This is a genomic window from Candidatus Pelagibacter sp. HIMB1517 (assembly GCF_052047895.1).
Taxonomy (GTDB): Bacteria; Pseudomonadota; Alphaproteobacteria; order Pelagibacterales; family Pelagibacteraceae; genus HIMB114.
Genome location: NZ_JBNAIW010000007.1, coordinates 1 through 84,116, shown reverse-complemented (window position 1 = coordinate 84,116; position 84,116 = coordinate 1). Strand labels below are relative to the sequence as shown.

Here is an 84,116-nt window from a genome sequence, read left to right as displayed (position 1 = left end):
TTAATAACGGGGTTAATTATTTAATAACTAGATATACATATTTATGAACAATATAGATATTAAAATTAAAGGAATTTTATACTTACTCACTTAATTCAAGATAAGCGGATATAAAAATTTAAGTCTAATAATTTATTGTTAAAATTGTAACGTTTATAGATAAAATTTAAATTTTTTTAACTCTATTGATATAAAGTTGTTATAAAATCTTTATAAACATATTTATGAACAAAACTTTCAACTTTTTCTTAGTTTCAGACTCTACTGGAGAAACTCTTGATAGAATTTATTTAGCATTAAAAGCTCAGTTTCCAGATAATAACTACAAAATTCATCATTTTGCTTTCATGAGAACAACTACTCAAACTGCAACATTAATTGAAGCATGCAAAAAAGCAAAAAACCCTATTATTCTTTATACACTTGTAGAAAAACAAACCACAAATCATATCATTAATGAATGCAAAACATTTAATATCCCATGTTTTGGCTTATTAGACTATTTAATTCCACAATTTGAAAAAATTTTTGGGCAGAAGGCAACCCTCAAACCAAGTGGGCAACATCAATTAAATAAAGAATATTATAAAAAAATAGAAGCAATGCAATTTACATTGCAGCATGATGATGGACAAAGATTGGATACGGCCGTAGACGCAGATATTATAATTTTTGGAGTAAGCAGAACCAGTAAAACACCAACTTCTATTTATTTAGGTGAAAGAGGTTATAAGGTTTCTAATATACCACTTGTTCTTCATCAAACTTTACCTGAAGATATTTATAAATCCAAAGCTGTAAAAGTTGGTTTAACAATTGATCCAAAAAGACTTTCAGATGTAAGAAAAACAAGAATTACAATTTTAAAAGATAAAAAATCGTCAACTTATGCTGATATGAGCAATATTGAAAAAGAAATAGATGAAGCAAAGAAATTATTTAATTCAAAAAAAATACCAATAATTGATGTAACAAGAAAATCTGTGGAAGAAAGCGCTGCTTCAATTATTAAAATTTTTGAAATAGAAAAACAAAAAATTAATGATTAATAAGGTAATTTTAGCTTCTAATAGCGGAATTAGATTTACAATTTTAAAAAACAATAACTATGATGTTAAACAATACTCATCTGGTGTGGATGAAGACGAAATTAAATTATCATTAATAGACAATGGTGCCACTCCGCTACAAATTGCAAAAAACTTAGCTGAACTTAAAGCAAACAGAGTAAGTTCTAAGTTTTTAAATGACGTAGTAATTGGTGCAGATCAAACCTTAGATTTAAATGGAAAAAATATTGATAAGCCAAAAAATTTAGAAAATGCCAAAAATATTTTACACAACCTAAATAACCAAACACATATGCTTCATTCAGCAATCTGTGTATCTAGGGCAGGAAGCATGATTTCTCACTTCCACGATACATGCCTTTTAAAAATGAAGAAATTATCAGATAAAGAAATATCAAATTATTTGGAAAAAATTGAGTTAGAAACCATGTTAAAATATGGAGTATATCAAATTGAAGGCCCAGGAAAAAATTTGTTTGAAAAAATTGATGGTGATATTGATTCAATTCAAGGATTGCCAATGAAACAACTTAAACCTTATCTTGATAAATTATCGTGAAAAAACTTTGTGTAATAGGAAATCCAATAGAACACTCGCTGTCTCCAAAAATTCATAATATCTGGATAAAGCAAAATAAGTTAGATTTTATCTATGAAAAAAAATTATTAGAAAAAGAAGACTTACAAAAAATTATCAAAGAATTAAAAGAAGACAACCTTTTTGGTTGCAATGTTACTGTGCCATTCAAACAAAATATTATCGAGTATGTAGACGAATTATCTGCAGTCTCGCTTAAAACTAACTCTGTTAACACATTGTATAAGTCAGGAAGTAAAATTATCGGTCACAATACAGATGTCATGGGTTTTCAAAAATCTTTAGAGGATTTAAAATTTAATTTTAAAAATAAATCAGTTTTTTTAATAGGAGCAGGCGGTGTATCACCATCAATAATAGAAGCATTAAATAATTTGGGTATTGGTAAAATTACTGTAACCAATAGATCAGAAGAAAAATTAAAAAAATTATCCGACTTATATGACAATTTAGAAATTATTGACTGGGAAAAGATAAAAGATGCCGATGTTTATATAAATGCGACAAGCGTAGGATTAAATAAAAACGATAAATTAAATTTAGATTTAACGGGTATCAAAAATAAATTATTTTATGATGTGATTTATAATCCCGAAAAAACAAATTTTTTGGAAGATGCGGAAAAAAATAATAACAGGATTGCTAACGGAAAAATGATGTTTTTATACCAAGCACAAGCATCATTTAAAATATGGACTGGAGTTGAGCCCGTTATTACTGATGAGGTTATAAAAACTTTAAATGATTAGAATTGCAGTCTTGGGTGATATCGGATCAGGCAAGTCTTTTTTTGCTAAACAATTGAATATTCCTTTATTTAACGCTGATAATGCTGTTTCTGACTTATACCAAAGTAGTAGAAATTTATATGCTAAACTAAAAAAATCATTTCCAAAATATATTTCTAAATTTCCAATTGATAAAGATGATTTAGTAAAAATTATAAATCAAAACCCAACCAACTTAAAAAAAATTATAAAAATTGTGCACCCATTAGTAAGAAAGGAAATGAATAAATTTTTAAAAAAAAATAAAAACAAAAAAGTTGTCGTTTTAGACATACCTTTGTTTTTAGAAAATAAATTAAATTTAAATACAGATATTTTAGTTTTTATAGATCCTTTAAAAAATAAAATGTTGACTAAATTAAAAAAAAGAAAAAATTTCAATTTAAAAATATATAAATTACTAAAATCAGTACAATTACCTTTAGATTTAAAAAAAGAAAAAGCGGACTTTGTGGTTAAAAATAATTTTAATAGTGCAAAGATTAAAAAAGACGCTAAAAATTTATTAGATAAGATAATTATATGAAAGAAATTTTATTGGATACAGAAACAACAGGTTTATCATCAGTAAATGATAAAATTATAGAAATTGCCTGCATAGAAATTGAGGACCATATTCCTACAGGTGAAAAGTTTCATGTTTTTTTGAATCCAGAAATGGAAATATCCCAAGGTGCTTATGATACTCATGGTATCTCAAAAGAATTTTTAAAGGATAAGCCAAAATTTAATGATGTAGCCAAAGACTTCATAAAATTTATAGGTGGCAAGAAGCTAGTGATCCATAATGCTGAGTTTGATTTAGCATTTTTAAATAAAGAGCTCAAAGAAGTTGGCGAGAAACAAATCTCAAAAGACAGTATCGTTGATACTCTTAATGTAGCTAGAGAAAAGTTTCCTGGGGCACAAAATAGCCTTGATGCGTTGTGTAAGCGTTTTAAGATAGATAACTCAAGAAGACAAAAACATTCCGCCCTTTTAGACTGTGAATTATTAGCTAAAGTCTACATAGAATTATTTGAAAAGAAAGAACCCACTTTTGAGTTTGATTCAAACGTACAAGATGAATCTATTAAAAATGTTAAAAATATAAAAGACCGAAAACAAATTATAGTTCAAATTACAGATGAGGAAAAAAGATTACACAAAGAGTTTCTTCAAAAAGAATTACCAAAATCTACCATGCTTAATTAGCAAATTGTTGTTTATATAATTCTTCAAAATCTATCTGTTTATTAAAATTAAAGTTTGTAAATCCAGTTTTTTGAAACAAAGATGTTATGATATCTTTCATATATTCAAAATTATCTGTTGGGATTTTTACAAGTACAATTTTTTTTACTTCTTCAGCTGTCATTTTTGGATCTGTGAGTTTAAAAATAATTGAAATACATACTTCCGCATGAATTTTATTTTGTATAGTCTGGGGTGCCTCAAGTTTAAAATTACAGTCTATTGCTATCAGATTATTTTTGTGAGGATTGCTATTTAGCTCTAGTTTAGTTGAATACTCACCAAGATTTTGAGCAGCATCAACGAAGCTATCTGGAGTTGGTATTTCAAAAGATATGTCTTTTATATATTTCGCAACTACTTCGTATTTTTTTTGATCATTATTTGTCTCGCTCATTAATTTCCTCCGCTTCTATCTCTATCGTGTTTACATCACGGTTGTTTGATTTATTTAAATTTTCATCGTTAATAAATATCTTTAAAATTATATTTCTAGTAAAGGGTATAAGTAATAAAACACCAATGGTGTCTGTAAAAAAACCAGGAATTATTAAAAACAGAGCGGCAATAATTAAACAAAAACCACTCAGGATTTCTTTAAATGGAGTTTGATCATTTCTTAAACTGTTTACAGCCGAATATAATGTTGAGATTCCTTGTAGTTTAACAAAATATAGGCCGGCAGCTGCGGTTAATAAAGTTGCTAGTATGGTATTGAAAGCTCCAATAACAGCACCTATCTTAATCATGAAATATATTTCAATTAATGGAACAAATATTAAAAATAGTATTGTAAATTGCATTTATTATTGAAATAATTACTTTTTAAGAAATTACAAGAATGAGCGAAAATTTTGGATATATCGACATAATACTTCTCGCAATAATGGCGGGATTTATTTTATTGAGATTAAGAAGCACATTGGGCAAAGGTGCTGACAATATGCCTATGAAAGCAAGATTTACCCAAGCCCAATCTAATGAAGAGTTTACCAAACCCATTATTAAAGATGAAATAAAACAAGACACAATAAAATTTGATGAAAAAACTTTTATAAAAGGAGCAGAAGCGGCTTATGAAATTATAATTAATGCTTTTGCAAAAGGAGATCGAAAGGCTTTAAAACCTTTGCTTACGAAAGATTTATATAAAAACTTTGAAGGCGTGATTAAAGAAAGAGAGAGTAAAAAAATCACTTCTCAGATGTCGTTTATTGGAATTAAAGAGACTAAAATTTTAGATATTGATAACAAAGATACTTTTTACAAAGTAAAAACAAAGTTTGTAAGTGAAATCGTGAATTGTTTAAAGAGTGATAAAGGTGAAATAATTGAAGGAAACCCAGAAGAAATCAAATTAGTTACAGATGTTTGGGTATTTGAAAAAGATTTAAAAAATAATGATCCAACTTGGTATTTAACAGAGTTATCAAGTGAAGAAGAAACCAAACATTAAGCCAACAAAAGAAGATCTTAAAGATTGGGAATCTTTTATAGAAAATATTAATAGCATAGAAGACAAAGACGCCCCTCTCGATAATTCAATTATAGAAAAAAATAATGATAGATTATTTGATATTCGAAAAGATCTTCATGGTCTTAAAATGCATGAAGCTCTAGATGTCGTATCCAATACTATTAACGATGCAATTGTGAGAAAAGTTAGGAAGATATTATTTATTACAGGAAAAGGCCTTCATTCTAATAAAGAGCAAGATCCATATGCTTCTAAGGATTTAAGCTTACTCAGATATGCTGTTCCTGAGTATATTGAAAACAATTTTTCTGATCATGTTATTAAAATTGAACAAAGTCCGATCAAACTTGGTGGGTCAGGATCGATAATTGTGTTTTTAAAAAAATTATAAAATAAATTTTGATAAATCTTTATCTTTAGCAATATCACCTAAATGCTTATCGACATAAGCTTTATTAATTAAAACTTTTTCACCGCTTTTATCAGGTGCATCAAAACTGATATCATCTAAAATTTTTTCTAAAATTGTATGAAGTCTTCTTGCTCCAATATTCTCGATTGTAGAGTTGATATGAGTAGATATTTCTGCGATGGCTTCTATTGCATCATCTGTAAATTCAAGTGTTACTTTTTCAGTTCCAAGCAGTGCAGTGTATTGCTTAATTAAACTGTTATCAGGCTCTTTTAAAATTTTAATAAAATCTTCTTTAGTTAATGCATTAAGCTCTACTCTAATTGGAAGTCTTCCTTGTAATTCTGGCAATAGATCAGAAGGCTTAGCTAATTGAAATGCACCAGAAGCGATAAAAAGAATATGATCAGTTTTTATAGGACCGTGTTTAGTGTTTACTGTTGTCCCTTCAATTAATGGAAGTAAATCTCGTTGTACTCCTTCTCTTGAAACATCAGCTCCAGATCTACCATCTGATCTTGCAGAAACTTTATCGATCTCATCAAGAAAAACAATTCCGTTATTTTCAGCTGCAAATTTTGCTTCCTTTAAAACTTGATCATTATCCATTAATTTATCAGACTCTTCTTCAATAAGGTAATCGTACGATTCTTTGACAGTCATTTTTTTCTTTTTCTTCTTAGTCATGCCTTTTCCAAAAATATCTCCAATGCTTACCATTCCAACGCTACCCTGCATTCCTGGAATATCAAAAGATGGCATTTGAGGGCTGTCTTGAACAGAAATTTCAATCTCGTTGTTATCTAAATCACCTGCCCTTAATCTTTTTCTGTAACTTTCTTTAGTTGCGCTACTTGCATTTTTGCCAACTAGTACTTCAAGTACTCTTTCCTCAGCAGACATTTGTGCTTTGGCTAAAACTTCTTTTCGTTTTCTTTCTTTTACTAATGCAATTGAAATTTCAATTAAATCTCTGATAATCTGTTCTACATCCTTACCAACGTATCCGACTTCTGTAAATTTTGTGGCTTCTACCTTGATAAATGGTGCCTCAGCTAATTTAGATAATCTTCTTGAAATTTCAGTTTTACCAACACCAGTTGGACCAATCATTAAAATGTTTTTTGGCAAAACTTCTTCACGAATTTCTTCAGGTAACTCTTGTCGTCTCCATCTATTTCTCAAAGCTATAGCAACAGCTCTTTTTGCTTCTGATTGACCAATTACAAAACGGTCAAGTTCGGAGACAATTTCTCTTGGTGAGAATGAAACAATTTTTTGATTTTCTTCCATTAAAGTTTTTCGATTGTAATATTGTGATTTGTGAAAACACAAATGTCAGCTGCGATTTCTATTGATTTTTTTGCAATTTCTTCGGCTGTTTTTTTAGGATCATCAATCATTGCTCTAGCTGCAGCTAAAGCATAATTTCCACCTGATCCAATTGCAATAATACCGTGCTCTGGTTCTAAAACATCTCCGTTACCGCTAATGATAAAACTACTTTCTTTATCTGCTACGGCCATTAAAGCTTCTAACCTTCTTAAATATTTATCTGATCTCCAGTCTTTAGCTAATTCAACAGCAGCTCTAGTTAATTGACCGCCATGCTTTTCTAATTTTGCTTCTAATCTTTCAAATAGTGTAAATGCATCCGCAGTTGATCCGGCAAATCCAGCAATGACATCTCTTTTTTCTATTTTACGAACTTTCTTAGCTGTGCTTTTCATCACAGTATTGCCAATACTTACTTGTCCATCACCTGCAACAACAACATCGTTTCCTTTTCTTATAAGAACGATCGTTGTTCCGTGCCAATCTAGCTTGTCTTTATTTTGCTCCATTTTCAATATATGTGGTTATTATTCTTTTATCTTCAAGGTGTTAATTTAATTCTTAATGAGGTAAATACTTCAGTAAATTATGAGAAAAGGTTCAATTAAAAGAGAAACAAAAGAAACTTCAATTAATGTTGAAGTAAACTTAGACGGTACTGGTCAGTCCAAGATTAATACAGGTATTGGTTTTCTTGATCATATGATGGAACAAATTGCTAAACATTCTCTAATAGACATAAATCTAGAGGCCAAAGGTGATTTACACATTGATCTTCATCATACAACAGAAGATAGCGGTATAGCCTTTGGAGAAGCTTTGAAAGAGGCTCTAGGCGATAAAAAAGGAATTAAAAGGTATGCAAGTGCAACCATACCAATGGATGAAACATTAAGTCGTGTTTCTTTGGATTTATCAAATCGCCCTTATTTAGTTTGGAAAGTAAAACTTGCTGTAGAAAAACTTGGCGAGATGGATACTGAATTATTTAAAGAATGGTATCACGCATTCTCACAAAGCGCAGGTATCACTTTGCACGTTGAAAATATTTACGGTGATAATTCTCACCACATTATAGAGTCTTGTTATAAAGGCTTAGCTAGAGCTTTAAGAGAAGCTGTTACAGTCGATCCTAGAGCTGAAAATATAATACCATCGACCAAAGGTACTATTTAGCAATTAATGAAAATAGCTATCATTGATTATGAGTCTGGCAATTTAAAGTCGGTCTCAAAAGCAGTTGAACTAGCTTCAAACAATATTTTAAATAAATCTAATGTTAAAATTATTAATTCAGCAAATGAATTAAAAAATTTTGACAAAATAGTGCTACCTGGCCAAGGATCATTTAAACAATGTTATCAATCTCTTTTATTAATCGAAGGAATGATTGATGAGCTAACCTGTGCTATTTTAGAAAAACAAAAACCAATTTTAGGTATTTGTGTTGGTATGCAATTATTTTCTTCATTTGGAGAAGAGGATGGAGGAAGCAAAGGCTTTGATTGGATCAAAGGTAAAGTAAACAAAATTAACTTAACAGATAAGAATTTAAAATTACCTCATATGGGTTGGAATAATATTAGTATTAATCAAAAATCAAAATTGTTTTCAGGAATTAATAATGAAAGTCATTTTTATTTTGTTCATAGCTTTGCTTTTGATGTTGAAAATGACCAATTTATCTCTGCTACTACTAATTATTCAACTGAAATTGTATCGGCAGTTGAAAAGGATAATGTTTTTGGGACTCAATTTCACCCAGAAAAAAGTCAGGCAAATGGTATAAAAATATTAGAAAATTTTGTTAAATTATAATGATTATTTATCCAGCTATAGATCTTCAAGATGGAAAATGTGTAAGATTAACCAAAGGTGATTTTGAACAACAAACAGTTTATTCAAGGTCTCCTATTGAACAAGCTAAAGCCTTTGAGGATAAAGGTTTTGAATTTTTGCATGTAGTTGATCTTGACCGAACAATTCACAAAGAAAAGTCTAATTTAAAAACAATTAAAGAAATTATTCAAAGCACTGGTTTAAAAGTTCAAGTTGGTGGTGGGTTGAGAACAAAAGATACTGTTGAAGAAGTAATTGATCTTGGAGTTGAGAATGCGGTGATGGGAACTGCTGCAGTAAATGATCCAGATTTATTAATTGAAATATCTCAAAAGTATAAAAATAAAATTTCAGTAGGTCTTGATGTTAGAGATAAAATGATTGCTCTAAAGGGATGGAAAGATCAAACAGAAATTTCATGTTTTGATTTTTTAGAAACTATTAAAAACCTGCCTTTAAAAAGTATTATCTTTACTGACATCAATAAGGATGGAATGAAACAAGGAATTAATATTGAAGACACACTCAAAATGGCTGAGAGTTCAAATATTCCAGTAACAGCATCAGGTGGTGTATCAAGCATTGATGATATTAAGCTGATCAAGTCACAAAAGAAAATCTCAGGTGTTGTTGTTGGAAAAGCGATTTATGATGGCTTAATTGATCTAAATGAATTGGTAAAATTTAATGCTTAAAAAAAGAATTATACCCTGTTTAGATGTTAAAGATGGAAGGGTTGTTAAGGGTATTAATTTTGTTGATCTTATTGATGCAGGAGACCCTGTAGAACAAGCTTCAGTTTATAATAAAAATGGTGCTGATGAGATCTGTTTTCTAGATATTACGGCATCAAGTGATAAAAGAGATATTTTATTAGATACGGTAAAAAAAACGGCCGAGTGTTGTTTTGTGCCTTTAACGGTTGGTGGTGGCGTAAGATCAATTCAAGATATTAGAAAACTTTTATTAGCTGGTGCAGATAAAGTTTCTATTAATACTGCAGCAATTAAAAATCCTGAGCTAATAAAAGAAAGTTCAAATAAATTTGGTTCTCAATGTATTGTTGTTGCGATTGATGCGAAAAAAACTGCAGAAAATAAATGGACTGTGTTTACCCATGGTGGAAGAGAAGCAACAGAGCTTGATGCAGTAGAATTTGCTAAATTAGCAGAAAAAAATGGTGCAGGAGAAATTCTTTTAACCTCTATGGACAGAGATGGAACTAAAGAGGGTTATGATATTGAATTAACAAAAAAAATATCAAGTAGTTTAAATATTCCAGTTATAGCTTCAGGTGGAGTTGGTAACCTTGAGCATTTAAAAGATGGTATTTTAGATGGTGGTGCAAGTGCAGTATTAGCTGCCTCCATATTTCACTTTGGGGAATATTCAATTCAAGAGGCAAAAGAGTATTTAAAAAAAGAAAATGTTCCTGTAAGATTATAGCATGTTTGAGGTCTTAGAAGGTTTAGTTAAAACAATACGAGAAAGAAAAAACTCATCAGAACATGAGTCTTATACAAAAAAATTATTAGATAATAACAGTCTTTGCCGTGAGAAAGTCATGGAGGAGATCAAAGAACTGATCGATGCACTAAATGAGAAGAAAAATGAAGTGCACGAGGCAGCTGATGTTATGTATCATATTCTTGTTTTGTTAGAGGCAAACAATGTGAAAGTCGAAGATGTCATGAATGAATTAAAGAAAAGAGAAGGCGTTTCTGGCCTTGTAGAAAAAGCTAACAGAAAAAGACAATGAGTTACGATACAAATAATATCTTTGCAAAAATATTAAGAGGTGAAATTCCTTGTGATAAAGTATTTGAAAATGATCATGCTTTAGCATTCAATGATATTAGTCCGCAGGCCAAAGTACATGTTTTGGTTATTCCAAAAGGCGCTTACACTGATGTTGATGATTTTTCTAAAAATGCATCTAAAGATGAAATTGCTTCATTAATGCAAGCTGTAGCTGAAGTATGTAAAATTACAAAAGTATCTTTAACTGAAGGCGGTAATGGTTTTAGATTAATTGCAAATACTGGTCCAGATGGTAGCCAAGAAGTGCCTCACTTTCACTATCATGTTATGGGTGGTGAACCAATGGGTCTAAGAGGTTTAAGAAAAAATTAAAATGAAAAAAAGAGAGTTTTTAAAATTTCTTTTTAGTGCAACTTCTTTAATTTTTTTTTCAACATTTCCTAGCTTTTCGAAATCGCATAAAGGCAAATTTAAAGGAAAAAAGAAAAGTAGAAAAAAAGGTAAAAAAAAAAGAGAGTATTTTATAAATAATATCTATCCTAATTTAAATATAGATTCACCTCAGCATCAAAAATTAGAAGGTTTCGTTCAACCTAATACTATTTCATTAGAAATTTATAAAATGGCAGGAATATTACCAGGCCCTCCTATATCTGAAGATACAAAAATACAAAAAAAACGTGGAATGTTTAAAACAGGTTTAAAAGCAAAATTTTATAATAATAAAAAACTTGTAGTTTGCGATGATTGCTGGGCAATTGATTATTCCTATAAAAGAGACGGTAGACCTGCATATCACAAAGGGCGAGACCTACCTATGAAGTTTGATGAGCCGGTATTAGCAATGGCCGATGGTACAGTCGTGGGTTTATTTGAAAATTTGATGAGCAGAAAAGGTGTCGAAGTTGTTTTGAGGCATACACCTCAACAAAGTGGAACAAAATATTATATATATACTCAGTATACTCATTTTAATAAATGGCCCTTAGATTTAAAAATTGGGCAAAAAATTAAAGTTGGAGATGTCTTGGGTCCTAATGGAAATTCTGGAAAAAAAGGAAAAAAAGTAAGAAGACCAGCATTACACTTTGCAGCGTTTTATTCTAAGTCACCTAACTGGAGTTTTTTTAAAGGCGGATTTTTAGTTAAAGACGGTTATTGGATGGACCCAATTAGTTTTTACAGAAATGAGGAGCCATTTGATAATAAGTCTGTAAAAAAATTAAAATCTAAAGAAAAAAGTCCAACAATTGGATACAAAACTAAATCTGGAAAAATTTTACCAGAGGGTGCCAAAAAAGTTTGGCCTTTTGCATATGATGGCGTTTAATAATAAAAATTAGTTAATGAATATTCAAAGGTATTTTCTAGAGACAAATTCCAAATTAGATTTAATTCCTGCGGAATGTGGAATAGCAAATTTAAAAATTGAAGAGAGTGAAAAAAAAGATCCTCAGTTTTGTAAATTTTTATACCAAAAAATTGGAGAAGATTTTCATTGGAAAGATAGATTAGCCTGGTCCTTAAAAGAATGGGAGAATTATCTAAATCAATCCAAATTAAAGTTTTGTGTAGCCAAAGTTGGTGAAGATGTAGCTGGATTTTATGAATATTTAAATCATGAAGACAAAAAAGAAGTAGAGATATCTTATTTTGGAATTTTTAAAGAATACTTTGGCAAAGGACTTGGTGGTTATTTATTAACCCATGCATTAAGGTCTGGATGGAATCATAAACCCAATCGTATCTGGGTTCACACTTGTACCCTGGATCATCCTCACGCTTTAAGAAATTATATAGCAAGGGGCATGAATATTTTTAAAAAAGAAAAAGTAAGAGTTTAAAAACCGTAACTTGGTAAAATAAATTTCTCTTTAAATTCAGTATTTATTTTAGGGTTTATAATAGTAAATTTCACAGGTTCCTGATTATAGCTGATGGTCTCCCACCCTTTTAAAAGTTTTGTTTTTTTGTTAAAAAATATTTTAACGAATACACCATCTTCAGTTCTAATTTCGTAAAAATAATTATCATTTTGAGATCCTATTTTTGATTGATCAATAGATTTGAGATTTTCCAAGATTTTATTTTTATCTAGTACAATATTAAAAGCAGAGTTTTTTATTGGATATCTGTAAGATCTCTTAAATTTATGTTTAATAATATATAAACTATTATTTTTTACATAAATTTCTTTTCCTTCTTCACCAGTATAAATACATTTTAAATTACCGGGAAAGAGCAAGTAGCATTCACCCTTTTCATTTAAATTATTAGATTTCTGCTCAAATGAGAAAATGAGATTATTGGTTTCGTTTAGTTTTTTTGCAATATCATCAGTAATATTTGAAAAAGAATTAAATGGATAAAATATTATTAAAAATAAAATAATGAAAAATCTCATTACGGTAAAATTTCACGTTTACCAGTATGATTTGCAGGACTTATAATTTTTGCTTCTTCCATTTGATCAATAATTCTTGCAGCTCTATTATATCCAATTTGTAATTTTCTTTGTAAAAAACTGGTTGAAGCTTTGCCTTCATTTTTAATTAACCCAACTGCTTGATTAAAAAGCTCATCTTTATCAGATGAATCTAGCCCTCCCTCAGATACACTGTCATTATCCTCAACTTTAGTAATATCATCAATATAGGTTGGTGATCCTTGTGATCTTAAAAAGGTACTTACTTTTTCAATCTCAGAGTCTGAAACAAAAGGTCCATGAATTCTTATCATCCTACTTGCTGATGACATGAACAACATATCTCCTTTTCCTAATAGTTGTTCAGCTCCTTGTTCACCTAAAATAGTACGGCTATCTATTTTTGATGTCACTTGAAATGAAATTCGAGTTGGAAAATTAGCCTTAATTGTACCAGTAATCACATCAACACTTGGTCTTTGAGTGGCCATAATAATATGAATACCTGCAGCTCGAGCCATTTGTGCAAGACGTTGAATATAATTTTCAACTTGCTTTCCAGATACCATCATCAAATCTGCCATCTCATCAACAACAACAATGATGTAAGGCATAACTTTTTTACCTTCTTTTTTTGCTTTTTCGTTAAACCCTGAAATATTTCTGACTCCTTCTTCGGTCATTTTTCTGTAACGCGTTTCCATTTCTCTTACAGTCCATTTCAATGCTGAAGTTGCTTTTTTGGGTTCAGTAATAACCGGAGATAATAAATGAGGAATGCCTTGATAAACTGATAATTCTAACATCTTAGGATCAATTAAAATAAGTTTACATGTTTCAGGAGTATGTCGATAAAGTACAGACAAAATTAATGTATTGATACAAACTGATTTTCCAGATCCAGTTGTTCCAGCGATAAGTAAGTGAGGCATACTTACTAGGTCACCAACAATCGGATACCCAGCAATAGTTTTTCCTAAAGTAATTGGAATATTAATATTTGGATTTGCAAATTCTTTGCTTTCGATAATTTGTCTATAATTTACAGGATCAATTTCTTTATTTGGTATTTCTATACCTATCGTATTTTTTCCAGGGACAGGAGCTATTCTCGTAGATATTGAGCTAGTGCTTCTTGCAATGTCATCAGTGAGATTTACAATTTTAGAAGTTTTAATTCCTGCGGCTGGTTCAAATTCATAAAGAGTAACAACTGGACCCGGGCTTACTTTTTTAATTTTGCCCATGATACCAAAGTCTAAAAGCGTGCTCTCTAAAAATTTTGATAATTCTTTATGATCATCCGTTAAAGTATCAGAATTTTTATTACTTTTTGAGTGGTTCAGATAATCAGTTGGCGGCAGTTTGTATTCTCCAGACTTAAATGAAAAACTCTCTTTTGTATCCAAGGGAAGATTTGCCTGTGTCTCCATTGGTTTTGGCTTAAAACTTTTATTAATTGTAGGAATTAATTCTTCAGGTTCTTCTTGAACAACAGGTTGATCAATTGTCCCTGCCTTTTTAAATATGATTTTTAAAAATTTAACAGGCGCTATTAAAATTAAACCAATTTTTTTTAAAACTGTTACCCATTCTGAAAAATTTAAACCTAAACTTAATATAAAAAAAATTGTTCCAATAGTTAAAGATGAATAAGCAATAATTGAATTAAAGGTATAAAAATCTAAAGGAATAAAACTAATAAGGTAAGCACCTAAAAATCCTCCATTACCATTGTCAGGTAACCAAAAACTTTGATCAAATAATATTTTTAGGCCAAGTGAAAAAAACGAAAGGTAAATAACGATAAATAAAAATTTGAAAGTAATACTGGATACAGACTTTTGTATAATGATTAACCAACTCCAAATAAAAAAATTTACAAAAATTAAAAAACAAGAAAGACCAAAAGCCTGTAATAAAAAGTCTGATATATAAAAACTGTAATTCAACAAAACTAAATCTTCAGTTTTGCCTGGAGTAATCAGTGTAGCATTTTCTGGTGAGTAAGTTGCAACTGAATAAAGATAAAATATAGAAAATGTTAATATAGCAAGACCTGAGACTTCAATAAGTCTTAGTTTTAAAAAATTTAGTACTTTTTGTAGCATATTTAAAATTTAACGAATCAACCTTTGTTACTTTTTAACATTTTTTATAAGATTGATAAAAAATGGATAAAAAAATTATTCAAAAAATTGGTATTATTGGTGATGGTTTAACAGGCAATCTTGTTGCACTTGCCTTATTTAGACTGGGTTATCCTGTGGAGCTAGTTGGAAAAAAAGGTTTAAAGCCAAAGCCTTCTGTTGCCTCGATATCTATCTCAAATGATAGTTTTAACTTTTTAAAAAAGTTAAAATTAAAAAATTTGGAAAAAATTAGTAATCCAATCAATTCAATTAAGCTATATGAAAACCATAAAAATTATTTAGATCCAGATAGTATTTTCTACAACAAAACAAAAAAAATTCCTTTAAGCTATATTGTTTTAAAAGACAAACTTTATGAAGAGCTTTCTGGAGAAATTAAAAATCTAAAAATTAAAAAAGTTTTTTCAACTAACAAATATGCCCTAACTATTAATACTGTTTATAATGATACAAAGAAAAAAGATTTAAGTTGGGACTATAAAGAAGATGCTTTTACTTTTGTTATTAAACATGAAAAACTTTTAAATAACTGCTCAAGACAATTTTTTTTAAATGATGGTCCCCTAGCCTTTTTACCCATAAATCAAAATAGCACTTCACTTGTGTGGTCATTATCTAAAAATTCTGAGATGAGAAAAATAGTTAATTCTAAATTATCTTTGGAGAAGTATCTAAATTCGAATTTTTTGATTTATAAAAATGTTAAATTGAATTCAAAAATTGAAAGTTTTTCCTTAAAGTTTAATTTTTTAACATGTGGAATTGAGCCTAGAAAAATTAATATAGGAGATATAAGTCACCGTATTCATCCAATTGCTGGGCAAGGATGGAATATGACGGTGAGAGATATAAAGCAACTTTATGACGTCTATCAAGATAAGAAAAAATATGGTTATGATTTTGGAGACTTTTCATTACTTGAAGAATATGAAAAAAAAACAAAGATTAATAATTTTATTTTTGCATCTTCAATTGATTTAATAAGAAGAATTTTCAAATTCAATAATAACCAAATATCAAATTTAAGAAAAAGTGGTTTTAGGCAATTAGATAAATTTCCAGATTTAAAAAATGAGATAATAAAATTTGCTGATGAAGGCTTATCGCTCTGAAGCTAATAATTTTCTTTTCGTTTTAAGTCCACCTGGACCTGAATACCCCCCTAACCCACCATCTGAGCGAATTACTCTATGACATGGAATTTTTATAGGATAAGGATTTTTTCCTATTGCGTTGGCTACTGCTCTTACTGCTTTTGGTTTCCCCACAGCTCTTGCAACTTCTAAATATGTTTTAGTTTTTCCTTTTGGAATTTTCATTAGGTATTTCCAAACTTTAACTTGAAGCGGTGTTCCTTTTAATTTCATATTTGATATATTTTTATCATGAATTTCTATGCTCTATCAACTCCTCCTGGTGTATCAGGCATAGCTATTATTCGTGTTTCTGGAGATAGCGCTTTACAAATTGCAAATCAAATAACACGGACAGTTATTGATCAACCAAGATCAGCATTACTAAAATCTTTTTATGATCAAGAAGGTGAACTAATAGATGAAGGAATTTTAATTTGGTATCCAGAAGGTCAGAGTTATACCGGTGAGCATTTAATTGAAATTCACACACATGGAAGTAAGGCAGTTATTAATAAGTTGTTAGAAGATTTAGGTGATAGAAAAGATTGCAGATTAGCCGAACCAGGAGAGTTTACTAAAACTGCTTATCAAAACAACAGGATAAATCTTTATGAGGCAGAGTCTATTGCAGATCTCTTACAAGCTGAAACAGAAGCACAAAGAATACAAGCGCTAAGACTTAAAAATAGTAGTCCTAAATTTTTAGAGTGGAGAGAAACTATTCTTGATGTTTTAAGTAAGACGGAAGCATCTATAGATTTTTCAGAAGAAGATTTACCAGAAGGAATTCTAAAAAATAACGAAGAAAAAATTAAATCTATAGTTTCTGATATTGATGAAATGTTAGATGAAACTATGGGAGAGGTAATCAGAGATGGTTTTAAAATAGCAATAATAGGACCACCAAATGCCGGTAAATCCAGTTTTTTAAATTTATTAGTTAAAAGACAAGCTGCAATAGTTTCGAGTATTAAAGGAACCACAAGAGATATTATCGAGATAAAATATCATATTAATAATTACCCAGTGATTTTGACTGATACAGCAGGTATTAGGAACGCTAAAAACAAGATTGAAAAAACAGGTGTAGAATTGGCTCTAAATGCCAGCAAAGAGGCCAATTTAGATATTTTGATACTAGATGGAACGGAAAAGAAAATACCAAAAAATATTCAAAAATTGATTACAGCTAAGACGCTAATTATTCTTAATAAAAAAGATAAAAAAAGTTTTAATGCAAAAAAAATCATCAAAGAATTAAAAGGGTATAAATTTAAAGACTTAATAGAAGTTTCAATTAAAGATAAAACTGGAATTAACAAATTAAATTCAAGATTAAAAAAAATTGTATCTGAAATAGATACTGCGCAATCAACAACTTTAATTTCAAGAGCAAGACATAGAGCGCTATTAAAAAAATGCTCAAATAGACTTCATGATTTTCTTAAAATTAGTAAATCAGATGAAGTAGAAAAAGCTGCAGAAGAGCTTAGATTAGCATCGAATAACCTTGGTCATATTGTAGGTTTTGTTGGTGTAGAGGAAATATTAGGAAAAATATTTCAAGATTTCTGCATAGGAAAATAGTCGAATCTCTCTTGTAAAAAAATCTCTCAGTAATAGATTCCAGCAATGGAAAAATTTGACGTTGTTGTAATTGGTGCTGGACATGCAGGCTGTGAAGCTGCTGCTGCATCTGCGCGTATGAAAGTTAATACTGCTTTAGTTACAACAAATGAAAATTCAATTGGTGAAATGTCTTGTAACCCAGCTATAGGTGGATTGGGTAAAGGACATCTTGTTAGAGAGATTGATGCATTCGATGGTGTGATGCCAAAAGTTGCTGATGCATCCGGTATTCAGTTTAGATTATTAAATCGTAGTCGAGGACCAGCTGTTAGAGGACCGCGAACTCAGTCAGATCGTAAATTATACAAAAAATACATGAAAGAATGCCTAATAAGTCATTGTAATCTAAGCATTTTTTATGATCCTGTAATTAAATTTATTTTTAATGAATATGAAATTATTGGAGTAATTTTAAAGTCTGGAAAAGAATTAAGAGCAAAAAAAATTGTTTTAACAACAGGAACTTTTTTAAATGGTGTGATCCATATTGGTGATGAAATGAAACCAGGGGGAAGACATGGTGAAGATCCAACAACTGGTTTAAGTGAACAATTAAAAAAATTTAATTTAAATTTATCAAGATTAAAAACTGGAACACCACCAAGGTTAGATGGTCGTACAATTAATTTTGAAATTTTAGAAGAACAAAAGGCAGATGATGATCCTTATTTTTTTTCAGTAGATACAAAAAAAATTAATGCAGATCAGGTCTCATGTTTTATGACCTATACGAATGATGAAGTTCATAAAATTATTGAAAAAAATTTAAAACGTTCAGCAATGTATAGTGGTAATATTAAAAGTGTTGGTCCCAGATATTGTCCTTCTATTGAAGATAAAATTGTCAAATTTAAAGAAAAATCTAGACATCAAATTTTCCTAGAACCAGAAGGATTAGATGACCATACAATTTATCCAAATGGTATTTCTACTTCCCTACCAGCAGATGCACAGGAGGAATTATTGTTTAAAATCAATGGCTTATCTAATGTTAAGATGATTAGACCAGGTTATGCTATTGAGTATGATTATGTTGATCCAAGAGAGCTCAATGCCACTTTAGAATTAAAAAAAATCAAATCATTATTTTTAGCTGGTCAAATTAATGGAACAACTGGTTACGAAGAAGCTGCAGCTCAAGGTTTGATTGCAGGTATTAATGCTGCACTTCAAAGTAAAAATAAAAAACCATTTACCTTAGATAGGTCACAAGCATACATAGGTGTTATGATTGATGATCTTATAACAAAGGGTGTTGCTGAACCTTATCGTATGTTTACATCGCGTGCTGAATATAGATTAACTTTACGAGCTGATAATGCAGATTTAAGATTATCCTCTATAGCGAAAGATTTAGAAATATTAAGTGAGTCAAGATTACAAAATTTTGAAAAAAAACTCGAAAATATTAATAAACTTAAAGTTCAATTGTCTTCCAGGTCTTTTACCCCTAATGAGGCAGATAAACATGGCATAAAAATCTCAAAGGACGGTATTAAAAGAAATGGCCTAGAGCTTCTAAGGTATAAAGGCGTTACTTTTGATAAATTAAAACCAATTTTTGGTCTTGGTGATTATGATCAAGATGTTATTGAGCAAATTGAGATAGATAATCATTACTCTGGCTATTACGCTAAGCAAGAGGATGATATTGAGATATTTAAAAAGGATGAAAACATGAAAATCCCTGAAAATATTGATTATTCAGCAATTAGCGGACTTTCTAACGAGATTAGGCAGAAATTAGAGCTTATTAGGCCTAAAACTTTCGGTCAGGCCTCAAGAATTGAGGGTATTACTCCAGCGGCTATAAATCTTCTATTAACGTATTCTAAAAGGTATAATTTTAAGCATACTGCTTAAATGATTCGATCAAATTATTTTGATAAGTGTGTTTCACGTGAAACATTAGGTAAAATATTAAAATACCACGAATTTTTGATAGAAAATAATCAAAAACTATCATTAATATCAAAAAGTACTGAAAAAGAGGCTATAGAGAGACACTACGTAGACTGTGCTCAAATCATTAAATATTTAGATAAATCAGATAAAAGTATTCTGGATATAGGTTCTGGCGCAGGTCTGCCAGGTATTATTTTGGATGTAATTAAGAAAGACCATAATTTAAACTTTTCAACACATCTTGTTGAAAAAAGTCCAAAAAAGTCGAATTTTTTGAAAGAAGCAAATAGTTTTCTTGATCTTGATATTAAAATACATAACTGTGACGTAAAGCAGATGGAAATAAAAAATTTTACTACGCTTGTAAGCAGAGCTTTTAAGCCAATGAAAGAATTTTTTAATATAATTAATCAATCACAAATAAAATTTAAAAAAATTATTTTAATGAAGGGTGAAAAGTTCATGGATGAATTTATTGAAGCAAAAAAATATTTTGAAATAAATTGTGAGTACCATGAAAGTATCACAAATCCGGGTTCGAAAGTTTTTGTAATAAAAGGTGTATCTAAAAATTAAATGACAAAAACAATTTCCATAATAAATCAAAAGGGCGGTGTTGGAAAAACTACATCGACAATTAACCTTGGGTATGCGTTAGCATCTAGCGGGCAAAAAATTTTAGTCATAGATTTAGACCCCCAAGGAAATGCATCCACGGGCTTAGGAATTGATAGAGGCAAAAGAGAAAAAACAATTTATGAATTTTTAGTTAATAGAAATGATGATCCAAATTCATTTATCTCAAAAACTAAAACAGAAAATTTAGATATTATATGTGCAAACGAAGATCTTTCAGGTTTTGAAACTGAGGTTGCTGATGATAGTAAAAGAGCCTTCTTTTTAAGGGATGTTTTAGACCAAATTAAGCAAAAAAGTCAATATAATCATATACTTATCGATTGTCCACCTTCCCTAAGTTTACTGACTATTATGGCCTTAGTTGCCTCTGATACAGTAATTATACCGTTGCAGACAGAATTTTTTGCATTGGAGGGTGTTTCACAACTGATCAAAACAATTGAAAGAGTAAAAGAAAATTTAAATAAAAATTTATCAATACAAGGTGTAATTTTAACTATGTATGACAGAAGAAATAAACTCTCTAGTCAAGTTGAACAGGAAGCAAGAAAATATTTTGGCTCAAAAGTTTATAAAACTGTCATACCAAGAAATGTTAGAATTTCAGAGGCACCATCTCATGGAATGCCAGTAATTGTTTATGATAAAAATAGTTCTGGGTCGATTGCCTATCAAGAATTATCTAACGAAATTTTAAATGGAAGTTATGCCGCATGATTAAAGCAAAAGGTTTAGGTAAAGGTTTATCTGCATTATTAGGCGATAGTAACAATGATGAGAAAAAGAATGTTGTTGAACTTTCAAATGTTAAAACAGATAAAACACCAATTCATCTTTTAGTTCCTAATCAATATCAACCAAGAAAAAATTTTGACAAAAAACAACTTGATGAACTTGCAACATCTATCAAAACACGAGGAATTATTCAGCCCATAGCTGTCAGAAAATCAAAAGATGGTAAGTTTGAAATTATAGCTGGAGAGAGAAGATGGAGAGCTGCCCAGCTGGCAAAAGTCCATGAGGTTCCAACAGTTTTACTTGATGCAGATGACGAATTAGCCGCTGAATTCGCGGTTTTAGAGAACGTTCAGAGGGAGGGCCTAAATGCGTTAGAGGAAGCAGAAGGGTATCAAACTTTGATCGATAAATTTAGTTACACTCAAGACAAAATCGCTGACATGATAGGGAAGAGCAGGGTGTATATCGCTAATACGCTAAGATTAAAAAGACTTCCTAATGAAATTCAAGATATGATTACAAATGGTCTGCTCACACCAGGACATGCTAGATCTTTAATTGATGTAAATAATAATATTGAGCTAGCAAAGGAAATTATTAATAAAAATTTATCTGTAAGACAAGCTGAATTACTCAGCAAAAAAAATGCAACCTTTTCTAAAAAAATTAAAATTAGAAATATTGATCCTAATATTAAAGATTTAGAGAATTCATTAGAACAAAAAACAGGTATGAAAGTTATTATTTATAATAAGAAAAATAATAAAGGTAAAATTACTTTCGAATATAAAGATCTAGATCAATTAAATCAGCTTGTTGCTAATGTTAAAAGTAAGTATTAGTTAATACCCTTTTCGTTACAATATCTAAAAGGAACTTGTTAAAAATTGTTTCGGCTATCTCGTAGTTAAGTTTACACAGTATTTCGATTTCATTTATTTTGTCTAATAATGTATCTAATTCGTTTTTATTCCATTTAGATAATTGTGTTTGGATAATGTTTTTTTCTTTCCAGAAAATTGGTGGTTTATAGGTATCAACTAGTACCGCAATTTTAGTTTCATTTTCATTATATTCATAAATATCAATTAGCTTGTTTATTTTGTATTTTAGTGGACCAAGCACTTCATTAAAATTTATTGAAAAATGATAAAAACTTGAGAGTATTTTATTTAATGCTTTTTTGTCACCTGACAATAAAGCGTTAGATATTTCAAAAGCATCAAAAGAAGATGTAGTGTTAAATAGTGAAGAAAATGTTTCACTGTCTAACTTTTTATCTTTTGTAATAAGCTCTAATTTTTCCAATCCACTATTGATGTCATTTCGATTAAGTTTATTAATATTAAATAATTGATCTATGGCTTCATAGGGAACTTTTATACCAAATTTTGTTAATCCATTTCTAAGCAAAGATTGTAGGGTTTTTTCATCATCTTCGTAACATGCAATACAAGATATTATTTTTTCTTTTTCAGCTTTATTTCTTAAGCTATTTTTTTTTGTAAGGTTATTAGTAACTAGAATTAATTTTTTATCTATCTCTGAAAAATTTATGTAATCTAATAGTTTATCCGACGCTTCTTGAATAATTAAAATTTCTTTTTCACCAAACAAGCTATCTTGATTTAAATAATTATCTAATATTTCAATATCTTTTAATAATTCATCTTCTTTAATAAATTTTGTTTTGAATTCATTTTTTTTAAAAACTTGAGTTAATTTATTTAGGATTTCGGTTTTTAAATGAAAATTTTCACCATAAATTAAATTTATTTTGTAATCTGAAAAAAGTTTTTCATAGTTAATTGAAAAACTTTTAATTATCATTGTTGGCTAGATATGATTTTTGCCCTAACGGCAAAAGTAAGTTGTTGAATTAAATTTGTAATAATATTTTCTTTTTCAATTCTTTTAACTTCGTCATCTGTAGATACGTTGTTTGTTACACTTACTACTCTTCCATCACTTAGGCTTTCTCCACCAATTTGTTTACCTTTGTTATCAAAAATTTGAAAATTAATTGTGACCGTAACTTCTTCCTCCGTTGTTATTCCTGCAGTATTTTTGGTTACAGAAGCAGAACTCTCTCCAATATTTATTTTTAAAGAATAAGCATCTTTCAATGCTTTATTGATTGGCATATTAAGGTTACTTTTTAGATAATATATTAGCCCACTTGGGCCCGAGTAATCAATTTTATTTATTTTAATATCGCTAAGATCAACATTTTTTAACATTGGCGAGAAGCCGCACGATGTTAAAAAAAGTAAAGTAATAAAAATATAAAACTGTTTAAACATTTTCATTTAATGACAATATTAACTAATTTATTCTTAACGTATATCTTTTTTATGATATTTTTTCCTGATACTAAGTTTTTAACATTTTCAATCTCTAAACACTCGTTAAATATCTTTTCTTCACTCTGGTCAGGTTCTGCATCAAGTAATGCTCTTTTTTTACCATTAATCTGAATAACAATGTTGATTTTGTCTTCTTTGATTAATTTTTCATCATATGTTGGCCATGCTGATATGTGAATTTCTTTGTTACCATAGTTTTTTTCCCAACATTCAGACGCTATATGAGGTGTAAAAGGATATATTAAAACTAAAAATTCTTTGAACATTTTTTTAAATAAAATTTTTTCTGATTTCTTTTCATGCAATTTTTTAGATAGAAAGTTTAAAAACTCATAAAATTTGGCGACTGCCACATTAAAATGAAAGTTTTCGATATTGTACGTAATTTCTTTAACGAGTTTATTTATTAATTTTTCACATTGATTAATTTCTTCGTCATTTAATTTATTTTTTTCCTCAATATTTTGTATCATTTCAGAAATTGTCCAAATTTTTTGAATAAACTTATAAGATCCAGAAATACCTTCATCACTCCATTGAATATCTCTTTCTGGCGGACTATCAGATAAAACAAACCACCTTACTGCATCTGCACCATAAAGATTAATTACTGTTTGAGGATCAACTACATTTTTCTTTGATTTAGACATGGACTCTGAGGGTCCAACTTTAATTATCTCTTTGCTATTTTTATCAAAGAATTTACCGTTTTCTTCAATTACATCTTCAGGAAAAACCCATTCGCCTTTCTCATTTTTGAAAGTTTTGTGGCAAACCATACCTTGTGTGAATAGGCCTTTGAATGGTTCTTTGATTTCAAGGCTAGTATCTTTCGTAATTGCCCTTGTAAAAAATCTTGAATAAAGCAAATGTAAAATAGCATGCTCTACTCCACCAATGTATTGATCAACTGGCATCCAGTATTTTGCATCATCGATTGAAAATCCTTCTTTTGAATTATCACTTGAACAAAATCTTAAAAAGTACCATGATGAATCTACGAAAGTATCTAGTGTATCGGTTTCTCTTATTAATTCTTTTCCAGTTTTAGAACACTTAACCTTTTTCCAATTTGGATGTCGATCTAATGGGTTACCTGGTTTATCAAAATTAATATCTTCAGGAAGTTTTACCGGAAGCTCATTTTCTGGGACTGGTATAGCCTCACCTTTTTCATCATACATTACAGGAATAGGACAACCCCAATATCTTTGTCTTGAAATTCCCCAATCTCTTAATCTAAATGTTGTTTTTGCTGTTCCAAATTTATTCTTTTCAATTTCCTTGATGACTTTAGCTTTTCCTTCCTCAACACTAAAATTATTTAAAAAATCTGAATTAATAATTTTTCCATCACCGGTGTATGCTTCATTTTCAATTTTAAAATCAGAAGCTTTTTGTTCTTTTGGAAGTATGACTGGCGTTACTTCTAATTTGTATTTGTTAGCAAAATCTAAATCTCTTTGATCATGAGCAGGACAGCCAAAAATTGCACCTGTTCCATATTCCATTAGAACAAAATTTGAAAAGAAGACTGGTAAAGTTTTACCCTTAATAAATGGGTGCAAAACTTCGAAATCAGTTTTAAACCCAAGCTTTTCTGTTTTAGCTATCGCTTCGTCTGTATTTCCTGTTTTGTAACAAGCCTCTTTAAAGTTCAAATATTTTTCATTATTTTCATATTTTTTTGATAAAGGGTGATCAACAGCAAGAGCTATGAAAGATGCTCCGAAAATAGTGTCTGGTCTAGTTGTAAATACAGTAATTTTTTTATTATCATTTTTAATTTCAAAATTTAGCTCACATCCAACTGATTTACCGATCCAGTTTTTTTGCATAATTTTTACTTTTTCGGGCCATTCATTAAGAGTATTTAATGATGCATCTAGATCATCTGCAAAAGCTGTGATTTTAAAAAACCATTGTGAAAGTTTTTTTTGAATAACTTGAGCACCAGATCTCCAGCCTTTACCATCTATAACTTGTTCATTAGCTAAAACTGTATTGTCTACCGGGTCCCAGTTAACTAAACTTTCTTTTTTATAAACTAATCCTTTTTTTAAAAGATCAAGAAAGAATTTTTGTTGATGCTTGTAATAATCATCATTACAGGTTGATATCTCTCTTCCCCAGTCAATTGAAAACCCAAGTAATTTTAATTGACTCTTCATGGTCTCTATATTGTTTAATGTCCAGTCTTTAGGGTGAAGTTTTTTTTGCATAGCTGCATTTTCTGCTGGCATTCCAAAAGAGTCCCAGCCCATAGGATGTAAAACATTAAAACCTTTTAATCTTTTGTAATTAGCGATGACATCTCCTAAAGTATAATTTCTGACGTGACCCATATGAATTTTACCTGATGGATAAGGAAACATTTCAAGGCAGTAGTATTTAGGTTTATCTTTTGACTTCGAAGCTTGAAATACTTTGTTTTTATCCCAATATTCTTGCCATTTTTTATCGACTACTGAAGGGTTAAACTTTTCTAGGTGCATGAGGTGAATTTACTTATTTAAAGGTTTGTAGCAATTAAATTAAGATAGGAAATGAAGTCTTTTTTCATTTTTTTATCAATCATACTTATTGATGAAAAACCTCTTCCTTTAAGAAGAATTATTTTTTTTATGTTTTTTTCATTAATGCCACCTAATGCATGGATGTGTATCTTCGAAAATTTTAACATTAAGTTTTGATAAAAATTCAAGCCTTTACCAATTTTGTTCGAGCCTGAATAAGTATTAAAAATAGGCGAGATAAAGATTTCTTTGCAGCCTTGGCTAATTTTTTTACGTAATTCAATTTCATTATGAGCAGAACCAATAAGATGTAGACTTGATTTTAAATATTTTTTTTTGTTATTAAAACTAGGTATATATAAACCATAAGACCTAAGTTTTATGGCTAACCTTTCGTCATTAGAAATATAGAGTTTAAAATTCCTTTTTTTGCAATAATCTTGAAGTTTGAAAGCATTACTAAGGTAATCAGTTTTTTGGTAATTTCTGTAAATAATATTTATATTCTTTAGTTGATTAAGATTTTCTTTTTGAATATCGTTTAATTCATTAATATAGAAAAAAATTTTAAACATTTTTATGAGTATAGTACAAAATTTAGAAAATATTAAAAAAGAATTGGTTTCGAATAATATCAATTCGAAAATTATTGCAGTAAGTAAAACATTTGAATTGTCCCACATACAGCCCCTTATCGATCATGGGCATTTAGCCTACGGAGAAAATAAAGTTCAAGAGGCTAAAAGAAAATGGGAAGAGCTTTTAAAAATAAATAACAATATTCAACTTCATCTTATTGGCGGCTTACAAACAAATAAATCTAAAGACGCTGTAAAGTTGTTCCATTATATTCACTCAGTAGACAGAGAAAAGTTAGTAGACACACTTGCCTCAGCTGAAACAAATCTGAATTTAAAAAGAAAATATTTCTTACAAGTTAACACGGGAGATGAAGATCAAAAATCTGGTGTAAGCATAGAAAATACAGAACAGCTCTATAATTATGCTCAAAAAAAAATAGATATTATAGGCTTAATGTGCATTCCTCCAGTAGAGGAGGACTCAAAAAAACATTTTGAAATTTTACGTGAGTTATCGATAAAGCTAAATTTAAAAGAGCTTAGTATGGGCATGAGTCACGACTATTTAGAGGCTGGAGCAAATGGAGCGACTTATGTAAGAGTTGGAAGTAAAATTTTTGGAGCAAGAGGCTAGGTAAGAATTTTAATCTTTGTACTTTTTTTTAAGGTTTTTAAAATCTCAATTAAATCTTTTTTCTTTAAACCGATACATCCCATTGTGCCTGTATAATTTTTTCTAGCTAAATGAATAAAGATTGCGCTACCTTTATTTTTTTTAACAGGTCTAACATTATAATTAATAACTATAATTATATTATAAAGATTATCTTTTCGAAAAAGCTTTTCTTTACTTTTATCATTTGTAAAAATTAGTTTGTTATAAGATTTATTTGCAGAATCATCACACCATGCCATATTCTTTTTGATAATGACTTTTTTTAGTTTGGTTTTCAGGTTTTTAATTTTGTCTTTTCGATAAAACACTTGTCCAAGAGAAAAAACTCCTGCGGGCGTTTTTTTATCACCTTCTTTTTTATTTTTAGTAATACCGCGTTTTCCTAAAGCACATTTATAAAGCTTTTTATTGTGCATAAGCGTGCCGTTTTTATTTACTATAATCATATAAATTTATATTTTATTGTTATGCAAAATTACTCAATCATTACCGTAGGGTCACCTGTTTTTTTTGAGTGTATGCAGGAGCAGAAAACTGAGTATAACTTACAGAATCTCAAGAGTTTCAAGGAAGTTAAAGAGATATTAAAAACCCCATTGATAGATGTTTATGTATTTTTGTTTTTTGTTGATGATTTGGAAAAATTAGATTTAAAAGAATTAAAAAAAATTAAATATCCAAAAATTTTTTTCTCTAAAAAAAGCGAAAATTTTAAAACTATTAAAAAAGATAATGTGCTAAGTAGTTTTTTAGAGCTTCCTGTTAATTATCAGGATTTAGAAAAAATTATTAAACTTGCGATTTTAAAATTTAAATTTTTATTCCAGTCCAAAGTAGAAATTGGAAAATATAATTTAGATAAAAATGAGAGAACTATTTCATATGGAAAAAAATCTGCAAAATTAACTGAAAGAGAATTGGATATTATTTTATATTTATCTGGGAAAAAAGAGGGGGCAACTAAGCAAGAAATTATGAAAGATATTTGGTCTCATGGAGAAGAGATTGATTCACATACTTATGAAACTCATCTTTATCGATTAAGACAAAAATTACAAAGCAAACTTAGTGATAAAAAATTCATTTCGGTAGAAGATGGAAAATATTTCATTTCTTCATGAATGATCTATTTATAGTTTTAGGTAATCAGCTTTTCCAACCTAAGTATTTCAAAGATTACAAATCATCTTTATTTTTCTTAGCTGAAGACTTTGAGCTTTGTACATACGAAAAACATCATAAACAAAAAATTACATTTTTTCTCTCCTCAATGAGATCATTTAAGGATGAGCTAGAACAGGTGGGTTACAAAGTTATTTATCATAAAATTGAAGATAAAGAATTTAAAGATGATTATGTAAAAAAATTAGCAAACGTAATAAAAAATAAGAAAATTAAAAATGTTAATTTCTTTGAAATTGAAGACAAGCCTTTTGAAAAAAAAATTGTTTCATATCTTAAAAAGGAAAAAGTAGATTATAAGATACTCAAAACACCAATGTTTTTAAGTAGTAGAGACGATTTTATAAGTTACCTTGGAAAATCTAAAAAACCTTTCATGGCTAATTTTTATAAAATTCAGAGAACAAAATTTAATATTTTAATGAATAAAGATGGAAGTCCAAAGGGTGGTAAATGGAGTTTTGATAGCGAGAATAGAAAAAAATTACCAAAAGATATAAAACTGCCCAAGCAACCAACTTTTAAAGAAACAGAGCACACAAAAAAATTAAAAAAAATTATAAATGAAAAATTTCCAAAGCATCCTGGTGATACTAATCAATTTTGGATTGGAACAACTCGAAAAGATGCAAAATTAGTTTTAGATAATTTTTTAAAAAATAAACTCAAATTATTTGGTGATTATGAAGATGCTGTTGACCAAAGAGATAATATTTTGTTTCATAGCGCTCTAAGTCCATTTATTAATAATGGTTTTATTACACCTCAAGAAATTTTAGATGAATTAACTAAGTTTGAAAAAAAAGTGAGTATAAATTCTTATGAAGGTTATTTAAGACAGGTAATAGGATGGAGAGAGTTTATGCGAGGTATTTATCAAAACTTTGATGATAAAATGCAAAAATCAAATTTTTTTAATCATAAAAATAAGATGAAAAATTCTTGGTATGAAGGTACCACAGGCCTAGACCCATTAGATCATGCTATTAAAAATGCTAAAGATTATGCATGGTCTCATCATATTGAAAGATTAATGATTTTATCAAACATCATGAACCTTTGTGAAATTGAACCAAGGCAAGTTTATAAATGGTTTATGGAAATGTTTATGGACTCCTCGGAGTGGGTAATGTCACCCAATGTTTATGGCATGGGTTTATTTAGTGACGGTGGTACCTTTGCAACAAAGCCATATATTTGTGGATCAGCTTATTTCCTTAAGATGATGGACTTTAAAAAAGGTCCTTGGTGTAACATTATGGATGGTTTGTATTGGAGATTTATAGATAAAAATAAGAAATTTTTTCTTAAAAATCCGCGTTTATCAATGATGGTTAGAATTTTAGAAAAAATGAAACCTGATCGAAAAAAAGAAATATTTTCAGCCGCAAATACATTTATAAAATCAAATACGTTATGAAAAAAAGAAATCCTATCGCAGAGGATTTGAGATCACCAAAATATAAAAAAAGAATTGTTAAGCCAAAAAAAGGAAAAGGCAGTTTTAAACGTAAAAAAAAATAGTTTAAAATTTATTGTTTTCTTTAACTGATTTTGATGCGAGCCAAATGATTAACGGAATTATTCCTATAACTGTTAAAGAAATTAACTGCCACCACCCAGATTTATTAACATCATGTAATCTTCTACATCCAGCAGCTATTGAAGGCAAAAAGGTTAACATGGAGAAAAATGCATTAATAAAAAGTATTCCATCTGGGTCTTTTCTAAAAATACTTACATCAATAAAATAGGTTAATACCGAAACAATAAAAGTAAATAAGTAGAAATACCAATATTCTTTTCTTTGTGCTCGTCCTTTGAAGGTACTATATTTTTTAAAACAAATAATAGTTTGGTCTGCAAAATCAAAAACTTTTGGAAATTTTTTTACATATTTTTTGTATTCATTTTTTTTAGTAGCGGCAACAAAGACTAAGATTAAAATTCCTGCTACAGCTAGTAGAAATAAATTGAATAATGTAAAATTATCGTCATTTCTTCTCTTTTTAGTTTTTGGCTTATAGTAAGTTTTTGGTTTTGAGTATGTACTTGGTTTTTGATTATATGTTTTTTTTTTAACAACTGGTTTGCCGTATTCACATCTAGAAAAACCACTTCCAGCAACGTCAAGATTTAGGTCACCAACATACATTTTCACTGACACCACACCAAAAGGTTTTAGATATTTCCTTACCTTTTGTTCTTTCATGACTTTTTTGCCTTTTGACCAAAGACCTACGCTGTAAATTGTAATTTGCTTGTCAGTTTTATTTTTAAAGGTCCATTTTTGATATTTGGCTCTTGATTTACTAACTTGATAGTTTGATGAAAAATTCGATGTATAAAACCAAGTCCTATCCATGTCGTGACCACAATGATCAGCTAAGCTGTTAGAGGTAAATTGAATAGAAAAAAATAATAATAGTATAATTATTTTATTTTTCATTTTTAAAGGATATCACCGATAGACTTTTTTGCAAAATACTGTACTTATCTATTAGTTTTCAGGGGCGGCTTAGCCTGAGATGAACCCTTTAAACCTGATCCAGATAATGCTGGCGGAGGAAGAAAACATATGAACACGATTTTAATTATTTCACTTTTTGTAGTTTGCTTAGGATTTATGTCCTTTGGTTATTATGTATCTAGAGGTAAAATCTCACAGTCTGCTTTTTTAGTCAGTGACCGAAACGTTAATGTCTTTGGATTAACTTTTAGTTTAACTGCATCTTGTTTTGGAATATGGATTTTAATTGGTCCTGCAGAAGCATCAACCTGGGGCGGAGTAGGGGCTGTAATTGGTTATGCAGCAGGTCAAAGTTTTGTATTTTTATACTTTTCTAAAATTGGTGAAAAGATTAGAAAAATTTTGCCAAACGCCAAAAGTTTAACTGAAGTTATTGAAAAAAGGTACGATCAAAAAGTTTTAAAATTAATTTTAATTTTAACTATACTTTATCTTTATGTTTACTTTTGTGCTGAAGTTACAGCAATTTCAAAAGTTGTTAATTTAATTTTAGGTACTCCTTTATGGTTAACTGCAGCTTTGACTATTATCTCTACATTAATTTATTCGTTAAAAGGTGGTCTAAAAATATCTATCATTACAGATAAACTTCAGTTCTGGATTATCATAATTTTCTTATTAATTATTTTTATAATTTTAAACCAAAAAATAGATTTTCTTTCTCCAAGTTTGATTACAAGTAAATCTTCAAATTTAAGTATTGGTTTTGGAGGATTTACTGCTGGTCTTACTTTTTTTATTGCTGTTTTTGCAACTAACTTATTTGATCAAGGGATTTGGCAAAGAGTTTATGCATCTAAGAATATTGAAGTCTTAAAAAAAGGATTTATTGCAGCATTTTGTATTGTTTTGATAACTATTTTACTTTTAGGATTAGTTGGAATTTATGCTTCTCTAAATGGAAAGATAAAAGATCCAAGTACTATTATTTTCTCTTTATTAGTTAACAAAGAGTATTTGTTATTAAATTTAGTTATTTTAATTTTATCATTAACGTTAGTTTTAAGTAGCTTGGATACTCTAATTGCAAGTGTCTCAAGCCTTTTTGTTATTCATTCAAATAAATTTATTAAAAAGAAAAATATTAATAATTTTTATATTACTGGCGGCATAATTTTAGCAGGCTCTGCTTTTTATATTTCATCAAAAGGAATGAGTGTTTTGTACTTATTTTTACTGGCTGATTTATTATGTTGTGCTGCTGCAATTCCAATTTTTTATGGTTTTTATAATAAAAAAATTAAACATCATGATGTATTTAAAGCAATTATTTTTGGAATAACTTTAGGTTTATTTTTATTTCCAAGTTTAGATTTTTCTAAAAGTTTATTAGTTGGAATTTTGTTTGATAAATCTATGTTCCCAGCGATAATTTCTAATCATTTATTATTTTGGTCTTTTGCTATTGCTTTGTGCTCACCAATTTTTTTAATAATAAAAAGGTAATTTAATTTAGTCTAACCGAGCACCAATTTTTTGTATAATTTTTGAAGCCATTTCAGTTCCTAACTTCAAACTTTCATGTGGGTTTTTATTATTAGTAAACCCATGTAAAAAACCAGCAGCAAATAAATCACCTGCACCAGTAAGATCTACAATATTCAAGTTTGATTTAGCATGAGCTTCAGACACATCGTTTCTTTCTATAGCAACAGAGCCTTTATCAGAACGCGTTACAATAAAAAGTTTATTAAGTGATTTTCCAAATTCAATAACCTCATCAAAATTTTTAGCATCAATTAAAGACATTGCTTCTTTTTCATTTGCAAAAATAATATCTAATTTATTTTTTACTAAATTTAAAAAACTATCTTTGTGTCGGTCAACACAAAAAGGATCAGAAAGAGACATTGCTGATTTTTTTGCAGCTGACAAAGCTTTTTCAAAAGCTTTTGTTGGACCACCTTCATCCCATAAATATCCTTCTAAGAAAGTAATTTCAGCGTTTTGAATTGCATTTGTATCAATATCATTATCATCAATTTGGCCTGCAATTCCTAAAAAGGTACACATTGTTCTCTCAGAATCTGGAGTGATCAAAATTAAACAAGTTCCTGTAGGAATGTTTTCTTTTTTAACATTGTAAAAATAATCTACATTTTCTTTTTTAAGACCATCAATATATTTATGGCCAAGATCATCATCATTAACTTTACCAATAAACGAAACATTATCTCCTAATTGAGACATCCCAACAATTGAGTTTGCAACGGATCCGCCAGATACTGTACTTTCAATTTTTAAATTAGATAACAGACTTTTAAATTCTTGTTCATCAACCAGTTTCATAGTTCCTTTCGTAAGAGCGTGATCTTTAATAAATTGATCATCAACTTTACAAAGTACATCTACAATGGCGTTACCTATTCCTAATACTTTCATCCTTTAAGCTTTCTTAGTTAAAATTGGCTTTTTTCTTTTTGGGTTGCACTGTGTACATATTTTACATTTCAGACCAAAGCAATCCCTAGCTTTACAATATTCCCTACCATAAAAAATAATTTGCAAATGTAGTTTATTCCAGTGTTTTTTTGGAAATAGTTCTTTTAAATCCTTCTCAGTTTGAACTACATTTTTTCCATTCGTTAAACCCCACCTTTGTGCTAACCGGTGAATATGAGTATCTACTGGGAAAGCTGGATAACCAAATCCCTGAGACATGACTACACTAGCAGTCTTATGTCCAACACCTGGTAATGCTTCAAGTTCTTCAAAAGTTTTGGGCACTTTTCCTTTATGCTTATCAAGCAGAATTTTTGATAAGCGATAAACACTTTTTGATTTCATTCTAAAAAGACCAATCTTTTGAATGAGTTTTTCTATTTTTTTTTGACCTAATTTTACAAAATGTTCTGGTTTATTATATTTTGGATAAATATCTTTTGTAACATTATTAACATTTAAATCTGTACATTGAGCAGAAAGTAATACCGAAATTAGTAAAGTAAAATTATTCGTATGAGTTAGAGGGGAAGGTGTTTTTGGATAAAGTTTATTAAGTTCCCTAAGTATTATTTTTGCTTTATCTTTTTTTTCAACTTTCACAAAAGATTATTTAATACCTAAAACATGGTGCATATTATATAAACCAGGTTTCTTGTTTGCTAACCATTTAGCGGCACCTATTGCGCCTTCTGCAAATAAATCTCTTGAATGAGCGGTGTGTTGAATTTCTAATTTTTCCTGCTTATTTTCAAAAATGACAGAGTGTGTTCCAGGAATTTTTCCTTTTCTAACAATATAAAAATTTAGCTTATTAGATTTTCCTTTGCCTTTTTTATTTAAAAATATTTTTCCTTGTATTTGTTTTAGACTTTTAGATTTACCCTCTGCTACAGCATGACCTAGCATTAATGCAGTGCCTGATGGATAATCAATTTTTTTTATATGATGAGCATCATGAACTTCCATTTGATAATCACTCATAAATCCCTTTGATAAAATTTTTGATACAAATTGCATTAAATTAATACCAAGGCTCATATTTCCGGATTGTAAGATTGCAATTTTTTTAGATGCTTTTTTTATTGCATCCCAATGTTTTTTTTGAAATCCAGTTGTTCCAATAATTACTTTTTTCTTATGTTTGACTGCCAGCTTCAATACTTCAAGAGTACAATTTGGTCTTGTAAAATCTATGACAACATTTGTACCTTTAAAAGCTGCATCTGTATTTTTTTGGTATTTAATCTTTCCCTTTTTAAATTCTTTATATTCAGTTGCGGAATATAATTTTAATTTTTTATCTTTTTGGGTTTGCTTGATAAGTAGCTGACCCATACGGCCTAAGCCGCCTGTAATTGTAATATTTATTTTTTTCATTAATTAATGCTTTCCCAAAATTTCTTTGCTTTTTTTATAAAACTTTGATTTTCAGGATTATTTTTAGAATCTTCTAAATCTTTAAACTTTTCAAGTAATTCTTTTTGTTCAGCATTTAATGAAACTGGTGTTTCAACTTTAATTTGAAGATATAGGTCACCATACCCACCACCTCTTAACATTGGCATTCCCTTGTCTCTTAATCTTAATTGTTTTCCAGATTGTGTACCCGCTGGAATTTTTACTTTAGATCTTGATCCATCAATGTTTGGTACTTCAATTGATGTACCAAGAGCAGCGTCTGCTAAAGAGACAGGAAGCTCGTAAAATAAATTTTCTTCCTCTCTCTCAAAGAGTTCATGCTTTCTAACCTGTATATAAACATATAAATCTCCATCTGCGCCGCCTTTAGAACCTGCCTCTCCTTTTCCAGATAGTCTCATTCTTGTTCCATCGTCTACACCTTTTGGAATTTGAATTGATAATGTCTTTTTCTTTTTTTGTGTTCCAAACCCACTACAATCTTTGCATGGACTTCCAACAACTTCTCCTTCACCTCTACAGTCAGGACAAGTTTGCTGAACTGTAAAAAATCCTTGCTGAGATCTGACCCTTCCATCGCCTCCACAAGTTCCACATGTTTTTGGGTTTGAACCAGGTTTTGCGCCGCTACCAGAACATGTTCCACATTTTTCAGCTGAGTTAATGTTAAAAGTAGTTTTTTTCCCTTGATAAGCTTCTTCTAATGAAACCTCTAAATTAATTTTTAAGTCTGAACCTCTTCGACCTCTAGATTTCCTTCTTCCGCCACCTCTTCCTCTACCAGATCCCATGAAGTCACCAAAAAAATCGTCAAAGATATCTGAGAATGATCCAGAGTCGAAACCTCCAAAATCACTGAAGCCACCTTGACCACCACCCATGTTTTCAAAAGCGGAGTGACCAAATTGATCATAACTACTTTTTTTGTTGGGGTCTGATAAAATTTGATAAGCTTCTGTTGCGTCCTTAAATTTTGTCTCAGCTGCCTTGTCACCAGGATTTCTATCCGGGTGATATTTCATTGCTAGTTTTCGGTAAGCGCTTTTGATTTCGTCTTTTGAGGCACTGCGGTTTACACCTAATGTTTCATAATAATCCGCTTTAGACATGCCTCAAAATCCTATCCGCTTAAAAATTTAAGCGTTATTTTTTATCTTTATCGTCTTTAACTTCTTCGTACTCAGCATCAACTACATCTTCTTTTTTTTCAGATCCAGCATCTGCTTTTCCTTCAGCCCCTTGACCTTGAGCTCCACCAGCCTTTGCTTGTTGCTCTTTATAAATTGCTTCACCAAGTTTCATTGATGACTGAACAAGGGTTTGAGTTTTTGCCTTTATATCTTCAACTTTGTCAGCTTTAATTGCATCTTTTAAATTTTGAAGATCAGTTTCGATAGTTTTTTTGTCAGTATCACTAATTTTACTACCGTGCTCTTTCAAACTTTTTTCTGTTGAAGCGACTAGTGCATCAGCTGAGTTTTTACTGTCAACTTCTTCTCTTTTCTTTTTGTCTGCTTCTTTATTGGCTTCGGCATCTTTAACCATTTTTTCAATTTCCTCATCTGATAATCCACCAGAAGCTTGAATTTGAATTTTCTGTTCTTTGCCTGTGCCTTTATCTTTTGCAGAAACACTTACGATTCCGTTAGCATCAATATCAAAAGTAACTTCAATTTGAGGAACACCTCTTGGCGCAGGTGGAATTCCAGTTAAATCAAATGTTCCAAGCAGTTTGTTATCCGCTGCCATTTCTCTTTCACCTTGAAAAACTCTAATAGAAACTGCTGGTTGATTATCTTCTGCTGTAGAAAACACCTGACTTTTTTTAGTCGGGATTGTTGTATTTTTTGTAATTAGTTTAGTTACAACTCCACCTAAAGTTTCAATACCAAGTGATAAAGGCGTTACATCTAAAAGCAATACATCTTTAACATCACCTTGTAATACACCACCTTGAATAGCCGCACCCATGGCAACAACTTCATCTGGGTTTACACTTTTACTAGGGTCTTTACCAAAAAAGTTTTTCACAGTTTCAACAACTTTTGGCATTCTTGTCATACCACCGACAAGAATTACTTCGCCAATCTCACCTGCAGAAAGACCAGCATCTTTAAGAGCAGTTTTACATGGTTCAATTGTTCTTTCAATTAACTCAGCACAAAGTGACTCTAACTTCGCTCTAGTTAATTTAATATTTAAATGTTTTGGACCAGTTTTATCAGCAGTGATGAAAGGTAAATTTACTTCAGTTTGTGTAGATGAAGATAATTCAATTTTAGCCTTTTCTGCTGCCTCTCTTAATCTTTGTAATGCTAATTTATCTTGTTTAAGATCTACTGCGTTATCTTTTTTAAACTCACTTGCTAGGTAGTCTACTATCGTAGCATCAAAGTCTTCTCCACCAAGCGTAGTATCACCATTTGTAGATTTAACTTCAAATACGCCATCACCCAGTTCTAAAATTGATACGTCAAATGTACCACCACCTAAATCGTACACAGCAACAGTTTTTGCGTTCTTCTTATCTAATCCGTAAGCAAGCGCAGCAGCAGTTGGTTCGTTTATAATTCTTTCAACTTCAAGACCCGCGATTTTACCAGCATCTCTTGTTGCTTGTCTTTGAGAGTCGTTAAAATAAGCTGGAACGGTAATTACCGCTTTCTTAACTTCACTTCCTAAATGTTTTTCTGCTGTCTCTTTCATCTTTTGTAATACAAAAGCAGAGATCTGACTTGGTGAATATTTTTCACCTTTAGACTCCACCCAGGCATCACCATTATCAGCAGCAATGACTTTGTAAGGTAGTCCTTCAATATCTTTTTTTACTGCCGCACCATCAAACTTTCTTCCAATTAATCTTTTTACTGCGTAGAAAGTATTTTCTGGGTTAGTTACGGCCTGTCTTTTAGCTGAAGCTCCAACTAATTTTTCTGCTTCTGTAAAAGCAACAACAGAAGGGGTTGTTCTGGCACCTTCAGTGTTTTCAATAACTTTAGCTTCTTTACCATCCATGATGGCAACACACGAGTTTGTAGTTCCTAAATCAATTCCTATAATCTTTGACATAATTCTTAAGTCTCCTTTTCTTTATTGAGATTGATATGGGGATAGTTTTTGCTATTGCAAGATAGAGAAAAAAATTAATTTATTTTGAAAAAATGTCTATTTATCAGACTTTTTTGATACATAAACCATAGAAGGTCTTAAAAGCCTATCATGCATTTGATAGCCTTTTTGCATTTCCTCAACTACTGTTCCTGGTGATTTATCGCTTTCTTTTTCACCAATGGCTTGGTGAAGGTTGGGGTCGAAAGGCTTATCCAAACAATCAATATATCTAATTGAATTTTTTTCGAGTGTACTTTGAAGTTCTTTTTCAATCATTTCGATACCACTTAAAATATTTTTAAATTCATCTGTTTTAAATTTTTCATCATTTTTAAATATTTGAAAAGCTCGATCTAAATTGTCAGTCAAACCAAGTATTTGCTGAGCAAAACTAAATGACCCATATTTTAAAATATCTTCTTTTTCTTGCTCGTGATTTTTTCTAAGATTTTGGTTTTCAGCTAGTAATCTTAAATATTTATCATTTAAGTCATTTAACTTAACTTCAATATTATCTTCTAGATTTTCTTTAGCTTCCGTTGAGTGATCTTCGTCTTTACTATTTTCCTCAACTTTATTTTGATTTTCTTTTTTTATTTCGTCTTTATTGTCACTCATAATATTAATTGTTTGCATGCTATATAGTGATAGAATAATAAAATCCAAGACTTTATGAGAAATAATCGATCAAATACAGAATTAAGGCCTGTCGAAATTATACCCAATTATATTAATAATGCTGATGGTTCTTGTTTAATAAAGTTTGGAAATACTCATGTAATCTGCACAGCATCTTATGAAGACAAAGTCCCAAGATGGCTGAAGGGATCTGGAAAAGGCTGGGTTACTGCAGAGTATGGAATGTTACCAAGATCAACTAATGAAAGAATGAGAAGAGAAGCATCTGCTGGAAAAATAGGTGGCAGAACATCTGAAATACAAAGATTAATTGGAAGGTCTTTGAGAGCTAGTATTGATTTAAGTTTACTAGGTGAAAACTTAATAACGATCGATTGCGATGTGATACAGGCAGATGGAGGCACCAGAACAGCTTCTATAACCGGGGGATTTGTGGCTTTAAATCAATGTGTTAAGATTTTACAAGTTAAAAAACTCATTAATACCAACCCAATTAAAAATCATGTCGCTGCAATTAGTTGTGGCGTTGTAAATGGAGAGACCCTTGTAGACCTTGACTATAAAGAAGACAGTGGAGCAGATGTGGATGCTAATTTTGTTATAAATGAAAAAAACGAAATTATTGAACTTCAGTTAACTGGTGAACAAACAACTTGTTCTGAAGAAAAATTAAATGAAATGTTAAAATATTCTAAACAATCAATTCAATTGCTTATTCAAAAACAAAAAGAAGCTTTAAGTGCATAGACTTTATCAATTAAAAAAAGTTCAAAAACTCTTATTAGCAACAAATAATCCTGGAAAATTTCGAGAATTAAAAGAAATTTTACCAAAGAAAATAAAATACTTTAAGCCAAAAGACTTCAGGTTAAGAGAACCTGTTGAAAATGGAAAAACATTTAAATCTAATGCAAAAATAAAATCTTTATATGCTGCCAAAAGAACAGGCTTGGTTTGTATTTCTGATGATTCTGGACTTGAAGTAGATGCTTTAAGTAAAAAACCTGGAATATATTCTGCCAGGTGGGCAGGTCCTACAAAAAACTTTGATATAGCAATAAAAAAAGTTTTTAATTTATTAAATAAAAAAAAAAAATTAAATTCAAAAGCTAGATTTATATGTGCAATTTCAATTGCATTTCCTGATGGTAAATCATTTGAGTTTCAAGGAAAAGTTGAAGGATATATTAGTTTTCCCGCAAGAGGGAAAAAGGGATTTGGATATGATCCAATATTTATTCCAAAAGGTGAAAAAAAAACTTTTGCTCAAATTGGTAAGTTAAAAAAAAATAAAATTTCACATCGATATGATGCTTTTATGAAAATTAAAAAATATTTTAAATTTTCTTAAACTTTTTATTTTCAATTTTATACAAAATTAAATCTCTATCAGTTTTGTTTTCCTTGATAGTAAAGCCTCCAGTTTTGCCTTTGTAAGTACCGTTAAACATGGAAGCTTTTAATTGCTGTTCTTTCGTTGAAAACCAAATGGCTGATGCGAGCGGTATAATATCGAATGATAAAGCTTCTAAATTATAAATATTTCTACCAAAATTTTTTTTATATTTTTGATTCAATTCTTGGTAACCATTCAAATTTATTGAGGGAAATATTAAGTTTTCTAAAGATGGTTCTTTTAAATACTTATTATCAAACCATAGATTTAGAGTAACAAACTGTACATCTTTATAATTTGCATCATAAAAATCAAAATAGGAAATAGAAGAAATCAGCTCATCATCAAAAGATGAGACAAAAACCTTTTTAAAATTTACTTTTTCTTTTGTGTCGTGTTTTTTCATCGACTCAATAAGTTTTTCATCAAGACTATCTTCAATTTGTTCTAATTTTTTAATTTCTTCTAGATGTTTTTTATTTCTTTCTTCGTAGTTGGTGACTTTTTTGGTTTGATTTCCTATATCCTTAAAATTCTTATAAAAAACTACATCAGATGTTTTGGATTTGAATTTTTTACTTTTTTCTAAAACTTTTTTCGTAAATGAACTATTGTCGCCAAAAAAAATAAATTGCTCGTTATTTTGAAATAACTTAACCAAAGAATTTATCTGAGAACTGAGATTCACACCGAAATTAATTACATTTGGAAAAATATTTTCTTCTCTATTACTATAAGAAATAAAAAGTTTTTCTTTAAATCCTTCTATATTTTTTATTTCATTTAGTGTGTCGTAAAAAATAGGACCAACAAACAGGTCGACTTTTTTATTCATACCCTGCCTAAATGCATTAATTGCACCTGCTTTTGAACTTTGAGTATCAAGGGGTATGATTTTTATATTTAAATTCTTTAATTCAAATATTGTGATTAAAATACTTTGATAAATATTATTTCCTAATAACTCATGATCACCACTTAATGGTAAAATTGCTCCAATTTTTAATTCTGATTTAGAATAGGCTGCATTATTTATTGTAAAGAAAAGAGAGCAAAAAATGATTATTTTAAATATTTTTTTCATTTTATTTCGAACAGTTATACATAATTATTATATTTGTTAAATTTATGAACATCCACAAAACAAAAATTGTACCTGCATTATATATTGTTTCTACACCAATTGGTAACCTTGGAGATATTTCAAAAAGGCAGCAAGAAATATTGTCAGGTTCAGATTATATTTTGTGTGAAGATACGAGAGTAACATCTAAATTACTTAATTTTTTAAATATTAAAAAAAAATTAATTTCATATCATTCATTTAATGAAAAAAATAAAACCGATAAGTTAATAAATGATCTTAAAGAAAACAAAATTTTATCATTGGTATCTGATGCTGGAACACCAGCGCTAAGTGATCCGGGTCAGATAATTATTTCAAAATGTCACGATGAGGGGATTAAGGTTATACCAATACCTGGGCCATCAGCGATCACGGCTTCAATGTCTGCATCTGGTTTTGCTGACAATTTTTATTTTTGTGGATTCATACCAAAAAAAAATAAAGAAATTGAAAATTATTTATTAAAGTTAAAACCAATCAAAGCATGTTTAGTTTTTTTTATGCCCGCTAGAGATTTAAGAAAAAATTCAGAATATTTGATAAAGTTTTTCACAAAAACAAAATTTTTTTTAGCTCGAGAGATAACTAAAGTTCACGAAACTTATATTAGAGATGATATTAAAAATATTTCTAATTACATTGATGAGAATGACAAAGGTGAAATGACATTAATCATTGATAATTCTGTTGAAGAATTAAACCAAGATATTGATTTAGATAAAGAAATAGAACTTTTAATTGGAAAGATGAGCTCAAAAGATATTGCCGAATACTTATCAAAAAAACTAGAAATAAATAAGAAATCAATTTATCAAAGAGTTATTGATCTAAATGATTAGATATTTTTTTTATTTTTTTTTACTTCTGTTCATTAATGCATGCGTGCCAGTTGTTGGAGTATCGACTATAGGTATAATTAAAACTGGTGTTGAAGTTGCTGACGACCCCAGATCATTAGGTAGAATTGTTGATGATAGTGTTATTGAAAAAAAGTTTTTATATAAAATTTCTAAAATTGACGAAAAATATTTGCTAAAAATTAAAGCTAATTCAATAGATGGAAGATTTATTTTAAAAGGTAATGTCGAGACAATTGATGAAAAAATCAAAATGACAAAAATTGCTTGGGAGACAAATGGAGTTAGATCAGTTGAAAATATTATCAAAGTAAACGATCAAAGTTCATTAACCGATAAAGCTAAAGATTTATTAATTACCTCACAATTTAAAGTAGCTCTTATTGCGCATGACGAGGTTAAATCGAATAATTTTAGTTTTACAACAATTAATAAGAATTTATATATTTTTGGAATTGCGCGATCTGAAGATGAGCAAAAAATTGTAATAAATGAAGCAAAGGCCGTTCAAGGAATAAAAGAAGTGATACCAAGTATTTTCTTAAAAGAAGATCTTGCTAATAATCAAAGAATAGCAAATTAGTATTTTATTATTTCTGAAGAATAAGCTGCAATAGATGCAAGATTTAAAATTTCTGAGCTAGATGATCTAAGAGGAGCAACTTCTATCGGTTGGGCAAGCCCAATTAATAGAGGACCAATTACTTTACCACCACCTAATTCTTTAAGCATCTTTGTTGAAACTGCAGCAGCATGAATTGATGGCATGATAAGAACATTTGCATTTCCTACAATCTTTGAAAAAGGATATGTAGATTGAAATTTTGGATTTAAAGCTACATCTGGCTGCATTTCACCATCAAATAAAAAATCTACTTTTCTTTTTTCTAACATTTCAACAGCTTGCCTTACTCTTTTTGTTCGTTCTGTCTCTGGTTGACCAAACGTTGAATGAGATAATAGTGCGACTTTTGGATCAAAACCTAAAATTTCAGCTACTCTTGCACTTGAAATTGCAATTTCTACTAATTCTTCTGATGTGGGAAATTCATTTACGTTTGTATCTGCTATTAAAATGGTTTTTCCCTTTGATACATATAAACATAAACCAAAAAGTATTTCATTTTCTCGAGAGCCAACTGATTGGGCCAATTTATCAACTGTTGCAGAAAAGTGTCTCGTATTACCCGCGACCATTCCATCAGCGTCACCACATGCAACCATACAAGATCCCCATGTGACTCTGTCAGATTTTACCATTTTATCACATTCTTTTTCTAAAATCCCTTTTCTTTGTAATTTCTTATAAAGATAATTTTTATATTTTTCAGATTTTTCGGCATCTGAAGAGTTTGTGATTTCAATATTAAAATTTTCATCTAAACCTATTTTTTTTAAAGACTCATTTAACTTTTCTTTATTTGCAATTAATATTGGTTCACCTAATCCATAGTTTTTAAATGCAATTGCAGCTTTTAAACTTTCTTCATCTTCACCCTCTGCAAAAACGATTCTTTTTTTAGTCTTTTTAATTTTTGAATTAATTCCCTGCATTAGCCCTACAGATGGATCAAGTCTTGCCTCTAGCTCATCAATATAAGCATCAAAATCTTTAATTGGTTTTTGAGCTACACCGCTATCCATAGCAGCTTTTGCAACTGCAGTAGGAATTGTTGTGATTAACCTAGGATCAAAAGTGGACGGTATTATGTAATTTTTTCCGTAATGAGGTCTGTCACCACCATAGGCCGCAACAACTTCATCTGGAACATCTTCTCTAGCTAGTTTTGCTATAGCTTGTGCAGCAGCTACTTTCATTTCTTCATTTATAGTTTTTGCTTGTACATCTAATGCTCCTCTAAAAATATATGGAAAACCAATTAAGTTATTTACTTGGTTTGGATAATCTGATCTTCCTGTAGCTATAATTGCATCATCCCTAACTTCCAAAACTTTTTCTGGTCTTATTTCTGGTTCAGGATTTGCACATGCAAATATGATTGGATTTTTTGCCATTGATTTAATCATATCTTGAGTGATTGCTCCTGCAGCAGACAAGCCTAAAACCACATCAGCACCTTTGATAGCTTGTTCTAAAGTTCTATCTTTTGTATCAATTGCATGTTTAGATTTCCACTGATCGACTCCTTCTCTTCCACGATAGATAACGCCCTTTCGGTCACACATTGTTACGTTTTCATTAGGCACTCCAGAATTTTTAAAAAGTTCAGTACAAGCAATAGCTGATGCACCTGCGCCATTAACTACTATTTTTACATCTTTAATTGATTTGCCAGAAATATCTAATGCATTAATTAATCCAGCTGTTGTTATAATTGCTGTGCCATGTTGGTCGTCGTGGAAAATGGGAATATCGACTAATTCTTTTAATTTTTGTTCAATAACAAAACAATCTGGTGCGCCGATATCCTCTAAATTAATTCCTCCGAAAGAGCATGCAATATTTCTTACAGTTTTAATGATATCTTCAGCATCTTGTGAGTCTACTTCGATATCTATTGAGTCAATGTCGGCAAACCTTTTAAATAATACTGACTTTCCCTCCATTACAGGTTTTGATGCAAGAGCACCAAGATTCCCTAAACCTAAAATTGCCGAACCGTTACTTACTACTGCAACTAAATTTCCTTTGCTTGTATATTCATAAGCAGTTTGAGGATTTTTAGATATTTCTAAAACTGGAACAGCTACACCTGGAGAATATGCAAGTGAAAGGTCTCTTTGAGTTGATAATTGTTTAGAAGATATAATTTCTATCTTTCCAGGCTTACCCTGAATGTGAAAGTCTAATGCTTCTTTATCAGTATATTTCTCTATTGTTTCTTTTTTTTTAGGCATTCAAAGTTTTGTCGTATTATTATGGTGGAAGATTATTAATCCAGAAGATATGAGGTGTAAACAACTTATATGAATATTTTAAAAGCAGTCAGCTCTTTTGGCTCATTAACACTTCTCAGCAGGGTCTTGGGTTACTTTAGAGATATATTAATAGCGATATTTGTTGGTACTACAGCAATGGCTGATGCTTTTTTTGTAGCCTTTAGGCTTCCAAACACATTTAGGAGATTGTTTGCAGAAGGAACATTTAATGCTGCTTTTATTCCTATTTATACAAAGCTGAAAGCTAAGAAAGAATCTAAAAGATTTACAAACTTAGTTTTTAATTTTTTGTTAATAGTTTTATTAATTTTAACTTTAATTGCAGAAATTTTTATGGGTGGATTTATTTATTTAATTTCACCAGGTTTTGCATCTGACCCAGAAAAATTTAATTTAGCAATACAATTAAGTCGTATAACTTTCCCTTTTCTACTATTTGTATCATTATCTTCTTTTTTTTCAGCAATATTAAATTCAAATGGCAAATTCGCAGTAGCAGCTGCAGCACCAATTATTTTAAATTTATTTTTAATTTTAGCAATTTTTTTAGCTAAATCTTTCGATCAATCATACGTAAAATTTATGTCGATAGCGGTATTTTTAGCAGGATTAATTCAATTAATTATTTTAATAATTTATTGTAAAAAATTCTTTTTCCCTAAAATTGATTTGATTATAAAATTTACTAATCAAGTTAAAATCTTCTTTAAAAAACTTTTACCTAGTATTTTTTCGTCTGGAGTAATGCAAATTAATATTTTAGTCGGAACCATAATAGCTTCATTCCAACCAAGTGCTGTTTCATACCTATATTATGCCGACCGTATATATCAGTTACCACTCGCTATATCGGGAATTGCAATTGGGACTGTAGTTTTACCAGTTTTGAGCAAAGTTATAATTAATGAAACACAAAACAAAGTTTACTTCATACAAAATAGATCTGTAGAGCTGTCTGTATTTTTATCAGCACCTGCAGCTATGGGAATTATTGTTGGAGCAGAACAAATAATTTCTTGTCTTTTTGGTTACGGATCTTTTGATCAGGATAGTATTAATAATACAGCAAATGCTCTAGTTATTTTTGGTTTTGGCTTACCAGCTTTTTCACTTTTAAAATTATATTCTAATTTTTATTTTGCTAGAGGAGATACAAATTTTCCATTTAAAGTTTCTGTATTTACTGTTGCTACTAATATTTTGATAAGCATTATATTTTTTAAAAAATATGGTTTTTTATCTATCGCTGCCGGGACAACCATTTCATGTTGGTTAGCTACATTTATTTATAAATTCAATTTAAAAAAAGATAAATTTCATTTATCAGATAAACTTTTTATTGAAAGATTTTCAAAGATTATAGCCTCTTCACTTATAATGGGTGCAATTTTATATTTTCAATTTTTCTATTTAAGAGAAGAGTTTTTATCTACATCTGTAAGTAAAGTTTTTTATTTATTTTTTGTGGTTGGAGATTCGATTATTGTCTATTTCCTTATAACTTCGTTGTTTAAAGCTTTTAGTATACAAGATTTTAAGTTAAAAAATTATAAATGAATTCAAAAAGAGTTTTATCAGGTATTCAGCCAACTGGTAATTTGCATCTTGGTAATTATTTGGGTGCAATAAAAAACTTTGTAACTATGCAAAATGATTATGAGTGTTTTTATATGTTGGCAGATCTACATGCTATTACAGTTTCTGTAAATCCAGATGAATTAAGAGAAAATATTTTAAATACAGCCGCAACCTTTTTAGCTTGTGGATTGGACGAAAAGAAAAATATTATTTTTTGCCAATCACAAGTTCAAGCGCATTCTGAATTGTCTTGGATTTTAAATTGTATCGCACGTGTTGGTTGGCTAAATCGAATGACTCAATTTAAGGAAAAGGCTGGTTCAAACAAAGAAAAAGCAAGTGTTGGATTATATACATATCCAATATTAATGGCTGCTGATATTTTAATTTATCAAGCAACACATGTTCCTGTTGGCGAAGATCAAAAACAACATTTAGAACTGTGCAGAGATATAGCAACTAAGTTTAATAATGATTATAAAAATGATTTTTTTACAATTCCAGAACCAATAATTCCCAAATCTGTTGCCAGAATTATGAGTTTAAGGGATGGAAATAAAAAAATGAGCAAGTCTGAAGAGTCAGATTTATCTCGTATAAATTTAACTGATAGCAAAGATCAAATTATGCAAAAAGTTAAAAAAGCTAAAACTGATAGTGAACCGATTGATGAAGGGATACTAGCATTAGATACTAAAAGATATGAAGCTCAAAACTTAATTAAAATTTATGCAAGTTTAAAATCAGATAGTCCAGAAAGAATTATAAAGAATTTTGATGGCAAAAGCTTTTCAGATTTTAAAAATAGTCTTGCAGAATTATTAGTGGAAAAAATAAGTCCAATTTCAGACAAAATTAAAGAATATAAAAACGACAAAGAACAACTTAAAAAAATTTTAAAAAATGGAAATGAGTTGGCATCAGATACTGCCAATAAAACGATCATCGAAGTAAAAAAAATTGTAGGATTAATTTAATGAAAAAAAAGTTTTTAGTTGTGGTTGATAATAGTAAAGAGCTAAAAAATGCAATCCACTTTGCGGCTCAAAGAGCAAAGAATACTAACGGTAGTTTATCTATGCTTTATGTAATTGATCACGCAATCAACGCTCAATGGTCAAAAGTTGAGCATTTAATAGAACAAGAAGAAACTAGTGAAGCTAAAAAAGTATGCCGATCATGGGCACAAAAAATAAAAGAAAATTTTGGAATTGAAACAGAGGTAATTCTTAAATTGGGTAAAAGAGATGATGAAATAATAAAAGTCTTAACTGAAGACAGCGATATACGTTTCTTGGTTCTTGCAACCTCTGAGGAAGGTGAAAACCCCGGTCCTATAATTAAATCTTTATTATCTAGTAAAATGAAAGATTTATCCATACCCGTTGTCTTAGTTCCTGGCTCTATGAGTGAAAAAGATATAGATTCTATTGTATAAACATTGAAAAATTGAGCCAATAATAATACTTAAAGCCGATGATAAATGTAGTCGACACACCAAATCCAGATACTAAAAAATTTGTCTTTGACCAGACAATTGTAAAGATTGGTTCAAAAGAATTTAAAAAAAGTGATCAGTCAAACATTGATTTGGTAAATGATTTGTTTTTGATTAAGGAATTAGAATTAGTCTATTTAGATAAAAATTTTATTTCTATTAAAAAAAATAAAGACTCATCATGGGACGATATTGTTCAAGATATTCTAGAAGCATTAAATAAAAGGATATCTGAAAATTTTAATGCTCTATCTTTTGAAGAGGAGAGTGAATTTACAGACGATATTTCAAAAAGAATTGAAGAAGTTTTAAATGACAAAATTAGACCCGCTGTTGCTATGGATGGCGGTGATATTAGATTAAAATCATTTAAAGATGGAGTTGCTGAAGTGATGTTAAAAGGGGCTTGCGCAGGATGTCCAAGCTCGACTGTAACATTAAAACATGGAGTGGAAAGAATGATTAAGCACTATGTTCCTGAAGTAACTTCAGTTGAAGCACTTAATATCAATGAGTAAAAAAAAATATAATTATCTAAATCATTTAATACTTACAGCTAAAAAATATGAGGTAGAAGAGTATCTTTTTTATGAGGAGAAAGGACGTAAGCTTACAGCTAAACAAATTGAATTAATTTTATTAAGAAATGGTATAGCCATTCCAAAAGACGAAACCCCAAGATTATCAAAAGAGCAAACACAAAGAGAGTCATATTTCAATTTAATGAGAGCGGGGCTGATGGTTGCCTGTGTTTTTGCACTGGTATTATTGCCTGGAATTATTCAAAAAAATACTGCCTTAGTAAAGTCGACTTATGCTCAAAAAGAACTGGCCTCAGTTAAGATTGAAGAACCAAAAGAAGATATTGAAAATAAGTTTTTTGAAGAAAGAGACACCAGGGGTTTCAATACGCCTCATGCAAGAAGCGTCTTAGCTTTATTCAATGAACTAAAATATGATTTAAAAGAGATTAGGGATGGGAAACCTGTTAAGCCTGTATTTTTTACTCAGCTTCCACGAGGTATAAATGAGTTAGAAAATATTCAAAATCGAAAAAGGATTTTTATACAAATTGTTTTGCCTTTAGTGTTATCTGAAAATGAAGATATTTTGACAGAGAGAAAAAAAATATTATTTTTATCAAAATCTTCTAAAATTTCTAAAACCGACAAAAACTGGCTAGAAGAAAAATTTAAATACTACAAAGTTAAGAATGGAGACTTTAATTTATTATTGGAAAGAGCCGATATCATTCCACCGTCACTCGCAATAGCTCAAGCAGCATATGAAAGTGGTTGGGGAACGTCAAGGTTCGCACTTGAAGGTAATTCCTTATTTGGTCAAAGGACTTGGAAGAAAAATGCAGGAATTATTCCTTTAGATAGAGATGAAGATCAGTCATTTAAAGTAACAAAGTTTGATATTATTAGAGCTTCGGTTAAAGCTTATAAGAAAAATCTAAATACCCACAAATCATACGAAGGACTAAGACAAGAAAGATCAAAAATGAGAAATGATAATTTAGAGATTTCTGGTCTTGAGCTATCGAAGCATTTAGACAAATACTCTGAAATTAAAGATAAATATGTTTTTTATTTACAAAAGATTATTGAGCAAAATAGCCTTACAGATTTTGATAAATCTATTCTTCTTCCAACAAAAAAATTAAATTTAGCGTAAGCTAAATGATTAAAAATAAATCGTTAATAATTGATTTTACTTTAGGCAATGGATCTTTTTTTTTAATTTCAGATAAAAAAACTTTTACTAAAAAAATTAAAAATTTAGATAAAACTGAAAAATTACCATTGGTATTTTTTGATTTTTTAAAAAAAAAAAAACTAAAGTTAGATAGTTCTTTTGTAATTTATATGAATGTCGGGCCTGGTCATATAATTTCAATAAGAAATTCTATTGTTTTGTCAAAAATAATTTCTCTAGTATTTGGTTGTAAGTTATTAGCTTTTAACAATTTTGATTTATTAAATGCAAAAAAATATAAAAAGACCAAAGCTTTAATTTCTCTTAAAAATCAAAATATATTATTAAATGTAAAAAATAAAAATATTAATAAAATAAAAAAAGAAGATTTAGCAAAATTTAAGAATTATAAGTTAAATTTGGAATTAAATATTAAAGACATAAAGTCTTTATTATTGAAGAATAGATTTGCTAAGAAAATTGTACCAATTTCATTCTAGTTAAAATATAATTCACAAATGATTAAAACATCTCCATTTGCGATAAGTCTGGAAAAAATTTGCCAGGACCGAGGCTTAAGGTTAACAGATCAAAGAAAAGTTATCGTAAGATTATTAGAAGAGACCATTTCAGACACAAAGTTTCATCCTGATGTTGATGAAATATTTAACAGGGCTGTAAAAATAGATAAAAAAATTAGCGTTGCTACAGTTTATAGAACGGTAAAGTTACTTGAGGAAAACGGAATTATTGAAAAACATGATTTTAAAGCTGGTAAAGCAAGATATGAAGTTGCAACAGAAAATCATCACGATCATCTAATAGATGTTAATTCAGGTGAAATTATTGAATTTGTAGATGATGAGATTGAAACTTTAAAAAAAAAAATTGCCAAGAGGTTGGGCTACGAGCTCATTGATCATCGTTTAGAGCTTTATTGTAAAAAAAAATGAGTCAAAAAAAATTCTATATTAAAACATTTGGGTGTCAGATGAATGAATACGATTCAAATAAAATTTCTGATTTAATGAATAGTATTGCATATCAAAAAATAGATAAGATTGACGAAGCTGACTGTTTTATTTTCAACACTTGCCATATTAGAGAAAAAGCAACTCAAAAAGTTTATTCAGACATTGGCAAAATAAAAAAAATTTATAAAGATAAGAAAAAACCAATTTTTGTTCTTGCTGGATGTGTAGCACAAGCCGAGTCATCTATGGTTTTTGAAAAAAGTGATTATGTTGATATTGTTGTAGGACCTCAGGCTTACCACAAATTACCCTCTTTAATTAAAAGCTTCCAAAGCAATAGACAAAGATCTGTTGAAACCGAACTGGATGTAGATGGAAAATTTGATGTTTTAAAAAATTTAAAAAATACTAAATCGAAAATATCAAGTTTTGTGACCATACAAGAAGGTTGTGATAAATTCTGCAAATTTTGTGTCGTGCCATACACACGTGGTCCAGAATTTTCTAGGGATTATAATAAAATATTAGATGAAATTTTGCTGTTAACAGATAACGGCACTAAAGAAATTGTTCTTCTTGGCCAAAATGTTAGTGCATATAAAAATAATGACATCTCATTGGCAAAATTAATAAAAAAAATAGCAAAAATTAATAATGTAAAAAGAATAAGATTTACGACTTCGCATCCAAATGATTTTGATCAAGAATTAATATCTTTGTTTGGAGAAGAGCCTAAATTGATGCCACAACTGCATTTACCGGTTCAATCAGGTTCGGATAAAATTTTGAAACTAATGAATAGAAATCATACGCGTTCAGATTATTTAAACCTTATAGAAAAATTTAGAAAAGAAAAATCAGATATTCAGTTTTCAAGTGATTTTATAGTTGGATTTCCAGGAGAAACTAATGAAGATCATCTTGATACAATAAATTTAGTTAAAGAAGTAAAGTTTTCACTATCTTATTCATTTATTTATAGTCAAAGGCCAGGTACACCAGCCACAAATTTAAGTGAAGTAGACAATAATATATCACAAAAAAGATTAGAAGAACTACAAGGTCTTTTGTTCAAACAGCAAATTGAGTTCAATCACTCTATGATTAATCATGAGAACAGTGTTTTGTTTGAGAACAAAACACAAAATGAAGAACAATTTTTTGGTCGCAATCAATATATGACACCAGTATTTATTAAAAATACTGTAATTAAAGCTGGCGAAATAAAGAAAATTTTTATAGAAAATGCTAATAGAAATAATTTATTTGGCAGAATAGCGTAAATTAATTGACAGCAAACCTTTTTCAAATCATAGAAAACGATAGTTTATCAACTAGTTTATATGTAAACGACAATAAGGCTTTAAATAGAATTGTTGGTGTTCAAGACTCGTTTTTAAAAGTTTTAGAAATATTATCTGGAACAGTAATTAATTTAAGGGGAAATTTAATTACAATCAAGGGTGATAACTCTAAAAGCAAATTAGTTATAAATACAATTAATCAAATGCTACAAAAGTCATTAAGCAAAGAGCTTGAAGAAGAAGATGTGAAATCTTTATATCACTTTGAGTCATCATCAAATAATGATGTGTTAGCTAACGATGTCGTTATAAAGACGCCAAGAAAAAATATTTTTGCAAGAACTGAAAAGCAAAAAACTTATATTAATAATTTAGCAAAAAATAATATAATTTTTTCTCTCGGACCTGCTGGTACCGGTAAAACTTATTTAGCCGTAGCTGTTGCTGTGAGTAAATTAATAAGCGGTGAAGTTAAAAAAATTATTTTATCTAGACCTGCTGTTGAGGCAGGTGAGAATCTTGGTTTCTTACCAGGTGATTTGAAAGAGAAAATTGACCCATACCTTATACCGCTGTACGATTCTCTTTATGAGCTGGTAGGCTATGAGAAAATGCAAAAAAAAATTGAAGATGGAACTGTTGAAATTGCTCCATTGGCATTTATGAGAGGAAGAACCTTAAAGGACTCCTTTGTGATTTTAGATGAAGCACAAAATGCGACCGACACTCAAATAAAAATGTTTTTAACTAGACTTGGAAAAAATACTACTATGGTTGTTAATGGAGACCCTAGTCAAATTGATTTGCCTGGGTCAAAATCCTCTGGGTTATTAAAGTCTATCAACATTTTAGATGATATAGATGAGATAAAAATTACCAGATTTGACACCTCAGATGTTCAAAGACACCCTCTTGTATCAAAAATTATTGATGCTTATAAAAAAAATCAATAATGCATAAAATTCATATATCTTGCGATTCAAAAATCTGGCTTAAAGATTCGACTAATGTTGAGAAAAAAATAAAAAATATTTTAAAGAAAAGCATCATGTGTGAGAAAAAATTTTTATCTAAAAATATTGAAATTTCTGTTTTATTGACGAATACAAAAAAAATGACCTCATTAAATTACAAGTTTAGAAATAAAAAAAAAGATACTGATATTCTATCTTTTCCCAGTGAAAAACCTAGTTTTTTTAAAAAAAAATTAAAACAAAAAAATATATACTTGGGTGATTTAGCTTTATCCTTCAACTATATAAAAAAACAAGGAATTGAATTTGAAGAATATTTAAAAAAAATGCTTGTTCATGGCTTTCTTCATTTGATTGGTTATGATCATGATAATGAGAAAAATTTTTTAAAAATGGAAAAGATACAAAACAAAATTTTAAAATTAGCATGAGTAAAAAAGAAAATTTAAATATAATTTCTAAACTTATTAAAAAAATAAATTTTTTAGGTAATAATCAGAGTTTAAGAGATAGTATCAAAGATGTTATTGATGAAAAATCAAACGAGGAAAGTCAAAATATAGACTTAAGTTCTAAAGAAAAATCAATTTTATCAAATATTTTAAGTATCAATAAATTAAAAGCAGATGATGTAATGATACCAAGAGCTTCAATTGTTGCGATTTCACAAGACTCTTCTTTTCAAAATATTATAGATACAATTGATAAAGAATCGCATTCAAGAATGCCTGTATTTAGAAAAGACCTTGATGATGTGCTGGGTATGATACACATAAAGGATATAATTAAATTCTCAGGATCAAATCATAATGATTTTAATATAAAAAAAATTATGAGAGAGGTCTTGTTTGTTCCTCCAACAATGCCTGTTATGAATTTATTATTAAAAATGCAGGCTACCAAACTTCATATGGCTTTAGTTATAGATGAGCATGGTGGAACCGATGGATTAATTACAATTGAAGATGTTATAGAAGAAATTGTAGGAGAAATTGAAGATGAACACGATAAAGATGATGATTTTAATTTTAAAAAAATAGACTCTAATACTTTTGAAGCAAAAGCAGATATGACGTTAGATGATTTTAACCATGAATCAAACTTGAGTATTGTTGAAGAAAATGTTGATACTCTGGGCGGTTATATATTTTCCAAAATTAACAGAGTTCCTTATGCTGGCGAGGTAATCAAAGTGGATAATACTTATCAATTTGAGATTATTGAAGCTGACCCTAGAAAGATAAAAAAAATCAGAATATTTAAAATTCTTTAAGATTACAATTTAGATTTGACAACGTTAAAGATTATTTATAATTGCTAATTCACGTTATGAAAGATTTTATCTTTACATCAGAATCAGTTTCAGAAGGCCATCCTGACAAAGTTTGTGATAAAGTTTCAGACACTATAGTGGATCTGTATTTATCCAAATTTAATGAAAGCAGAGTTGCTTGTGAGACTTTAACAACGACCAATAAAGTTGTTTTGTCGGGTGAAATCAGAGGCCCAGAAATTAGTTCTGAAGAAATTGAAAAAGCAGTGAGGAATACAATAAAAGAAATTGGTTATGAACAAGAGGGCTTCCATCACGAAAAATTAGAATTTTTTAATTATTTACATGCTCAATCAACTGACATTGCTCAAGGAGTAGATTCATCTGGAAACGAAAAAGATGAAGGCGCTGGTGACCAAGGAATTATGTTTGGTTATGCTTGCAATGAAACAAAGGAATTAATGCCAGCACCAATCTTATATTCTCATAAAATTTTAGAAGAGTTAGCGCATGTACGTAAGTCAGGGAAAGAAAAAGGATTAGGACCAGATTCAAAAAGCCAAATATCTGTAGTTTATAAAAATGGAAAACCAACAGGTGTTTCTTCAGTAGTAATTTCAACTCAACATGATGAAAAGTTAGATCAAAATGATGTAAAAGAAATAGTAAGACCTTATGTAAAAAAAGTTTTGCCAGAAGGTTGGGATTGTCCGGAAGAGCAATTTTATGTAAACCCAACTGGCAGATTTGTAATCGGAGGACCTGATGGTGATACAGGATTAACAGGTAGAAAAATCATAGTTGATACATACGGTGGTGCAGCTTTACATGGCGGCGGTGCTTTTTCAGGAAAAGATCCAACAAAGGTTGATAGATCTGCAGCTTATATTTCAAGATATTTAGCTAAAAATATTGTTGCAGCGGGAGTTAGTGATAAATGCGTAATTCAGTTATCTTATGCAATAGGAGTTTCGCAACCACTATCTATTTATATTGATCTATTTAATGGCGATCAAAAACTATCTGAAAAAGTAGAAAATGTAATTAGAAAAGAAATTAACTTAAGTCCAAGAGGAATAAGAGAAAAATTAAATTTAAATAATCCTATTTACAAACCAACAGCAGCTTATGGACATTTTGGAAGGCAGCCAGGCTCTGACGGAACATTTACTTGGGAAAAAACTGATATTGTTGATTTGTTTAAAAATATTTAATGATTAAAGAGAGACTTTTTTTCGGTCGTTTACAATCAAGAACACTTTCTCAAGAAAAAAAAAAATTTTAAAAAAATTCATTAATACGCAAAAAATTACAAAATCTTTTTTTAACAAAAGAAGAAAGATTATTATTGAAATAGGTTCTGGGGTTGGAGAAAATTTATTTTTTTTATCAAAAAAATATAAAAAAAACTTGGTAATAGGAATTGAGCCATTTAAAAATGGTTTAGCTAATACGGCTTATTATTGTTCAACAAATAAAATTAAAAACATATTTTTATTTCCATATGTTTTTCAAAAATTCGAAAAAAAATACAAAAATTACTGTTTTGATCAATGTTATATTTTTTTTCCAGACCCATGGCCAAAAAAAAGACACCATAAAAGAAGACTGGTTAACTATCAATTTTTAAAATTACTCATCTCTCATTGTAATTCTAAAGGGACAATTTATTTCGGTTCTGATAATTACGATTATTTTAATGACGTTAAGAACAAGTCTAAATTATTGAAAAAGGAGCTCAAAATATCTATAAAAAGCTATAAAAAGACACCTACTATTATCACCAGATATCATGCAAGAGCTTTAAAATTGAAGAATAATATAAATTTTTTAAAGATTGATAAAATTTAAATTTTCGTTTATTTACGTTCTAAATTGTTAACTTTTAAAATGGGCTTATGCCCATTTTTTTTTACATAATTAAAAAATGCTTAATAATAGAATTGATAGTACAGAATTAATAAGAATAGCGGATGCAGTTGCAGCCGAAAAATCGATAGATAAAGATTTAGTTTTATCATCAATGGAAACTGCAATTGAGAAGGCAGCAAGAACACGCTATGGATCAGAAAATGATATTTATGTCAGCATCGATAGGGAAACGGGCATTATTGAGCTTGGTCGAAAATTAAAAATTGTTGAAAAAGTTTTAGAAAGTCACTCAGAAATTAGTTTGGATGAAGCAAAGCAAAAAGATCCTTCTGCCGAAATTGGAGGAGAGATAAAGGAAGAGCTTCCACCGATTGATTTTGGAAGAATTGCAGCACAAACAGCTAAACAAGTTATTTCAGTTCAGATTAGAGACGCTGAGAGAGATAGACAGTTTAACGAGTTTAAAGATAAAGTTGGAGAAATTTTAAGTGGTATCGTAAAAAGATCAGAGTTTGGAAATATTATTGTAGACTTGCAAAAATCAGAAGCGATCATTAGACGTGAGGAATTAATTCCAAGAGAAAATTTAAAAAATGGAGATAGAGTAAAAGCTTATTGTTATGATGTAAGACGAGAAAATAAGGGTCCACAAATTTTCTTATCTAGAGCTCATCCTCAATTTTTAGCAAAGCTTTTCCAGCAAGAAGTTCCAGAAATTTATGAAGGCACAATTTCAATTAAATCTGTAGCGAGGGACCCAGGTAGTCGTGCAAAAATTTGTGTACAATCAAAAGATAGTTCTATTGACCCAGTTGGAGCTTGTGTGGGTATGCGAGGAAGTCGTGTACAAACTATTGTTAATGAACTTCAAGGTGAAAAGATTGATATTATTAATTGGACAGAAGATGTTGGCTCATTAGTTGTCAGCGCTTTAGCGCCAGCTGAAGTGATGAAAGTTGTTTTAGATCAAGAGAACAGAAGAGCAGAAGTTGTTATAGATGAAAACAATTTAAGTAAAGCGATTGGAAGAAGAGGTCAGAACGTTAGGTTAGCTTCTAAATTATTAGATTATGAAATTGATATTTTAACAGATAAAGAAGAGTCAGAAAAAAGACAAAGTGAATTTAAAGAAAATTCTTCAAAGCTTATAAAAGCTTTAGAAATTGATACAACCATGGCTCAACTTTTAGTGTCTGAAGGTTTTAACACTATCAAAGATATTAATAATGCAAATGTTGATGACTTTTTAAAAATTGATGGTTTTGATGAAGAAACAGCCAAGGAACTACAAGATAGGGCTAAAGAGTTTTTAGAAGAAGAAGAAAAAGAGATTGCAAGCAAAGTGCAAGAGCTTGGAATTGAAGAAGATTTAGCAAATCATAAAGGTTTAACCTTGGGTATGCTGTTGACACTAGGTGAAGAAAATATCAAAACTTTAAAAGATTTTGCAGAGTTATCTACGGATGAAATTGTGGGTGGATATGATGAAATTAAAGGTAAAAGAGAAAAGTTTGATGGAGTATTAGAAGAATTTAATATTCCAAGAAAAGATGCTGAAGATTTAATTATGCGTGCAAGAAAAAAAGTTTTTAATTTTTAACAATGAGTTTCGAGGGTAAAAATGAGCAAAGAAAAGAAAAAAAAACTGACCTTAAAAAATTTCAAGGGTACGCCTCGAAAGTTCAACGATAATAGCACCAAAACCCAAGGTAAAGTTGTAGTAGAGAGAAAAAACTCTAATTTTAGACCACAAGACAAAAAACAAACTTTTGAAAAGAAGCCATTTTCAAAACCTTTTGCTCCAAAAATAACTCCTCCATCCGATGAAAAGAAAAAAAATGCCAAAGAGTGGGCTAAAAAAAAGATACAAGAAGAGTTGCACAAGGGCAAAAAAAAGAGTGAAAAAAAAGTTGAGGGAAAAAGAAGAGATTACAAACTTACACTAGGAAGGGCTTTAACAGATGCCGATGAAATAGAGCGTCAAAGAAGCCATGCATCGGTTAAAAGAGCTAGAGAAAAGCAGTTTAAAAAAGATGATGATCAGGAGGAAATCCAGAAAATTGCAAGAGATGTGAATATTCCTTCTGTTATTACTATTCAAGAACTTGCAAATCGAATGGCTGAAAAATCAAGTGCAATCATAAAATATTTACTAGAAAAAAATGTAAAAGTTACCGTTAATCATAGCATTGATGCTGATACTGCAGAATTTATTGTTGGTGAATTTGGACACAATGCAATTAGAGGAGATGTTACTGAAGATCAAATTAAAAAAATAGTTGACGAAGAAAAAGAAGATAAAGGTAGTGATCCAAGACCGCCTGTTGTAACGGTTATGGGCCATGTTGATCATGGAAAAACCTCATTGTTAGATGCTTTAAGGCAAGCAAACGTAGTGTCAACAGAGCATGGCGGTATCACTCAGCATATCGGCGCCTATCAAGTGAAAGTTAATGACAAGCAGTTAATAACTTTTATTGATACGCCTGGACATGCAGCTTTCACTGAAATGAGAGCCAGAGGATCAAAAATTACAGATATAGTTATACTTGTTGTTGCAGCAAATGATGGAATTAAACCTCAAACAATTGAGGCAATACAGCACTCCAAGGCAGCAGGTGTTCCAATTTTAGTAGCTGTAAACAAATGTGATTTACCAGGTGTTGACCCTAATAAAGTTAAAAACCAACTTTTAGAACACGAACTTATTGTTGAAGAAATGGGTGGTGATGTTTTGTGCACTGAAATATCAGCGATTAAAAAAACGAATTTAGATAAGTTAAAAGAAAATATTTTATTACAGTCTGAATTATTAGACTTAAAAACTAAAAAGGATAGCCTTGCCAAAGGTGTTGTTATTGAGTCTAGGCTTGATAAAGGCAAAGGACCTGTTTCGACAGTTCTAGTAACTAGCGGAACCTTAAAAAGAGGTGATACTTTTGTGAGCGGGGTAGCAAAAGGCAAAGTAAGAGCAATGTTTGATTATAATAACAAACAAATTTCTCAAGCCGAACCCTCTACACCTGTAGAAGTTATAGGTTTTGAAAGTGTTACAAGTGCTGGGGATGATTTTATAGTTTTAAATGATGAAAATAAGATTTCAGAAATACTGGAATTTAGAAAAAATGGAGCAAAACAAAAAACTTTAAAATCAACTACTGATAATAATGATATTTTTGGAAATGCAGATAAAGCTGAAACATTAAATATTGTAGTAAAAGCCGATGTGCATGGTTCACTTGAGGCTATAAACGCAGCATTATTAAAAATTGAAATCGAGAAAATTAAACCAAAAATTATTTTATCTGCAGTAGGCCCTGTTACAGAAACGGATGTAACTTTAGCTAAGGCATCAAATGCTAAAATTTTAGGCTTTAATGTCAGACCTAATAAAGAAGCTAAAGAATTGGCTAATAGCTATAAAATGGACATCAGTTATTTTAATATTATTTATGAGGCAATAGACTTTGTTGAAAAATCGATAAAAGGGACTTTGGAACCTGAGACAAAAGAGGAAAGTATTGGACAATGTGAAGTATTGGAAGTCTTTAATGTTTCAAAAGCAGGTAAAGTAGCAGGAGTTAAAGTTACACAGGGTGAAGTAAGAAATAATTCTGATGCAAGATTAACTAGAGATGGAACTGTAGTTTATACTGGAAAAATTGGAAGTTTATTTAGAGAAAAAAATGAGGCAAAAGAAGTAAAGTCGGGACTGGAATGTGGTCTAACAATAAAAGATTTTATAGATTATAAAAAAGGAGATATCATAGAAATTTTTCAGATTGTTACAGTTGATAGAGAGTAATAATGAAAAATAATAATCAGCCATTCACCCAAAGACAACTTAAAGCAGGTGAAAATCTAAAAAAAATTTTAGCCAGGTCATTTATTCAGCAAAATATTATATTACCAGAAATTGATACCAAATTAGTAACTATTACTGAGGTCAGAGTATCTCCTGACCTTAAGCATGCAAAGGTTTTCTTCATGCCACTGGCAGGAAGAGATATAGATAAATTTTTAAAAACATTAAATGAATATTCCTTAGAAATAAAAAAATCTGCATCAAAAGAATGGACAGCTAAATTTATGCCTAATCTAAATTTTGTTATTGATGAGTCATTTGATTATGCAGAAAAAATAGAAAATTTATTGTTAAAAGACAAAGACTAATGGTTCACGGTTGGATAAATTTATATAAGCCCACAGGTTTTACCTCATCATATTGTTTAAACTTACTAAAAAAAAAATTTAAACTAAAAAAGATTGGTCATATTGGAACTCTTGATCCTATGGCAGAAGGTGTTTTGCCAATAGCAATAAATGAAGCAACTAAAACAATTCCTTTAATTAATAAGTCTAAAAAAACTTATTTTTTTGAAGTGAATTGGGGCAAGCAAACCAATACTTTAGATTCTGAAGGTGAAGTAATTAATATATCTAAAATTATACCATCATATGAAGATATTAAAAAAATAACTAAAAAGTTTATTGGTTCAATCAATCAAAGTCCGCCTGAATTTTCTGCAAAAAAAATTGATGGAAAAAGAGCATATCAACTTGCCAGAGAAGGAGTTAAATTTGAGCTTAAAAAAGTAAAAAAAGAAATTTATGGATTAAAAATTTTAAACCATGACTTTAATAATAAAAAATCTTTATTTGTAGTCAGCTGTGAGAGTGGAACTTACGTTAGGAGCTTAGCCAAAGATATAGCATTGGAGTTAAAAACTTTTTGTTATTGCTCTAAAATTGTAAGATTAAGAGATGGAATTTTTAGAAAAAAAAACTCTTATGCTCTAAAAACACTGATAAATAACGAAAATATTTATGATTTTTTTAAATACATGCTTGATATTAAGTCTGTTTTATATCATATACCCACAATTGAAATTAACGATAAAAAATTAAAGCTTATTAAAAACGGAATGAAAGTAAGCATGTTGGAAGAAGTTGGTTCTAAAGAGCATAAAGAAATTCTAGCAGATTATCATCAAAACGTTGTGGCTTTGGGTTCCATGAAAAATGGAGTTTTTTATCCAAAAAGGATTTTAAATATTAATGAGTAAAAAAGACTTAGATAAAAGCAAAGTAATTAAGATGCTTCAAAAATCTGACAAAGATGTGGGATCTTCTGAAGTTCAAATTGGTATTTTAACTGAGAGAATTAAATATTTAACTGAACATTTTAAAAATAACAAAAAAGACAAGCACTCAAATACTGGATTAAGTAAATTAATTATTAGAAGAAAAAAACTTTTAGATTACTTAAATAAAAAAGAACCAACCTTATATAAAAAAGTTATTGAGCAGCTTGGACTAAGAAAATAGTTGGAGCTAATACATGTTTAACATTGTCAAAAAAGAAATTAATTGGGCGGGAAAAAATTTATCAATAGAAACCGGTAAAATTGCAAGACAAGCAGATGGTGCAGTTATATTAAGATGGGGTGATACTGTAATTATTTCAACTGCAGTTGCTTCAAAGAAGGCAAACCCTGATACAGATTTTTTTCCTTTAACTGTAAACTATCAAGAAAAGTTTTATGCTGCTGGTAAAATTCCTGGTGGTTATTTTAAAAGAGAAGCAAGACCAACCGAAAGTGAAACACTAATTTCAAGATTAATAGATAGACCAATTAGACCATTATTCCCAGACCAGTTTAGAAATGAGACGCAAGTTTTAACAACTGTACTATCTTATGACAAAGAATGTGATCCAGATATTTTAGCGGTGATTGCAAGTTCTGCAGCATTAAGTATTTCAGGGTTGCCTTTTCAAGGTCCAGTTGCTGCTTCCAAAGTGGGTTTGATTGATGGTAAGTTTATTTTAAACCCTTCAAAAGAAAGTATTAAAAGTTCTAATCTAGAATTAGTTGTTGCTGGTACCAAAGAAGCAGTTTTAATGGTTGAGTCAGAAGCTTCAGGTTTAACAGAGGCTCAGATGTTAGATGCTGTGAAATTTGGTCATGAAAATTTCTTACCAGTTATTAATTTGATTGAAGAATTGGCTAAAGAAGCAAGTAAACCAAAATGGGAAATTGAAAGTAAAGATTTTTCAGAATTAAAATCCAAAATTTCTTCAGAGGTTAAAGATCATTTAGTCAAAGCTTTTTCTGAAAAAGATAAAAAGCAACGCTCTTCTATGATTAGCGATGCTAATGAAAAAGTAGAAAAATTATTCGAAGATGATGAAACATACACAAAAGTTCAAATTAAGGACCAATTAAAGTCTTTAGAAAAAGATATTGTTAGAACAAAAATTTTAAAAGAGAAATCTAGAATAGACGGTAGAAAATTAGATGAAGTTAGAGATATTTTATGTGAAGTAGGAATTATCCCAAGAGCTCATGGATCATCTTTGTTTACAAGAGGTGAGACACAGGCAATTGTTGCTGCTACACTTGGAACATCTGACGATGAACAAAGGTTTGAAAGTCTAGAAGGGATGCAAAAATCTAGATTTATGCTTCACTATAACTTCCCCCCATTTTCTGTAGGAGAGGTTGGAAGAGTTGGTGGAACCGGAAGAAGAGAAATTGGTCATGGTAAACTTGCCTGGAGAGCTATAAATGCAGCACTTCCTAAGCATGAGGATTTTCCATATACGATCAGAATTGTATCAGATATTACTGAGTCTAACGGTTCTTCTTCGATGGCGACTGTTTGTGGTTCATCAATGGCTTTAATGCATGCAGGTGTTCCGATAGCAAAACCAATTGCTGGTATTGCCATGGGTTTAATTAAAGAGGGTGACGAATTTTCAGTATTAAGCGATATTTTGGGTGATGAAGATCATCTTGGTGACATGGACTTTAAAGTTGCAGGGTCTGCAGATGGAATCACCTCTCTTCAAATGGATATTAAGATTAACGGTATTACTTTTGAAATTATGGAGAAAGCTTTAGAGCAAGCTAAAAAGGGAAGATTAGATATTTTAAATGAAATGGCAAAAGCTATCAAAGAGTCTAATAAAGAATTATCGCAATACACTCCTAGAATGGAAAAAATTCAAGTTGATAAAAAGGACATCGCAACTGTGATTGGAAAAGGTGGAGCAAACATCAGAGAGATTGTTGAAGTGTCTGGTGCAAAAGTTGATATTAATGATAGTGGAGAAGTAACAGTTTCAGCTGCAGATCAAGAAACTAGAGATAAAGCAATTGAAATGATAAATTCACTAGTAGAGAAGCCTGAGGTTGGAAAAATTTACTCTGGAAAAGTAGTTAAGATTATGGATTTCGGTGCATTTGTAAACTTTTTAGGAAAACAAGATGGATTGGTTCATATTTCTCAGTTAGCTGAAAAAAGAGTAGAAAAAGTCTCAGATGTAGTCAAAGAAGGCGATGAAGTTAAAGTTAAAGTTATTGGATTTGACAGGGGAAAAGTAAAGCTATCTATTAAAGAAGCTTTAGGTTCTTAAGACATATTTTTAGGATCTGGCATTCCAACTTTATTATAACCAGCGTCTACATAGTGAATTTCACCGGTAACACCACCTGCAAGGTCGCTTAGAAGATATAATGCTGAGTTTCCAACATCATGAATATCAACATTTCGTTTCAAGAAAGAATGGTCTTCATTCCACTTGTATAAAAATTTAGCATCTCCGATTGCCGATGCTGCAAGAGTTTTGATCGGTCCTGCGCTTATCGCGTTAACCCTAATACCATTTTTACCAAGATCTCTTGCTAAATATTTTGTACTTGTTTCAAGGGCAGATTTGCAAACTCCCATTACATTATAGTTAGGAATTGTCTTAGTAGACTCGTAAGTTAAAGTAATCATACTTCCACCTTGCTTCATCAATGGCGCTGCTTCTTTTGCAACTTCTGTAAATGAAAAACATGATATAAGCATACTTCTTAAAAAATTATCTCTCGTAGTATTTAAGTATTCTCCTGATAATTCAGACTTATCTGAAAAAGCTACTGCGTGAACAACAAAATCTAATTCACCCCATTTATCTTTAATTTCCTGAAAAGTATTTACAATTTGCTCTTTATTTTCAACATTGCAGTCCAATGTAAATTTAGAACCTAAAGATTCGGCTAATGGAATTACTCTTTTTTTTAAAGCGTCACCTACATAAGTAAAAGCTAATTCGGCGCCATGTTCTGATAGTTTTTTTGATATACCCCAAGCTATTGACCTGTCATTAGCAACACCCATGATTAATCCTTTTTTACCTTTTAAAAGCATTTTAAACCTTCTCAAAAATCAGTGTTGAGTTTGTTCCTCCAAAACCAAAACTATTTGACATGACACAATTTAAATCTTTTTTTTCTACTTTTCTTAAAATTGGTAGATCTTTTGCTTTTTCATCTAAATTTTCGATATTAGCTGACTCAGCCATGAATCCATGCTCCATCATGAGAAGGCAAAATACAGCTTCTTGAGCTGATACAGCACCTAATGAGTGACCAGTTATTGATTTTGTAGAACTCATAGAAGGCACATCATTTCCAAAAGTTTCTTTTATAGCCTCTAGCTCTTTTACATCTCCAATTGGTGTAGATGTTCCATGGGTATTAATGTAATCAACTTTCTCATTTCTTTTCGTTGATAAAGCCATTTTCATACATCGCACAGCCCCTTCTCCAGAAGGCTGAACCATATCATAACCGTCTGATGTAGCACCATAGCCAGTAATTTCAGCATAAATTTTTGCTCCTCTTGATTTTGCTCTCTCCATTTCTTCAAGAACTAAAACAGCTGCACCACCTGCAATTACAAACCCATCACGGTCTGCATCGTAAGCTCTTGATGCTTTTTGAGGTGTGTCATTTCTTTTTGATGATAGTGCAGGCATGGCATCAAACATTGCCGACATCCCCCACTCTAATTCTTCACCACCACCCGCAAAAATAATATCTTGTTTTCCAGATTGAATTAATTCCATTCCATTTCCAATACAGTGAGCGCTAGTAGCGCAAGCTGAACTTATAGAATAATTTATACCTTTGATTTTGAATGGAACTGCTAGTGTAGCAGAGCATGTACTGGACATAGTTCTTGGTACAATCAAAGGCCCCATTTTTTTTGGGGAAGATTTTCTTGTAGTATCTACCGCATGAATTACATTTTTAATTGATGGTCCACCAGAACCTATTACAATTCCGGTTTTAATATTACTGATATCTTTTTCTTCAAGGCCAGAATTTTTAACAGCTTCTTTCATGGCAATATAGGCATAGGCTGAACCATCACCCATAAATCTTTTTTCTTTTCTCTCTAAAGCTTCATCTAAATTAAGTTTTATAGACCCGCAGACTTGGCTCCTAAAACCATATTCTTTATATTCTTCTGAAAAAACTATTCCTGATTTAGTATTTAATAAGGAATCTAAAACCTCTTCATTATTGTTTCCAATTGATGAAACTATACCAAATCCTGTAACGACTACTCTTCTCATAAATTACTTTTAAATAAACCTACTTTTAAATTTTTAGTACTATATATTTGTTTATCATCAATTAAAAGTACACCATCACCTAAACCTACTGACGTCTCTCCCTTTTTAATAATTTTTTTCATATCGATTTTATATTTAGCCAACTTGTTTGATTGTAAAACTTCACCTACAAACTTAACTTCCCCAACACCTAATGCCCTTCCCTTACCAGGATTACCAATCCATCCTAGAAAAAAGCCAACAAGTTGCCAAAGAGCATCTAGTCCTAGACAACCAGGCATAACTGGATCAGTTTTAAAATGACAGTCAAAAAACCAAAGATCTTTTTTTATATCTAGTTCTGCTTCGATATAACCTTTGTTGTACTGTCCACCATTTTCAGTAATTTTTGTTATACGATCAAACATCAGCATAGGAGGCGAAGGTAATCTAGCATTACCAAGTCCAAACATATCTCCATCAGCACAAGAGATAAGCTCATCGTAAGAGAAGGAATTTTTTTTTGTCATGAAGAAGATGTTTATACTTGATGGAAGTATTTATTTAAACAAAAAAGGCATTATTATTTTTTAATAATTTCATCTTTTTGTATACCCCAGAGATGATTTTTTTTAATCCAACCATTAATTTTTGAATTTTTAACTTTACACCAATTTTTGTTACATTCACTAATTATTAAAACTTGATATATTTCAAGCTTTGCTTTTGGCTTTGAAAAAATTGTAGGAGATGAAAATATAACCAGATTATTTTTTGTAGTTACTGTTGATCTTGTTCTAGATAATTGAGAAATATGTATCCATCCTAAGTCATTTTCATAATCTTTAATTTTTCTCCAATTATAATGTTCATCAATAATCAAAACTGGTAAATATTTATTTTTATAAATAAATTTTACTGGATAAGTTTTGGAAGGTCCAAGTCTAACATTTACTTTATTATTTTTTAAACTTCTAATTTCGGCTGAGGACGAATGATGTAAAAAAAAAATAGCAAAAATTATTAATAAAAGTTTATCCATGATTTTTACATTTTTGACTCTTATTAATTTTTACCATCCTAAAATTGAGTGTTTCAAAGTTTAAAACTAAAACATGATTTTTCAGGTTTGACTTGATACCTGCAATATTTTTTATCAATTCATTTGATATAATTGCCCCCGCTGATCCTGTTACTGTGCCAAGTATACCTTCATCTTGACAACTTGGTGAAATATTTGGAACCTTAGGCATAAAACATTTTAAGCAGGCACTCTTTTTTGAAAAATCAAAGAAAAAAATATGGGCATCAAATTTACTTACTGATCCAATAAATAATTTTTTTTTATTTTTAATGCATTCATCATTTATAATTAGTTTAGAAAGAAAATTATCTGTACCATCAATTATATAATTATAATTTTTTATTATTGATTTAATATTTTTAGCATTAATCTTTTTTTTAAATATTTTTATATTTATTTTTTTATTGATAAGTTGAAGTTTTCTTTTAGTTATTTCAGCTTTATGTTTTCCTATGTCTTTTTGATCGAATAAGACCTGTCGATGTAAATTACTTTTTGCGACTTTATCAAAATCTACAATTCCAAAATTTGTAATACCAGATCGAGCTAAGAAAAGTGCACATGGTGAACCTATGCCGCCAGCTCCTATAATTAAGATTTTTTCTTTTTTTAACTTTAATTGTCCTTGAATATTTATTTTTTTTAAGTTGATTTGACCTTTGTATCTTTCAATTTCATCTATTGTTAGTGACATTAATTTTTACCAGTAGAGCCAAAACCACCTTCACCCCTGATAGATTCTGGTAAATTATCTTTCACTTCAAATTCTGCTTTCACAATTGGGCAAAGAATCATTTGTGCGATTCTATCACCATTTTTAATTACAAAATCTTTATCACCCAAATTTATTAAAATTATTTTAATTTCTCCTCTATAGTCTGCATCAATAGTTCCAGGTGTATTTAATACTGTAATTTTATTCTTAAATGCCAATCCAGATCTTGGTCGGATTTGTATTTCTAAATTTTCAGGAATTGCTACAGAAATTCCTGTTGGAATTAATGCAGTTTCTTTTGATTTAATTATAATATCTTGTTCAATAAAAGCTTCTAAATCTAAACCTGAAGAGCCAGTTGTTTTGTATTCAGGGATATTAACTTTAGGATTAAGTTTTTTAATTAAGGCTTTTATTTTCATTAATTGTAAATTCTTTTAAAATTTTTTGAACTAATAATGTTGCAATTTCAGACTTTTCTCTTTTTGATATTTTTTCAATCTCTTGGTTTTTATGAATTATCGAAATTTCATTATTTTTAGAATTAAAACCAATATTTTTATCAGAAACATCGTTTGCAATTATCCAATCACAATGCTTTTGTTCAAGTTTTTTTTTAGCATATTCAATTACATTATTTGTTTCTGCTGCAAAACCTACGACAAGTTTTGGTCGTAAATTATTGTGATTGCTTATAAAGCTTAGTATGTCCATATTTTGATATAGTTTTAAATTTAAATCTTTATTATTTTTTTTAATTTTTTGTTCAAATTTATCAGTTCTAAAATCTGAAACCGCCGCTGAACATACTGCAATATCTGTAGGCAAACTTTCTTTAACCGCCTCAAGCATTTCCTGAGCGGTTGTAACTTTTACTGTATTAATGTTATCCTCAATTTTGATTTGAGAAGGACCCATTATCAGCTTTGTTTTTATTCCACACTCAACCATTTTTTTAGCAATATAATAACCTTGCAAGCCAGAAGACTCATTTGAAATATATCTAACAGGATCAATATATTCTCTTGTTGGACCGGCAGTAACTACTGCTGATAAATTAATATCTTTTTTTATAAAAAAATTATCGATTGTAAATTCAATTTCATTAACATTTGCCATTCTGCCTTCACCGAACTCACCACAAGCTAAAAGCCCTTCTGATGGACCAATCATTGAAAAATTTCTTTTTTTCAATTTTTCGACATTTATTTGAGTAGCATTTTTTTCCCACATTTTTACATTCATCGCTGGTGCTAAAAATATTTTTTTATTGGACGCAAGAATAACAGTATTAATAAAGTCATTTGCCGAACCATTAGAGATATTTTCAATGATATTGGCAGTAGCAGGAGCTACTAAAATTAAATCTGCCCATCTTGATAAAGCTATATGATCCATTTCAATTTCTTCATTAAGATCAAATTTGTTAAGATAAACTTTGTTATTAGACAATGATGAAATTGATAGAGGTGTTACAAATTCTTCTGCAGTTTTTGTTAATATTGTTTTTATTTCATAGTTCTTTGAGCGTAAATTTCTAATTAAGTCTAAAGTTTTGTAGGCAGCAATGCCACCAGAAATAATTAATAAAATTTTTTTATTATTTTTCATTAGAGCTTAATTAAATAATACTAACAATGATATTACCACTAATAAGATAAATATAATTATTTTATTTTGTTGATTTTTAATTTTTAATTTTTCAAACTGAAATTTTTTTGCCATCTCATTATTTGATGCCACTGTTCCAGCGGCAAGCAGTTCCAATGCTTTTGAGGCTTTGTCCATCATACTTGGCAGCTCTGGTAGCCTATCCATAACTTGCGATGTGGTTTTGATAGCTTGATTTATCTTTGCTTCAGGTCCAACTTCTTTTTTTAGCCACCCTTCTAAAACTGGTTTTGATATTTCCCAGATATTTGCATCCTCATCAAGTGTTCTAGCTACCCCTTCAACCACAACCATAGTTTTTTGCAAAAGTAAAAGTTGAGGCTGAGTTGCCATGTTAAATTGTTCTGTAATTTCAAAGAGTTGTGCTAATAATTTTCCCGCTGAAATATTTTTAATTGACTGTCCAAAAATAGGCTCTCCGATGGATCTAAGCGCTTGAGAAAAAGCATCTTTTGACTGATCTAAAGGAACTAGCCCTGCAATAAAATGTACGTCAGCAACCTTTTCATAATCTCTTTGAATGAAACCATATAAAATTTCAGCTAAATATTTTCGATTATCTTTATCTAATCTACCCATTATTCCAAAGTCGACCGGAATAATGTTTCCATCTGAGTCTACAAAAAGATTTCCCTGATGCATGTCGCCGTGAAAAAAACCATCCCCGACAGCTTGTCTTAGGAAATTTTGAATTATATTTTTTGCAAGTTCTTTTTTATCAATTTTAAGTTCATTAATTTTATCTAATTCTTTTATACTAATACCTTCTACTTTTTCAGAAGTTAAAACTCTTTTTGATGTAAAATCCCAATTAATGTCAGGCACTTTAAATTTTGGATCAGATTTTGTATTTTTCTTTAATTCACTGCCCGCTGATCCTTCAAATCTTAAATCCATCTCAATGGCCGTAATTTCTTTAAGCAAATGAACTACTTCAATTAATTTAAGTCTTTTTGTTTTAGGTAAAATTGTTTCCACTATTGAAGCAAATAACATTAACGCTTCTAACTCTTCATTGAATTTCTTTTCAATACCAGGTCTTAATACTTTAATCGCATATTGCTTACCCTCAATTGTTGCAAAATGAACTTGCGCTATAGAAGCTGCAGCTATCGGTTTGCTTAAATTTTCAATTTGTTTGTACTTTTCTTCTCCAATTTCATTACTTATACTTTTTTTTGCTATTTCCATATCAAAGGGTGGCAAGTCATCTTGTAAGCTTTGAAGTTCTTTAGCTAGATCTTTACCAACAATGTCAGGTCTTGTTCCGAGAAATTGACCAAGCTTAATAAACGTTGGGCCCAATTCTTTTAATGCCGACACTAATCTTTGGCCAACACTTTTGCTGTCTAAACTTTTTTTTTTAAAAGAAGAAAAACCGAAAATTTTTATTGAATATCGAATTAAAAAATTTGGTTTATACAATTCACCAAAATAATCTAGGGTTGAAGATTTAGCCAAAGCTCTGCCAATTTTCAGAAGAATTAAAATTTTTTTAATCATTTAGCTTCCAAGAATAATGTATCGAAGCAATTCCACCAAATATATCTCTGGTGCTAATATTTCTAAAACCGACATCTCTTAATTTTTTTGATATTTCTTTTTGAGAATAAAAATCTTCAATACTTTTAGTGAGATATTCATATGGCTTTGAATCTTGATTAAATACTTTTCCTAGAGCAGGTATTGATTTAGAGTAAAAATTATAAATTTCTCTTAGTATCGGTTTATTAACTTTATAAAATTCAAGACAATAAAAACCCCCACCTTTTCTTAAAATTCTAAAAGCTTCTTTGAGAGCAATATCTAATTTCGATATATTTCTAAGACCAAAGCTAATTAGATATGCATCAATAGAATTGTTTTTTAGAGGTACTGTTTCTGCATAACTACAAAGATGCTTGATATTTTTGTAACTTTTAAATTCATCAATATTTTGATTTAACATATTAAAGTTTGGCTCAATCCTTATTATTTCTTTGCTTTTGTTTTTTTGGATCAGTAATCTTGAAATATCACCGGTTCCTGATGCCATATCAACTATTGTGTTGTTATTTTCTAATATAACCGTATCTACAAATTGTTGCTTCCATATTCTATGGGTACCAAGTGACATGATATCATTCATCATATCGTACTTCTTAAAAGCGCCATCGAATACTTTATTTACTAAACTAGTATTTTTATATTGGTGAATATTTTTCATAATTCTTTAAAAGACGATTGTATTAAAAAAAAAATTATATGCCAGAACTTCCAGAAGTTGAGATTACAAAAATAAGCTTAAGCAAACAGATTTTGCATAAAAAAGTAAAAAATGTCACAATATTAAATCCTAACCTTCGATACAAATTAAATAAACAAAATTTATTATCTTTAAAAAATAAAATTATAAAAAAAATAATTAGAAGATCAAAGTATTTACTGATTCATTTTAATGATAAAAATATTTTATTAGTGCATCTTGGAATGACAGGCCGGTTTTATTTTGTGAAAAAAGGTAAAAATAAAATTGATACTAGTTTTTACACTAAAAACGAAATAATTAAAAAACATGATCACTTAAAACTTTCATTCAAAGGTTTTGATTTAATTTATAACGATATTAGAAAATTTGGATTTATTAAGAAAATTTTATCAACAAATATTGAAAGCACAAAACATTTAAGTTCACTTGGACCTGAGCCATTAAGTTTAAATTTTAGTTTTAAATATTTAAAAAACAAAATTAGTAACTCAAATTCTTCTGTGAAAAATTTATTAATGAATCAATCTGTAGTTTCAGGCTTAGGTAACATATATGTAAATGAGGCTCTATTCAGAAGTTGTGTTAGCCCTCAAAAACCGGGAAAGTTTCTAAAAGATATAGAAACAAGAAAAACTATAATTGCCATTAAAAAAGTATTGAAAATGGCAATAAAAGCTGGTGGTTCAACTATCCAAAATTATCACAACTCTGAAGGGAAGACTGGTTCTTATCAAGCTAATTTTAAAGTTTATGACAGAGAGGGTGAAACTTGTAAAAGAGCTGGGTGCACTGGAAAAATTAGGCGTGTAATCGCTTCTGGAAGGTCTTCTTTTTTTTGTATTAAGTGCCAAACATAGTGTTGACCACAATTAAAAAGGCTATATAAACTGCCCATCAAAAAAAATGGCAAATACATCATCAGCTAAAAAAAAAACAAAAGTCATTAAAAGAAAGACAGCTATTAATCGTATAAGGATTGGTAAGTTCAAAGCAGCAATTTCTGAGATAGAAAATGCAATCAAAAGTGGAGATAAAGCTAAGGCCAAAAAGCTTTTTGATAAATTCCAGTCACAGTTGATGAAAGTATCTAAAAAAGGCTCTATAAGAAGACAAACTGCATCAAGAAAAATTTCTAGAACTTCAAAAAAGCTTGCTTTGATGAAGTAAGTTTAAGATTCATTTAAATTTAAAAAAAAATTCAACTTTAGATTTTAAAATTTCATTTAACAGATCAAAAAAAATTTAAATTCTTTTGTAATGCAAAAAGTGTTTAATAAATTTCGTGCGACAATTTAATTTCTAAAAAAATTATTTTCACAATCCAAAGTTGTTATAATTTTTTTTTTAAAAAAAAAATTTTTTTGTTGCTTACGCATTTTGTTTTAATTAAAAGACTTTCTCATGAAAAGTTCATCAGCCTTACAAATTAACGAAGATATTAAAAAAAACTGGGAAATTGTTCAACAAAAGTTGAAAGAAACTTACGGTTTAGATGTTTACAAAAGCTGGATACAAAATGTTGAAGCTAAAGGTATTGATTTTTCATCTTTAATTTTAGTTGTTAAAACAAGATTTGTTAGAGACTGGATTGTTTCTCACTACGCAGATAAAATTTTAGATCATTATCAAAAACTTGATAATTCAGTATCTAGAATTCAATTTGAAATTAATGAAATTTTTGATGAAAAAAGATCTACAAATATTTTAGATTTTGGATCAGGTACAAAAATAATTGATTTAAAAGATACAAATTATGGAATTAATAGAATAGATCCTCGATTAAACTTCGAAAGTTTTGTAACGGGCGAAAGTAATCAATTAGCTTTTTCAGCTGCTAAAAGAGTTACAGAAAGTCTTGGTCATTATAATCCTTTATATATCTATGGCGGTGTTGGACTAGGAAAAACTCACATTTTAAATGCTATTGGAAATCAACTTAAACAAATGGATAAAAAGGTAATCTATCTTTCAGCTGAAAGATTTATGTATCAATTTGTAAAATCAATTAAAAATAAAGATACACACAAATTTAAAGAAATTTTTAGAAACGCTGATGTACTTATATTAGACGATATACAGTTCATTAGTGGTAAAGAAGTAACACAAGAAGAGTTTTTCTATACATTTAATAGTTTGTTAGAAAATCAGTCTCAAGTTGTGATTTCATGTGATAGATCACCAAATGAACTAGATCGTATTCAAGACAGAATAAAATCAAGATTATCAGGGGGCTTAGTTGTTGATGTTCAGCCACCTGATATTGGCTTAAGACTTGAAATATTAAAAAAGAGATGTTTAGCCGAGAAAAATCATTTTGGTAATGAGATACTAATAAATGATGAAATATTATCATTTATATCGAATGAATTTAAATCAAGTGTTAGAGACATGCTTGGTGTATTAAATAGAGTTATAGCATCAGCTAGAATTCAAAATAAAACACCGACTTTGCAAGATGCAAAACTTATTTTGAAAGATCTTCTGAATAATATGCAATCAGTTATAAGTATTGAAGATATACAAAAAATTGTTGTTGCTTATTATAATTTATCAATGAATGATTTTTTATCTGCAAGAAGATCAAGGCATATCGCTAGACCAAGACAAATAGCGATGTATTTATCAAAAAAATTAACAACAAAATCACTGCCTGAAATAGGTAGAAAATTCACTGGTAGGGACCATACTACTGTAATACATGCAATAAAAAAAATAGAAGAATTGATGTCAAAAGATCGTCAATTCGAGTATGAAGTACAAAGTATTACAGATAGAATAATCAAGAAATAAAATGGAATTTAAAATTGACAGAGATGTTTTATTAAAATCTCTGGCACATGTACAAGGTGTTGTTGAAAAAAAAAATACGTTACCAATTTTGGGCAATGTCTTAATAGAAGCTCATGATGGATTTTTAAAGCTAACGGCCACAGATTTAGATATTATTATTACGGAAAAGCTTACATGTCAGACGATAAAAGAAGGATCAACAACAACAACGGCACAGGTAATTTATGACATCGTTAGAAAACTTAAAACCGGATCGTCACTACATTTGTCATTAAAGGAAAATAATAGATTAAAATTAATATCTGGCAAATCTGACTTTAATTTAACATGCATATCTCCTGACGAGTTTCCAATATTAGAAGATAATATGGATGAACAGTATTTAGAAATACCATCTTTTGAATTTTTAAAAATAATAAATAAAACAAAATTTTCTATCTCTAATGATGAGACAAGACATTATTTAAATGGAGTTTATTTAGATAAAAAGGATGGAGAAAATAAATTAATTGCGGTTGCAACAGACGGTCATAGACTTAGCAAGTCAGCGACAGAAATAAAGGGCGCAGACAATTTTCAATCAGTAATCTTACCTAAAAAAACTGTATTTGAATTACTTACAATAATTGATGAAGATTCTATCAATCTTAAAATTTTATCTACAAAATCTAAGATTAAATTTTTGTATAAAGATATTGTTTTAATTTCAAAGGTGATCGATGGAAAATTTCCAGATTATGAGAAGGTTATACCAAAAGATGAACGTATAGCCGCAAAATCAAACGTCGAAGAATTTATAAGCGCTTTAGATCGACTGAAATCGTTATCTTCAGATAGAAAAGGAGTCATCAAAATATCTTTAGATAAAGGGTTGATGAAGTTTTTAATAAATGATGCTATTTCTGGAGATGGTATTGAAGAAGTGCAAACTCAATATCAAGGGGAGCATTTAGAGATTGGTTTCAATTCGACATATTTAATCGATGTTGCAAATGTTTTAGAAAGTAAAGATATTGTCCTAATGTTAAAAGATGCAACTTCACCTATACAAGTCAAAGATGAAAGCGATCCCCTTAGTACTTACATTGTTATGCCAATGCGTGTAATTTAATAAGTATTTAATGGCAAGTGTAACAAAAATAAATATTAAAAATTTTAAATCTCATAAACAATATAATTTAGAAATTAGTAAAGATTATCAGCACATAATTATTTATGGAGATAATGGCGTTGGAAAGACTAATCTAATAGAGAGTTTATCTTTTTTTTCTAATTCAAAAGGATTAAGAGGTGATACTTTAGATAAGTTATTACCAGAACAAGAAACAAATATTATTGATACAAACATACAAGCAAAAATTTTATCGAACTTTAATCAATTTAATTTTTCTTTCAAAATAACTAAAGATCAAGAAAGTTTAAAAAAAACCTTTTTTTTAGAAGAAAAAAAAATATCACTACCCAAAATAAAAGAAATTTTAAGTTTCATCTGGTTATCACCATATATGGATAAAATTATGTATGAAGGACAATCTATAAAAAGAGATTTTATAGATAAATTAATCTCACAGAACGAAAAAAATTTTAATTTATCAGTATCAAGTTACAAAAAAAATATAGCAGAAAGGCTACAAATTCTAAAAAATACAAAAGACAAAAAATGGCTTGATATAATAGAGAAGAGATTAGCAGAAAATATTTATGAAATTTTTTTAATGAGAAGGAACTATGCAAACAAAATTAATAAAATTATTTCAGATAAATTAAAAAATTTCAGGGAAATTAATATTAAATATAACAATGATCTATTTGATGATCTAAATGAAAAAAAAATAAAAATAGAGATTTTTTTTGAAAAATTGAAATCTAATCGTGCACTAGATGAGATTACTAAAAGGACAAATTTTGGTATCAATAAAGATCAGATTTTTTTTTTCGACAAAATCAAAAATAGAAATACAGATGCCTGTTCAACAGGTGAGCAAAAATCATCACTATTAACTATTATTCTTGCCAATTGTTGGAAATTAAAAATAGAAAAAAAAGATTTTATTCTTTTATTAGACGAGGCCACTTCTCATATTGATGATCAAAACTTCGGGAGGCTTGTCACTGAAATTGAAAAATTTGGCACCCAAATTTGGTATACTGGAACGAGCAAGAATCTATTTCAAGCTATTGAAAATAAAGGGTTTTTTATACATTTAGAGTAATCTATACCTCCATTTTTAAGAGTAAAAATGTTATAAATAAAAGTTCGTTTTAATCAAAAAAAATTAAAAAATGTCTACAGCTATTACAAAAAAAACCGAATATGGAGCAGATTCAATCAAAGTTTTAAAAGGACTTGATGCAGTTAGGAAACGTCCTGGTATGTATATTGGTGATACCGATGACGGCACTGGTTTGCATCATATGGTTTTTGAGGTCGTTGACAATGCAATAGATGAGGCCTTGGCCGGTCATTGCGATACGATTGTAGTTAAAATTAATAAAGATAATTCGGTATCCGTATCTGATAATGGCAGAGGAATTCCTGTTGAAATACACAAAACAGAAAAAATTTCTGCAGCAGAAGTAATAATGACCCAATTGCATGCTGGGGGTAAATTTGATCATAAAACATATAAAGTTTCTGGTGGTTTGCATGGTGTGGGTGTGTCAGTAGTTAACGCACTTTCCAAGAGTTTGAAAGTTGATATTTTTAGAGACGGAAAAAAGTATTTTGTAGAATTTGAAAATGGAATTACTAAGGCACCACTAAAAGAAATAGGTAAGTCCGACTTAACAGGAACTAATGTTACTTTTTTACCATCTAGTGAAATATTTACTGATACTAAATTTAATCTTTCAATTTTAGAAAAAAGATTAAAAGAATTAGCATATTTAAATAAAGGATTGAATATTCAATTAAGTGATGAAAGAAAAGAAAAAGCGAAAGTTTTAAACTTTAAATTTGATGGTGGAATAAAAGAGTTTGTTAAGGATTTAAATAAATTAAAAAATAAAATTAAAAATGAAGATAGTCAGTTTATATTAGAAGAGCCATTATATTTTCAGTCAAATAAAAATGATATTGATGTAGAGTGTGCACTCTTATGGAATTCTTCTTACAATGAAAACGTTTTATGTTTTACAAATAATATCCCCCAAAAAGATGGTGGAACACATTTATTAGGTTTTAGAAATTCAATAACAAGATTAATCAATAAATATGCGAATGATTTTGGTCTGTTAAAAAAAGATAAAGTAACCATAGTTGGAGATGATGTGAGAGAGGGCTTAATTTGCGTATTGTCAGTAAAAGTTCCGGATCCAAAGTTTTCTTCACAAACAAAGGAAAAACTTGTTTCCTCAGAAGTTAGACCGGTTGTTGAAACAATAACCAATGAAAAAATTTCATTATGGTTTGATCAAAATCCTAAAATCGCAAAAACAATTATTGGTAAGATAATTCAAGCAGCTGTGGCCAGAGAAGTTGCTCGTAAAGCTAGGGAGAGCGTAAGAAGAAAAAACGCTATTGATATTACCAGCCTTCCTGGAAAACTAGCTGACTGTCAGTCTAATGATATTAATAAAACTGAATTATTTATCGTTGAGGGAGACTCTGCGGGCGGTTCAGCAAAGCAGGCAAGAAATAGGGAATTTCAAGCGGTATTACCCTTAAGAGGAAAGATTTTAAATACTTTTGTTGAGGCTAAAAATAATTCCTCGGATATCAAAAAAGTTTTTTCTAAAATGTTATCATCTAATGAAATTGTTACTTTAATAAATGCTATTGGTACTGGCGTAGAACCATTTGAATTAGAAAAATTGAGATATGGTAAAATTGTAATTATGACCGATGCCGATGTAGATGGATCTCACATAAGAACCCTTTTACTAACTTTCTTTAATAATAAACCATTTAATGAATTGATAAAAAAAGGGCATATTTATATTGCGCAACCTCCTCTTTATAAAATTAAATCAGGTAAAACAGTAAATTATTTAAAAAATGAAAATGATTTGGAAAAATTAGCAATAGAAAATTCGCTAAAGAAAATTGAAAGTGTTACTTTTAAAAATGATAAAAAATTTAAATACGATAAAACCTTTATTGTTCAGTCATATGAATTATACAAATTAATTAAATCCATAGATGGTGACAAAGAAATTTTAGAACAATTATCAATTGTTGGAGCATTTACCGAGAAAGACAATATAATTTTAATAACTGAGGATAAAAATAATCAAAAAAAATTAGGTGCAATTAAAGCTGTAGCTGAAAATCTAAATCAAAATTTAGAAAAAGATGAATCAAAGTGGCAAGGATTAATTGAAAATGATAGCTTTATTTTACGAAGAGAGTTTTATCATGAATTAATTGAAAAAAGATTAGATATTAATTTTTTATCAAATAATAAAATTTTAACCAATCTTTCTAAATTTAATAAAACTGCAAATATTTTTCAAAATTCTTGCGTTATAAAAGAGGGAGATGCGTCTCATAAAGTCAATTCACTCATAGAATTTATTGAAGTCATCATTGAAATTGGAAAGAAAAACTTATCATTACAAAGATTTAAAGGTTTAGGAGAGATGAATCCTGATGAATTGTGGGAAACAACACTAAATCCTAAAAACAATTCTTTACTAAAAGTAAATTATTCAGAATTAAATGGGGAAATTTCGCAGCCTTCTTCATCAGATGATGAAATATTTTTTACTTTAATGGGTGAGGACGTTTCAAAAAGAAAGAACTTTATTAATTCTAATGCTATAAATGTATCAAATTTAGACATTTAGGCATGTTTTTTAAAGATCGAATTAATTCAAAAGACCTTAGAATAACTTTAGAGACTCTTATTAACATAAGATGGATAGCCATATTAGGTCAGTTCTTTACAGTATCATTTGTTTATTACGGCCTTAAATTTGAATTTCCTTACTATATTGCTTTAGTATTAATTTTTCTTTCAGCGATTATAAATGCTTATTTAGAGATTAATAAAAAAAAATTCTTAACAATTGATAATTTTGCTGCCACTGTAAGTATTTTTTATGATCTGGTTCAATTGGTGATTTTACTATTCATGACTGGAGGTTTATCAAACCCCTTTTCAATTTTAATCATAGTTCCAACCACGATTTCAGTCACTTACCTCTCAAGAGGAAGCAGTCAATTTATAGTTACTTGTTCTATTATTTTTTCCACTGTTATTGCTTTTTATCATATGCCACTACCCTCACCGCAAAACCAAACACTAAATTTTCCAAAATACTACGACATTGGAATGTGGTTATCATTAGGTATAGGGATTATTTTCCTAGGTAATTATGCGTATCAATTGGGTAGAGACAATAGAATAAGATCTGAAGCACTAAATAAGTTGGAGCAAGAACTTACAAATGAAAAAGTAGTTAATTCAGTTGGCGGTATAGCTGCGGCAGCTGTGCATGAACTGGCCACTCCCCTTGCAACAATTTCACTTGTTAGTAAGGAGCTTCAAAAACAAATCTCTAAAAACAACCTGGCAAAAGATGATATCAATTTATTAATTGAGCAGGCAGCAAGGTGTAGTTCAATTTTAAAGGATATAGCAGAGAAGAAACAAGAAGATCAATTCATTGCAAAAGTTTCACCAAAAGAACTAGTTAATGAGATAGTATTTTCAGTAGATAATAAATTTAATAAAGAAATTAATATTATTAATAAATCTCTCAATGAAAGAATAAAAATGAATAAGAAAACTGAAATAAGTTACGCAATAAGAAATTTTATTGAAAACGCAATTAAATTTGCAAAAAGTCAAATTGAAATAGAAATAGATCAAAACAAAAAAAATACCAATATTACAATAAGTGATGACGGCCAAGGATTTCAAGACGATGTAATTTCAAATTTAGGTCAACCTTATTTAAAATCTGAAAAAGTTAATAAAAATAAAAAAGGAATGGGTTTAGGAGTATTTATATCGAAAAGTTTACTAGAGAGATGTAATACAAGGGTAATATTTCAAAATAAAAAGAATAATTCTGGAGCAGTAATTAAAATTACCTGGGTTAATTCTCAAATGGCAAATTTGTAAGATAAAATTTTATAAACTAATTTTGCTGCTAAAAAATCACATGCATGCAAATGAGGATTTGGGGCTAATTCATTCACATCAGCACCTACAACATTGGAGTTTTTAAATACTGTTTTCAGTATGCGCATTGCATCAGACCAGAATAAACCATCTGGTTCTGGTGTACCAGTTGCAGGCATAAGGCTGGAATCAAATCCATCCAAGTCAAATGTTAGATACACATCTTTATTTTTTAATATTTTAGATAGTTTTTCCATACTCCACTTATGCATTTCATTTCCCCAAAAAATTTTAATTCTTTTATTATTCTTTTTAAAATAATTAAATTCTTCTTGGCATAAATTTCTAATTCCAATCGATACAATTTTAACATTTTTATTATCTAAACATCTTCTCATAGCTGCAGCATGTGAATTATGAATTCCCATGTAACCATCCCTTAGGTCTGCGTGAGCATCAATTTGAACAATAGTCAAATTTGAATATTTTTTCACTAATGCTTTAATAATTGCAGGTGTAATAGAATGTTCACCTCCAAGGGTTAGGGGAAAGCACTTTGATTTTAAAGTTTTTTCAATGATCTTTGAAAGTTGGTTTAAGCTATCATTAAGTTTTGATTTAATTTTTTCCTGTTTTAAAGTTTTAATATTAAATTTTTTATAAGGTTCTAACTTCAGCTCTTCATCAAATAATTCGACTTGGTGAGATGCTTCAATAATTTTTTTGGGACCATTTTTTGTTCCACCGCTGTAACTTACTGTTTTTTCAAGACCAAACGGAATAATATATACTTTATTTTTATTTTTATTTTCTTTTGGTAGTCCAAGAAAACCTTCGGATGGTTTTAAAAATTTCATTAATCAAAAATTTTAGAGAAATTTTTTACAGTTCTATCTTTCCAATATCCTCTGTGATATGCGTCACTTGCAATTAGTGGTAAAACAGAGGTTGCTTCGGCAAAAACCATTTGTTCTTCTGTGGTATCAACTTTGCCCCAAGAGCTTGCCTCTTTCAGAGTTGAGCTACTGCAGGCTCCGTCACGACTATCAGCAACCGTGATTTGTACTGCATATTTATGCATTTCAACTTTTTTATTAAGAAGTTCTGCACAAATTACAGTATCTTGAATAAAGTTCTTTGGAACTCCACCACCTATCATTAATAATCCTGATGCGTTAGATTGGATTTTAATTTCCGTTAATTCACGAAATTCTTTTATTGAGTCAATGGTCATATGTTTATCTGGATTTCTCTCTTGATGCATCACTAGACCAAAACCTGCTGAACTATCAGTAAATGCTGGGCAAAAAATAGGTACATTATGATCATAAGCTAATTCAATTAGTGAATTTTTTTTCTTGGCGTTTGTCTTTAAGTATCGTCCTAATTCCTTGATAAATTCTCTTGAAGTGTAGGGTCTTGGTTCAAGTGTATCAGCAATCTCACCAATGATCCTGTCGCAATTTTGCAACTCATCTTCATCGATGTAAGTATCATATATACGATCAATATAATTATCTCGTAGAACACCGTCATCTTGAAATTGAGAACCTTGATAATGTTTAAAACCAAGTGCTTCAAAAAAATCCATATCAATAATTGAAGCTCCTGTCGCAACAATTGCATCAACCATATTATTTTTTACCAAGTCTGAATAAAGCTTCATGCATCCAGCTGCAGACGTAGAACCAGCTAAAGTTAAGAATATAGTACATTCTTTGTCTTTAAGCATATTATTATAAATTCTAGATGCGTTTGCAGTCTCTCTTGAAACAAAAGACATTTTTGACATGGAGTCTATAATTGGTCTGGCATCAAATGATGTAATATCGATATGCTCAACGGGTTGCTTTAAAAAGCTAGATTTGTTGTGACCCATTTTTATGCAAATAAAGTTTTAATATTTTGGTTTTCGTCGGCTTCATAAATTGACATTAAAGGTTTATCTTGAACTTCATGAAGTTGATTAGAATAAAAACCATTAAAATTTGTTCTTAAGCTCATTCCATAAGCACCTAATTGACCAATCTCGATATAATCACCGGTATTGATATTTGAAGGAAGCATAAATGGTCCTTTCATATAATCTAATCCATCACATGTTGGTCCGTAAAAACTATAAGGCACCAATCTTTTTGATGGTGTATTTTCAATTTGAATTGCTCTTGTTGGAAAAATAAATCTAGGTGTTCCAGCATCAAATAAAGATCCATACGTACCGTCATTAATATATAAATGTTGTTTTTTCTTTAGCTCAACTCTCACAATTGTTGAACCACTCTCGGCAACTAAAGCCCTACCTGGTTCACAGATCAGCTTAGGTGTTTTAGTCAAATTTAATTTATTTAATGCCTGAGTAATTTCTTTAAAATAATTTTGAATAGGTTGCGGATATAAATCAGGATACGTTGTAGGAAATCCACCTCCAACGTTAATTATATCAGGAATAATATTAGATTTTTTTATAATATTGCCAAGATCCTTTATCGCTTTTGAATAGGCAATTGGATGCATACATTGTGACCCAACATGAAAACTAAAACCAAATTTTTTTGATTTTACCTTTGCAATTTTTGATAACGAAACTGCTTCATTAACACTTGCTCCAAATTTTTTAGATAAGTCTATTTCAGAATGTTCATTAGATGTTTGAATTCTTAAAAATAATTCAAGATCTTTTGCATTATTCGTAACTTTTAAAATTTTGTCTAATTCTTCTTTACTATCAAATGAGTAAGCTTTGACACCATGGTAAAAATAAGCTTCTTTAATACTGCTCTCTTTTTTTACAGTATGCATGAAATATATTTTAGATTCTGGTGAGAGTTTTTTTACTAACTTGATTTCTTCAATTGATGCTGCATCAAAGTTTTTTATACCATTTTTAATTAATGTTTTTACTACTGCTTCTGTAGGATTGCATTTTACTGCATACAGCACATCACCAGGAAAATTATTATTAAACCAATCTGCCGATAATTTTAAACTATGTTTTCTAAAGCAATATACCGGATCTATCGGCTGTAAAGCTTTGACCAACTCGTCCACACACTGAAATTTTGCCATCTCATAAAACCTCTCGTTAGTTAACAGTCAGTCGTTTTTTTTCATGAAAAAAATCCCCTAAAAAAAACAACTTAAATCGCGAAATAAAGTAATTTCAGTTTATGTAAAGAAAAAAAAACACTTGGCACTGAAATGAATTAGACTTTGATATCTGGATTATTTGCTCTGTAAGAGTTGTAAAAACTGGTATGCTACGTATATTAAGAGTTATGAAAAATACAGTTGGCAAGATGAATATTGAAGATTTTGCAGATAAAACCTTGCTAATTGTAGATGATGATGACCCATTCAGAAACAGATTAGGTAGAGCTATGGAGTCAAAGGGATTTAAAGTTTCTTTAGCCAAAAGTATAGAAGAAGGCTTAATATCAGCTCGAAAATCACCTCCTGGTTTTGCTGTCGTAGATTTAAGGCTTTTGGACGGAAATGGATTGGATGTAATTGAAGAAATTCATAAACTTAAACCAGATAGTAGAGTTGTCATGTTAACGGGTTATGGGAATTTGCCAACAGCAGTGTCTGCAGTCAAAGCAGGGGCAATTGATTATTTAGCTAAACCAGCAGATGCAGAGGATGTAGAGGCAGCATTGTTAGCTGAACCAAATAGTAAAGCTCAGCCACCAGAAAACCCTATGTCAGCTGACAGAGTAAAATGGGAGCACATCCAACGCGTGTTTGAACTTTGTAATAGAAACGTGTCCGAAACTGCAAGACGTTTAAAAATGCACAGAAGAACTCTTCAAAGAATTTTATCTAAAAGATCTCCTAAATAGTTCTAAAGTATTTTGAAAAAATATTATAATTTTTTTTTGGTCCATTAATTTTTGTACGAATTATAAAGTAGTTTTTAGATAGTATATTCAAAGATGAAATATATAAATCTTAGCCACAAAAATATATAGACGGTTTGAAATATTATAAGTTAAATTATTGATATATAATAATATTATAAATACCATAACCTGTCACTTATACACATATCCGAGCCCACCAGACCAAAAAACCTCTCCTAAGCCGTCATAA

90 protein-coding genes and 1 riboswitch are annotated in these 84,116 nt (G+C 29.7%); of the genes, 57 read left to right on the top strand and 33 right to left on the bottom strand.

Features of this window, described 5'->3' with window-relative positions; translation table 11 throughout:
• Positions 1-224 precede the first annotated feature (224 nt).
• The 5 genes from ACTTAT_RS04630 to dnaQ are packed head-to-tail and all read left to right on the top strand — an operon-like array spanning position 225 to position 3,650.
• Positions 225-1,049 (top strand): pyruvate, water dikinase regulatory protein, encoded by an 825-nt coding sequence (locus ACTTAT_RS04630; protein WP_440679913.1) that lies wholly within the window; start codon positions 225-227, stop codon positions 1,047-1,049.
• Complete coding sequence (locus ACTTAT_RS04625; protein ID WP_440679912.1) at positions 1,042-1,629, top strand: Maf family protein; 588 nt, start codon at positions 1,042-1,044, stop codon at positions 1,627-1,629. Before ACTTAT_RS04630 ends, ACTTAT_RS04625 begins: the two co-directional genes overlap by 8 nt.
• Positions 1,626-2,417 (top strand): shikimate dehydrogenase, encoded by a 792-nt coding sequence (gene aroE, locus ACTTAT_RS04620; protein ID WP_440679911.1) that lies wholly within the window; start codon positions 1,626-1,628, stop codon positions 2,415-2,417. Before ACTTAT_RS04625 ends, aroE begins: the two co-directional genes overlap by 4 nt.
• Positions 2,410-2,982 carry a dephospho-CoA kinase gene (gene coaE / locus ACTTAT_RS04615; RefSeq protein ID WP_440679910.1) on the top strand — a complete coding sequence of 191 codons (573 nt, stop codon included), beginning with the start codon at positions 2,410-2,412 and terminating at the stop codon, positions 2,980-2,982. Before aroE ends, coaE begins: the two co-directional genes overlap by 8 nt.
• Positions 2,979-3,650 carry a DNA polymerase III subunit epsilon gene (gene dnaQ, locus ACTTAT_RS04610; protein WP_440679909.1) on the top strand — a complete coding sequence of 224 codons (672 nt, stop codon included), beginning with the start codon at positions 2,979-2,981 and terminating at the stop codon, positions 3,648-3,650. The genes coaE and dnaQ overlap by 4 nt, the downstream gene beginning before the upstream one ends.
• Here the strand turns inward: dnaQ and ACTTAT_RS04605 are convergent.
• Positions 3,643-4,086 (bottom strand): protein-export chaperone SecB, encoded by a 444-nt coding sequence (locus ACTTAT_RS04605; protein WP_440679907.1) that lies wholly within the window; start codon positions 4,084-4,086, stop codon positions 3,643-3,645. The genes dnaQ and ACTTAT_RS04605 overlap by 8 nt on opposite strands.
• A complete protein-coding gene (locus tag ACTTAT_RS04600; RefSeq protein ID WP_440679906.1) occupies positions 4,070-4,492 on the bottom strand; it encodes an FxsA family protein in 423 nt (140 codons plus the stop codon). Before ACTTAT_RS04600 ends, ACTTAT_RS04605 begins: the two co-directional genes overlap by 17 nt.
• A 38-nt stretch (positions 4,493-4,530) precedes the next feature.
• Between ACTTAT_RS04600 and ACTTAT_RS04595 the strand changes: the two genes are divergently transcribed.
• Positions 4,531-5,145 carry a Tim44/TimA family putative adaptor protein gene (locus tag ACTTAT_RS04595; protein ID WP_440679905.1) on the top strand — a complete coding sequence of 205 codons (615 nt, stop codon included), beginning with the start codon at positions 4,531-4,533 and terminating at the stop codon, positions 5,143-5,145.
• On the top strand, positions 5,123-5,557 hold the full coding sequence (locus ACTTAT_RS04590; protein ID WP_440679904.1) for a Smr/MutS family protein: 435 nt from the start codon (positions 5,123-5,125) through the stop codon (positions 5,555-5,557). Before ACTTAT_RS04595 ends, ACTTAT_RS04590 begins: the two co-directional genes overlap by 23 nt.
• On the opposite strand, the gene hslU is transcribed toward ACTTAT_RS04590, so the two are convergent.
• Together hslU and hslV are read right to left on the bottom strand one after the other, a co-directional pair.
• Entirely contained in the window at positions 5,552-6,853 is a 1,302-nt protein-coding gene (gene hslU / locus ACTTAT_RS04585) for an ATP-dependent protease ATPase subunit HslU (RefSeq protein ID WP_440679915.1), read from the bottom strand. The genes ACTTAT_RS04590 and hslU overlap by 6 nt on opposite strands.
• A gap of 17 nt (positions 6,854-6,870) precedes the next feature.
• Positions 6,871-7,422 (bottom strand): ATP-dependent protease subunit HslV, encoded by a 552-nt coding sequence (gene hslV / locus ACTTAT_RS04580; RefSeq protein WP_440679903.1) that lies wholly within the window; start codon positions 7,420-7,422, stop codon positions 6,871-6,873.
• A gap of 79 nt (positions 7,423-7,501) precedes the next feature.
• On the opposite strand from hslV, the gene hisB reads away from it, so the two are divergent.
• From hisB to ACTTAT_RS04540, 8 genes are read left to right on the top strand one after another with little or no spacing between them, the layout of a single operon-like run.
• Positions 7,502-8,089 carry an imidazoleglycerol-phosphate dehydratase HisB gene (gene hisB, locus ACTTAT_RS04575; protein WP_440679902.1) on the top strand — a complete coding sequence of 196 codons (588 nt, stop codon included), beginning with the start codon at positions 7,502-7,504 and terminating at the stop codon, positions 8,087-8,089.
• Positions 8,090-8,095: 6 nt separating this feature from the next.
• On the top strand, positions 8,096-8,731 hold the full coding sequence (hisH, locus tag ACTTAT_RS04570; protein ID WP_440679901.1) for an imidazole glycerol phosphate synthase subunit HisH: 636 nt from the start codon (positions 8,096-8,098) through the stop codon (positions 8,729-8,731).
• Positions 8,731-9,447, top strand: coding sequence for a 1-(5-phosphoribosyl)-5-[(5-phosphoribosylamino)methylideneamino]imidazole-4-carboxamide isomerase (hisA, locus tag ACTTAT_RS04565; protein WP_440679900.1), 717 nt, complete (start codon positions 8,731-8,733; stop codon positions 9,445-9,447). The genes hisH and hisA overlap by 1 nt, the downstream gene beginning before the upstream one ends.
• Complete coding sequence (gene hisF / locus ACTTAT_RS04560) at positions 9,440-10,198, top strand: imidazole glycerol phosphate synthase subunit HisF (RefSeq protein ID WP_440679899.1); 759 nt, start codon at positions 9,440-9,442, stop codon at positions 10,196-10,198. Before hisA ends, hisF begins: the two co-directional genes overlap by 8 nt.
• 1 nt (position 10,199) lies before the next feature.
• Positions 10,200-10,511 (top strand): phosphoribosyl-ATP diphosphatase, encoded by a 312-nt coding sequence (gene hisE / locus ACTTAT_RS04555; protein WP_440679898.1) that lies wholly within the window; start codon positions 10,200-10,202, stop codon positions 10,509-10,511.
• Positions 10,508-10,885, top strand: coding sequence for a histidine triad nucleotide-binding protein (locus ACTTAT_RS04550; RefSeq protein WP_440679897.1), 378 nt, complete (start codon positions 10,508-10,510; stop codon positions 10,883-10,885). The genes hisE and ACTTAT_RS04550 overlap by 4 nt, the downstream gene beginning before the upstream one ends.
• Before the next feature lies 1 nt (position 10,886).
• On the top strand, positions 10,887-11,843 hold the full coding sequence (locus ACTTAT_RS04545; RefSeq protein WP_440679896.1) for a M23 family metallopeptidase: 957 nt from the start codon (positions 10,887-10,889) through the stop codon (positions 11,841-11,843).
• Between the two features lie 16 nt (positions 11,844-11,859).
• On the top strand, positions 11,860-12,357 hold the full coding sequence (locus ACTTAT_RS04540; protein ID WP_440679895.1) for a GNAT family N-acetyltransferase: 498 nt from the start codon (positions 11,860-11,862) through the stop codon (positions 12,355-12,357).
• Here ACTTAT_RS04540 and ACTTAT_RS04535 read toward each other — a convergent pair.
• Positions 12,354-12,917 (bottom strand): LolA family protein, encoded by a 564-nt coding sequence (locus tag ACTTAT_RS04535; RefSeq protein ID WP_440679894.1) that lies wholly within the window; start codon positions 12,915-12,917, stop codon positions 12,354-12,356. The two genes, ACTTAT_RS04540 and ACTTAT_RS04535, sit on opposite strands and share 4 nt — an antisense overlap.
• A complete protein-coding gene (locus ACTTAT_RS04530; RefSeq protein ID WP_440679893.1) occupies positions 12,917-15,049 on the bottom strand; it encodes a DNA translocase FtsK 4TM domain-containing protein in 2,133 nt (710 codons plus the stop codon). The genes ACTTAT_RS04535 and ACTTAT_RS04530 overlap by 1 nt, the downstream gene beginning before the upstream one ends.
• A gap of 62 nt (positions 15,050-15,111) precedes the next feature.
• Between ACTTAT_RS04530 and ACTTAT_RS04525 the strand changes: the two genes are divergently transcribed.
• Positions 15,112-16,203 (top strand): hypothetical protein, encoded by a 1,092-nt coding sequence (locus ACTTAT_RS04525; RefSeq protein ID WP_440679892.1) that lies wholly within the window; start codon positions 15,112-15,114, stop codon positions 16,201-16,203.
• On the opposite strand, the gene ACTTAT_RS04520 is transcribed toward ACTTAT_RS04525, so the two are convergent.
• Positions 16,192-16,458 carry a methylated-DNA--[protein]-cysteine S-methyltransferase gene (locus ACTTAT_RS04520; RefSeq protein WP_440679891.1) on the bottom strand — a complete coding sequence of 89 codons (267 nt, stop codon included), beginning with the start codon at positions 16,456-16,458 and terminating at the stop codon, positions 16,192-16,194. The genes ACTTAT_RS04525 and ACTTAT_RS04520 overlap by 12 nt on opposite strands.
• A gap of 18 nt (positions 16,459-16,476) precedes the next feature.
• On the opposite strand from ACTTAT_RS04520, the gene mnmE reads away from it, so the two are divergent.
• Genes mnmE through ACTTAT_RS04495 form a run of 5 tightly spaced genes read left to right on the top strand, consistent with a single transcriptional unit; the run spans position 16,477 to position 21,980 of the window.
• Positions 16,477-17,814, top strand: coding sequence for a tRNA uridine-5-carboxymethylaminomethyl(34) synthesis GTPase MnmE (gene mnmE, locus ACTTAT_RS04515; RefSeq protein WP_440679890.1), 1,338 nt, complete (start codon positions 16,477-16,479; stop codon positions 17,812-17,814).
• Between the two features lie 45 nt (positions 17,815-17,859).
• A complete protein-coding gene (gene mnmG / locus ACTTAT_RS04510) occupies positions 17,860-19,719 on the top strand; it encodes a tRNA uridine-5-carboxymethylaminomethyl(34) synthesis enzyme MnmG (RefSeq protein WP_440679889.1) in 1,860 nt (619 codons plus the stop codon).
• Complete coding sequence (gene rsmG, locus ACTTAT_RS04505) at positions 19,720-20,337, top strand: 16S rRNA (guanine(527)-N(7))-methyltransferase RsmG (RefSeq protein WP_440679888.1); 618 nt, start codon at positions 19,720-19,722, stop codon at positions 20,335-20,337.
• Positions 20,338-21,117 (top strand): ParA family protein, encoded by a 780-nt coding sequence (locus ACTTAT_RS04500; RefSeq protein WP_440679887.1) that lies wholly within the window; start codon positions 20,338-20,340, stop codon positions 21,115-21,117. It begins immediately after the preceding gene.
• The gene (locus ACTTAT_RS04495) at positions 21,114-21,980 is read left to right on the top strand and encodes a ParB/RepB/Spo0J family partition protein (RefSeq protein WP_440679886.1); all 867 of its coding nucleotides are present in this window, start codon (positions 21,114-21,116) and stop codon (positions 21,978-21,980) included. The genes ACTTAT_RS04500 and ACTTAT_RS04495 overlap by 4 nt, the downstream gene beginning before the upstream one ends.
• Here the strand turns inward: ACTTAT_RS04495 and holA are convergent.
• The 4 genes from holA to ACTTAT_RS04475 form a co-directional block, all read right to left on the bottom strand.
• Positions 21,964-22,968, bottom strand: coding sequence for a DNA polymerase III subunit delta (holA, locus tag ACTTAT_RS04490; protein WP_440679885.1), 1,005 nt, complete (start codon positions 22,966-22,968; stop codon positions 21,964-21,966). The two genes, ACTTAT_RS04495 and holA, sit on opposite strands and share 17 nt — an antisense overlap.
• Positions 22,965-23,378, bottom strand: a complete 414-nt coding sequence (gene lptE, locus ACTTAT_RS04485; protein ID WP_440679884.1) for an LPS assembly lipoprotein LptE — start codon at positions 23,376-23,378, stop codon at positions 22,965-22,967. Before lptE ends, holA begins: the two co-directional genes overlap by 4 nt.
• A gap of 65 nt (positions 23,379-23,443) precedes the next feature.
• Complete coding sequence (gene leuS, locus ACTTAT_RS04480) at positions 23,444-25,999, bottom strand: leucine--tRNA ligase (protein ID WP_440679883.1); 2,556 nt, start codon at positions 25,997-25,999, stop codon at positions 23,444-23,446.
• 17 nt (positions 26,000-26,016) lie between these two features.
• Positions 26,017-26,595 carry a thiamine phosphate synthase gene (locus ACTTAT_RS04475; RefSeq protein WP_440679881.1) on the bottom strand — a complete coding sequence of 193 codons (579 nt, stop codon included), beginning with the start codon at positions 26,593-26,595 and terminating at the stop codon, positions 26,017-26,019.
• 4 nt (positions 26,596-26,599) lie between these two features.
• Between ACTTAT_RS04475 and ACTTAT_RS04470 the strand changes: the two genes are divergently transcribed.
• Positions 26,600-27,235 (top strand): YggS family pyridoxal phosphate-dependent enzyme, encoded by a 636-nt coding sequence (locus ACTTAT_RS04470; RefSeq protein ID WP_440679880.1) that lies wholly within the window; start codon positions 26,600-26,602, stop codon positions 27,233-27,235.
• Here the strand turns inward: ACTTAT_RS04470 and ACTTAT_RS04465 are convergent.
• Complete coding sequence (locus ACTTAT_RS04465; RefSeq protein ID WP_440679879.1) at positions 27,232-27,723, bottom strand: L,D-transpeptidase family protein; 492 nt, start codon at positions 27,721-27,723, stop codon at positions 27,232-27,234. The genes ACTTAT_RS04470 and ACTTAT_RS04465 overlap by 4 nt on opposite strands.
• 21 nt (positions 27,724-27,744) lie before the next feature.
• Here ACTTAT_RS04465 and ACTTAT_RS04460 point away from each other — a divergent pair, with 21 nt between their 5' ends.
• The 3 genes from ACTTAT_RS04460 to arfA are packed head-to-tail and all read left to right on the top strand — an operon-like array spanning position 27,745 to position 29,983.
• Complete coding sequence (locus ACTTAT_RS04460) at positions 27,745-28,398, top strand: winged helix-turn-helix domain-containing protein (RefSeq protein WP_009373075.1); 654 nt, start codon at positions 27,745-27,747, stop codon at positions 28,396-28,398.
• Complete coding sequence (locus ACTTAT_RS04455) at positions 28,395-29,879, top strand: cryptochrome/photolyase family protein (protein ID WP_440679878.1); 1,485 nt, start codon at positions 28,395-28,397, stop codon at positions 29,877-29,879. Before ACTTAT_RS04460 ends, ACTTAT_RS04455 begins: the two co-directional genes overlap by 4 nt.
• Positions 29,876-29,983: an alternative ribosome rescue factor ArfA gene (gene arfA / locus ACTTAT_RS04450; RefSeq protein ID WP_009373073.1), complete on the top strand. Its 108-nt coding sequence runs from the start codon at positions 29,876-29,878 to the stop codon at positions 29,981-29,983. The genes ACTTAT_RS04455 and arfA overlap by 4 nt, the downstream gene beginning before the upstream one ends.
• A gap of 1 nt (position 29,984) precedes the next feature.
• On the opposite strand, the gene ACTTAT_RS04445 is transcribed toward arfA, so the two are convergent.
• Positions 29,985-30,908, bottom strand: a complete 924-nt coding sequence (locus ACTTAT_RS04445; protein WP_440679877.1) for a DUF805 domain-containing protein — start codon at positions 30,906-30,908, stop codon at positions 29,985-29,987.
• 50 nt (positions 30,909-30,958) lie between these two features.
• Positions 30,959-31,046, top strand: a riboswitch (TPP riboswitch).
• Here ACTTAT_RS04445 and ACTTAT_RS04440 point away from each other — a divergent pair.
• Positions 31,038-32,435, top strand: a complete 1,398-nt coding sequence (locus ACTTAT_RS04440; RefSeq protein WP_440679875.1) for a sodium:solute symporter family transporter — start codon at positions 31,038-31,040, stop codon at positions 32,433-32,435. It overlaps the preceding riboswitch by 9 nt.
• 6 nt (positions 32,436-32,441) lie before the next feature.
• Here ACTTAT_RS04440 and ACTTAT_RS04435 read toward each other — a convergent pair whose 3' ends face one another.
• The 6 genes from ACTTAT_RS04435 to grpE form a co-directional block, all read right to left on the bottom strand.
• Positions 32,442-33,371: an adenosine kinase gene (locus tag ACTTAT_RS04435; protein WP_440679874.1), complete on the bottom strand. Its 930-nt coding sequence runs from the start codon at positions 33,369-33,371 to the stop codon at positions 32,442-32,444.
• Between the two features lie 3 nt (positions 33,372-33,374).
• Positions 33,375-34,034, bottom strand: a complete 660-nt coding sequence (gene nth / locus ACTTAT_RS04430) for an endonuclease III (RefSeq protein WP_440679873.1) — start codon at positions 34,032-34,034, stop codon at positions 33,375-33,377.
• A 6-nt stretch (positions 34,035-34,040) separates the two neighbouring features.
• Complete coding sequence (gene dapB / locus ACTTAT_RS04425; protein ID WP_440679872.1) at positions 34,041-34,811, bottom strand: 4-hydroxy-tetrahydrodipicolinate reductase; 771 nt, start codon at positions 34,809-34,811, stop codon at positions 34,041-34,043.
• Positions 34,811-35,962, bottom strand: a complete 1,152-nt coding sequence (gene dnaJ / locus ACTTAT_RS04420) for a molecular chaperone DnaJ (RefSeq protein WP_440679871.1) — start codon at positions 35,960-35,962, stop codon at positions 34,811-34,813. The genes dapB and dnaJ overlap by 1 nt, the downstream gene beginning before the upstream one ends.
• Positions 35,963-35,996: 34 nt before the next feature.
• Positions 35,997-37,922, bottom strand: coding sequence for a molecular chaperone DnaK (dnaK, locus tag ACTTAT_RS04415; RefSeq protein WP_440679870.1), 1,926 nt, complete (start codon positions 37,920-37,922; stop codon positions 35,997-35,999).
• 96 nt (positions 37,923-38,018) lie between these two features.
• The gene (grpE, locus tag ACTTAT_RS04410; protein WP_440679869.1) at positions 38,019-38,582 is read right to left on the bottom strand and encodes a nucleotide exchange factor GrpE; all 564 of its coding nucleotides are present in this window, start codon (positions 38,580-38,582) and stop codon (positions 38,019-38,021) included.
• A gap of 54 nt (positions 38,583-38,636) precedes the next feature.
• Here grpE and rph point away from each other — a divergent pair, with 54 nt between their 5' ends.
• Positions 38,637-39,350, top strand: a complete 714-nt coding sequence (gene rph / locus ACTTAT_RS04405; protein WP_440679868.1) for a ribonuclease PH — start codon at positions 38,637-38,639, stop codon at positions 39,348-39,350.
• Positions 39,343-39,954, top strand: coding sequence for an RdgB/HAM1 family non-canonical purine NTP pyrophosphatase (gene rdgB / locus ACTTAT_RS04400; protein ID WP_440679867.1), 612 nt, complete (start codon positions 39,343-39,345; stop codon positions 39,952-39,954). Before rph ends, rdgB begins: the two co-directional genes overlap by 8 nt.
• Here the strand turns inward: rdgB and ACTTAT_RS04395 are convergent.
• Positions 39,941-41,083: an ABC transporter substrate-binding protein gene (locus tag ACTTAT_RS04395; RefSeq protein ID WP_440679866.1), complete on the bottom strand. Its 1,143-nt coding sequence runs from the start codon at positions 41,081-41,083 to the stop codon at positions 39,941-39,943. The genes rdgB and ACTTAT_RS04395 overlap by 14 nt on opposite strands.
• A 44-nt stretch (positions 41,084-41,127) precedes the next feature.
• On the opposite strand from ACTTAT_RS04395, the gene rsmI reads away from it, so the two are divergent.
• Together rsmI and ACTTAT_RS04385 are read left to right on the top strand one after the other, a co-directional pair.
• Positions 41,128-41,964 carry a 16S rRNA (cytidine(1402)-2'-O)-methyltransferase gene (rsmI, locus tag ACTTAT_RS04390; protein WP_440679864.1) on the top strand — a complete coding sequence of 279 codons (837 nt, stop codon included), beginning with the start codon at positions 41,128-41,130 and terminating at the stop codon, positions 41,962-41,964.
• The gene (locus ACTTAT_RS04385; RefSeq protein ID WP_440679863.1) at positions 41,957-42,565 is read left to right on the top strand and encodes a BON domain-containing protein; all 609 of its coding nucleotides are present in this window, start codon (positions 41,957-41,959) and stop codon (positions 42,563-42,565) included. The genes rsmI and ACTTAT_RS04385 overlap by 8 nt, the downstream gene beginning before the upstream one ends.
• Here the strand turns inward: ACTTAT_RS04385 and ACTTAT_RS04380 are convergent.
• On the bottom strand, positions 42,562-44,841 hold the full coding sequence (locus tag ACTTAT_RS04380; RefSeq protein WP_440679862.1) for an NADP-dependent malic enzyme: 2,280 nt from the start codon (positions 44,839-44,841) through the stop codon (positions 42,562-42,564). The genes ACTTAT_RS04385 and ACTTAT_RS04380 overlap by 4 nt on opposite strands.
• A gap of 69 nt (positions 44,842-44,910) precedes the next feature.
• On the opposite strand from ACTTAT_RS04380, the gene murJ reads away from it, so the two are divergent.
• The 19 genes from murJ to pnp all read left to right on the top strand — a co-directional run bounded on the left by murJ (position 44,911) and on the right by pnp (position 63,477).
• Complete coding sequence (gene murJ / locus ACTTAT_RS04375) at positions 44,911-46,440, top strand: murein biosynthesis integral membrane protein MurJ (RefSeq protein WP_440679861.1); 1,530 nt, start codon at positions 44,911-44,913, stop codon at positions 46,438-46,440.
• Positions 46,437-47,438: a tryptophan--tRNA ligase gene (trpS, locus tag ACTTAT_RS04370; RefSeq protein WP_440679860.1), complete on the top strand. Its 1,002-nt coding sequence runs from the start codon at positions 46,437-46,439 to the stop codon at positions 47,436-47,438. The genes murJ and trpS overlap by 4 nt, the downstream gene beginning before the upstream one ends.
• Entirely contained in the window at positions 47,438-47,899 is a 462-nt protein-coding gene (locus ACTTAT_RS04365; protein WP_440679859.1) for a universal stress protein, read from the top strand. The genes trpS and ACTTAT_RS04365 overlap by 1 nt, the downstream gene beginning before the upstream one ends.
• Positions 47,900-47,937: 38 nt before the next feature.
• Positions 47,938-48,477, top strand: a complete 540-nt coding sequence (locus ACTTAT_RS04360) for a NifU family protein (RefSeq protein WP_440679858.1) — start codon at positions 47,938-47,940, stop codon at positions 48,475-48,477.
• Positions 48,470-49,639: a glucosaminidase domain-containing protein gene (locus ACTTAT_RS04355; RefSeq protein WP_440679857.1), complete on the top strand. Its 1,170-nt coding sequence runs from the start codon at positions 48,470-48,472 to the stop codon at positions 49,637-49,639. Before ACTTAT_RS04360 ends, ACTTAT_RS04355 begins: the two co-directional genes overlap by 8 nt.
• Positions 49,640-49,644: 5 nt before the next feature.
• Positions 49,645-50,160 (top strand): hypothetical protein, encoded by a 516-nt coding sequence (locus tag ACTTAT_RS04350; RefSeq protein WP_440679855.1) that lies wholly within the window; start codon positions 49,645-49,647, stop codon positions 50,158-50,160.
• Positions 50,161-50,178: 18 nt separating this feature from the next.
• Entirely contained in the window at positions 50,179-50,613 is a 435-nt protein-coding gene (locus tag ACTTAT_RS04345; RefSeq protein ID WP_009373050.1) for a Fur family transcriptional regulator, read from the top strand.
• On the top strand, positions 50,610-51,917 hold the full coding sequence (miaB, locus tag ACTTAT_RS04340) for a tRNA (N6-isopentenyl adenosine(37)-C2)-methylthiotransferase MiaB (protein WP_440679853.1): 1,308 nt from the start codon (positions 50,610-50,612) through the stop codon (positions 51,915-51,917). Before ACTTAT_RS04345 ends, miaB begins: the two co-directional genes overlap by 4 nt.
• Before the next feature lie 5 nt (positions 51,918-51,922).
• Positions 51,923-52,891, top strand: a complete 969-nt coding sequence (locus tag ACTTAT_RS04335; protein ID WP_440679852.1) for a PhoH family protein — start codon at positions 51,923-51,925, stop codon at positions 52,889-52,891.
• Positions 52,891-53,343: an rRNA maturation RNase YbeY gene (gene ybeY / locus ACTTAT_RS04330; RefSeq protein ID WP_440679851.1), complete on the top strand. Its 453-nt coding sequence runs from the start codon at positions 52,891-52,893 to the stop codon at positions 53,341-53,343. Before ACTTAT_RS04335 ends, ybeY begins: the two co-directional genes overlap by 1 nt.
• Positions 53,340-54,185, top strand: a complete 846-nt coding sequence (locus ACTTAT_RS04325; protein WP_440679850.1) for a hemolysin family protein — start codon at positions 53,340-53,342, stop codon at positions 54,183-54,185. The genes ybeY and ACTTAT_RS04325 overlap by 4 nt, the downstream gene beginning before the upstream one ends.
• A 56-nt stretch (positions 54,186-54,241) precedes the next feature.
• Positions 54,242-55,399 (top strand): methionine adenosyltransferase, encoded by a 1,158-nt coding sequence (gene metK, locus ACTTAT_RS04320; protein ID WP_440679849.1) that lies wholly within the window; start codon positions 54,242-54,244, stop codon positions 55,397-55,399.
• 34 nt (positions 55,400-55,433) lie between these two features.
• Positions 55,434-56,036, top strand: coding sequence for a tRNA (guanine(46)-N(7))-methyltransferase TrmB (gene trmB / locus ACTTAT_RS04315; protein WP_440679914.1), 603 nt, complete (start codon positions 55,434-55,436; stop codon positions 56,034-56,036).
• Between the two features lie 76 nt (positions 56,037-56,112).
• Positions 56,113-57,657, top strand: a complete 1,545-nt coding sequence (gene nusA / locus ACTTAT_RS04310; protein WP_440679848.1) for a transcription termination factor NusA — start codon at positions 56,113-56,115, stop codon at positions 57,655-57,657.
• Positions 57,658-57,678: 21 nt separating this feature from the next.
• Positions 57,679-59,862, top strand: coding sequence for a translation initiation factor IF-2 (infB, locus tag ACTTAT_RS04305; protein ID WP_440679847.1), 2,184 nt, complete (start codon positions 57,679-57,681; stop codon positions 59,860-59,862).
• A 2-nt stretch (positions 59,863-59,864) separates the two neighbouring features.
• Positions 59,865-60,230, top strand: a complete 366-nt coding sequence (gene rbfA, locus ACTTAT_RS04300) for a 30S ribosome-binding factor RbfA (RefSeq protein WP_009373041.1) — start codon at positions 59,865-59,867, stop codon at positions 60,228-60,230.
• Entirely contained in the window at positions 60,230-61,123 is an 894-nt protein-coding gene (truB, locus tag ACTTAT_RS04295) for a tRNA pseudouridine(55) synthase TruB (protein WP_440679846.1), read from the top strand. Before rbfA ends, truB begins: the two co-directional genes overlap by 1 nt.
• Positions 61,116-61,385, top strand: a complete 270-nt coding sequence (rpsO, locus tag ACTTAT_RS04290) for a 30S ribosomal protein S15 (RefSeq protein WP_009373039.1) — start codon at positions 61,116-61,118, stop codon at positions 61,383-61,385. The genes truB and rpsO overlap by 8 nt, the downstream gene beginning before the upstream one ends.
• A gap of 13 nt (positions 61,386-61,398) precedes the next feature.
• A complete protein-coding gene (gene pnp, locus ACTTAT_RS04285) occupies positions 61,399-63,477 on the top strand; it encodes a polyribonucleotide nucleotidyltransferase (protein ID WP_440679845.1) in 2,079 nt (692 codons plus the stop codon).
• Here the strand turns inward: pnp and ACTTAT_RS04280 are convergent.
• The 9 genes from ACTTAT_RS04280 to ACTTAT_RS04240 are packed head-to-tail and all read right to left on the bottom strand — an operon-like array spanning position 63,474 to position 71,124.
• Positions 63,474-64,256, bottom strand: a complete 783-nt coding sequence (locus ACTTAT_RS04280; RefSeq protein WP_440679844.1) for an enoyl-ACP reductase FabI — start codon at positions 64,254-64,256, stop codon at positions 63,474-63,476. The genes pnp and ACTTAT_RS04280 overlap by 4 nt on opposite strands.
• Position 64,257: 1 nt before the next feature.
• The gene (gene fabB / locus ACTTAT_RS04275; RefSeq protein WP_440679843.1) at positions 64,258-65,469 is read right to left on the bottom strand and encodes a beta-ketoacyl-ACP synthase I; all 1,212 of its coding nucleotides are present in this window, start codon (positions 65,467-65,469) and stop codon (positions 64,258-64,260) included.
• Positions 65,466-65,978, bottom strand: coding sequence for a bifunctional 3-hydroxydecanoyl-ACP dehydratase/trans-2-decenoyl-ACP isomerase (gene fabA / locus ACTTAT_RS04270; RefSeq protein WP_440679842.1), 513 nt, complete (start codon positions 65,976-65,978; stop codon positions 65,466-65,468). The genes fabB and fabA overlap by 4 nt, the downstream gene beginning before the upstream one ends.
• 53 nt (positions 65,979-66,031) lie before the next feature.
• The gene (locus tag ACTTAT_RS04265; protein WP_440679841.1) at positions 66,032-66,490 is read right to left on the bottom strand and encodes an SH3 domain-containing protein; all 459 of its coding nucleotides are present in this window, start codon (positions 66,488-66,490) and stop codon (positions 66,032-66,034) included.
• Entirely contained in the window at positions 66,483-67,226 is a 744-nt protein-coding gene (locus ACTTAT_RS04260) for a HesA/MoeB/ThiF family protein (protein WP_440679840.1), read from the bottom strand. The genes ACTTAT_RS04265 and ACTTAT_RS04260 overlap by 8 nt, the downstream gene beginning before the upstream one ends.
• Positions 67,226-67,669, bottom strand: a complete 444-nt coding sequence (dut, locus tag ACTTAT_RS04255) for a dUTP diphosphatase (RefSeq protein ID WP_440679839.1) — start codon at positions 67,667-67,669, stop codon at positions 67,226-67,228. Before dut ends, ACTTAT_RS04260 begins: the two co-directional genes overlap by 1 nt.
• Positions 67,647-68,858, bottom strand: a complete 1,212-nt coding sequence (gene coaBC / locus ACTTAT_RS04250; RefSeq protein WP_440679838.1) for a bifunctional phosphopantothenoylcysteine decarboxylase/phosphopantothenate--cysteine ligase CoaBC — start codon at positions 68,856-68,858, stop codon at positions 67,647-67,649. The genes dut and coaBC overlap by 23 nt, the downstream gene beginning before the upstream one ends.
• A 6-nt stretch (positions 68,859-68,864) precedes the next feature.
• Positions 68,865-70,421 carry a 2-polyprenylphenol 6-hydroxylase gene (gene ubiB, locus ACTTAT_RS04245; protein ID WP_440679837.1) on the bottom strand — a complete coding sequence of 519 codons (1,557 nt, stop codon included), beginning with the start codon at positions 70,419-70,421 and terminating at the stop codon, positions 68,865-68,867.
• The gene (locus ACTTAT_RS04240) at positions 70,414-71,124 is read right to left on the bottom strand and encodes a ubiquinone/menaquinone biosynthesis methyltransferase (protein WP_440679836.1); all 711 of its coding nucleotides are present in this window, start codon (positions 71,122-71,124) and stop codon (positions 70,414-70,416) included. The genes ubiB and ACTTAT_RS04240 overlap by 8 nt, the downstream gene beginning before the upstream one ends.
• A gap of 38 nt (positions 71,125-71,162) precedes the next feature.
• Here ACTTAT_RS04240 and mutM point away from each other — a divergent pair, with 38 nt between their 5' ends.
• The 7 genes from mutM (at position 71,163) to ACTTAT_RS04205 (ending at position 80,027) form a co-directional block, all read left to right on the top strand.
• Positions 71,163-72,023, top strand: a complete 861-nt coding sequence (mutM, locus tag ACTTAT_RS04235; RefSeq protein ID WP_440679835.1) for a bifunctional DNA-formamidopyrimidine glycosylase/DNA-(apurinic or apyrimidinic site) lyase — start codon at positions 71,163-71,165, stop codon at positions 72,021-72,023.
• Positions 72,024-72,069: 46 nt separating this feature from the next.
• Complete coding sequence (gene rpsT / locus ACTTAT_RS04230) at positions 72,070-72,333, top strand: 30S ribosomal protein S20 (RefSeq protein WP_440679834.1); 264 nt, start codon at positions 72,070-72,072, stop codon at positions 72,331-72,333.
• Between the two features lie 234 nt (positions 72,334-72,567).
• Positions 72,568-73,956 carry a chromosomal replication initiator protein DnaA gene (gene dnaA / locus ACTTAT_RS04225; RefSeq protein ID WP_440679833.1) on the top strand — a complete coding sequence of 463 codons (1,389 nt, stop codon included), beginning with the start codon at positions 72,568-72,570 and terminating at the stop codon, positions 73,954-73,956.
• Between the two features lies 1 nt (position 73,957).
• Complete coding sequence (dnaN, locus tag ACTTAT_RS04220) at positions 73,958-75,067, top strand: DNA polymerase III subunit beta (RefSeq protein WP_009373025.1); 1,110 nt, start codon at positions 73,958-73,960, stop codon at positions 75,065-75,067.
• Between the two features lie 10 nt (positions 75,068-75,077).
• A complete protein-coding gene (gene recF / locus ACTTAT_RS04215) occupies positions 75,078-76,169 on the top strand; it encodes a DNA replication/repair protein RecF (protein ID WP_440679832.1) in 1,092 nt (363 codons plus the stop codon).
• Between the two features lie 70 nt (positions 76,170-76,239).
• Positions 76,240-78,744: a DNA gyrase subunit B gene (locus tag ACTTAT_RS04210; protein WP_440679831.1), complete on the top strand. Its 2,505-nt coding sequence runs from the start codon at positions 76,240-76,242 to the stop codon at positions 78,742-78,744.
• A 2-nt stretch (positions 78,745-78,746) separates the two neighbouring features.
• The gene (locus tag ACTTAT_RS04205; RefSeq protein WP_440679830.1) at positions 78,747-80,027 is read left to right on the top strand and encodes an ActS/PrrB/RegB family redox-sensitive histidine kinase; all 1,281 of its coding nucleotides are present in this window, start codon (positions 78,747-78,749) and stop codon (positions 80,025-80,027) included.
• Here ACTTAT_RS04205 and speB read toward each other — a convergent pair.
• From speB to ACTTAT_RS04190, 3 genes are read right to left on the bottom strand one after another with little or no spacing between them, the layout of a single operon-like run.
• On the bottom strand, positions 80,009-80,884 hold the full coding sequence (gene speB / locus ACTTAT_RS04200; protein WP_440679829.1) for an agmatinase: 876 nt from the start codon (positions 80,882-80,884) through the stop codon (positions 80,009-80,011). The two genes, ACTTAT_RS04205 and speB, sit on opposite strands and share 19 nt — an antisense overlap.
• Positions 80,884-81,906, bottom strand: coding sequence for a 1,9-bis(guanidino)-5-aza-nonane synthase (locus ACTTAT_RS04195; protein WP_440679828.1), 1,023 nt, complete (start codon positions 81,904-81,906; stop codon positions 80,884-80,886). The genes speB and ACTTAT_RS04195 overlap by 1 nt, the downstream gene beginning before the upstream one ends.
• Positions 81,907-81,908: 2 nt before the next feature.
• Positions 81,909-83,093, bottom strand: a complete 1,185-nt coding sequence (locus ACTTAT_RS04190) for a type III PLP-dependent enzyme (protein ID WP_440679827.1) — start codon at positions 83,091-83,093, stop codon at positions 81,909-81,911.
• A gap of 209 nt (positions 83,094-83,302) precedes the next feature.
• Between ACTTAT_RS04190 and ACTTAT_RS04185 the strand changes: the two genes are divergently transcribed.
• Positions 83,303-83,866: an ActR/PrrA/RegA family redox response regulator transcription factor gene (locus ACTTAT_RS04185; protein ID WP_440679826.1), complete on the top strand. Its 564-nt coding sequence runs from the start codon at positions 83,303-83,305 to the stop codon at positions 83,864-83,866.
• The last annotated feature ends 250 nt before the right edge of the window (positions 83,867-84,116 follow it).

What these genes read in the sequence shown, in the direction of transcription:
- dapB (WP_440679872.1), bottom strand. Translation starts at nt 34,811, where the DNA reads ATGAAAAAAATAAATATTACAATTACAGGCGGCTTAGGCCGTATGGGT.
- ACTTAT_RS04345 (WP_009373050.1), top strand. Translation starts at nt 50,179, where the DNA reads ATGATTAAAACATCTCCATTTGCGATAAGTCTGGAAAAAATTTGCCAG.
- metK (WP_440679849.1), top strand. Translation starts at nt 54,242, where the DNA reads ATGAAAGATTTTATCTTTACATCAGAATCAGTTTCAGAAGGCCATCCT.
- ACTTAT_RS04380 (WP_440679862.1), bottom strand. Translation starts at nt 44,841, where the DNA reads ATGCCTAAAAAAAAAGAAACAATAGAGAAATATACTGATAAAGAAGCA.
- ACTTAT_RS04240 (WP_440679836.1), bottom strand. Translation starts at nt 71,124, where the DNA reads ATGAAAAATATTCACCAATATAAAAATACTAGTTTAGTAAATAAAGTA.
- lptE (WP_440679884.1), bottom strand. Translation starts at nt 23,378, where the DNA reads ATGTTAAAAAATGTTGATCTTAGCGATATTAAAATAAATAAAATTGAT.
- dnaN (WP_009373025.1), top strand. Translation starts at nt 73,958, where the DNA reads ATGGAATTTAAAATTGACAGAGATGTTTTATTAAAATCTCTGGCACAT.
- ubiB (WP_440679837.1), bottom strand. Translation starts at nt 70,421, where the DNA reads ATGATTAAAAAAATTTTAATTCTTCTGAAAATTGGCAGAGCTTTGGCT.
- ybeY (WP_440679851.1), top strand. Translation starts at nt 52,891, where the DNA reads ATGCATAAAATTCATATATCTTGCGATTCAAAAATCTGGCTTAAAGAT.
- hisH (WP_440679901.1), top strand. Translation starts at nt 8,096, where the DNA reads ATGAAAATAGCTATCATTGATTATGAGTCTGGCAATTTAAAGTCGGTC.
- hisA (WP_440679900.1), top strand. Translation starts at nt 8,731, where the DNA reads ATGATTATTTATCCAGCTATAGATCTTCAAGATGGAAAATGTGTAAGA.
- dnaK (WP_440679870.1), bottom strand. Translation starts at nt 37,922, where the DNA reads ATGTCAAAGATTATAGGAATTGATTTAGGAACTACAAACTCGTGTGTT.
- ACTTAT_RS04365 (WP_440679859.1), top strand. Translation starts at nt 47,438, where the DNA reads ATGAAAAAAAAGTTTTTAGTTGTGGTTGATAATAGTAAAGAGCTAAAA.
- truB (WP_440679846.1), top strand. Translation starts at nt 60,230, where the DNA reads ATGGTTCACGGTTGGATAAATTTATATAAGCCCACAGGTTTTACCTCA.
- ACTTAT_RS04525 (WP_440679892.1), top strand. Translation starts at nt 15,112, where the DNA reads ATGGATAAAAAAATTATTCAAAAAATTGGTATTATTGGTGATGGTTTA.
- mutM (WP_440679835.1), top strand. Translation starts at nt 71,163, where the DNA reads ATGCCAGAACTTCCAGAAGTTGAGATTACAAAAATAAGCTTAAGCAAA.
- fabB (WP_440679843.1), bottom strand. Translation starts at nt 65,469, where the DNA reads ATGAGAAGAGTAGTCGTTACAGGATTTGGTATAGTTTCATCAATTGGA.
- ACTTAT_RS04630 (WP_440679913.1), top strand. Translation starts at nt 225, where the DNA reads ATGAACAAAACTTTCAACTTTTTCTTAGTTTCAGACTCTACTGGAGAA.
- ACTTAT_RS04355 (WP_440679857.1), top strand. Translation starts at nt 48,470, where the DNA reads ATGAGTAAAAAAAAATATAATTATCTAAATCATTTAATACTTACAGCT.
- ACTTAT_RS04190 (WP_440679827.1), bottom strand. Translation starts at nt 83,093, where the DNA reads ATGGCAAAATTTCAGTGTGTGGACGAGTTGGTCAAAGCTTTACAGCCG.
- ACTTAT_RS04595 (WP_440679905.1), top strand. Translation starts at nt 4,531, where the DNA reads ATGAGCGAAAATTTTGGATATATCGACATAATACTTCTCGCAATAATG.
- speB (WP_440679829.1), bottom strand. Translation starts at nt 80,884, where the DNA reads ATGAAATTTTTAAAACCATCCGAAGGTTTTCTTGGACTACCAAAAGAA.
- murJ (WP_440679861.1), top strand. Translation starts at nt 44,911, where the DNA reads ATGAATATTTTAAAAGCAGTCAGCTCTTTTGGCTCATTAACACTTCTC.
- rsmI (WP_440679864.1), top strand. Translation starts at nt 41,128, where the DNA reads ATGAACATCCACAAAACAAAAATTGTACCTGCATTATATATTGTTTCT.
- grpE (WP_440679869.1), bottom strand. Translation starts at nt 38,582, where the DNA reads ATGAGTGACAATAAAGACGAAATAAAAAAAGAAAATCAAAATAAAGTT.
- ACTTAT_RS04625 (WP_440679912.1), top strand. Translation starts at nt 1,042, where the DNA reads ATGATTAATAAGGTAATTTTAGCTTCTAATAGCGGAATTAGATTTACA.
- ACTTAT_RS04185 (WP_440679826.1), top strand. Translation starts at nt 83,303, where the DNA reads ATGAAAAATACAGTTGGCAAGATGAATATTGAAGATTTTGCAGATAAA.
- ACTTAT_RS04325 (WP_440679850.1), top strand. Translation starts at nt 53,340, where the DNA reads ATGAGTAAAAAAGAAAATTTAAATATAATTTCTAAACTTATTAAAAAA.
- hisB (WP_440679902.1), top strand. Translation starts at nt 7,502, where the DNA reads ATGAGAAAAGGTTCAATTAAAAGAGAAACAAAAGAAACTTCAATTAAT.
- dnaQ (WP_440679909.1), top strand. Translation starts at nt 2,979, where the DNA reads ATGAAAGAAATTTTATTGGATACAGAAACAACAGGTTTATCATCAGTA.
- ACTTAT_RS04520 (WP_440679891.1), bottom strand. Translation starts at nt 16,458, where the DNA reads ATGAAATTAAAAGGAACACCGCTTCAAGTTAAAGTTTGGAAATACCTA.
- ACTTAT_RS04455 (WP_440679878.1), top strand. Translation starts at nt 28,395, where the DNA reads ATGAATGATCTATTTATAGTTTTAGGTAATCAGCTTTTCCAACCTAAG.
- dut (WP_440679839.1), bottom strand. Translation starts at nt 67,669, where the DNA reads ATGAAAATAAAAGCCTTAATTAAAAAACTTAATCCTAAAGTTAATATC.
- rpsT (WP_440679834.1), top strand. Translation starts at nt 72,070, where the DNA reads ATGGCAAATACATCATCAGCTAAAAAAAAAACAAAAGTCATTAAAAGA.
- mnmE (WP_440679890.1), top strand. Translation starts at nt 16,477, where the DNA reads ATGAATTTCTATGCTCTATCAACTCCTCCTGGTGTATCAGGCATAGCT.
- ACTTAT_RS04500 (WP_440679887.1), top strand. Translation starts at nt 20,338, where the DNA reads ATGACAAAAACAATTTCCATAATAAATCAAAAGGGCGGTGTTGGAAAA.
- mnmG (WP_440679889.1), top strand. Translation starts at nt 17,860, where the DNA reads ATGGAAAAATTTGACGTTGTTGTAATTGGTGCTGGACATGCAGGCTGT.
- dnaJ (WP_440679871.1), bottom strand. Translation starts at nt 35,962, where the DNA reads ATGTCTAAAGCGGATTATTATGAAACATTAGGTGTAAACCGCAGTGCC.
- miaB (WP_440679853.1), top strand. Translation starts at nt 50,610, where the DNA reads ATGAGTCAAAAAAAATTCTATATTAAAACATTTGGGTGTCAGATGAAT.
- coaBC (WP_440679838.1), bottom strand. Translation starts at nt 68,858, where the DNA reads ATGAAAAATAATAAAAAAATTTTATTAATTATTTCTGGTGGCATTGCT.
- ACTTAT_RS04440 (WP_440679875.1), top strand. Translation starts at nt 31,038, where the DNA reads ATGAACACGATTTTAATTATTTCACTTTTTGTAGTTTGCTTAGGATTT.
- infB (WP_440679847.1), top strand. Translation starts at nt 57,679, where the DNA reads ATGAGCAAAGAAAAGAAAAAAAAACTGACCTTAAAAAATTTCAAGGGT.
- ACTTAT_RS04205 (WP_440679830.1), top strand. Translation starts at nt 78,747, where the DNA reads ATGTTTTTTAAAGATCGAATTAATTCAAAAGACCTTAGAATAACTTTA.
- ACTTAT_RS04350 (WP_440679855.1), top strand. Translation starts at nt 49,645, where the DNA reads ATGATTAAAAATAAATCGTTAATAATTGATTTTACTTTAGGCAATGGA.
- holA (WP_440679885.1), bottom strand. Translation starts at nt 22,968, where the DNA reads ATGATAATTAAAAGTTTTTCAATTAACTATGAAAAACTTTTTTCAGAT.
- ACTTAT_RS04535 (WP_440679894.1), bottom strand. Translation starts at nt 12,917, where the DNA reads ATGAGATTTTTCATTATTTTATTTTTAATAATATTTTATCCATTTAAT.
- ACTTAT_RS04495 (WP_440679886.1), top strand. Translation starts at nt 21,114, where the DNA reads ATGATTAAAGCAAAAGGTTTAGGTAAAGGTTTATCTGCATTATTAGGC.
- nusA (WP_440679848.1), top strand. Translation starts at nt 56,113, where the DNA reads ATGCTTAATAATAGAATTGATAGTACAGAATTAATAAGAATAGCGGAT.
- rpsO (WP_009373039.1), top strand. Translation starts at nt 61,116, where the DNA reads ATGAGTAAAAAAGACTTAGATAAAAGCAAAGTAATTAAGATGCTTCAA.
- fabA (WP_440679842.1), bottom strand. Translation starts at nt 65,978, where the DNA reads ATGACAAAAAAAAATTCCTTCTCTTACGATGAGCTTATCTCTTGTGCT.
- ACTTAT_RS04605 (WP_440679907.1), bottom strand. Translation starts at nt 4,086, where the DNA reads ATGAGCGAGACAAATAATGATCAAAAAAAATACGAAGTAGTTGCGAAA.
- ACTTAT_RS04465 (WP_440679879.1), bottom strand. Translation starts at nt 27,723, where the DNA reads ATGATTATAGTAAATAAAAACGGCACGCTTATGCACAATAAAAAGCTT.
- ACTTAT_RS04280 (WP_440679844.1), bottom strand. Translation starts at nt 64,256, where the DNA reads ATGCTTTTAAAAGGTAAAAAAGGATTAATCATGGGTGTTGCTAATGAC.
- ACTTAT_RS04470 (WP_440679880.1), top strand. Translation starts at nt 26,600, where the DNA reads ATGAGTATAGTACAAAATTTAGAAAATATTAAAAAAGAATTGGTTTCG.
- ACTTAT_RS04460 (WP_009373075.1), top strand. Translation starts at nt 27,745, where the DNA reads ATGCAAAATTACTCAATCATTACCGTAGGGTCACCTGTTTTTTTTGAG.
- hisE (WP_440679898.1), top strand. Translation starts at nt 10,200, where the DNA reads ATGTTTGAGGTCTTAGAAGGTTTAGTTAAAACAATACGAGAAAGAAAA.
- ACTTAT_RS04260 (WP_440679840.1), bottom strand. Translation starts at nt 67,226, where the DNA reads ATGTCACTAACAATAGATGAAATTGAAAGATACAAAGGTCAAATCAAC.
- ACTTAT_RS04210 (WP_440679831.1), top strand. Translation starts at nt 76,240, where the DNA reads ATGTCTACAGCTATTACAAAAAAAACCGAATATGGAGCAGATTCAATC.
- ACTTAT_RS04195 (WP_440679828.1), bottom strand. Translation starts at nt 81,906, where the DNA reads ATGGGTCACAACAAATCTAGCTTTTTAAAGCAACCCGTTGAGCATATC.
- recF (WP_440679832.1), top strand. Translation starts at nt 75,078, where the DNA reads ATGGCAAGTGTAACAAAAATAAATATTAAAAATTTTAAATCTCATAAA.
- hslV (WP_440679903.1), bottom strand. Translation starts at nt 7,422, where the DNA reads ATGGAGCAAAATAAAGACAAGCTAGATTGGCACGGAACAACGATCGTT.
- ACTTAT_RS04385 (WP_440679863.1), top strand. Translation starts at nt 41,957, where the DNA reads ATGATTAGATATTTTTTTTATTTTTTTTTACTTCTGTTCATTAATGCA.
- trpS (WP_440679860.1), top strand. Translation starts at nt 46,437, where the DNA reads ATGAATTCAAAAAGAGTTTTATCAGGTATTCAGCCAACTGGTAATTTG.
- ACTTAT_RS04545 (WP_440679896.1), top strand. Translation starts at nt 10,887, where the DNA reads ATGAAAAAAAGAGAGTTTTTAAAATTTCTTTTTAGTGCAACTTCTTTA.
- dnaA (WP_440679833.1), top strand. Translation starts at nt 72,568, where the DNA reads ATGAAAAGTTCATCAGCCTTACAAATTAACGAAGATATTAAAAAAAAC.
- hisF (WP_440679899.1), top strand. Translation starts at nt 9,440, where the DNA reads ATGCTTAAAAAAAGAATTATACCCTGTTTAGATGTTAAAGATGGAAGG.
- pnp (WP_440679845.1), top strand. Translation starts at nt 61,399, where the DNA reads ATGTTTAACATTGTCAAAAAAGAAATTAATTGGGCGGGAAAAAATTTA.
- arfA (WP_009373073.1), top strand. Translation starts at nt 29,876, where the DNA reads ATGAAAAAAAGAAATCCTATCGCAGAGGATTTGAGATCACCAAAATAT.
- ACTTAT_RS04600 (WP_440679906.1), bottom strand. Translation starts at nt 4,492, where the DNA reads ATGCAATTTACAATACTATTTTTAATATTTGTTCCATTAATTGAAATA.
- leuS (WP_440679883.1), bottom strand. Translation starts at nt 25,999, where the DNA reads ATGCACCTAGAAAAGTTTAACCCTTCAGTAGTCGATAAAAAATGGCAA.
- ACTTAT_RS04265 (WP_440679841.1), bottom strand. Translation starts at nt 66,490, where the DNA reads ATGGATAAACTTTTATTAATAATTTTTGCTATTTTTTTTTTACATCAT.
- ACTTAT_RS04360 (WP_440679858.1), top strand. Translation starts at nt 47,938, where the DNA reads ATGATAAATGTAGTCGACACACCAAATCCAGATACTAAAAAATTTGTC.
- coaE (WP_440679910.1), top strand. Translation starts at nt 2,410, where the DNA reads ATGATTAGAATTGCAGTCTTGGGTGATATCGGATCAGGCAAGTCTTTT.
- ACTTAT_RS04395 (WP_440679866.1), bottom strand. Translation starts at nt 41,083, where the DNA reads ATGAAAAAAATATTTAAAATAATCATTTTTTGCTCTCTTTTCTTTACA.
- ACTTAT_RS04445 (WP_440679877.1), bottom strand. Translation starts at nt 30,908, where the DNA reads ATGAAAAATAAAATAATTATACTATTATTATTTTTTTCTATTCAATTT.
- rph (WP_440679868.1), top strand. Translation starts at nt 38,637, where the DNA reads ATGAGAAATAATCGATCAAATACAGAATTAAGGCCTGTCGAAATTATA.
- ACTTAT_RS04435 (WP_440679874.1), bottom strand. Translation starts at nt 33,371, where the DNA reads ATGAAAGTATTAGGAATAGGTAACGCCATTGTAGATGTACTTTGTAAA.
- ACTTAT_RS04550 (WP_440679897.1), top strand. Translation starts at nt 10,508, where the DNA reads ATGAGTTACGATACAAATAATATCTTTGCAAAAATATTAAGAGGTGAA.
- ACTTAT_RS04475 (WP_440679881.1), bottom strand. Translation starts at nt 26,595, where the DNA reads ATGTTTAAAATTTTTTTCTATATTAATGAATTAAACGATATTCAAAAA.
- rbfA (WP_009373041.1), top strand. Translation starts at nt 59,865, where the DNA reads ATGAAAAATAATAATCAGCCATTCACCCAAAGACAACTTAAAGCAGGT.
- ACTTAT_RS04530 (WP_440679893.1), bottom strand. Translation starts at nt 15,049, where the DNA reads ATGCTACAAAAAGTACTAAATTTTTTAAAACTAAGACTTATTGAAGTC.
- ACTTAT_RS04540 (WP_440679895.1), top strand. Translation starts at nt 11,860, where the DNA reads ATGAATATTCAAAGGTATTTTCTAGAGACAAATTCCAAATTAGATTTA.
- rsmG (WP_440679888.1), top strand. Translation starts at nt 19,720, where the DNA reads ATGATTCGATCAAATTATTTTGATAAGTGTGTTTCACGTGAAACATTA.